The sequence below is a fragment of the Planktosalinus lacus genome (assembly GCF_014640155.1).
GTDB lineage: Bacteria > Bacteroidota > Bacteroidia > Flavobacteriales > Flavobacteriaceae > Planktosalinus > Planktosalinus lacus.
Genome location: NZ_BMGK01000003.1, coordinates 173014 through 288356, shown reverse-complemented (window position 1 = coordinate 288356; position 115343 = coordinate 173014). Strand labels below are relative to the sequence as shown.

The following is a 115343-nucleotide window of genomic DNA, read 5'->3' as shown; positions in this document are numbered from 1 at the left end:
AACAGATTTACCAATTGGTCTTGCTGATACCGGAGTAGAATTGCTTTTGGAAGTACAGGATGAAGAAGATGGGGATCTTTCTGACTTTATTGAAGTATATGCCAGCTTTCGCCACATTACGGGTGGAGGTGCAAATGACAGAGATGAAGTACTTTTAAAAACCGTTCCTAACAGTGAGTGGACTTATGGAGAGCGTTTACCAAGAGCCTTAGTGACTGCAACCTTACCTGAATTGCAGGCTGCTTTAAGTTTAGGTGATGATGACTTCACCGGTGGTGACCGTTTTATAATTAGAGTCGAACTCGTTTTTAAAGACGGAAGAAGGTTTAGTGATTATAATTCTTCTGCAACTGTCCTAGGAAACTTGTTTTTTGCATCACCATTTGTTTACAATGCAAATGTAACTTGTGTTGTACCTGAGGAAAGTTTCCTTGGAAGTTATACTGTTACAGCTGCAGGTCCAGGAGTAAATGGCTTACAGGTTTGGGAAGTTGGTACTGTAGTTACGTTAGTAGCTGAAGGAGGACCAACCAGACGATCATTTGATATTCAACACATTCCCTCCGCTGGAGTAGGACAAGATCCCACTACTTTTGCTTTTGATCTAGTTTGTGGTAATGTGAATATTGCTGCAAATCAGTCTACAGGTCTTCAATGTACTTCAGGTCTTTTCTACGGACCGGCACCTAGTGGAAACACTGGTAGTTATAATGCAGGTGATGATTCTAGTATAACTTTTATATTTACAGATAATGCTGAAGGTGATTGTGATGAAGCACCTCAAAATGTGACAGCCACACTTACTAAAAACTAGTCATTTTTTATTTATATCATAAAAACACCCGCCTTTAGCGGGTGTTTTTTTTTATACCTTTGTCAGATGCAAAAAGACACACAAATAATTGGGATTAGAGCTATTATTGAAGCAATAAAAGCAGGAACAACCATAGACAAAGTATTTATTCAAAAAAATACACAAGGAGAGTTAATGAGCAGTTTATTGAAGTTGTTAAAACAGCATTCGATTAATTTCTCGTATGTGCCTGTTGAAAAACTCAACAAACTATCGCAAGGTAACCACCAGGGTGCTGTTGCAACGATCTCCCCCATTTCATTTGTTGCATTGGAACAACTTGTTGAAGAAGTGCTTTGGAAAAAAGAAAACCCCTTGTTTTTAATTCTTGACCAATTATCAGATACCGGGAATTTTGGCGCCATTATCAGAACAGCTTCTTGCACAGGAGTCGATGGCATTATCATTCAAAAACACGGTGCGGCACCCGTTAATGCAACAACAGTTAAAACCTCTGCAGGAGCAGTATTTAAAATTCCCATTTGTAAAGTTGACCATATAAAAGATGCGGTCTTTTATTTTCAGTCAAGCGGAATCCAAATTATAGCAGCTACAGAAAAAGCAAAGCAAACGATTTATGAACACGATTTAAAACCCGGTGTGGCACTCATAATGGGTTCTGAAGAAAAAGGGATTAACCCCTCTGTTTTAAAACTGGTAGATACTGCAGTAAAGTTACCTATCCTTGGAGAAATTGAATCTCTCAATGTTTCAGTTGCTTGTGGAGCAATGCTCTATGAAATTGTAAGACAGCGCCTTTAATTAAACAAATAACCCTATTTCAATTATTCACCTTTCTTTTTAAACGTATAACGGATAGTTACTTTAGGCTTCAATGGTTCTGCATCGTTTGACTCCTTATGAACTTCGGGAATTTCATCCTCTTTTTGTAGTTCAACAAAATTTCCGTTTTCATCAAAATGTTTCATAAACGCATCTTCTTCTTCTGAATAGTCATCTTGTTCCCATTTATAGATTTTTGGTTTTTCTATGTTCGTCTTAAAGAAAAAAGAAAATAAAAACCCAACAAAAAGACCGGAAAGATGGCCCTCCCATGAAATTCCTTTTTCTATGGGGAATACATACCATAACAAACCACCATAGAGAAAAACAATGATTAACGACAACGCAATCAATCTGTAATAGGAAGAAAACACGCCTTTAAAAAACAAAAAGGAAACCAGCATATAGACAATTCCACTAGCCCCAATATGATAAGAAGGTCGACCAATAAGCCAGGTGAAAAAACCTGTCAAAAGCAGTCCAAACAACAACACTTTCCAACTTTCCTTTCTGTAAAAATAAAACAGAGCAGTAGTAAGCACTAATAGAGGTATACTGTTATTAAAAAGATGTTTTACACTGCCATGAATAAACGGGCTGAACAGAATTCCCTTTAACCCCTCAACTGAACGCGGGTACACCCCCCACGAATTAAAAATAACGTTAAAACGAATTTCAAACCAGTAAACCAACCATAGGATCATAACAAATGCAATTGGAAATGCAATCGTTCCGGTTGTGAAAATAAAAGGATTGTCTGATTTTTTCATTCAATTAACTACTTAAGGGGACATTACTGTTATTTTTAAAACTACTGTAAACCCAAAAACTCTGCCGTAATAAAGATACTGAAAATGTGACATACTGTGATTTTGATATTAGTAACCCATTAGATTTTTATTAATTAAATTAACTTTAAACTTTGAATCTTTTTTGGAACACTTAAAAACAATAACTTTACAGCATGAGCACACCACTTGCAGAACGTATTCGGCCAAAAAATCTCGATGACTACATCAGTCAGCGACACCTTGTTGGAAAGACCGGCGTTTTAACATCTCAAATCAAGCAAGGCATAGTGCCTTCTATGATTTTATGGGGTCCTCCGGGAACTGGAAAAACTACTTTGGCAAACATCATAGCATTGGAGAGTGGTCGCCCGTTTCATACATTGAGTGCAATTAGCAGTGGCGTCAAGGATGTTCGGGAGGTAATCGAAAAAGCAAAAAAAGGTGACGGTCTTTTCACTACAAAAAACCCCATCCTTTTTATTGACGAAATTCACCGTTTTAGTAAATCACAACAGGATTCATTACTTGGAGCTGTGGAAAAAGGCTGGGTGACACTTATTGGTGCCACGACAGAAAACCCAAGTTTTGAAGTGATCGCAGCACTTCTTTCACGCTGTCAGGTGTATGTTTTAAAACCATTTGAAAAAAGAGATTTAGAAGACTTACTGCATCGCGCTTTAGAAAAAGACGAGCTGTTGAAAAGCAAAAAAATTAAACTCAAAGAAACCGAAGCCCTCATAAGACTTTCTGGTGGAGATGCCCGTAAACTACTCAATATTTTTGAACTGGTCATCGAATCTGAATCTGCTGAAACAGTAACCATTACTAACGATATGGTGATGCAGAAAGCGCAGCAAAAAACGGTGCGCTATGACAAAACAGGTGAACAACATTACGACATTATTTCAGCATTTATAAAATCCATTCGCGGAAGTGACCCCAATGCAGCAGTTTACTGGCTGGCAAGAATGATTGAAGGAGGTGAAGATGTCAAATTTATTGCACGCAGATTGCTTATCTTAGCTTCTGAAGACATCGGCAATGCCAATCCCACGGCTTTAGTCATAGCCAATAACACTTTTCAGGCAGTGACAACCATTGGTTTCCCTGAGTCGCGCATCATTTTGAGTCAATGTGCCATTTACCTGGCTAATTCGCCTAAAAGTAATGCAAGCTACATTGCCATAAATAAAGCACTGGAAACAGTTCAAAAAACAGGAGATCTGGAAGTGCCACTTTCGATAAGAAATGCGCCCACCAAATTAAAGAAAGAATTGGGTTATGGTAACAATTATCAATATGCTCATAACTATGAAGGTAATTTCGTGCCACACGAATTTCTTCCTGAAGAAGTTTCAGGAAAAACATTTTATGAACCGGGAAACAATGCCAAAGAGAATGCATATAGAAATTATTTGAAGACACTTTGGAAGGACAAGTATAATTATTAACTAAAAATCTGCGTTAATCTGCTAAATCTGCGGGAACATTAAAGCAATTCCAAAGAGTCACTCAGAGAAGACACAGAGATTCGCTAAGTAAAATAAAAACATGAAAGGAAAGCTAATAAAAAACAAAGCCACTCCCAGAGGAAAATACCCGCACGTGAAACGCGTAGGTGATTTTATATTTGTTTCCGGAACGAGTTCACGAAAAGCCGACAATACATTTGCCGGTGTGGAACAAGTGGACGAAATGGGAAGTATGAAACTCGACATCGAAGCACAAACCCGTGCTGTAATTGAGAACATCAGAGACTTTCTCGCTGAAGAAGGCGCCGGACTGGAAGACATTGTTGATGTAACCTCTTTTTTAGTAAATATGAATGATTTTGCGGGTTACAATAAAGCCTATGCAGAATATTTTGATTACGATGGACCCACAAGAACAACAGTGGCTGTGCACCAACTCCCCCACCCACATTTACTGGTGGAAATTAAAGTGATGGCATACAAACCAGTTTCATAGTTTCGGGTTTTAAAATTTAAAGTGCAAGGCAATGAATGAAATAAAAAACTATATCGACGGTAAAATGCAAGCTCCTATTTCCAATGAATGGCTTGACAATTTTGATCCATCTTGCGGTGAGGTTTATGGAAAAATACCGAATTCAGGAAAAGAGGATGTAGAAGCTGCTTTTCAGGCAGCCGAAAAAGCATTTCCAGATTGGTCAAACACCACATTGGAAACACGCAGTCGTATCCTTTCTAAAATCGCAGACCTGATTGAAGAACAACTAGATATCTTGGCAGCAGCCGAATCAAAAGACAATGGAAAACCAATTTCATTAGCCACAAAAGTAGATATCCCCAGAGCTTCAGCCAACTTTCGATTTTTTGCACACGCCATTACCCAATTTGCGGGTGAATCACATGAAAGCGTAGGCTTTAATGCGATAAACTTTACTTTAAGAAAACCGCTGGGAGTTGTAGGTTGTATTTCTCCCTGGAATCTGCCCCTCTACCTCTTCACCTGGAAAATTGCTCCGGCGCTTGCTGCCGGAAACTGTGTAGTTGCCAAACCCAGTGAAGTGACGCCCATGACTGCCTATTTATTAAGCAAAATCTGCATAGAAGCCGGACTTCCTCCAGGTGTGCTCAATATTGTTCACGGTCTGGGTCACACCACCGGACAAGCCATTGTGGAACATCCAAAAATCAAGGCCATTTCCTTTACAGGTGGAACTGCAACAGGCGAGCACATCGCACGAACAGCTGCCCCGATGTTTAAAAAACTTTCACTCGAATTGGGTGGTAAAAACCCAAACCTCATCTTTGCTGATTGCGACTATGAAAAAATGCTTGACACCACGCTTCGCTCCTCTTTTGCCAATCAGGGACAAATATGTTTGTGCGGTTCACGCATTTTTGTGGAAGAAAGCATCTATGAAAAATTCAAAATCGATTTTGTGGCACGTGTAAAAGCACTGAAAGTAGGTCATCCTTCCGAAAAAGATACCAATCTGGGTGCTTTAGTTTCAAAACAGCATTTGGAAAAGGTGCTTGCATATATCGAAGATGCACCCAGTCAGGATGCAAAAATTCTTTGTGGAGGAAAACGAGTTACCATTCCAGGTTATGAAAACGGTTACTATCTGGAACCTACCATTATTGAAGTAAAAACCAACCGATGCAAACTCAACCAGGAAGAAATTTTTGGTCCGGTTGTGACTATTATGCCTTTTAAAAATGAAGAAGAAGCTTTGGAAATGGCCAACGATGTGCGTTATGGTCTTTCAGCAACTGTTTGGACAACCGATTTAAACCGAACCATGCGTCTTAGTAATCAATTACAAGCCGGTATTATTTGGGTGAATACTTGGTTAATGCGTGATTTACGCACCCCATTTGGAGGTGTAAAAGACAGTGGTGTAGGTCGCGAAGGTGGCTTTGAAGCATTACGGTTTTTTACAGAGCCTAAGAATGTGTGTATTCAGTATACTTAAAATTTAAAATTCATTAAATTTGAAGTGAATTCTTCAAATTATATAATAAGATTCCCATCCAGGCGGGAAAACAATATGGAAAAGAAACTAAGAATAAACGGCCACTCTCACCTGCTTCCCTATCCGGAAGAAATCCCCCAATTCATGAAAGATAAGGGCATCTTTTGGGTAGATAAAGACCGCAAGTTTATGCTTCAAAAAAACTGGAGTCGCCCGGTGACAGATTCAAGTTTTTTCCTCAACGAAAAGTTGGAGTGGATGGAACGAAACAAAATTGACCACGCTGTCGTACTGAACCTTTCCCAATTGTATGGCAACGGATTGCGGGTGGAAGAAATGAAACAGGCGCTGCGTTTTCAAAACGATTTTAACGCTCGTATTCAACACGAAAACCCTTCAAAATTCACTACAGGCTTTGTAGTGCATCCCGGGCTTTTAAAAGGTGCTATGTGGGAAGTGGAACGCTGTGTAGAAGAATTGGGAATGCAATTATTGTGTTTACCTACACACTATATGGATACCATTGGCACTTGGAGATGTATTTTTGATGAAGAGAATGAAGAACTTTTCGAACTGGTAAGTAAATACAATCTCGCCGTTGAAATTCATCCCTATGATGGTGAAAAATTTATTCTTTTGGAAAACACTTCCTGGCGTTTTCATCTCATCTGGATGCTGGCGCAGTGTGCAGATGCTTACCACTTTTTAACTCTGAATGGTTATCAGGATAGATTTCCCGGAATGCGCACTTGTTTTGCCCACGGCGGACAATTAGCACAAATCAACCTGGGACGACGCATACAAGGTTTTGACGGTCGCCCTGACCTCTTTGAAGGAAAACATCATCCACGAAAAGCTGTTGCCCATAAAAATATCTTTTTTGATACACTCGTTCATGATACCGGCTCACTTGGGTTGTTGGTTAAAAACCAAACTTCAAAGCAAGTTATTATGGGTCTTGATGACCCTTACCCTCTTGGAGAGATGGAAAGTGAAAAACAATCCTCTTATCCAGGTAAAATACTAGATTTAGCAAAAGAACAAAACATTTTGACCGAAAGTGAATGTGATGCGATTTGGAGTGATAATGTGATTCAATGGCTGTGCGGCGATGATGAGCAAGCAAAACAAAAATTGATTAAAAGAATTACCGGATAATGGAATTTATTTCTGAAGAACTTGAGGACTATGTGGAACACCACACTCAGGAAGAACCTGAATTACTTAAACAACTCAATCGGGAAACCTGGACAAAAGTGATGCAACCACGCATGCTTAGCGGACACTATCAAGGTAGGGTGTTGAGCATGATTTCCAAAATGGTGAATCCCAAAACAATATTAGAAATAGGCACATATACAGGATATTCTGCATTGTGTATGATAGAGGGCATCCAACAAGATGGAGTTTTACATACTATTGACCACAACGAAGAGCTTTTTTCGCTGCAGCGAAAATATTTTGACCTTTCTGGTTATGGAAAACAAATTGTGCAACATGTGGGAAAAGCACTAGAAATTATTCCTACTATTGATCAAACATTTGACTTAGTATTTATAGACGCTGATAAAGAAAATTACAGCAATTATTTTGAACTGATTTTACCTAAAATGAAACGGGGAGGAATCATACTTTCTGACAATGTTTTGTGGAGTGGAAAAGTGTTGAGAAAAATAAAAAAGGATGATATTGATACTGCTGCTTTAGTGGCTTACAATAAATTAATCAATAAGCACCCAAAAGTTGAAAGCGTTCTCTTACCCATAAGGGATGGCCTTACTATAAGTAGAGTTAAATAGTTCTAACCATTCTTATTGATTTTCGTTTTGCTAAATTTATAAAATAGTATTGCTACTATGAACCCCATAAAGGAACCAAAAATCAAATCACTTGGAAAGTGAACTCCAACAAAAATCCTGCTTAAAGTAAACAGCAACGGAAATACAAAAATCAACCAAACAAAATGATTGTATTTTCTTAAAATTAATACAGCAAAAGTGGCAATCAAAAAAGAACTTGAAGCGTGACCAGAATAAAAACTATAACTCACTGGTTGATGAAGTACTCTAATTAAATCGGCAAGTTCAGGAATATTATTGGGGCGCAAACGCGCAATTGCATATTTTGTTGAGATCATTAAAAGCAAGCTCACACCCAATGCAAGTAAAAAATAAGCTAAAACAATTCGGGCTTCTGTTGATTTATAAAATTTGAAAATTAAATAAATTATTAAGACAAATAGTGGTGTCCAAAATAAAGTGTTTGTAACCAACAGCCAAAAATTATCCCAAGATTCCAGCCCTGAATTATTAAGATATACAAAGAGGCTTCTATCCCACTCTTTCAGGGTTTTAAACATTAAAACTGACGTTTAATGGGTCCGGTGATTTCGTCAACATCTTCTTTAACTTTATCGATTTCGTTTTTAACATCTTTACTAATATCAACATCAATACCTTGGTCCTTGGCTCCCTTACTAATTTCACTTTTTAGGTCGTTGGTTGCATTTTTGATTTGACGTATTCCTTTTCCTAGTCCACGGGCAATTTCTGGCACTTTGTCAGAGCCAAACACCATCAGGACTATAAAAAGTATAAATCCTATTTCGGCTCCACTGATAAATAAAAAATGTACATTGAAAATCATAGTGCAAATATAGAAAGTTTCTGCTCCCTGTAAACAATTTATTTAGATTGAGATAAATAGATTTTTTGTTGTTTTTCTAAAAAATCCATTAACTTTAATTCGTTGTGTTCCCTTAATAACTCAGTTGTAAAACCATTTTCATTTACAAAATAAAGAAAGTTGTCAATGTCTGTTTTTTTAATTTTTAAGGTTTCTGTAAAATAACGTTCAGAAAATCGTTGCTTGATAGCGATTGTTGAACCATCCTTTAATTTCATCTCTTCCAGTGTTGTCATCCTGCCTTTTCTTTCAGCTTTGGCATCTGATTTAAAAAGCAAATCAGCCAACAATGCAAAAGGATACAAAATATTAAGCCCTGCAGGTTGTACTTCTTGTAAAGCTGAGTTTTCAACAGCACTGCTTTGATCAGCACTAAACTCATAATCAAACTCCATACTTTCCCAAGAGAGGTTTAGATCAAGAGCCAAATCAGTTGTTTTGATACGGCTCACGTCCACATGGATGTTTCCGGTAAGGTCATGAGGCCTTACAATCACTTCGTCAAGCTGCATTACAGCGGGATTCACATAAATTTTCATTTGTTGGGTTTCCAAAACCCCTTCATCAACAATAACGGTGAATTTTTGAAATTGTAGTGCAGAAAAAAGAACCCTGTCATTCAATCCTACTTTTATTTGAAATACACCTTCGGCATCAGATATTGTTCCTTTTTGTGAAGATGTATTATATATTGAAATGCCTTCCAAGTCTTCTCCGGGAGGTGCAGTTATTTTTCCCTGTACCAAAACCCTGTCAATCTCTTGTGAAAAAGTTACAAATGGAATTACAAATAGAAAAACTAATAATAATTTTTGCATATATAAATTTACATTTAAAAATTCAACCACGAATTTAAACAAGTGTTAAAACTGAGTCAATCAAAATAATGTAGCTTTAATGTATTAATTTTGTGGTAAATGACTTTCCATTAAAACACATTTTAAAGGTGTTTTAAGCCGAAAGCAATTAAATAATAAATTTAAATAATGAAAAACTGCATAATCGCCAGCACATCAACCATCTATGGAGGCAAATATTTAGACTATTTATTACCTCATCTTTCTGATTTATACAGTCATACAAATGAGGTTTTATTTATTCCCTATGCACAACCTGGTGGAATGAGTTGTGATGCATATACACAAAAAGCGCTGGAGGCTTTCAAACATATTGGAAAGAACGTTGTTGGATTGCACACCTTTTCCAACCCTGTCGAGGCTTTAAATAAAGCTGAAGGTATCTTTACAGGAGGAGGAAACACCTTTAGACTTGTAAATGAACTTTATAAAATGGACGTGATGCAAACGCTTCGTGAAAACATTCTCAACGGCACACCTTACCTGGGAACCAGTGCAGGAAGCAATATTTGCGGGTTGACAATGCAAACTACAAACGACATGCCTATAGTGTATCCCCCAAGCTTTAAAACACTTGGTATTTTGCCTTTTAATTTAAATCCACATTACCTTGACCCTACACCAAATTCAACTCATATGGGAGAAACCCGTGAAACTCGGATTAAAGAATTTCACAGCCTTAATAATTTACCGGTTATTGGTCTTAGAGAAGCGAGCTGGCTTGAACTAAAAGGAAAAGTAATTTCACTAAAGGGACAATTAACAGCTAGAGTGTTTTTACAAAATAAAGATCCTTTTGAAGTTAATCCAACTACCGATTTACAAACAATCATTTAATGAATTATTCAAAAATCATACACCAAATTGAACATGAACTTCAAGATTTTCCAAACAATGGTAAAGTAGCTTCATACATTCCCGAATTATCAAAAGTAGATCCGGAAATGTTTGGTCTACACCTATATTGCATCGATGGCAATCACCATTCATTTGGAGATTCTACTGAACGATTTTCAATTCAAAGTATTTCAAAAGTTTTTAGTTTAACATTGGCTATGCAACTCTTGGGTGATGATTTATGGAAGCGAATGGACGTTGAACCATCAGGTAATGCATACAATTCACTTTTTCAGCTGGAAAGGGAAAACGGGATTCCAAGAAACCCTTTTATCAACTCGGGTGCTTTGGTGATTTCAGATATATTGGTTTCAGAATATGATAACCCAAAGGACGAAATCTTAAAGTTTGTAAGGAAAATTTCCGGAAAACACACAATTAATTTTAATGAAAAAGTAGCTCAAAGTGAAAAACAACACGGCCATAGAAATGCAGCATTGGCAAACCTGATGAAATCGTTTGGAAATATAAAAAATGATATCAATGCAATTCTGGATGTTTATTTTTATCAATGTTCTTTGGCTATGAGTTGTGAAGAGCTTGCAAGTGCCTTTATGCTTTTTGCCAATGAAGGAAAAATTTTAGAAACAAATGAACAAGTTATTCTCCCCATAAAAGTGCAAAGAATCAATGCCCTTATGCAAACCTGTGGTTTTTATGATGAAGCAGGTGAATTTGCGTTCAGGGTTGGGCTGCCGGGAAAAAGTGGTGTAGGTGGAGGAATTGTAACTGTACATCCCGAAAAATACAGTGCAGCGGTATGGAGTCCTAAACTCAATCAAAAAGGTAATTCTCTTTTGGGAATGGAAACCTTGGAACGCTTAACAACCAAAACAGGTCTTTCAATTTTTTAATTAACTTTAAGAAACAATTCATTATGGATAGCAACATAAAACACAAGGAGAATAATACAAACGGGCTTTTTTTTATCGAAAAAGAACAAAAAATTGTAGCTGAAATGCAATATAGTTTTACAGACAAAAATGAGATTACTGTAAATCACACAGAAGTAAAACCCGAACTCAAAGGAAAAGGTGTTGGCACAAAACTTTTGGATGCACTTGCAGACTATGCCAGAGAAAACAATCTCAAAGTGGTTCCGTTATGTCCTTTTGTGGAAGTTCAGTTTAGCAGATATCAAAAATACAATGATATCAAAAAATAGTGAAAATCATTTTAGAAACAAAAAGGACTTATTTGAGGGAATTCTTACTTGAGGATGCCAAAGATTTCTATGAAATGAATTACGACCCTGAAGTTATAAAATATACAGGAGACCCGCCATTTTCAAGCATAGATGAAGCAGTAGATTTTATTAAAAACTATAACACTTATTCCATTTATGGTTATGGAAGATGGGCCGTTTGCGATAAAATAACGAATGAGTTCTTAGGGTTTTGTGGATTAAAATTCCACCCCAAAGAAAATCTTGTTGAAGTAGGATACCGATTGAAAAGAAAATTTTGGGGCAAAGGTTTTGCAACTGAGACCACCAAAGATGTAATCCAATTTGGTTTTAAAAACTTTAACTTTAATGCCGTCTATGGATTTGTGGATCCTTTAAATAAAGCATCTTGCAACGTGCTTTTAAAGTGTGGGATGAACTATTTATTTAAAGCGAATCACGATGGTGATCTTGTACTTTTTTATAGAGTTTTACACCCTGATATAAAAATTAAAAAAATTAGCGCAGAAAAAACAATTCCAATTAGACAGGCTGTTTTAAGGCAAGGAAAACCAATTTCAAGTTGTGTTTTTAAAGGGGACGAATTAAAGTCGACCGTTCACTTTGGATTGTTTTCAAAAGGTAAATTGGTTGCTGTAGCAACTTTCAATGACAATCTACATTTAGGATTCAAGGGCTCTCAAATACAATTAAGGGGGATGGCAGTTCTGGACCAATACAAAACAAAAGGTTATGGCAGGTTGCTTCTTGAAATCGGAGAACAATTAGCAACTCAAAAGAAAGTAACCATTTTATGGTTCAATGCACGCATTGCAGCAATACCCTTTTATGAAAAGTTTGGCTACAAAATTATTGGAGATTCTTTTGAAATTCCTGATGTTGGCACTCACTTTGTTATGTATAAAGAAATGAATCAAGAAACCCCAAATTAATGATCAAAAAATACCTCATAGTTTTAATTGCGATCAGCATATCTCTTTTCGCCTGTAAAGATGGTATAAAGGTTGAAACTATGCCTGAAAAAACATTTGAAGAAATCAAGCTAAAGATACCAAAAGAAAATAAAATAAAACAGCATTCAATGGATTCAACATCATTTGCTGTGATTAAAGATTCGATTATTTTATCCTTCTACCAGAAAAATAACCTTAAAACTTTTTGGGTTTCTGATGTTGTTCGAGGCAACTTATTACAAACACTTTACAATTTAGAAGACGAAGGCTTATTTAAATCTCATTTTCCCCTAGATTCTATAGATAAACAAGAGCAAAACATCACAAACTTATCTGATAACGATTTGGTAAACTATGACATTTTACTAACAGAAACACTGTTAAAGTACCTTATCAAAGTAAGTAGGGGTTCGATTCAACCAAATAAATTTTATAATGATTATACTTTGAATGAAAACTCATTTGATTATTTAACTGTTTTAAAGAAATTACAAAATGAAGATTTTGAAGCAGCAATTGCATCGATAAAACCACAACATTTAGTTTATAAGCAACTAAAAGAAGCTTTGAAGCTGATAGATGAATTCAAGATCAACTCATTTCCCCGAATTGATATTGAAGACAAAATACGATTGGGGGATAGTTTAGAAGAAGTTGCTGTTATAAAAGAACGCTTGATATTTTGGAAAGACCTGTCCCCAAAAGACAGCCTTACTTTACTATTTGATGAGGAAACTGAACTTGCTGTACAAAAATTTCAAATGCGACATGGCCTTGCTCCAGATGGAGTTGTGGGCGCAGGAACCCTTTCTGCTTTAAATATTACTCCAGCTGAAAGAAAACAGCAAATCATTGCCAATATGGAACGATGGAGATGGTACCCAAGAAGTTTTGGAGATGAATACATTATTTTAAATATCCCGGATTATTCAATGCAGGTTGTGCGCAATAATGATACAACACGATCCCATAAGGTCATCGTGGGGAAAGCTTCTAGAAAAACCCCGGTTCTTAACTCAAAACTCACACATTTGGTCTTTAATCCAACCTGGACCATCCCTCCAACCATTAAAAAGAATGATATCATTCCGGCGACAGCCAAAAACCGTTCTTATTTAACAGATAAAAATATTACTGTGTATGACCGAAGTGGAGCTGTTATAAAACCTGAAGATTGGAATCAACGTGATGCTGTGTCTTATCGATATGTTCAAAGCCCCGGAAACTATAATTCCCTTGGACTTGTAAAGTTTATGTTTCCAAATAAATATGCTGTCTATTTACACGACACAAACTCCAGAAGCTTTTTTGAGCGTGCAACCCGGTCTTTGAGCTCAGGCTGTGTGAGAGTTCAAAATCCATTTGAATTATCAGCCTATTTGTTGGATGACGAGGAAAAATGGAGTTTAGAAAAGATTTTAAATTTAGTAAAAACAAACAAAACCACAGAAGCGAGAATGAATAGAGATGTTCAGGTACACTTATTATATTGGTCCGCCTGGAGTGAAAATGGCAATCTTAAATTCAGAGACGACTTATATGAAAAAGATTTTAAACTATATGAAGCCTTATCAAATCAATTGTGATTTTGATGAATAATCATTAGACGGATAATAGACAAACAAACAGGATTTTTCCTTAATCATGTTTATAATCGTCTTACTTTCCTCCTTCGGTAATGAAGGACACCCTAAACTTCTACCCAATCTGCCATATGTTTTGATAAAATCTTCGGTGGCATAATCGGCTCCATGAATTACAATAGCTCGTTCTCTTGCTTTGTCATTGATTCCGGTTTCCAAACCATCCAATCGCAAAGAGTATCCATGTTTTCCGTAATAAGTCTCTGCTGTGGCATAAAACCCTAAACTACTTTGATAGGATTCAGGAATATTAGAAAATGACTTAGCATATTCATTGCCTGTATTTCTTCCATGCGCCACATAAGTTTGATACAATACTTCATTCAACTCCAAATCAATCACCCAAAGGCGTTTTTCATTGGCTGAAAGACTAAAATCTACAACTGTTAATAAGTTCTTTTGTATTTTTCCGGTTTCTTGAAGTTTATAATAACCGTTCAACGCCTGCGTAAAACTTTGCAATGAAGGTAAATTATACTCATTGGTGGTTAAGTTTTCATAGACCAATTCAGCTTTTGTGAGTGAGTTAGTCGATAATTCAGTTAGGTGAATCTTTGCAGTGTTGGAATTTGTTGTAAGTGAAAACAAGCTTAACAACAAAATGGGGAGAATTCTGTAAGTCATTCGTATTCTTTAGGTTAATTTTAATTTTGGGCATTCCAAAAATAAAATTTATTCTGGAAAATCAAAATTATTTATACTTAAAATTTTAAAAGTTAGAATCTTTCATGTATTTAAACGGATAAATCAGCGTTTTCTTATATGATTCACAAGATTAAAATTTTGCAATCAAAAATACTTGCTACCTTTGCAAAATATATTTAAAATATGAACAAAAAAGTGCTTTTAATGATTTTGGATGGGTGGGGAGTTACTCAAAACCCCGAAGTTTCTGCTATCGCAAAAGCAAACACTCCTTTCATTGACTCATTATACTCAAAATATCCAAATGCACAGTTACTGACAGATGGTCTAAATGTAGGACTTCCGGAAGGTCAGATGGGCAATAGCGAAGTGGGCCACATCAATCTGGGAGCCGGTAGGATCATTTACCAGGAATTGGCAAAAATTAATTTGGCTGCAGAAAACAACACATTGAGTGAAGAAAAAAGCATCAAAAATGCGTTTGAGTACGCAAAAAATAATAATAAAAATATTCATTTAATTGGATTGGTATCTAATGGTGGGGTCCACTCTCACATCAATCACCTGAAAGGCCTTCTTACCGCAGCAAATAAGGAAGGTGTAAAAAATGTTTTTGTACACGCCTTTACAGATGGCCGAGATGTTGATCCACAATCAGGGAAAGCATTTATCCCTGAATTGCAAAATCATATAAAAATCACCGGTGGAAAGTTAGCATCAATCATCGGAAGATATTATGCAATGGACCGCGATAAACGCTGGGAAAGAACTAAAAAAGCCTTTGATTTATTGGTTAACGGAAAGGGAATAGCTTCTAAAAATGCCCTGGAAAGCATTCAGCAAAGCTATGACAATGGAGTTACAGATGAATTTATTGAACCCATTGTTCTTACCGAAAACGGTAAGCCCACAGCCACAATTCAACCCAATGATGTGGTTATTTTCTTTAACTTTAGAACAGACAGAGGAAGACAACTTACAGAGGTACTTACCCAAAAGGATTTTCACGAATACAATATGGCTAAAATGCCCCTTCACTTTGTGACAATGACCAATTTTGATGATACTTTTCAAGACATAAAAGTTGTTTATAAAAAGGAAAACATCAATAACACTTTGGGTGAAATCATATCAAAAGCAGGTAAAAAACAAATTCGTATTGCCGAAACAGAAAAATATCCACACGTTACCTTTTTCTTTTCAGGAGGTAGAGAAAAACCATTTAATGGTGAAAAAAGAATTTTGTGCCCCTCACCAAAAGTAGCAACTTATGATTTGCAACCCGAAATGAGTGCTTATGAAATAAGAGACAAAATACTTCCTGAAATTGATTCACAATCAGCAGACTTTATCTGTCTTAATTTTGCAAATCCTGATATGGTTGGTCACACAGGTGTTTTTGAGGCTGCCGTTAAGGCCTGTGAAACCGTTGATAGCTGTACTAAAAGTATTGTAGAAATCGCTGTTGAAAACAACTACACAACCATTATTATTGCAGATCACGGTAACAGTGAAACAATGATAAACCCCGATGGCTCACCTAATACAGCACACACCACAAACCCGGTTCCAATCATAATTGTGGATAATGAAATTAAAAAAGTGCAGAATGGAGTTTTAGCTAACATTGCACCCACAGTTTTAAAACTTATGGGGATCCAAAAACCTTTTGAAATGAATGAAAAATCACTAATTTAAATTAAATACAAATGATAAAGTATCTCTTTTTTTTTACACTAAGCCTGGCATTAATTTCTTGCGGAAACAATAAAAAAGCAGAAAATCAAAACCAGGAAGAAGAGCAAGTTGAAAGTGAATTAAACTCTACAGAAGAGGCCCCTGTTCTCTTGGGAAAACAGGAATTTGAAGTAATCAAAAAAGCACCTTATGATATTTGGTTTAATGAAAACTATAAGTACGAACCAAATCAACAAATTCTAAATTCTTTAAAGATTGCACTAGAGGGTAAATCAATGGTAGTTTTTATGGGAACCTGGTGTGAAGACAGTCAACTTCAAGTCCCGGTGCTTTTAAACATCCTTGACAAGATTGATTATGACACTTCAACCATTCCACTTTATACCCTTTCAGAAAACAAAGACACACCCAGCGGCATCGAAAAAGAATATGAAATTGAATATGTACCAACGATAATTGTGTATGAAAAGGGCGAAGAAATGGGAAGAATTGTTGAATACCCTATAAACAGCATAGAAATAGACCTGCTGCAAATTGCAAAAGGAGAAGAATATAAACACGCTTATTTTGTAGAAGAATAACAATATCCTGTTGTTTTTATAAAATTAATTAAGCTATGAATTTTAAATCACTCACAATCGCAGTCGATTTTGATGGTACTCTGGTAGAAAATCAGTATCCCAAAATGGGAAAACCTGTGCTTTTTGCTTTTGAAACCCTCAAACAATTGCAGGATGAAGGGCATCGTCTCATATTGTGGACATACCGGCACGGTTCAGAGCTTGATGAAGCGGTAGCGTTTTGTAAACAAAAGGGCATTACATTTTATGCTGTCAATAAAAGCTTTCCGGAAGAAGAGTTTGATGAAACACAGAGTAGAAAAATTTTAGCTGATATTTATATTGATGACAGAAATATTGGCGGACTGAAAGAGTGGGGCGAAATCTATCAACTTTTAGTAAAACAAAAAGGAGGACTCAAGAAAAAATCAAGTAAGAAGGGATTCCTTTCCTTTTTAAAAAAATAATACCTTTTAGTATGATCATACCAAAAACAAAAGAAGAAATTGAATTGATGCGTGAAAGTGCATTAGTGGTTTCCAGAACATTGGGAATGATAGCCGCTGAGATTAAGCCAGGGGTTAAATTGAATAAACTGGACGAACTTGCAGAAGCATATATCAGAGAAGAGGAAAATGCTGTGCCTGGGTTTAAAGGACTTTATGACTGTCCTTCAACCCTTTTGATAAGTGCTAATGATCAGGTTGTTCATGGGCTGCCTACAGATTTTGAAATACAAGAAGGTGATATCCTTTCTATTGATTGTGGCGCCATCAAAAATGGCTATTATGGCGATCATGCTTATACCTTTCAAGTGGGTGAAATAAAACCCGAATTCGCCAAATTACTGGAGGTCACCAAAGAATCACTTTACAGAGGAATTAGAGAGTTTAAAGCAGGCAATCGCGTGGGCGACATTGGTTATGCTATCCAAAATTATTGTGAAAGTTTTGGATATGGTGTGGTAAGAGAGCTTGTGGGTCACGGTTTAGGAAAAAAACTTCACGAAGATCCTGAAATTCCCAACTACGGAAAACGCGGAAGAGGTAAAAAATTTATAGAAGGCATGACCATTGCCATTGAACCTATGATCAATTTGGGAACCCACCGTGTAAAGCAACTAAAAGACGGCTGGACAATTGTAACTGATGACGGCAGACCCAGCGCCCATTTTGAACACAATGTAGCATTGGTTGACGGCAAACCCGAATTGCTTTCAACGTTTGGTTATATCTACAAAGTGCTGGGTATTGAAAGTGATGAAGAAAATGAGTTTAGACAAACTGCATTGGTGCTTTAAAACAAAAGCACTCAAACAAACAAAATCGTGAAATCACTTTTTAAGTTTTTCCTTAATAAAATACCCAGACAATCACTCATTCGATTGAGTTATATCTTTCGGCCCATATTAGCTCTCTGGTATCGGGGAACTCAATTTGAAGACCCCATTGACGGGAAAAGGTATCGCAGTTTCCTGCCTTACGGTTATGAAAACCCACGGGAAAATGTCTTGGCTCCGGGAACCCTTTCGCTGGAGCGACACCGTTTACTGTGGTTGTATCTAAAAAATGAAACTACATTTTTTACAAAGAATTTAAAAGTACTTCATTTTGCCCCTGAACAGGCGTTTTATAAACGATTCAGAGAATTAAAAAACCTCGATTACACGACTACAGACCTCAATTCCCCATTGGCGGATGTAAAGGCTGACATTTGCAACCTGCCTTTTAACGACGATAGCTTTGATTTTATACTTTGCAATCATGTGCTGGAACACATTCCCGACGACACAAAAGCAATGCATGAACTGTATCGTATTTTAAAACTAGGTGGGACAGGTATTTTCCAGATTCCGCAAGACCTGTCCAGAGAAACTACTTTTGAAGACAACAGCATTACAGACCCCAAAGAAAGAACAAAGATTTTTGGTCAATATGACCACGTAAGAGTTTACGGTAGGGATTATTTTGACAAGTTAAGGTCAGTTGGATTCCACGTAGATGAGGTTGATTACACCAAGCAATTTTCAATCGAAGAAATGGAACGCTTTCGGCTTTCTGAAAGTGAGATTATTCCCGTGTGTCGGAAGATTTAAACATTTCTTTAACTATCCAAAGAAAAGAAGGATTGATTTTTTTTAGTTATTTTTAAAAACTAATAACTCAACAAATTCAACTATGAGATCATCCTATCTATTCTTACTTGCTTTTCTTTTGATTTTTACAGGAAGTAAAGCACAAATCGACTTAAACTACCAAACCCCACATCCCGATATTTTATCATTGGCTGATGTTTCGCTTCCGCCATTTATGAGCATTAACAGTGACGGTTCAAAAGCCATTCTCATATACAGAAATCAGTACATTTCAATTGATGAATTATCTGAAAAAGAAATGCGTTTGGGAGGATTGCGCATCAATCCAAAAACCAACAGTTCAAGCAGGGCGAGAAACTACAACAACATCAGTGTTTTTGACTTAAAGACAAAAAAAGAAATCCCAATCTCTGGGATGCCTGAAAATGCAAAAATCACAAATATCAACTGGTCAAATGAAGAAGATAAAATAGCTTTTATCAATGCTACTGAAAATGGAGTTTCTCTTTGGGTAATTGATTATGATAAAAAGCAAGCTAACCGTCTTACTGACGCAAACCTGAATGCCAATATGGGCAATCCGGCAACCTGGTTAAAAGATGATTCAGGTTTTATCGTTAAAGTACTTCCTGAAGACAGAAAACCCCTCATTGATACTGAAAACACAGTGCCCACCGGACCTGTGATTTCAGAAAACGCAGAAGGTCAAAAAGCACAAAACCGCACTTATCAGGATTTATTAAAAAATACCAGCGACGAAGCCAATTTTGAAACATTGGTGCGTTCTGAACTTTGGAAAGTTGCTCTTAATGGCAATAAAACAAAATGGAAAGAGGCTTCTTTATACCGTTACATCTCTCCTTCACCGGATGGGACTTACTTTTTAATAACTGAAATAAAACGCCCTTTTTCCTATATAGTTCCTTATTCAAGGTTTCCCACATCTTATGATGTGTATAATGCAGATGGAAGCTTAGTGAAAAATATTGTGGATGTTCCACTTATTGAAGAACTTCCAAAGGGTTTTATGGCTGTTCAAACAGGTCCACGTCGTATATCTTGGCGTGATGATCAACCGGCTACTTTGGTTTGGGCAGAAGCTCTGGACGGCGGCGATCCTGAAGTTGAAGTAGAATACAGAGACCTCATTATGCAGTTACCGGCTCCATTTACTGCCAGACCCAGACAATTGGCTCAAACAAAATTGCGCTACTCTGGTATTGAATGGGGAACAAAAAATACTGCAGTTTTAAGTAGTTATTGGTGGAATACCAGAACATCACGAACAGAGTTTTTTAACCCAACAGACCCAGCTGAAGAACCCACACTTTTTATAGAAAGAAATTATCAGGATAGATACAGCGATCCAGGAAGTTTTGTTACCAAACGCAATGAATTTGGTCGCAATGTATTGGAAATTGATAATAACAACGTTTATCTAATTGGAGATGGCTTTTCGCCGGAAGGTAAACTTCCATTTGTGGATAAATACAATCTCAAATCCAATAAAACAGAAAGGCTGTATCAAGCCAAGCCCGGTGATATGCTTGAAAGTATCAGTCGAATGATTGATGTAAAAAAAGGCACAGTGTTAACCAGGCTCGAAAGCAGTAATCAATTTCCAAATTACTACATCAGAAATATAAAAACCGGAACATTAGAACAACTTTCCGATTTTAAAAACCCCTTTGAGGCGATACAGGATATCCATAAAGAAGTTATTACCTACAAAAGAGAAGATGGTCTGGACCTTTCAGCAACGCTTTATCTACCGGTTGATTATGATGAAAACAAAAAGTATCCGATGATTATGTGGGCCTACCCCAGGGAATTTGTTGATGCTTCAAGTGCTTCTCAAGTAACTTCCAGCAGCAACCAATTTACTTACCTGAGTTACGGAACTCCTTTGTATTGGGTAAATCGAGGCTATGTTGTTTTGGATGATGCAGCTTTTCCAATCATTGGAGAAGACGGCGAACAACCCAATGATACATTTATAGAACAACTGGTTGCCAATGCTAAAGCTGCTATCGATGCAGTGGATGAGTTAGGGTATATTGACAGAGATCGGGTAGCTGTTGGCGGACATAGTTATGGAGCCTTTATGACGGCAAACTTGCTCTCGCATTCCAACTTATTTGCCGCCGGAATTGCCCGAAGTGGAGCTTACAACAGAACGTTAACGCCTTTTGGCTTTCAGGCAGAAGAAAGAAACTATTGGGAAGCCCCCAAAGTTTATTACACTATGTCTCCCTTTATGAACTCTGAAAAAATGAAAACACCTTTACTCCTTATTCACGGAGAAGCTGATAACAATTCAGGTACTTACCCAATGCAAAGCGAGCGCTATTTTAATGCCTTAAAAGGATTGGGAGCTCCGGTAAGGCTTGTGATGTTGCCCAATGAAAGTCACGGATATGCTGCAAGAGAAAGCATTATGCACTTGTTATGGGAACAAGATGTATGGCTTGAAAAATATGTGAAAAATAAAGAAAATTAAATTTTTAATATAGTTTATAAAAAATCCTCTTTGCAGAAATCACAAAGAGGTTTTTTTTATTCCACAATGAGTTTTTGAAAGCCCTCAGTGAACCATTCCTGCATCACATTATTTTCATCAACATAAATGATGTAGGCCTCTACATTTTCATTTGAAGAAAGAAAAGATTTGCTTTCTTCCAGTTCCATGGCCATAAATGCAGTAGCATAGGCATCAGCTTCTGCGCAGGTTTCAGCAAGAACAGAAACACTCAGCACATTGCTGATTTTTGGCCATCCTGTTTTGGGATTGATTGTGTGAACATAATGGGCCCCGGTATCAGGGTCAATACGCGTTTTTCTATAATTCCCCGAGGTTGCCATAGCAACATCTTTTAGTTTAATTTTTTTAATAAGCGTGCGTTCTTCTGTTTGGGTGGGATCATCGATTCCCACAATCCAATCCTTTCCGGAATTTGTGTTGATTCCTTTCGCTAAAAGCTCTCCACCTAATTCTATTAAATAATTTTGAATGTCATTTGAGTCTAATAGCTCTCCCAATAAATCAATCGTATACCCTTTGGCTATGGCATTAAAATCAATAAAAGTGCGTGAATCTTGTTTTTTTATACTTTTACTTTTGGTCAACAAAACCTTTTCCATACCCACAAATTGTTTGATACTATCCACCTCAATACTGTCAATCCCTTTTAATTTTCCTTTGGGCCCAAAACCATATGCATTCACTAAAGGCCCCACAGTGGGGTCAAAAACACCATTGGTTTCCATCCATATTTTTTTCGATAGCAAGAAAACAGTTTCAAAATGAGCATCAACAATTACTGTTGAGTCTCCCGAATTTATTTTTGAAATAACTGATGAAGGCAAGTAGGTTGACATGGATTGATTGACAAGGTCAAAAACTTTTTTTAAATCGTCGTGATAGTCCTGGTTTCCTTCATATTGGATGCTGTAAGTGGTACCAAGAGCTTCACCGGAATTTTGAACTAAAGAAGATTTTGTCTCAAAGTTTTTACAAGAAAAGCTTAGAAATAACAAGCAAATAAAGACTAGGTTTTTCATTCAATTAAATATTTTGGGTGTTTGATAATTGTCAATTTCAAGATGGATGAAAGCGAATACTATTTATAGTTTGATTTCCTGAAACCCTTTATAAATGACGGTATAATCTTCGTCTTTAAGAATGGGGTGTTGGTAATTTTCACCGTGCCCTAATCCAACACCGGCATAATAGGTTTTGGCTTCAAATTTATCGGCGTGTTCTTTCATTTTTTTCATAAAAGCCTGGTCATACTCCTGAACGGGGTCCGGATAAGTAATGGCTCTAACAATAACAAAATGAAGTGTTTTTTCTTTAAGTGCCACAAACTGTGGGTTCTTTTTTAAATCAGAATTGACCCCCATAAATTCAAAACCTTGTTCTTCAAGGTCTTTACCCACGATATTCATCGCCAGGTTGTGGAGTTCTTGTTCTGTGAGAGGAAGTGACATATACTATTGATTTATAATGCAAAATTACCTTTTTTTAAAGTAAAGCCGAATAGATAGGTATGTAATGTTTGGTTAAAAATGTAATCAATTAGAACTAATATTCCTTAATTCTAAAAGTAATTTTGGAGTGAAAATTCCATATTTATTAAAATGAAGTAGAATTGTTTCAAAATCATCTTCCTTCGTGAAAGAAATATTTAGGTTTTCAGTTGTATTTATAAGTGTTGATGTCCACATTTTAGCTCTTTCAATATTTTGAAAACTTGAACTCTCATCCTTATAAATTTTGATAAGTGCTAACATTGCTAGAGGATTCCCTGCTTCTGCAGATTTTTCATACCAGCTAATAGATTTTTTTGGATTCAGGTTAACTTTTATGCCGTTCTCATAAAAATATCCAAGATTATACATTGCTGTAATGTGTTTTTTAAAAGCAGCTTTTTCAAACCAAAAATAAGCTTTTTTATAGTTTGTAATGTTTTCATCATTTTTAGAATAGCCATAATAGTAAAGATTACCAAGTTCTACCATAGCATTTGTATCACCTCCTTTTATGAGTAATTCTAATTGTAAAACTTTATTTTTATATTCTTTTTCAGGCGATTGTGATTGAACAACAAATAAATTACTGAAAAGCAAAACGAAAATAAAAATAAAATGCTTAAACATAGTTGTTACTATTTGAGGTAGTAAGATAAAGTTTTAATTTAGGATATAAAAAAACCGACACTTTAAAAGTATCGGTTTTTTTAGTTTTATAGTTTTAAAGTTTATCCCCCAAAGTCATCAAAGCGAATGTGCTCATCTGGGATACCGTAGTCTTCACCCATCTTTTGAACCGCCTGGTTCATTAATGGAGGTCCACAGAAATACAATTCGATTTCTTCCGGTTCTTCGTGTTTACTTAAGTAGTTATCGATTACCACCTGGTGGATAAATCCAACAAAACCGTCGCCTTCACCATCGATGCCGTCTTTTACTTTCCAGTTGTCTTCTTCTAATGGCTCAGAAAGTGCCATAAAGAATCTAAAGTTTGGGAAGTCTTTTTCTAAGTTTTTAAAGTGATCGATGTAAAATAATTCTCTTTTTGAACGTCCCCCATACCAATAAGTAACTTTTCTTCCTGTTCTTAATGTACGGAATAAATGATAAAGGTGTGAGCGCATTGGGGCCATACCGGCACCACCCCCTACATACAGCATTTCGGCTTCACTTTCGTTGATGAAAAACTCACCGTAAGGACCTGAAATCACCACCTTATCACCCGGCTTTTGCGCAAAGATGTAAGAAGATGCTATACCGGGGTTTACATTCATCCAGGTGTTTTTAGCTCTGTCCCAGGGTGGAGTGGCAATACGCACATTCAGCATAATTTCGCGTCCTTCAGCAGGGTAAGAAGCCATTGAGTAAGCACGTTCTACTGTTTCAGAGTTTTTCATTACCAAAGGCCATAGCTGAAACTTATCCCATTCCTCCTGAAACTTATCAGGTGTATCGTGTTCTTCTGGGTGAGCTGTAATATCAATATCCTTGTATTTAATCTCACAGGGTGGTATTTCGATTTGAATATAACCACCTGCCTTGTACCCCATATCCTCGGGGATTTCAACAACAAATTCCTTGATAAAAGAAGCTACATTATAGTTTCTTAAAACAGTACCTTCCCATTTTTTAATTCCAAATACTTCTTCCGGAATGGTAATGTTCATATCCTGTTTAACTTTAACCTGACAGGCTAAACGAGCACCTTCCTGAATTTCTTTTCTTGAAAAGTGTGGTGTTTCTGTTGGAAGCGCTTCACCCCCACCTTCAAGGACATGGCATTCACATTGAATACAAGTTCCACCTCCACCACAAGCAGAAGGCAAAAATATTTTTTCTGAACTAAGGGTTGTTAAAAGCGTGCTTCCTGAGTCAACCTCTAGAACCTTTTCATTATTAATGGTAATTTTTACAGGGCCCGAAGGAGACAACTTTTCTTTAACAAAAATTAAAATCCCCACTAATAGTAGTATTAATACTAAAAATGCTATTACGGTTGCTAAAACGACACCTAATGTACTTGCTGCTAATATCATATCGTTATTTTGTTACTTCTTGATTGGTTTCCTGATTTTGTTCGGTAGAATCTAAGGTAGCTGACTCTTGACCGCTAACTACCGCAGATAATGTTGAATTTTCATTAAGGTTGGATACCTGTGCTGTTTCGGTTGTTTCTTCTTCACTATCTCCTCCTGTTAACATACCACCAAAACTCATAAAACCAATTGCCATTAATCCGGTAATAATAAATGTTATTCCTAAGCCTCTTAAGGGTGGCGGCACATTTGAATATCTAATTTTTTCACGTATAGCAGCAATAGTTAAGATTGCTAAGAAAAATCCAATTCCTGAACTTACCCCATAATTTAAAGCCAAATCTATACTGGCAATTTGTCTTGATTGCATGAATAATGAACCTCCTAAAATTGCACAGTTTACAGCGATTAGCGGTAAAAAGATTCCCAAAGAGTTGTAAAGTGCGGGTAAAAACTTTTCAACTACTATTTCCACCAGTTGTACCATTGTTGCAATGGTTGCAATAAACATAATAAATGACAAGAAGCTTAAATCATAAGAAGCATATTCTGGCCCTAACCAGGAAAGTGCGCCTTCTTGTAAAATATATTGATCGAGTAGCCAGTTGATTGGCACTGTGATACCGAGGACAAAGATAACTGCTAATCCAAGACCTACCGCAGTAGTTACTTTTTTGGAAACCGCTAGGTAAGAACACATTCCAAGGAACGTGGCAAATACCATATTATCTATAAAGATTGATTTAAAAAATAATTCAATGTGCTCCATGTTGTTTTGTATTTAGTTGTAAACTAACAAACTTTAATATTAATTTTCTTCTACCAGTTCTGGATTTCTTGAACGTTGTACCCAGATAATAATCCCTATGGTTATTAGGGCCATTGGTGACAACAGCATAAATCCATTGTTTTCATAACCTATTGAATACAATCCTGTTTTGGCAATCGGGTCTCCTAAAACCTGAATTCCTAAAAGCGTTCCTGAACCTAAAAGTTCTCTGAAAAATCCAACAATGATAAGTATCACACCATATCCTAAGGCATTTCCAATGCCGTCTAGGAAAGATCGAAAAACACCATTACCAAGTGCAAAGGCTTCAAATCGTCCCATAATGATACAGTTTGTAATAATCAGACCAATGAAGACTGATAATTGCTTACTCAATTCATAAGAAAAAGCTTTTAAAACCTGATCTACAATTATAACAAGTGTTGCAACAACAACCAGCTGTACTATAATTCTAATTTTAGAAGGGATTATATTTCTCATAAGAGAAATCACAATGTTTCCTACACCCATAACAAATATTACAGATAAAGCCATTACAATAGAGGCTTTTAACTGTGCCGTGATGGCAAGTGCTGAACAAATACCCAATACCTGAATCGTAATAGGGTTGTTATCTGTTAGAGGGTCTAATATTAAAGCTCTGTCTTTTTTTGATAATAATCCCATTTCTTATTGATTTAAAGATTTTAAATGAGGTAAATATTCTCTTAAGTATGTGCGCAACATAGCTGTAACACCGTTCCCGGTGATGGTTGAGCCAGCTATGGCATCAACTTGATTGTCTGTTTTTCTATTGTTTAGCGGGTCGTTGTTGCCTTTTGCAACTTCAACCCCTTCAAAATCTCCATCTTCGTCAAATATGTGTTCACCTTTAAAATCGTCCATAAAGAAGCGCTCTTTTATATTCGCTCCCAAACCGGGAGTTTCAGCTTTATGGTCAAAATAAACACCTTCAATGACAAATTCAGAATCCAACGCTACAAAACCCCAAATAGCATCCCAAAGTCCTTTTCCGGTAACCGGGATAATGTATAACGTCTCGCCATCTTTTTCGCCAATAAAAATAGGGAGTCGTTTTTGATAATTAGGGTTTTTAGCAGCAGACTCTTCTTTAGCAAGTTCAATCAAATAAGCTTCGTCATCTTCAATGAGTTGATCGCCCTGAGCATAGTATTGATTGGTGATGTATGTGTCAAAGACCTCTCCAACTCTGTCTGTTGAAATAAAGCTTACGTCATTATCACCTTCATTATTATGAACTCCCATTGCATAGAGTATGTTTTGTTGCTTTTCAAATCGTTGGTTTTCAACAATTCTTGGCTTTAGAGACGATGCTATAAATGCCAGAAGTGAACCCACGACAACTACCATCACAATGGCAAATCCAATAGTGTATAAATTGTTATCAGTTTTCTTAGCCATGATTATGCAGTTTTAACTTTTAAACGGTTTTTTCTTCTTTTCACATTTCCTCTAATCACATAGTGGTCAATAGTTGGTGCAAAAACATTCATTAGCAATATAGCAAGGAAAACTCCTTCAGGATAAGCAGGGTTAAAGACTCTGATCATTACAGAGATAAATCCTATAAAGAATCCGTATATCCATTTTCCTTTATTGGTTTGGGATCCGGTTACTGGATCGGTAGCCATATAAACAATACCAAAAGCCAAACCTCCAATAATAAGATGCTCCCAAAAGGTTACATTCATTAATCCATAGAAATTGCTCGATTCAGTAATGATCCCTGCATCAACAACCCAGTTAAATATAAGTCCCATTACCAATGCGCCTACTACAGAACTCAACATAATTCTCCAGCTTGCTACTTTGGTATATAGTAAAAACAAACCTCCCAGAAGAATTAACAGCGTTGAGGTTTCACCAACCGAACCCGGTATAAATCCATAGAACATTTCCATTATGGAATAATCCGGTGTGTTGTTTTGAGCTAGGGTACCAAGAATAGTTTCACCTGAGATCGCACTTACATCTGAAGCGCCTGCGGCAATTTGCGCATCGCGTTCAACGGCTCCGTGCACCCAAACTTTGTCTCCACTCATCCAGGTTGGATAAGCAAAAAACAAAAATGCACGTATTGTTAAAGCGGGGTTCAGAATATTCATTCCGGTTCCGCCAAAAATTTCTTTTCCAATCACAACACCAAATATGACAGCAATTGTAAGCATCCAAAGTGGGGTATCAATTGGAACAATAAGTGGAACAAGCATACCGGTAACAAGATAACCTTCTTCAACTTCGTGACCTTTTATTACAGCAAACAGGAATTCAACTCCAAGACCCACACCATAAGATACAATAACTAATGGCAGAACAGTCCAGGCTCCCAAGACAAAGTTTTCCCAATTGATAAAATGCTCAAACAGGGAAAAGTCTTGTGGAAAACCATTGATGGCAGAATAGTGTTGATAACCCGCATTAAAGATTCCAAAAATCAAGCAAGGAATTAAAGCGATAATTACGGTGTTCATCGTTCGCTTTAAATCATCTGCCGCTCTTACATGACTCCCGGAATGTGTGGTTTCATTAGGCAAGTATAAAAACGTGTGAAGCGCATTGAAAGCAGGCGCCATCTTGGTGCCTTTGTACTTCATTTTTAAATCGTGTAATTTATTTTTTAAACTCATAGTTTATCCTATTTCTTTGTACATTAGGTCCAATCCTTTTCTGATAATTTCCTGATGGGGTTGTTTTGAAACACAAACAAATTCTGTTAATGCAAAATCTTCAGGTGCTACTTCAAACATCCCCAACTCTTCCATAGCATCAAGATCTTCAACCATACAAGCTTTCATTATTTGCATCGGGTAAATATCAAGTGGAAATACTTGCTCATACATACCTGTTTGAACAAATGCTCTGTGTTCGCCATTTGTATTGGTATCTAAAACATATTTTTTATTGGGCGTAAGCCAGGAGAACGTTAATGCTCTGGTGAGTGAAATTTTATTAAACACGGGTTTGTTCCACCCAAAAAACTCATAATCATCCCCTTCAGGAATTACTGAAATTGTATTATCATAATAACCCAAATGACCATCGGCAGGAACTTTTTTTCCTGTTAAAACACCTCCGCTGATGATTCTGACATTTTCTTCATTCAATCCTGAATCATATACCATAGTTGAAACTTCTGCTCCAATTTTGGTTCTGTAATACTTAGGGCTTTTCAATGAAGACCCTGAAAGTGCAACAATGCGCTCTGCATTAAATTTTCCTGTAAGAAGTAATTCCCCAATAACTACTAAATCTTGTGGATTTAAAGTCCAGACGGTCTCACCTTTATTTACAGGATCAATTTTATTAATCAAAGTTCCAACATTACCGGATGGGTGAGGTCCGGATACTTTATGTATTGTAATCCCATCCAAATTTGCAAAAGGAGAAGATCCATTAGAACCTGTTCCCACATGAATTTTACCCTCGGTAAGTTTTGAAAGTGCATTAATTGCAGTTTGCAATTCTTTTTCTTTTCCGCTTAAAGCAAAATCATAATCTGCCACCAAAGGAGCACTTGCGTGTGCAGAAATGAAAATCGCTTTAGGAGACTTGTCAGGATTTGCAATAACGTCATATGGACGTTGTTTTACAAAAACCCAACAACCAGACTCTAATAGCCTTGCTTTTATAGCTTCAGGATCTGCTTTTGCAACATCCATTTGACCTAAATCACGGTACTCATCTTGAGAATCTGCAGTTATAACTATATGAGTTATAACTCTTTTTGCTCCTCTTTTAATTTCGGTGAGTGTCCCACTAACAGGTGCTACAAACTTAATTGACTCATTTTCCCTGTGATAAAACAAAACATCACCTGCCTTGAACTTGGCACCTTCTTTGAGCACCATTTTTGGAGTAATCAAATGAAAATCGGATGGTTTTATTACAAAAGTGCGGGATCTTGGGGCGTTTGTCAATGCTTTTTCAGGCTCACCAACCAGACGAATGTCAAGGCCCTTTTTGATTCTAATGTCTTTTGACATAGGATGTAAGTATTAAAGTTTACTTTTAAAAAAATTCAACCGGTTAACAAACCAGCTTAAAAGACCGCAAATTTACGAATTTTGGCACGTATTTCTAAGTGATAAAATGAGTATATTTATTATTTATAATAATTCTAAATAACTGATTTGATATTTTTTCTTATCCTTCTAAAACTATATTTTTTATCTATATTTACACATCATTGATTTTCAAACTTAGTATCACAAAATGAAAAATTTCTTTATTTCCTTTTTGCTAGTATCACCATTTTTTATAAATGGTCAAGTTTCTGAAACTGCTGCACCCAATTTCATAAAAACAATAACATTTCAAGGAAACACACCACAAGCCCAGTTGCCCATTCTAAAACTTGGTGAACGTTTTCAATTATCGTTTGATGACATCAATGGAGATGAGAGAGACTACTATTATAAAATTGAACACTTCAACTTTGACTGGACACCATCAAATTTAGCCAAAGGAGAATATATAGACGGCTTTGACGATATGCGCATTGATTTTTACGAAAATTCTTTCAATACGTTACAAATGTATTCCCATTATGTACTCAATATCCCCAACAGAGATACCAGGGGCTTGACTAAAAGTGGAAATTATTTGATCAGTATTTTTGACGACAGAAATAATCTTGTTTTTTCCAGGAAGTTTATGATATATTAAGACCTCGCCAACGTGGGTGTTGAAATAAAACGTGCCAGGGATTTGAATTATATACATACAAAACAGGTTGTTCATTTTTCAATCAATTCATCCAACACAACTTTTATAAATCCAAATCAAAACGTCAAAACACTGGTACTTCAAAACAGTAATTTAAAAACAGCTATTACCGACTTAAAACCACAATATACTTTAGGAAATGAACTGATTTACAGGTATGATCTTGAAGCGTCATTTTGGGGTGGGAATGAATATTACAATTTTGACAACAGCGATGTGAGGGGCGCCACTGTGAACATCAGAAGAATAGAAATGGCAGAAACCTTTATCAACTATCTTTATACAAACATTTCACGAAAAGACAGACCCTATACATTCAACCCTGATATCAATGGAAATTTTTTAGTGAGAAACATACGTGGGCAAAAATCCAGTATTGATGCAGAATATGTTTGGGTGCATTTTGCACTTCAATACTATGAAGATTTAAACGAGGGAGAAGAAATTCACATCTATGGAAACTTCAACAATTATAACACCAATGAATTAACTCGTTTAAATTATGACCAGGCAACGGATACTTACCGATTAAAATACTTATTTAAACAAGGGTTTTATAATTACAAATATGTAATCAAAGAAAGTGACGGCACCATACAAGAAGGTGTTATAAGTGGCAATTTTGATGAAACCGAAAACGATTACACTGTAGTGGTTTACTATCGCGACCTTGGGGGTCGTTTTGACCGAATTGTGGGTGTGGGAAGCAATAACTCTGAAAACATTACCAATAACTAACTGAAATTTATATGCTGGATAAGTTATCTGTTTGGTTCGCCAGTTCTTTACCCTCAAATGAAACAGGCAGAAAATCTCTAAAATACAGAGGAGAAAAATGCTTGAATTGTGACCATCCTTTAGATAAAAGCGATAAATATTGCCCAAATTGCTCACAACTCAACTCAACAAAAAAACTACACTTTAACGATTTATTTAATGAGTTTTTTGGAAGTATTTTTGCCTATGACAGCAGAATAATCAGAACTCTTAAGGTATTGTTATTTAAACCAGGCATCATTTCAAAAGAATATGTCGAGGGAAAGAGGATGCGGTATGCCAATCCTTTTCGGTTTTACCTCAGTGTGAGTATAATCTTTTTTCTACTCAGTGGTTTGTTAAATAAAATTTCTGAACTAACACAAGACACTAATAACAAACCAACTGCTATAACAAGTTCAAATATTAAAACCAACAACGATAAAGATGCAACTTTAGAACTAAAAAGCGCGTTAAAAGAACTGAGCAACCCAGCTATTGATTCATTAAAAATTGAAGAAAAATTAAATGAGCCTAAAACTGAAAGTAAACTAAGATACTTTAGTGAGCAGGAGTTAGCTACAATGAGTTTCAGAAAAAGCTATACCAGCAGAATTGAAGTTTACAGTGATTTTTATACCGAAAACAAAGACCTAAAGCCATCAGACGCCTTAGCAGAGTTAAATCACCAAAACTCTGCAAAAAACAGATGGTTGTACAAAAAGGTGATGGATTTTGATTTCTTTATCAACAATACAGATTTTGCTTACAATTATTTTATCTCAAAGCTTCCAATTGTGATCTTTTTATTTATGCCCATTTTTGCTTTGTTCATAAAGCTTTTATATATCCGACGAAAACAGTATACTTATATGGAACATTTGGTTTTTGCTTTTCATGTTCAAAGTTTGTTTTTTGTTTTATTAATTATCACATTATTTTTTGACTATTTTTTAAACACATCTCTTTTTACCTCACTTGCTCTTTTTGCTTTTTTAATTTATCTCTATAAAGCAATGCGGAATTTTTACCTGCAAAGTAGATTTAAAACATTCGTTAAATTTGTGATTCTAAACACTTTATTTAGTATCTTAGCTACCTTTGCAGCGATGGGCTATGCGTTGCTTTCGTTTTCAATGTATTAAAACAATGGTACAACAGGTTACAAAAGGTATAAAAATTTCAGTGGAAACTAAATTTGAAGGTACATTTTATAAAGACAATAAAATGCATTATGCCTTTAGATATAAAATTGCCATTGAAAACCAAAGTAAAGACTCTGTCCAGCTAAATTCCCGTTACTGGAAAATAAAAGATGCATTGAACAAAGTAGAGATAGTTACAGGCGAAGGGGTTGTTGGCAAAAAGCCAGTTTTAAAACCAGGAGACACACATACCTACACTTCAGGATGTTTACTGTTATCACCTTTTGGTGGCATGAAGGGTCATTACAGAATGATCAATTTGACTTCTACCAGAAGTTTTAGAGTGAAAGTTCCTTCTTTCAGACTTAGTGCCACACATGCTTTGAACTAAAGTGCTACATATTCTGAACTTTCCGTTTGAAGGTCTTCATAAAACATCTTAAGATTATTCCCTTTTTTTACAATTTGGGTGATACTTACTGTCTTGATAAACCCTCTGTCCATTATCAAATTTTCTTCATTTTTTCCGTTTCCGGCATTCTTATGAAAACTTAATAAACTAGCTGTATCTGTATTCGAAATGTTTAAAAACTCATCAAACCAAAGCTCTCTTTTTTGTTTCATTTTAGGAGAATATAATGGTGAAGAGCTCCAAATATGAGGTTTCAAGGAATGCTTTTTAAAGTGCAGTTGCTTTTCATCCCAAACCAGATTGAATAATTGTAATCCTGCACCCCAATCAACCAGAATAATTGTGAAAGGCTCTATACCTTCAAAATTATATTCCCGAATATCTTCCATTAAATTTTCAGAAAGTAATAATTCTTTGACCACTAGGCCCCTACTTTTTCGGTAGGGTGGATTGCGTTTATGAGGCTTAAAGGCCCCATTAAGTAAGTTTATCATTCGATTATTGCTTCCCATACAAATCCAGGTTCCCCCGGCAATTATATCTTTTGGATATACAAGCATTACACCTTTTTCCTTGTAAACTTTAGGAGCCAAAGTAGCCCTGCCCGGAAGTTCATCTCGACTGGAAGTAAGAATAAAGTCATTGTTTCCTTTTGCAATAAATGTTACTGTACACATTTTATTTGAGTAGTAATTTTGAACTACAACTTACGAAATTTCAACAAAGAAGTAAAGCAGTTTTTAAAATAGACTCTTTAAATATTTGTAACTTCGCAAACAATTAAAAAACAGAAAAAATATCAAGATATGGGAAAAGGATTTTTTAGAGTACCGGTAGCCAAAAATGAGCCAGTAAAAAGCTATGCACCCGGCACTGCCGAAAGGGAAGAAGTGTTAAAAACCTACAAAAATATGTACAACAGCACCGTGGAAGTGCCGCTATACATAAATGGTAAAGAAATTAAAACCGGAAACACAGCTACTATGGCTCCTCCTCATGACCATAAACACATTCTTGGAACCTATCATAAAGCAGATAAAAAAAACGTTCAGGAAGCAATCGAAACAGCTCTTGAAGCAAGAAAAAAATGGTCTAAGATGCCTTGGCAAGAGCGCGCCGGAATTTTCTTAAGAGCCGCAGAATTATTTGCCGGTCCTTACCGTGCAAAAATTAATGCAGCAACCATGCTTGGGCAGTCTAAAAATATATATCAGGCGGAAATTGATGCTGCTTGTGAACTGATTGATTTCCTAAGATTCAACGTTCAGTACATGACTGAAATTTATGCTGAACAACCCGAGTCAACTTCAGATGCCTGGAACAGACTTGAATACAGACCATTGGAAGGATTTATCTATGCAATCACTCCTTTTAATTTTACCGCTATCGCCGGAAACCTACCTTCCAGTGCAGCCTTGATGGGAAATGTTGCTATTTGGAAACCCAGTGACAGCCAGGTGTATTCTGCTAAAGTAATCATGGATGTATTTAAAGAAGCAGGTGTACCTGATGGTGTTATCAACGTTGTGATGGGCGACCCTGTCATGATTACTGATACAATTTTGAGTCATTCTGATTTTTCAGGACTTCACTTTACAGGTTCTACAGATGTATTTAAACTTCTTTGGAAAAAAATTGGTGAAAACATCAATACCTATAAAACATATCCACGCATCGTTGGTGAAACAGGTGGAAAAGATTTTATTGTTGCACACAAATCATCCAATCCTATTCAGGTTGCTACTGCAATTTCAAGAGGAGCATTTGAATTTCAAGGACAAAAATGTTCTGCAGCTTCACGTTGTTATATTCCAAAAAGCTTATGGCCTGCTGTAAAAGAGCACGTAATAAAAGATCTTAAATCTTTTAAAATGGGATCCCCTGAAGACATGAGTAATTTTATTACTGCAGTGATTCATGAAGGGTCTTTTGATAAACTTGCTAGTTACATTGATCAGGCAAAAAATGATTCGAACGCCGAAATTGTAGTAGGTGGAAATTATGATAAATCAAAAGGATATTTCATTGAGCCCACTGTTATACTCACAAAAGATCCAAAATACACGACTATGTGTACTGAATTATTTGGACCAGTAGTTACTATTTATGTTTATGAGGATGACCAATGGGAAGAAACACTTTACCTGGTTGATGAAACTTCTGAATATGCATTAACAGGCGCCGTTTTCAGTGAAGATCGGTATGCTCTTGATAAAGCTGTTGACATTTTAGAAAATGCAGCCGGAAACTTCTATATTAACGACAAACCAACGGGTGCAGTGGTTGGGCAACAGCCCTTTGGAGGAGCGAGAGCTTCAGGAACCAACGACAAAGCAGGTTCTAAACTCAACCTGTTGAGATGGGTATCTCCAAGGATGGTTAAAGAAACTTTTGTGTCACCTGTAGATTACAGATATCCATTTTTAGGAAATAACTAAATGGTTTTTAATAATATAAATACAAAAAATCGCCTTGTAGAACAAGGTGATTTTTTTATTCAATAAGATTTAAAAATTTATTCAAAATCTACATTTAGTCCGGCTTTTACGTGTTGTGCATTTAATGCATTATTATTTTCATCTACCACATAAACTGCCACACCAAATCGGGAAGGGTCATATGTATTTCCATTTGAAGTGTCTCCATATGTAGAAAGATCAACAGCATCAAAATTAATTGAAAGTTCTTCAAAAGCATTGGTTGATTGCAACTGATCTCCAAAAATATTAGTCAAAGAGGTCTCTAAAACATCATTATGAACAAAATCCTCAATAGGATTTCCCATTTGATAGTAAGGACTTCCCGGGGTATTTACATAATAATTGGTTTGAGGAAATACTAAACCATCCTGATAGATATACACCACCAACTTATGAGTTGAAGGAATTGAATTTTCAGAAATTAATTTTGTTTGAACAGTAAGCATATTTCCAGTAAGCTCTGTATTAATAGCGATGCTAATATCTGTTTCTGTCCCAGCATTAGCAAGCGCATACTCAATTGATGAGGGAGCATCCTCAGGGTTTGGTGCTGTATCTGTCCTGTTTATTTTTGCTGTTGGAAATCCGGCAACTCCAAAAGTATTTCTCAATTGCACTTCTTGCGGGAACGTCATTTCGTCATTATTATGAATCGCTACAACTACAACATCATCAGATTGTTCCTTCAATAAATGCACAGCATTTGTCACTCTTACACACCAGCCACACCAAGCTCCTGTATAATCTTCATAAACAACTTTACGTTTTGGAACAAAAACTTCTAATGTTTCAGGTTCGGTTTGACTTACTCCGTTATCATAAGTTGCATAAACCTCATAGACACCTTCTTGGTTTGAACTAAATGTGTTTCCGCTTATTGAGGTTCCATTAACAAAGAAAGTTGCTTCAGAAGTAGCATCATCACCATTTGGGTTTAATAATTGAAATGTTACCGTCTGTGTTCTTAATGCTTTTGACCTATCAATCACAAGGTATTTTTCTGTGACTACATTATAAGTAAGTGCATTACTTGAAAAACCAGAATAGGTAGCTTCAAAAGTATATTCACCACCTTCAGTAAAAGAGTGAGAAGTTCCTTCTATAGGTTCTCCGTTAACTGTAATGACACTATTTGCCGTATAGTCTACATCATCATTTCCAATAACCGTAAATTCCAGGGTTTGATCGATTCCTATATTGGTGGTTTCGATATTCGCTTTTAAGGTGATGGAGCTTAAATCAACCTGTGCCCGATTATCGAGATAATCTGCACTACAGGAATAAATAACAATACTTAATACAAGAAACGGAACAAATAAATATCTAATTTTCATCTAAACTATTGGGAATTTTTATTTTACTGCAAACTTTAATGTTGTAGAGTTTTCACCATTGTTAAATTTGATAAAGTATACTCCGGTTGTTAAACTGGAAACATTAATTTCATTCATACCCGTTGTCACTTTATTTGATAACAAGCTTTGACCATTTAAATTAAAAATTGTATAATCAAAATCACTATTTAAAGATTCAACATTTAAAGTTTGATTCGCTAGGGTATTATGAATTTTAACTCCAAGGTTGTTTTCATCCAATTCGTTAGTGCTTAGTGTTGGGTCAAATCGATATGTAAAAGTGATTGACTCGCCTATTTCATCTCCATTTTCATCAACTTGGAAAAACTTCCATACATAGTCAATAGGATAGTTTGTGCCATCACCTTCATTTTCATTGTAAAATTTATCAAATTGAGGGTTTGTGCCACCTGCAGGAATTGTTTCTGGAACACCTGAAACAGGATAAGTTTGACCTTCTTCAACATCAAATATACAAAGCGTACCAAAACAAAACTGATAGCTTGAACCATCTGAATTAGTAATACTCTCGTTTTTAATTTTCACCAGAATATCCTCTGCTGAATCATTATTAATCCAAAAATAGAGTGTTGCTTCAGATTCTACCGTAGAGGTATACGTCCTGATATCTCCGTCAAGAATTGGTTCTCCATCATAATCTTCTACTGTAAATTGAGAATATGCTGCTGTCGTTAATAAAATAGTAGTTAATAATAGTGTAATCTTTTTCATCATTGAGAATTTTTTAAAAAAAGGGAGGTTTGCGAGAAACCCCCCAAGAAGTTTATTTAATAATTAATTTTTGAGTTTGTTGGTTAATTCCATCATTGATTTTCACAAGGTACATTCCGGCTTGTAAAGTTGATAAATCAATATTTTCGCCGTTATTAACCTCTTCAATACTGTTAACAAGTTTTCCGGTGATATCAAAAACAGATATACTAACCGGTGAATTTGTTTGAACATTCACTATTCCGTAGGAAGGATTAGGGTATAAAACAACTTGATTAATGTCATTGTCATTTATGCTGAGAGGATTTCCAGTTGTTGAAAAATTTGTTGATTCACCTGAACCATAATTTCCGGAGGTAGAGTAAATAACTAAACCATCAGAATCAACTAGTGAAACCGGACCGCCACCATCACCAAAGGTATCAATTAAATTAAATGTATAACAATCGTCCGTTACTGTTATGGTAGGCACATTGATTGTTTGATTGTTACCATAAGGTCCTCCTTGAGCGATTGTTGTTCCATCAGCATTTTTTATATTCCAACGCACTTCAGTTCCCCAACCGTCAGTTTGGATAGTTAAATCAAGCTCATAACCACTTTCAATAGCTTGATCAAAATTAGCAGAATATTCGTTGTTTGAATTGTCATCATCCTCTGATAAAGTGATTACCAATTCATTATTAGCCAGAATATCATAAGAAATTTCAGGGAGTTCAATTTCATCAATTAAAAGAGATGTAAGGTTTCCAGACCAAGTGTAAACTTCAGGAGTTCCTCCATTCACTGAATATTCGATATCAAGAGATGTTAATGGGTCTAAACCTAAATTTTGAACTTTGAGTGTTGGAGCTAAAACACCTGAACATTGATCATCAATTTCAACAACTGATTGTATTGCCGCATCGTTATTATTTGCCAAGCCGGTGTAAGTAGCATAAGCACCATTTCCACTGATTACTTCTTGTTGGGTTTCAGTCATAAAAACCACAACTTCCATTTCAGCTTCAAAAAAGTCTACAGGAACTCCGTTATAATCATTAGGAATCGTGTAGGTAAAGGTTTCGTCAACAAAACTACCTTCTGTGGTTGTGTTAACATCAACACCCCATTGTCCGGTAACCATATGAACTAAGCGATGCATATGCACATATTCATTACCCATTCCCCCACCTGTTTGAGGACCTAATGTGTTATTTTGCAACAATGCAACATTAAGTTTATTAGTTCCAACCGGGCTGTCATCTGTATAGTAAGCCTCTACGTGAACTGTTAATTCTCTTGTGTTTACATCAATACTAGCTTCAACGCCCATATTGACATAAGAAGGCTGATCTAAAATTTGATTTGAAGCGGCCGTCCAAAAATTTCTACTCATTGCAGTTCCATTAGCACCATTTTGGGACCAGCCAGGAAAAACGTGTCTATTAACAGTTCCAGCTGGATATCCTAGAACCCCTGCTTGGTTATTGATAGCAGTACCAAATGGCGTTCTAAAATCAGGCTGGCCTGCACCTGGAGTTGCATAGCCACCAACGTGAATATTTACCAAAAACACTTCATCAGGATTATTGTTTTTAATTGCCTGAGCAATGGCATGGCCATCAGGACAATAAACACAATTAATACCTGTAAATTCTTCTAAAATAACTTTTTTGTTTTCCGGGTCAGTACTAACAATCGTTTGACTGAATAAGGGAAAGGCAATCATAAGTAACGCGGTACCTGTAAGTAATTTTTTGAACATAATTGCTAATTTTAAAATTAAGGAATCTCCAAATATAGTTTTTTTTTAATATAATAATAAATTAAAATTAACTACTTAACTTTTGAATTATATTTTTTTCTTTGTAAAGAAAATATTCATTTCACTAAATAATTAAAATATATATTATTATTATTGCTTTTCAAATTAAACTAACAAAGTAAATATCATGAAAGCACTTTTAACATTTTTTATTTCAATATTGTTTTTACAATCTTTTTCACAGACAGAGTTGCCTGATATGACATTGAAAAATATTGACGGAACAGATGTAAATATTCAAAATATTTCTCAAGATGACCAAGTTGTAATAATCTCTTTATGGGCAACCTGGTGTGTGCCTTGTAAAAATGAACTAGATGCTATCAGTGTAGTTTATGACGATTGGAAATCTGAAACCAATGTGGTTTTGTATGCAATATCCGTTGATGATGCAAGAACTGTTAGAAGAGTGAGGCCTATGATTAATGGAAAAAGCTGGGATTATGAGTTTTTACTAGACACTAACAATGATTTAAAAAGAGCATTGGGCGCCGCCACAGTTCCCTTAACGCTTGTTGTAAAAAACAATAAAATTCTTTACAGACACTCTGGTTATACTCCGGGCGCAGAAGATGAACTGTATGAAAAAGTAGTTGAATTTTCAAAATAAATAATCAAAGATTTAAAATTAATTTTTAAAATGAAAAAAAAGCTACTCTCCCTACTTTTAATTGCAATTTCGACATCAGTATTTTCACAAGATTATGGTAATTTTTCCGGCGGATTTGAGTCAAACTCTCAATGGCTTCAAGACGATGAGGGATTGAATATTTTAGCTCCAGATGAACAATTCAGGGCTAATAATTATTTTATGTTAAATTATAATCTTGGAAAGTTTACAGCAGGCATTCAGTATGAATCATATCTTCCAACTGCTTTATTAGGGTATGCACCCAATATTGACGGTAATGGTATAAGTACTTACTTTTTAAATTTTAAACATGAATCTCTTGATATTACAGGTGGGTATTTTTATGAGCAGTTTGGAAGTGGTTTGATTTTAAGGTTTTGGGAAGACAGACAACTGGGTATTAACAACGCCCTAAAAGGTGTAAAAGTTAAATTTTCTCCCACTGACTTTATTTTCCTGACAGCAGTATATGGTGAGCAACGAGATGGATTTGATACCTCAGAAGGAGTCATTCAAGGTGCTGATGCAATTATAGATCTAGGCCAGGTATTCAACACAGATGATTTATTTATTGATGTTGGAGGAAGTTATGTGGCGCGTTATCAAGATAATTTGGGAAGCAATACACTACCTTCAACCGTAAATGCCTATTCAGGTAGAATTGACTTTCTCTATAAAAACTTTTCTGCAGCTTTTGAAGCTGTACACAAAGAGCCCGATGCTTTGGTAAACGAAGGTGTAATTACAAATAATGAAGAACTCTACAAAGGTTCAGCACTATTGTTAAACCTTGGGTATTCTCAACGTGGACTTGGAATCAATGCAGCACTAAGACGCATAGAAAACTTCAGTTTTTATGCAGATCGATATGCAGAAGGGAATCAATATAATCAGCAACTTATTAATTACATCCCTTCACTTACAAAACAACACGACTATATGTTGTCAAACATATATGTTTACAATCCACAAGCGAGATTAGTTTTACAAGACTTTCAAAAGCAAGCTGGTGAAATGGGCACCCAGATAGACGTATTTTACACCTTTGAAAAGGAAACATTTTTTGGAGGAAAATATGGCACCAAACTCGATTTTAATTTCTCATACTGGTCAGGACTGGATGCCGTTTATGATGTTGAAAACAATGGCTACAAATCTGAATTTCTCGGTGATGGTGACCGCTATTTTAGAGAAGTAACTTTAGAAATAAGAAAAAGGCTTTCTGAAAAATTAAGTGGTATTTACACTTACTCAAATGTTATTATCGACAAGGGCATCACAGATGGAAGCCCCCTTGGTTTTGAAGATATTACTGCTAATATTGGTGTAATTGAGCATACTTACCGTTTAGGCTCAGGAAAATCCTTCCGTCTGGAATTGCAGCACTTATGGACAGAACAAGATAGAAAAAACTGGGCTGCTGCTCTATTTGAATACAATTTTTCGCCAAGACTTGGTCTATACATTGCAGATTCCTGGAATTATGGTGGTGAAGATGAAATTCATTACTACAACTTTGGAGGAAGTTATACAAAAGGAAGAACCCGATTTGCAGTTAACTATGGTCGTCAACGGGGTGGTTTAATATGTGTTGGTGGGGTATGCCGTTTCGTTCCTGAAAACACAGGGTTCTCTATGAACATTGCAGTAACCTTCTAAACAAATTAAAATTTAAGAATTGAATAAAAAAGGCTGCAATAGATTATTGCAGCCTTTTTTATAATTATTGCAAGCCGGCAATACTTTCTTTTAAGGTGTTGATTTTTGCGAGCGCATCAGCTTCTTTTTTTCTTTCAGAAGCAATGACTGTTTCCGGAGCATTATTTACAAAGCGCTCATTTGAAAGCTTCTTTTGTACAGATTTTAAAAAACCTTCAGTATACTCCAATTCTTCAGTCAGCTTTTTAATTTCCTCCTCAATATTTATTGTTCCTGCCACAGGGATAAAATATTCATTTGATTTCACTCTAAAACTCAAAGCACCATTTACTTTTTCCTCAACATAATCTAAAGAATCAATATTACCAAGTTTAGTAATGATTGAATCAAATTTATTGGTAACATTTTCCTGATTTAATACTGAAAGTGAAATTGTTTCTTTAAAGGAAATGTTCTTCTCTTTTCTTATAGTTCTAATTCCCGAAATCACCTCAGCAGCATGTTCAAAATCTGAAATCAACTTATTGTCAAAGGGCTCCATCTTCGGCCAATTATTAACTATCAGCGCTTCTTCTTTTGTTCTTTCAGTTATGTTTTGCCAAATTTCTTCAGTTAAAAAGGGCATAAACGGATGAAGGATTCGCAAATTATTTTCAAGCATTTCAATCACTCCATCAAATGTTTTTTGATCAATGGGTTGTCCAAAAGGCGGTTTTATCATTTCCAATAACCAGGAACAGAAGTCATCCCAAACTAATTTGTATGTCGACATCAAGGCATCGCTTATTCTGTATTTGCTGTAATGGTCTTCAATTTCTACCAGCGTGCTTTGCAACTTGGCGTTGTACCATTCCAGAGCTTTTTGGGCATATTCTGGTTGGGGAATGTCAGCCACTTCCCAGCCTTCAACCAACCTAAAAGCGTTCCAGATTTTATTTGCAAATCCTTTCCCTTGATTACATAAACCTTCATCAAATAATAAATCATTACCTGCTGATGCACTCAGCAACAAACCAACTCTCACACCATCTGCACCATATTGATCAATTAAATCTAACGCATCAGGCGAATTGCCCAAAGATTTAGACATTTTTCTTCGTTGCTTGTCTCTAACTAAACCCGTTAAATACACATTTTCAAAGGGACGTTTTCCGGTGTATTCATAACCTGCTATGATCATTCTCGCTACCCAGAAAAACAAAATATCTGGTCCGGTAACCAAATCGTTTGTGGGATAATAATATTTAAATTCTTCATTTTCAGGCTCAAGAATTCCATTAAACACACTCATAGGCCATAACCAAGATGAAAACCAGGTGTCTAATGCATCGGGATCTTGACTCAAATCGTTTTTGGAAAGGTTTGGGTTTCCAGATTTTTTTTGTGCAAGCACGAGTGCTTCTTCTTTTGTTTCACAAACCACAAAATCATCTTTCCCTTCGCCGTAATAAAATGCCGGAATCTGTTGTCCCCACCAAAGTTGTCTTGAAATATTCCAGTCGCGAATATTTTCCATCCAATGACGATAGGTATTATCAAACTTTTTAGGATATAATTTAACTTCATCGGTTTCAAGAACAGCTTTTATGGCGGGTTTGACCAAGTCTTCCATTTTTAAAAACCACTGGTCACTCAAACGTGGTTCAATCACTGCTTTTGTGCGTTCGCTGGTGCCAACTTTATTTATGTGATCTTCTACTTTTTGTAAAAATCCGTTAGCATCAAGTTCATTGACTATTAACTTTCTAACTTCAAAACGATCTTTGCCTTCATAATGCAATCCAAATGAATTTAAAGTCCCGTTAGGGTTAAATATGTCAATAATTTCAAGCTTGTGTTTATCACCCAGCATCTTGTCATTTTCGTCGTGAGCAGGTGTTACTTTTAAACATCCCGTTCCAAATTCTACATCTACATATTCATCCTCGATGATAGGAATGACTCTGTTTGCAATTGGAACAACTGCTTTTTTTCCTCTGAGGTGAGTAAATCGTTCATCATTGGGATTGATGCAAATTGCTGTATCACCAAAAATGGTTTCAGGACGGGTTGTAGCAATGGTTAGTGTATCATTGCTACCATCTATTTTATAATTTATGTAATAAAGCTTTCCTTGTTGCTCTTCAAAAACCACTTCTTCATCTGACAGGGTGGTCTGCGCTTCGGGATCCCAGTTAACCATTCGGTAACCTCGGTAAATCAGTCCTTTATTATACAAATCAACAAATGACTTAATAACTGAAGCAGACATATTGTCATCGAGGGTGAACTTGGTTCTTTCCCAGTCGCAAGAACAGCCTAATTTTTTAAGTTGTTCTAGAATAATTCCCCCGTGTTTATCAGTCCATTCCCAGGCGTGCTTTAAAAATTCATCACGAGTTAAATCACTTTTGTTAATTCCTTCTTCTTTTAATTTAGCCACCACTTTTGCTTCGGTTGCAATTGAGGCGTGGTCTGTGCCCGGAACCCAACAGGCATTAAAACCTTTAAGTCTGGCTCTTCTTATTAGCACATCTTGAATAGTGTTATTAAGCATATGCCCCATATGCAACACACCTGTAACATTGGGCGGAGGAATTACTATGGTATAGGGAGTTTTTTCATTGGGTTCAGAATGAAAATAGTTGTGTTTCATCCAGTAGTTATACCACTTGCCTTCAACCGAATTGGCATCATAATTAGAAGAAATACTCATTTTTGGTGTGATTTTTGAACTAGTATGCAAAAGTAGGTATAACTTAAAGATTATAAAAGTGAATAATTTAATTTGCTTGAAGATTAAAAAGTGTATACATTAGCAATTCTTAAAAACTTAGAAATTATGAAAAAACTTGTTTTAATACTTGCTGTAGGCTTAATCAGTTTCGCTACACAAGCACAAGCAAAGATTACATTTGATGAAGACACCATCGATTATGGTGAAATTGAAAAAGGTTCAGATGGTGTAAGAACATTTAAATTCACCAATACGGGTGACCAACCTTTGGTAATTGAAGACGTTAAATCAACCTGTGGATGTACAATTCCAAAAAAACCAAGCGATCCTATTGCTCCTGGAGCGTCTGATGTTATTGAAGTAAAATATGACACCAAACGTGTTGGACCAATAAGAAGGTCAATAAGTGTTTATTCAAACGCTGATGAACCCATTGTAACTTTAAAAATTAAAGGTACAGTCAAAGGTTAAAATAAAATATATTTTTAAAATAAAAACCCTCTGAAATAGAGGGTTTTTTTTGCTTAAATATCTTTCAGTTCAAATTTAAAATTTTGAGCTATGCCATTTCTCAAAATCTTCATTTTAATCGTTCTTCCTTCATGGGAATAAAACAATTGATTGATTTCATTTAATTCATACTGATAAGCAGGTTTATTGTTGATTTCTAAAATTTCATCTCCAATTCTAATTCCGGCCAAATCTGCAGGTGAATTTTTTCTTACTTCCACTACTTCAAAAAGTTGTTTAAGCTTTAATTCAACTGCATCACTAAGGTTTAGATTAAATACTGAATGTGATTCATTCTGATTCAATCGATAACTGTCTGAGTCAATACTTTTTTGTTCTTTTACAAGTGTAAAACCACCTTGTTGCAAAGTTAACCCACTCATATTATAATGAAATGGATCTTTAAAAAATGAATTCTTTTTAAGCTTTATAAATTTGTTTGTGTAATCTATGGTCCAGTTAAAACGCTTTAAAACTTCGCCCCCAATGCTTCCATTTCGTGTGCCAAGATCAATGATTGTATCGTTGATGTCTACATCCGGATAGGCAGTATTTACATTTGAAAATTGAAATTCATCAATAGTAAATGATGCAACTTTTGAACGTTTACCATATATATTTCCATTAATTCCAAGCCCTAAATAATCTTCAAAAGCATCTGATGGAAGAAGTATTTTTTCATCGCTATGTTCAAATAACCATAATGCATCTCCTGAACCAGAGTCTATAAGCAAATTTAAATCAACTGATTCAATTCCATTAAAATAACTGGCTGAAATATAGGGCTTGTTTTTTTTTAAGTAAATCTCCTTAATGATACATCTACGACAGTTTTTTTTCTTGTATGAGTCAGGTTTAAAAAAACGAAGGCGCTCTCGTTGATTGTTTACATCCACTACAAAATCTTTCAAAAAGTCATATCCAATAATTCCATGAACAGGATAGCCCAATCGCGATGAAAAATTTAAAGCACCATCAAACACCACAAAAATAGTTTGATCACTACTTTTAGCTTTACCAATTTCAACAGTATTGCCTTCAGATTTTAATGCATCTACAGGCTCCCCTTTACCTAATCCACGCAATTTAATCATAGAATAGTTATACAACTGTATCGAATCAGTATCTTCAAAACTGAAAATCACCGTTGATGAAGCACCCGAATCCAATAAAAAAGTCAAGGAAACACCATTTACTTTAACAGGAATTAAAACAAGGTTGTTAATCAATTTAAAGTTTACCTTGTCCTTAGTTCTGTTACCTGAAAACTCAAAACTTTTTTGTGACCAGGCACTCTCAGAAGAAAACAACAAGGAAACTAATATAAGGAAAAATGTTATGTTTCTTTTCAATAGAATTTTTTGTTTAATGAACCACAAAAATTATGCTAATCTCCATTTGATCTTCATGGAAATCTAAATAAAATTTTGCAACTTTGCATCCTAAAAATACACAAAATGCCACACATTTCTAATAAAGGAAAATTAATGCCTGAATCACCCATAAGAAAATTAGTTCCTTATGCTGATTTGGCTCAAGAAAAAGGAAAAAAAATATACTATCTCAACATAGGCCAACCCGATATAAAAACTCCCGAAGTTGCTCTAAATGCCATTAAAAACAATAACATTTCAGTTTTATCATACAGCCATTCCGCAGGATTTGAAACTTACAGAAAAAAACTGGCAACTTACTATCAAAATATTTCACCAAGCATTACTCATAACGATATTATTGTGACAACAGGCGGTTCAGAAGCGCTTCTTTTTGCAATGGGAACCATCGCTGATGCCGGTGACGAAATTATCATTCCCGAGCCGTTTTATGCTAACTACAATGGATTTGCAATTGCCTCAGGTGTGCAAGTTGTGCCGGTAATTTCTACCATCGAAAATAATTTTGGCTTGCCTCCTGTTTCAGAATTTGAAAAATTAATTACCCCAAAAACCAAAGCTATCCTCATTTGTAATCCCGGAAACCCGACTGGATACTTATATAGTAAAGAAGAAATTGACCAATTGGCAGCGATTGTAAAAAGACACAATTTATTCCTCATTGCCGATGAAGTCTACAGGGAGTTTGCCTATGATGGTTTGGTACATCATTCCATTCTTTCAGTTGAAGGAATTGAGGAAAACGCAATTGTGATTGATTCTGTTTCCAAACGATACAGTATGTGTGGAGCACGCATTGGATGCCTTGTTTCCAAAAACAAGGAAGTAATGTCCACCGCAATGAAGTTTGCGCAGGCCAGACTGAGTCCACCCACATTTGCTCAAATTGCCAGCGAAGCTGCTTTAGAAACACCACAATCCTATTTTGACGATGTGATTTCAGAATACAAAGATCGTAGGGATTTACTGGTTTCCGAACTTAGAAAAATACCTAATGTCAAAGTTGCCAATCCCGGTGGTGCCTTTTACTGCATTGCCGAATTACCTGTTGCCGATGCCGATGTTTTTGCGCAATGGTTGCTTGAAGAGTTTCAATTTGAAAATGAAACCGTGATGATAGCACCGGCCGGAGGATTTTACTCCACTCCCGGAGCCGGTAAAAACCAGGTCCGCATTGCGTATGTCCTTAAAAAGGAAGACCTGAAAAAAGCAGTACATATTCTAAAAACAGCTCTGGAGCAATACAATAGTTAATGTTGATTCAAGAACATATCAACCTGAAACCCTACAACACTTTTGGGGTGACTGCTTACGCAAAATACTTTGCAGAGGTCAATACGGTTGATGAGCTTCTACAAGTTTTGAACGATACTCGTTTCCAAAAAAAAATTATATTGGGTGGCGGAAGCAATATGCTTCTTACCAAAGACATTGATGCCTTGGTGATTCATATCAATCTGAAGGGCATAGAAGTGGTTGAAGAAACTGAAAATTCAGTTTTTATTAAAGCTAAGGCTGGTGAAAACTGGCACGAATTTGTAATGTATTGCCTGAAAAACAATATTGGCGGAATTGAGAATTTATCGCTTATCCCCGGTAATGTAGGCACAGCGCCAATTCAAAATATTGGGGCATATGGCGTGGAATTAAAAGACGTTTTTCACAGTTGTGAAGCTCTGAACTTGCATACCGGAAAAATTAAAAACTTTGACCTGAAGGACTGTAATTTTGAATATCGCTCTTCTGTTTTCAAAACCACAGAAAAAGGTAATTACATAATCACAAATGTAACCTTGCGACTCACCAAAAAAGACCATGACATAAACACAGGTTATGGAGCAATTAAAGAAGAACTTTCTAAAATGCAGGTGACACATCCCACCATAAAAGATATTTCAAATGCTGTTATTGCCATCAGGCAGTCAAAACTACCCGACCCTAAAGAATTAGGAAATAGTGGAAGTTTTTTTAAAAACCCGGTTGTAGACAAAACAACTTTTACCCGATTTATCAAAAAACAACCCGGGGCTCCATTTTATAAGCTAAATGAAAACGCCTATAAAATCCCAGCAGGTTGGTTGATTGAACAAGCCGGTTTTAAAGGAAAACGCTTTGGTGATGCAGGCGTTCACAAACAGCAGGCATTGGTATTGGTCAATTACGGCAATGCTACCGGAGGAGAAATTTTAAACCTTTCTAAAAACATACAGGAAAAAGTTCAGGATTTGTTTGGCATTATCCTTGAAGCTGAAGTGAATGTGCTTTGATTTTGAGAAAATTTTAAATACAACCACAACCCAATTCCACTGCTATTTTCTTATCTTTGCATCAAAATGATTTACAATGAAATTATTCCTCATTACACTTATACTTTTAGGGTTGGCTGTTGCCGGAATTGCCATTAAAATCTGGGCTAAAAAAGACGGTAAATTTGCCGGAACCTGTGCCAGCCAAAGTCCGTTTTTAAATAAAGATGGTGAAGCTTGTGGTTTTTGTGGTAAAACTCCAGATCAGTTTGACAACTGTTCTGAAGAAGTTCATACCAAATAATCACAACTAACCCGGTATGTTTTCAACTCTGCTCATTGCATTTGCCATAGTAGTTGCTATAAACTGCCTGTTTTATATTTTATTTGCAAATTTTGCTTTTGCAAAACCTCAAACCCCATCAAGTCAAGCCGGATTTCCTGTTTCAGTTGTCATTTGTTCTAAAAATGAAGCCGAAAACCTCAAAAAACATATTCCGTTGTGGCTTGAACAACAATATCCAAACTTCGAACTCATCCTCATCAATGATGCGTCAATAGATAAGACGCTTGAAGTGATAGAAGAATTTGCAGCAACAGACGAGCGCATCAAAATTGTTGATGTCAAAAACAATGAGGCTTTTTGGGCCAATAAAAAATATGCACTTACCCTGGGCATCAAAAAAGCTAAAAACAACTACTTGCTCTTTACCGACGCCGATTGCAAACCTGCATCAAACTCTTGGATTCAACATATGGCAAACCATTTTTCATCCGAAAAACAACTTGTTTTGGGATATGGCGCTTATGCTAAAAAATCTGGCTTGTTGAATAAACTCATTCGTTTTGAAACTGTGTTGACGGCATTGCATTATTTCAGCTTTGCAAAAGCGGGTATGGCTTATATGGGTGTGGGTCGCAATCTGGCATATACTGCCAAACTATTTTATGATACCAACGGCTTTATGAGCCATATGTACATTCGCTCTGGAGATGATGATTTATTTGTGAACGAAGCAGCTAACAGCACTAATGTAGCACTATGTGCTACCCCGGAAAGCTTTACAGTTTCTGAACCAAAAAAAACCTGGAAAAGCTATATCACACAGAAAAAAAGACACATTACCACAGCATCCAATTATAAGCCTTTACATAAAATATTATTGAGTATCATCTATTTGGTTAACTGTTTATTTTGGATTGGCACAGTAGTTTCTTTTGTTTTCCTTCAATGGGAATGGGTGGCTACATTGGTGTTTTTTAGGCTTTTGATTCAATATATTATTTTTGGCAAAACCTTTAAAATATTTCGCGAAAGCGGTTTGGTTTTGCTACTTCCACTTTTAGAAATACTGCTTATTTCCTTCCAAATAGCTATCTTTATATCAAATATTTTTTCAAAACCTAAACATTGGAAGTAAGCAAGAAAAAACTCCTTGAGCAAATTCAACAGGCCAAACACGGCAAGCAAACTGCTTTTAATTTTCTTTTGGACAGGTATTGGAATGAAGTTTATGGTTTCCAGCTTGCACGCATTAATAATGAATTTGAAGCTGAAGAAATTACGATTGAAACATTTGCCAAAGCATTTGATAAAATACACACTTTCAAGGAAGAATACACATTTAGCACCTGGTTAATTGCCATTTCAAAAAACCTGCATATTGATAAAATCAGAAAAACAAAATCGGGCATTCAAATTCAAAATTCTGAAGCCATTCAAGAACAAGTTCAAAAAATCGCTGATGATTCACCAAGCCCTGAAGACAACCTGATTACACAACAAAATCTGGCCGAATTACTGCGATTTATAAAAATGCTTAAACCCCATTATCAAGACGTGATCAACCTGAGGTATTTTCAGGAAATGAGTTACAAGGAAATTTCAGAAATGCTGGATGAACCCATCAATAATGTGAAAGTAAAACTCCTGCGTTCAAAAAAACTGCTTGCCGAAATCATTTCAAAAAACAGACAGTAAATTGTATTTACAATACAAGTAATTCCATTAAATTTCGTTATTGTTTTGTACATTTGCCTCCGATTAAATTTCTATGGAAACTCAACTAATTTCTCCCCCCGTAAGAACACCAAAACCCAAGTGGTTGCGCGTAAAGCTTCCCACCGGAAAAAAATATACTGAACTACGTGGACTTGTAGACAAATACGATTTACATACCATTTGCACTTCAGGAAGTTGTCCCAATATGGGTGAATGTTGGAGTGAAGGAACTGCAACATTTATGATTTTAGGCAACATTTGCACACGTTCTTGTGGCTTTTGTGGTGTGAAAACAGGTCGCCCCGAAATGATAGATTGGGAAGAGCCCGAAAAAGTAGCCCGATCAATTAAATTAATGAATATCAAACATGCAGTACTTACTTCAGTTGACCGTGATGATTTAAAAGATATGGGGTCCATTATCTGGGCAGAAACCGTAAAGGCAGTTCGAAGAATGAACACAGAAACTACTCTTGAAACCCTTATCCCCGATTTTCAGGGAGTTGAAAGACATATTGACCGCATTATACAAGTAAATCCCGAGGTAGTTTCACACAACATGGAAACAGTAAAACGACTCACACGTGAAGTGCGTATTCAAGCAAAATATGAACGCAGTTTGGGAGTTTTGAAATACTTGAAAGAAAATGGCATTAAACGCACAAAAAGTGGTCTCATGCTGGGATTGGGTGAAGTTGAAAAAGAAGTCATCCAGACATTAAAGGATTTAAGAAGTGTTAATGTGGATATTGTTACCATTGGACAATATTTACAGCCTTCAAAAAAACACCTCCCGATAAAAGAATTTATTTTGCCTGAACAGTTTCAAAAATATGAGAAAATTGGTTTGGAGCTTGGCTTCCGTCACGTAGAAAGCGGAGCATTGGTACGTTCATCATACAAGGCTCACAAACACATTCATTAAACTAAGAAAAATGTCAGGAAAAATCAAGATTGCAATCAACGGTTTTGGAAGGATTGGCCGAAATTTATTCCGGTTATTACTTGAGCAAAACCAAATTGAAGTGGTTGCTATCAATGATTTGGCTGACGCACGTACGTTGAGTCATTTACTTAAATATGACAGCATACATGGGGTATTAAAAAGAGAAATATCCTGGACTGATGATGGTATATTAGTTGACGGAACCCTATACCCGTTATATCAATATTCCTCACCTGAAAAAGCCCATTGGAAAGATGTTGACATTGTGATTGAAGCCACTGGAAAATTCAAACAAAGAGAACAATTGCTTCAACACATAAAAGCCGGAGCCAAAAGAGTGATTTTGTCTGTACCTCCAACCGATGATGATATTAAAACAATTGTATTGGGTGTTAATGAACATATTCTAAACGCTGATGACTTGATAATTTCAAATGCTTCCTGCACTACCAACAATGCTGCACCTATGATCAAAATTATTGATGAGCTTTATGGTGTGGAACAAGCATACATCACTACTGTGCACTCTTACACATCAGATCAAAGTTTACACGATCAACCACATAAAGATTTGAGAAGAGCTCGTGCTGCAACTCAATCAATTGTACCAACCACAACTGGTGCGGCAAAGGCTTTGACAAAAGTATTCCCACATTTGTCTGATGTAATTGGCGGATGTGGGATTAGAGTGCCTGTCCCAAACGGTTCTCTCACAGATTTAACATTGAATGTAAAAAAAGAAACAACTATTGAAGAAATAAACAAAGCATTTAAACTAGCCTCAGACACCACTTTAAAAGGTATTTTGGAATATACTAACGACCCTATTGTGTCTATAGATATTGTTAACAATACACATTCTTGTATCTTTGATGCACAAATGACGTCAGTAATTGGTAAATTTGTAAAAATAATAGGCTGGTATGACAATGAAATTGGTTATTCTTCGAGATTAATTGATTTAGTAAATTACATTTCAAAGAAATAACTATATTTAAACCTATATTTAATATTGATGAGGAGCTCCTTACTTTTATTTTTAACCTCACTTTTTTTAATCCTGTCGGTTTCTGCATCTTCTCAAGAAGAAAAAGTGGAAATTATTGACACACTTGCACATATCCAAAATCTTCAACAAACAGCCTATGAATCTATTTTGATTCAAGATCTTGATAGTGTTGTTCCAAAATTGCTGGAGGCAAAAGATTTGGCAAACAAAATTAACGATAGAAACCATAAGGCTTTAGTAAGTACAACACTTGCTTATTTTTATTATTCTATTTACAGTTACAATCTTGCCAGCACTGAGTGTGCAAAAGCAATTAGTTATGTCAAAGACGATGAAAACTCAAAAACACTTGCAATAGCATATAGTCTTTACGGTTTGATTTCTTTAAAAACAAACAACAAAGAAAATGCTGAACGTTATCTCGACAGGGCTGACAGAATTTTCCAAACGCTAAATGAAGATGTAGAACTTGCAAAAGTCAAATATAAAAAAGGGCTTTTTGCTTTGGAAAATGAAAATATTCAGGTAGCCTTGAATTATTTTTCTGCGGCGCTACAGGTTTTTGAAAATTCTAACATTCCATATTATGAAGCTATTGCAAATCAACATGTTGCTATGTGCCTCATACAACTTCCCACTGAAGATGAGGAGGCGAAAAATGAAAATATTGAAAAAGCGAAAGCATCTATAGATAAAGCTTTTGAAATAAGCAGAAACAATAACTTTCTGAAAACAGAAACTGAATGCTATAAAACCTATAGTGATATTGCGTTTCTACAAAATAGAGTTGAAGATGCCTACACTTCGTTAAGAAACTTTATTGAAAAGCGAGATGAATTAGAAGAAATTCACGCTGCAGTGCTAAGCAAAAATTTAAATTTTGAGTCCAATAGTGATGAATTAAACGCCATTATTGCAACTCAAAGAAGTGACCTTGATCAGCAGCAAAAATCCATTACGATGAATAGGTTTACAACAGGCTTAAGTGTTGCATTAATAATCATACTTTCCCTTTTAACGCTTTCACTTTATAAAAACAACAATTTAAGAGCAAAAGCAAACAACCTGCTTCAAGATAAAAATGATGAACTATTGATAGCTAAAGAACGTGCTGAAAAAGCCTCTTTAGCCAAAGCTCAGTTCTTATCAACTATCACACACGAGTTGCGAACACCAATGTATGCAGTTACCGGACTAACACACCTTCTACTTGAAGAAAATCCAAGAGAAGATCAAAAAGAGCATTTAAACTCACTGAAATTTTCCGGTGAATATTTATTGTCACTTATAAATAATATTTTAGACCTTAATAAACTGGAAGCAAACAAGGTAGAACTTGAGAAAAAATCATTCAGCCTTAAGAAACGTGTTGAAGATGTTCTCATTGCGCTTAAAAAATCTGCACTTGATAAAAGTAACAAGCTTGCCTTAGAATATGACGACGGGATTCCACCAAAGCTCATTGGTGACCCTGTTGTACTATCACAAATTCTAATAAATCTGGTTGGTAACTCTGTAAAATTTACCGAAAATGGAAAAGTTACCCTTCGCGTAAAAAAGCTAAGTCAAACAGACCGTAGCGTTTTACTTCATTTTGAAGTTCAGGATACCGGTGTAGGAATATCATTGAAAAAACAAAAAGCCATATTTGAAAGTTTTACCCAAGGTTCTATTCAAATTAACAGAAAGTTTGGAGGTACTGGCCTGGGGCTCTCAATTGTGAAGAACCTTTTGACTTTAATGGATAGTAAAGTTCATCTTGAAAGCGAAATTGGAAAAGGATCAACATTTTGGTTTGACATCAAATTAAATATTTCTGATGAGAAAGTTGAAGACAAAGGCGATACATCAACTCAAAGTTTAGACTATGCTTTACTTGAAAATTTGAGTATTCTTGTGGTTGAAGACAATAAAATCAACCAAATGATTACCAAGAAAATTTTGGAAAAAAACAAAGTGAAGTGTGCTGTTGCAGACAATGGTGAAGATGCTGTAAAAATGGCAAAAGAAAATAACTTTGATTTAATTTTAATGGACATTCACATGCCCGGTATCAGTGGTATTGAAGCAACTCAGCAAATCAGGGAGTTTAAACAGGACATTCCAATAATTGCGCTTACCGCTGTAACAATTGATGAAAACCTGGATGATTTCTACAAAGCAGGCTTTAATGAAATCATTCCAAAGCCTTTCAAAACAGATGAATTTTTTGAGAAAATTTATCGCACCATGCAATCTCAACAAGTCTAAAAATCAACGTTCTCTTCTTCAGGAATTCCCGCAGCAGCATTTTGAATGCGCTCTATAAACCCTTCCTCTTTGTTTAAGAACGAAACTGAAATAGGAAGATAATACAATTCAGCTACCTTAATATTATTTTTTAACCTCATAAAATCTTTTTCGGTAGTCAAAATACATTTTTCCTGATCGAGTTGCACCAATTCCTGACCGGTAAAATTATGGTGGTCACTATAGTTATAATGCTTAAACGACAGATTTAAACTTTTTAAATAATTGACTAAAGGGCTTGGATTAGCGATTCCGGTGACTAAAACAAACTCTTTTTCTTCCAGATATTCCAAATGTTTTACCTTTTCAACACCTTGAATTAAACTTGCATATGAAATTGACGAAAAATAAGCATGCTGGTGGGGTTTTAATTTTAAGTCAAATTGTATCTGCTGTTGTTTTGAATAAGATAAGTTCTCAGGACATTTTGTAACAACAACACAGTTTGCACGGGCAGCACCCGATTTTGACTCCCGTAAATTACCCGCAGGCAATATCAGATCGTTGAAATACAAATCTGAATAAGAAGTGAGTAAAATGGAAAAAAGCGGTTGAACTTTTCGATGTTGAAAGGCATCGTCGAGCAAAATTACTTCTACAACATCTTTTAACTTTTCGATACCTCGCCTTCTGTTAGCATCAACTGCTACAACAATGTCAGGAAATTTCAACTTAAACTGAAGTGGCTCATCCCCCACTTCTTCAACTTTATTATTTAAATCAACCAACTGAAAACCTTTTGATTTTCGTTTATACCCCCTGCTTAAAACTGCAACTTTATAATCATCCTTTAAAAGATGAATCAAATATTCAATCATTGGGGATTTTCCTGTTCCACCCATATTTAAATTGCCTACACAAATTAACGGGATATCAAATTTGGTGCTTTTAAGATAGTTATTGTTAAAAAGCCAATTTCGAATAGAAGTAACCCCATCATAAGCAATTGAAAAAGGAAATAATATTTTCCGTAGTTTATTCATCACAACGAAAATATACTTTTTTATCTTTACCATAAAATACTAATTATGATAATTCAACAAGTTATAAACTTCTTTGAGGAGTTGGCACCCACATATTACGCAGAAGAGTATGATAATGTAGGGCTTTTGGTGGGAGACAAAAACACAGAAATAACTTCAATTTTAGTTACACACGACACTCTTGAAGAAGTGGTTGACGAAGCAATTGAAAAAAATTGCAATTTGATAGTAAGCTTTCACCCAATTATATTCAGTGGTTTGAAAAAAATCACCGGAAAAACTTACGTTGAAAAAACAATTATAAAAGCCATTCAAAACAACATTGCAATTTTTGCAATCCACACAGCACTTGACAATAACTGGAACGGGGTCAATGCAATCATCTGTAATAAATTGGGCCTCATCAACAAAAGTATTTTAATTCCCAAAAAAGCAACCATCAAAAAATTGGTGACTTTCGTTCCAAAAGATGATGCTAATAAGCTACGAGAATCCTTGTTTAGCGCAGGAGCGGGAACAATTGGAAATTATGACCACTGCAGCTTCAATCTTGAAGGAACAGGAACCTTTCGTGCCGGAAAAAATACCAACCCAACATTGGGCAAAATAGGTAAAACACATCAGGAAACTGAAACCCAAATTGGAATAACATATCCTGCACATTTAGAGGGAAATATAATACAAGCGTTGAAATCAAACCATCCTTATGAAGAAGTCGCTTATGAAATAATGACTTTAGAAAATCACAATCAAAAAATTGGTTCAGGAATGATTGCAGAACTTCCAAAACCAATGCCTGAATTAGATTTCTTAAAATTAGTAAAAGACAAAATGAATACTGGATGTATTAAGCACAGTAAGTTTTTAAATAAAAGTATTACTAAAATTGCTGTTTTAGGAGGTTCAGGAAGTTTCGCGATCGATGCTGCAAAACATTCAGGAGCAGATATTTATCTAACGGCAGACTTGAAATATCACGACTTTTATAAAGCTGAAAATGAGTTTATCATAGCCGATATTGGTCATTATGAAAGTGAACAGTTCACAAAAAACGAATTAGTTGAGTTCCTTAGCAAAAAAATCACTAATTTTGCACCTGCCTTTGAAAAAGGAAACATAAAAATATCAGAAGTAAACACCAATCCTATCAAGTATTTATAAATATGGCAAAGAAAACTGAAGCAACAGTAGAAGATAAATTAAGAGCTTTATATGACTTGCAATTAATCGATTCAAAAATTGATGAGATTAAAAATTTGCGTGGAGAACTTCCCCTGGAAGTAAGAGACCTTGAAGATGAAATTGCCGGCCTTTCAACAAGAATTGATAAGCTTAAAGCCGATCTTCAATCTACAGAAGATGCTATCAAGGAAAAGAAAAATCAAATTGAGGAATCTAAAGGCCTCATTAAAAAATACACCTCTCAACAGGATAATGTTCGCAATAACAGAGAGTACAATTCTTTAAGTAAAGAAATTGAGTTTCAAGAACTGGAAATTCAATTGGCCGAAAAACACATTAAAGAATTGAAAGCTCAAATGGAGCACAAAAAGGAAATAATTGACCAATCACAAGAGCGTTTAGAAGACAGGGAAAGTCATTTAACTCACAAAAAATCTGAATTGGACGATATTCTTGGCGAAACAGAAAAGGAAGAAAAAACACTTCTTAAAGAAGCCGAAAATTACAAATCACAACTTGAAGAACGCTTAGTAAAAGCTTACGAGCGTATTCGCACAAACACTAAAAACGGTCAGGCAGTTGTAACCATTGAAAGAGGTGCTTCTGGAGGATCATTCTTCTCTATACCACCACAAGTTCAGGTTGAAATTGCTTCCCGCAAAAGAATCATGACCGATGAGCACAGTGGTAGAATTCTTGTTGACACAGAGCTTGCAGAAGAAGAGCGTCAAAAAATGGATAAATTTTTCGCTAAATTATAAGTAAGCATACAAAATAAATTTTAACAAAGCCTTCCCATTTCCCGGAAGGCTTTTTTTGTACTTTTAAATAAAAACATGAAAGTACAATTTCTAATTCTTACCCTCCTATTTTCCAGTTTTACTATTTCTTGCCAAAATACCACTGAGAAAAATAAAGACCTTGAACGTGAAAAACAAAATAACGTTTCAGCAATAGAAGTCCCGGAAGAAAACGGGTTAAAGAAAGCCTATTTCGCCAGTGGTTGTTTCTGGTGTGTTGAAGCCATTTATGAGAGTGTGAATGGTGTTGAAGAAGTTACTTCAGGCTACTCGGGTGGGCATACTGAAAACCCTACCTATGAATCAACCAACACAGGTGCAACCGGTCATGCCGAAGCCGTCGAAGTCCTTTACGACCCAAACAAAGTGAGTTTTTCATCCCTGGTGGATGTTTATTTCGGTTCACAAAATGTCACACAAGTTAATGGTCAGGGTCCAGATAGAGGCTCACAATACCGTTCCATAATTTTTTATCAAAACCAAGAACAGAAAAAGAGTATTGAAGAAAAAATTGAAACCTTGAATAAGAATCTGGGTAATAAAAAGGTTGCAGCAGAAGTATACCCTTTTGAAAAGTTTTGGAAAGCCGAGGCTTATCATCAGGATTATGAAAAAAACAATCCAAACAATCCTTACATTCAAAACGTTTCTATTCCGAGATTGAATGCATTCAAAAAGCAGTTTCCCGAGCTTTTAAAGCAAAACAACTAAAGTTTTAACAATCGTTAAAAATTCTAAATATCTTACAATTATTTCAATAATATTTTTAACTTTTTTAATCAAATGTAGTTAACTTTCAGTTAAATAGTTAATTATTGTTCAATATATGAGTATATTTAGAGAACTAATTAATAAATAATAATATTATGAAAGATTTAATTTGGCTCATTGTTGTCATCCTCATTATAGGATGGGTAGTTGGATATTTTGGTTTTGGGGAATCTGTTGGAAGTTTAATTCACATCCTTTTAGTGTTGGCTGTTATTGGTATTTTATACCGTTTGGCTACAGGAAGAAATCCTTAAAAAATATTTTAATAACTATCAAAACAAAAATTATGAAACGTAAAATTTTCAGTTTACTATTTGTTGCATTATTTGCATTTGCATATACCGGGTGCCGTGAAAAAACTCCTGAAGAAAAAGTTGAAGACGGGATTGAAGAAGTGGGCGATGGCGTTGAAGATGCCCTTGATGATAATTAATTTTAACAACATTAAATTAAAAACCCTTTAGACTCACTCTAAAGGGTTTTTTTATGACTTTTTTATTCAGGACAAACAATAAGGAATTCAACTTTTGTATCTTTACACAAACTATATTTTAATGCAAAAATCCATTTTATTTATATTGATTGGTTTAGTTTTAATTTCTTGTAAAGAAAAAAACACTGTAAACACCACAGAAGATTTAGAAAGCCAACCTCTACAAGTTAACGAAATGATTGCAATTGCACACGGAATTGAACATTGGCAAAACGTTGAAGAGCTAAAATTTACTTTCAATGTCAATCGGGGAGAAAACCACTTTGAACGTTCCTGGGTTTGGAAACCCAAAACAAAAGACATCACAAAAATTCAAGGCAACGATACATTAAGATACAATCAAAATAAAATGGACAGTATTGCTTTAAAAGCAGACAGCAGTTTCATCAATGATAAATACTGGCTACTGGCTCCATTTAACCTTGTTTGGGATGAAGGAACATCATTTACTTTAAAAGACAGTGTTACTGCTCCCATAAGTAAAAAGACTATGCAAAAACTTACTGTTGTTTATGACAATCAGGGTGGATATACACCAGGCGACGCCTATGACTTTTACTTTGAAAATGATTTCATAATTAAAGAGTGGATCTACAGAAGGGGGAACGAACCCACTCCCGGAATCACCACCACCTGGGAAAACTATCAAGACCATCAGGGAATGAAAATCGCAACTAGTCACCAAACAAGTGATGGCGCATTTAAACTCTATTTTACCAACATTGAAGTTAAAACCACCGATGACTAATTTTAAACCCACTTTAGCTTACGCCAAAGAACAAGACAAACATGACCCTATAAACCGCTTTCGCGAAAAGTTTCACATTCCAAAGGACAAAAAAGGAAATGATATCGTCTATCTCTGTGGAAACTCACTAGGCTTGCAACCCAAAAACACCCAAAAATACATTCAGGAAGAACTTGACGATTGGGCTAAACTGGGAGTGGAAGGACACACCGAAGCACAGCACCCTTGGATGCCTTATCACGAGTTGCTTACAAACACAATGGCAAAAATTGTGGGAGCCAAACCCAGTGAAGTGGTGATGATGAACACCCTTACCACAAACCTCCACCTTTTGATGGTCTCCTTTTATCAGCCCACAAAAACCAAATACAAAATCGTCATAGAAAGTGATGCTTTCCCCTCAGACAAATATGCGGTGGAGTCACAACTCGATTTTCACGGTTTTGATAAAAAAGAAGGGGTTATTTTATGGAAACCCAGAAAAGGTGAAGATCTCTGTCGTATAGAAGACCTTGAAAACATTCTGGCAGATCAAAGTGACGAAATTGCCCTCATCCTTATCGGAACCACTAACTATTACACAGGGCAGTCCTTCCCTATAAAAGAAATAACCGAACTGGGACACAAACACAAGTGCGTTGTGGGGTTTGACTTAGCACATGGCGCCGGAAACATCCAGCCCGACCTGCACAAAAACGGTCCCGACTTTGCCGTTTGGTGCAGCTACAAATACCTCAACAGCGGCCCGGGAAGTTTGGGAGGGCTTTTTGTGCACGAGCGTCACGCAAAGAATCCAAAACTAAAACGTTTTACCGGCTGGTGGGGACACAATAAAAAAACGCGTTTCAATATGCGTCAGGAGTTTGATGTGCTTCCCGGTGCAGAAGGTTGGCAGTTGAGCAATCCGCCTATTTTGTCTATGGCAGCTATTCGCGCTTCTCTGGATATTTTTGAGGAAGCCGGTTTTGATAATATCCTGGCAAAACAAAAGAAACTCACAGGTTACCTTGAGTTTTTATTACACGATTTAAAAAATGACCGCATCAGCATCATCACCCCTTCAAACCCTGAAGAGAGAGGCTGCCAATTATCTCTGGCAGTTCAAGATGCAGACAGAAGCCTCCACGATAAACTCACCAAAGCCGGGGTCATCAGTGACTGGCGGGAACCCGATGTGATTCGGGTGGCACCTGCCCCGCTTTACAATTCGTTTGAAGATGTGTTTTTGATGGTGGAGCGATTGAAAAAGTGCTTGGAATAATATTAATTAAAAGAGATTTCGCTTTTGAAGAAAATGGATATGAAAGAAGAAACCATACTCATCATCGGAGCCGGCCTTTGTGGCTCTCTACTCGCCTTACGGATGGCTCAACGCGGCTATAATGTTCAACTCATTGAAAAACGCCCTGATTTAAGGACTGTTGACCTGGGAGCCGGACGCTCCATTAACCTCGCCTTTTCAGACCGTGGAATTAAAGGAATGAAACTCGTGGGCCTTGAAGAACAAGTAAAAGAACTCTGCATCCCAATGTATGGACGGATGATTCACGATATGGAAGGCAACACTTTTTTAAGCCGCTATAGCGGAAGGGAGCACGAATACATCAACTCTGTCTCAAGAACCGGCTTAAATGCACTACTGCTGGATGAAGCCGAAAAAATGGAAAACATAACTTTAATTTTTAATCACAGCTGCATTGAAGTTGACCTGGAAGGAGGAATTGCAACCTTTTATGATGAGGAAAATGACCGCGAAATCTTACTTAAAGGTGCTGTCGTGATTGGAACAGACGGTGCCGGCTCTGTCTTGCGCAAAAGTATGTTTTTACACAAGAAGTTTTTATTCAGCTTTTCTCAAAACTTCCTCACACACGGTTATAAAGAACTCACCTTCCCTCCTGCTAAAGATGGCGGTTATTTAACTGAAAAAGGTGCCCTTCATATCTGGCCCAGAGGTGAAAATATGGTCATAGCCCTGCCCAATCTCGACGGAAGTTTTACAGTAACCTTATTTTTATCCTATAGTGAAGGAGAGTACAACTTTGATAACCTCAACACCCCTGAACGGGTTATTGAATATTTTGAAAAATACTATCCTGACGCTCTAGAACTCATGCCAGAACTCGCCACAGAATACTTTGAAAATCCGGTGGGGGCGCTCGGTACTGTAAAATGCAGCCCCTGGAGCAGTTATGGAAAAACCCTGCTGATGGGTGATGCTGCCCATGCCATCGTTCCCTTCTATGGTCAAGGAATGAATGCTTCCTTTGAAGATGTGGTGGTATTTGATGAAATATTAGACAAACACGAAGGTGACTGGAACAAAGTATTTGCAGCATATGAAAAAGAACGCAAAAAAGATACTGATGCTATCGCAGATCTTGCTTTGGATAATTTCCACGAAATGAAATCACATACTGCCAGTGCCTTATTCCAGGAAAAGCGAAAACTGGAAACAGCCTTTGAAAAAGAGTTCCCCATGGAATATTCTTCAAAATATTCACTGGTTACATTCAATGAACACATTCCTTATGCAGAAGCGATGAAAAGAGGTCGGGCCCAAGACAAGGCAATATTAAATCTACTGGCAGATGGAAAAATAAAGACTAACCAATCTTTAAGAGACCAACTCGAACTCGTAAAGCGTGAAACCGAAGAGGTTTTACACGATGACGCCGTTGCAAAAAACTTAATGTAGTTAACTCACCTACCCTCTCAGGATTCAAAACCCTGAGAGGGTTAAACAATATACCTATGAACAAACAAGAAATTGCATACATATTAGACCAAGCAGCATCAACAGCTAAACCGGTGGAGCAAATGGCTGCCAAAAACAAACTATCACTGGATGATGCTTATCAAATCCAACGTGAATCCATAGCCCTGAGGGTGCAACGAGGTGAAGTCATCACCGGTTTCAAGCTGGGCTTTACCAGCAAAGCTAAAATGGAACAAATGGGTGTGCACGATCTTATTTGGGGTATTTTAACCAATGAAATGGAATTGCAACAAAATGAAACCATCAATTTAAACCGATGGATTCATCCCAGAGTAGAACCTGAAATCGCTTTTCGCGTAAGCAAAGACATCAACCGTCAACTTACTCTTGAGGAACTTCCTCAATTTCTTAATGCAATGGCTCCGGCTCTTGAGGTAATCGACTCCAGATATAAGAACTTTAAGTTTTCGCTAGAAGATGTTGTAGCAGACAATTGCTCCTCAACCGGTTATGTAATCGGAAACTGGCTACCGCTTTCCACAGATATTTCAAACCTGAAAATGGATTTAGTTATCAATGATGAAATTGTAGATAGTGCTTCGTCTGCTGCCATTTTAGAAAACCCTTTACAATCTGTAGTTGAATTGAGCAGACTCGCTTCAGAAGCAGGATTAATCATTAAAAAGGGGCAAATTATCTTGGCAGGTGCAGCCACTGCAGCACACTTTTTAAAAGAAAACCAAGTGGCAACCGGGCAGGTTGAAAAACTAGGAAGTGTTCGTTTTAAAACGGTCTAAACTATTCCGTTTTTATTTTTAAATACCTATTTTGTGTGGGCTTACCCTTTTCATCAACGCCGTCGATGATTAAATTGTTTTCAGCGTCAAAACTGGCTAGGTGACTTTTGCCATCTTTAACAAAAAGATATGTGCCTTCACGTGAAGTTTCAGTTAGACTTCCATATTCAGAAAAACCGCCACTTTTTGATTCTTTTTTGTATAGTATAAAACCTTCTTTGTTTGGCTCTAGTAAATAAGTTGTGCCTTTAAATACATAGGCAGGCAATTTTTTAGAAGCCATTTGTTCGTCAGACTGAGATTTTTTCACCTCCGGTCTCATTTGGATAGGCGCCGATGGCGCGTCTTCTTTTGAAAGACGCTCTCGGTAACTTTCTAAATCACCTTGATTAACGGCTAAAACCTCCAGGCTTTTAAATGCATTTCTGATAGCCTCTTGATATGCTTTTTCATAGGCCTTTTCTTTACTCGAACCTTCTGCTGATGTGAAAACAACGTTTTGATTACAATCCTTGAGCACTACAGTTACTGTGGTTGATAAAAATGAAGAATTCTCTATCACTTCAGCATATAAGCCTTCACAACGAGGAAGGTTATTCATTTCAACATCATAGATTGCATTAAAACCAGCGTTACTGAAAAGATGTCTCGTCAATGTATTTAAACGAAACTGATCTTTACCTTTTTGAAATTCAAATTGCTGAGGTACAACAACAAAAGCAAATTCGCTCAAGGATTTTTGAGAATAAGCAGTACTTGAAAATGCAATAATGAATGCAACTAAGAAGAATGTATTTTTCATTTGTCAACTATTTTTAAAGGTACTTTAAATTAAACCCTAATTGCAAAGATACATGATTTGCCTTTGCAAGATTTCCATAGCGTAACAAATTATCAACCCCAATATAAACATTGAGTTTTCCGAAATCACCCACGGCCATTAAACCAACATTATCAACAGAAAATGAATCTGCTGTATAGGTGATTTTTCCTGCAAGAAAATTTGTAAAGCGCCTGTAATAAAAAAGAGTTGCTGCATATTGGGGCTTTTTGGGTCTAAAAATCGAATAAAACTGAAGCCCCACTGCTTGATTTCCAAAATCACCTTGCCCCATATCAAGACAATCACATTCTTTGTTGCCAAAAGCTCTCCCAAAATGATACATGAGTCCGGCGTTAACTTTCATTGGGCGTATCACAGTGTACTTATTATAAAGAGTATCTACCGGAACGCTTTCAGTAATCTCGTCTTCCAGGTTTTGATAATAGGGAAGTGCTGCTTCCCCGTCTTCAAGTGAAGGAAATATCAAATTCAAACCGGTTAAATTATAACTTCCGTGAGCGCGGTAATTCTCCACTTCATTTGTATGGAATATGGCACCAACATCTAGTAAACTGGCACTCACTACCCAATTTTGAGAAACTTCATAAGTACCGCCAATATCAAACCCAACTCCCAGATTACCCCCAAATAGCGCCCTACTCATAATGTGACCTCCCATGCCGGGAGCACCGTTTTCATCGTCTATAAATGGAGCAATCCCTGATGTTTTTAATTGTACATCGGCATCTTGCAATAAGTGGTCATAGATGTTTTGAGACCCGTCTCCTACTCTTGTTACAAATGTTCCTTTGTTATTGGTGCTTGTAAAGTTAAATATACTACTGTAGATTTTAATCCGGGCGCCCAATGTGAGTTTGTCAGACACCTTTTTGTTAGCGCCAAAATGATAAACCGTCAATAAATCGCCAGAGGTATTTAAATCGCCTAAGTCAAATTCATAATCGATGTAGTTCCCGTTTCCTTCCCAGCCCAGGATTGCCAGGTCTCTTGGGAAATAGGTTATCATGTCAAACTCCTGATAGATACCGCCAGAAAAGTAATATTCCTTACTGTTTCTCCAGCCAATATTGATTAGTTCCAATTGTTGGGTTACCGTAAAAAAATCGGTGTTTTTTTGATTGAATATGGCATCAGTAATGCGGTTGTTGATGTCTGTGGTATTTGGGCTCTGAAAAATATCATAGACAGTCACTCCTGAAGCCCCACCATTGAAGTGAATTTGAGACAAAAACGGAATTCCATAGTGCTTGTCATACTGAACAATACCCCCCGGGTTTAACATCAACGATTGTGGAATGTCAGACACTCCATATAAAAGTTGTTTGTTTTGGCTAAGGCCCGTAAAGCCAATGCATAAAAATACTACTAATGAGAATAACTTCATTATATAATCTGCTCTTTTACTATTCAATTAAAAATCGGTTGGGTTGATTGTTTAGCTTGAACTGCTTTTCAAAACTCTCTTACAATTCAGAGTATTCAAGAAAATAGGTGGTCTTTGACTGCAAATTGAGTTCACCTTCCAGTGTTTCATCTGTGGTATTAATAACCAGGGTCGCCACCACTTTATCATTTAAAGTGAGTAAGTCTAGGTCTTCGCCTGAAATCAATTGAGAAAATTCTGTGATAACCGGAGTGCCGTCTTCACTTATTTCAATGGGAAAGTTGATTTCATAAAAGGGCTCGTTCTCTTCTGATAGAAACGTAAAGTTTGCATCCAGCCCCACGGGGAATGTATTGGAAACCCTAAAGAAAAATTCAGCCGAAACGATGTTGTCGACTGCAAAGTCGTCATCCAAAAACCTGATTTCGGTAGTGTCTATAACGGTCAGGCTTCCGGTGGGGACTGTGGGCGCTTCAAAATCATCAATCTGAAGTGTAAAATAGATAAAATTTGCCTCCACCTCATGGGTGAGGACAATAGCATCTGCCTGGTTAAAGTCTGTTTCTTTAACGCAGGAAAACAAGCAAATACTGAGTGCTATTATTACTATGAACTGTTTAGGCATCGCTTTGGGGTATTAAGTAAGTATTAAACGTAAAACAACGGTATGTATTGTTATGTACGTAAACAGTTTAAAAGCAGTTTACCCTAAGTTAAAAGAGCTTTTTTATTTCTAAAAGTTGTTGTACAGTGGGGTGTTCTTCATTGGTTGAGCCAAGCGGATTAAAATACAAAGTGTGCATGCCCACTGCTTTTGCACCCAAAATATCAGCTTCAAAATTATCCCCAATCATCACACTATTCTGTGGGGTAGCATTTGCAAATTGCAATGCATGTTGAAAAATCTTTGGGTTGGGTTTTTTAACACCCACCCGTTCAGAGTTTGTGACCGTTTTAAAGTAGCTGTCAATGTTTGAATTTTTGAGTTTTTTAAATTGCACCTCCTCAAATCCATTGGTGATGATATGCAAATTGAAATTAGGTTTTAAAAAGTCCAACAGCTCTATGGTTCCTTCAAAAAGATAATTGTTGTTGGGCAGAAAATCAATATATGAAACCGCCATCGCATCAATCATTTCTAATGGAAACTCCAGCTTTAGCTGGTTGAAGGTATCTGTGAGTCGGCCTCTTCTGAGTTCTTGTTTGGTAACTTCCTCGTCGCGATAACGTTTCCAGTACTCAAAATTAATGGGTTCATAAATCTTTAGAAAACCGGGAAGGTCCATTTCAATTTTATGGTGTTCAAACACATTTTTAAAAGCCAGTGCAGAATTTTTTTCAAAATCCCAAAGGGTGTGGTCAAGATCAAAAAAGAGATCAGTAATATTTTTATCTTTAAACATAGACTATAGCATATTTTCGTCTGCAAAGCTGAAGTAAGCTTTTTCAGTAATAATGAGGTGGTCGAGCACTTTAATATCAAGGCTTTCGGCGCCTGTTTTCAACTTTCGCGTAAGCATTTTGTCGGGTTCGCTTGCGCGTAAGGCACCCGAAGGATGGTTATGAGCCAGTATCAAGCCCGTAGCGCCCACTTCAAGCGCCGTTTTAAGCACCAACCGCACATCTACCAAAGTGCCGGTAATGCCGCCTTTGCTGAGCTGCTCTTTACGGATAATTTTATTGGAATTGTTGAGAAAGATAATCCAAAATTCTTCGTGAGGCAGTTCGCCTATCACAGGTTGCATCAACTCAAATACTGAAAGGCTGGAAGTAATCTTGCTTTGCTGCACGGCTTCTTCAGCACGACGCCGGCGTCCCAGCTCCATCGCGGCTACAATGCTAATGGCCTTAGCTTCGCCAATACCTTTAAACTCCATCAACTTTTTGATGGTAAACTTTCCCAACTGATTCAGGTTGTTATCAGCTTTGGCCAAAATATGTTTGCTTAAATCTACCGCACTTTCATCGTTGTTTCCTGAACCAATCAATATAGCGATGAGTTCAGCATCACTCAGGGCTGCCCGTCCCTTTTGAAGTAATTTCTCACGCGGACGGTCGTCTTCAGACCAGTTTTTGATGGAAAAGGATGTCGTCTTTTTTTGGCTCATAATAAATAGTTGTATAAAGATAAACATGTATCTTTAATTCCCGAAATAAAATAACACTATGCAATCACTTTTTACGAAGTCGGCTTACGACGAAATCTTAACAAGATTAGACAACCTCAGCCCGGAATCGCAGGCTCAATGGGGGAAAATGACTGTTGCTCAAATGCTGGCACATTGCAGTGAACCACTCAAAGTACCGTTGGAAAAACTCAAGATGGCAAAGCCCAACCCAATTATGAAACTGTTGTTTTCATTCTTTAAAAAGTCATTGTATGACGACAAACCGTGGAAACAGGGTTTGCCCACATCAAAAGAATTCAAGATTGTTGATCAACGTGACTTTCAAGAAGAAAAAGAACAATTAAAGTCTCTTATCGATGAATTTTATGCCGAAAGGGATAAAACCGATTGGCCGCCCCACCCCTTTTGCGGTCATTTTACCACCGAGCAATGGGGACAAATGCAATACAAACACCTGGATCATCACTTCAGGCAGTTTGGGGCTTGATTAAAAATCCTCCCCCCAGCCCCCCTCCCAAGGAGGGGGAATATTAAAAACTTTTATTAAAATGTATCCACCAAAACACCATCAGGAAAACGACATTAAAAAAATGATCGCGGTCATTGAGACCTATCCTTTGGGGATGTTAGTGTCTGTGCTTGACGGAAAACCCTTGGTGACACACATTCCCATTATCTACAACCACAAGATTCAAAAACTGGTTGCACATATTGATAAATACAACCCGCAGATGCAGACCTTACAGGACGGGGCTGAAGTGACCGTGATTTTCAGGGGACCTGATGCCTATATCTCGCCCAGTGTCTACACCACTACCCAACTCCCCACATGGAACTATATCTTTGTACACCTCACGGGAACCATCACTTTAATCAACGACCCCGAAGCTGCCAAAAGAACCATGATTGCCATGACCGAATTCCTGGAAGGTGCAGCACAAAAATTTGTACTGGAACCAGACAACAAACGTATGGACGGTGCCGTAAACTACATTCAGGCTTTTGAGATTGACATCACAAGCTGGGAAGGCAAATTCAAACTTTCACAAGACAAAATACAACAAGACCAACGCAATGCTAAAGAAGCCCTCAAAAAAAATGCCCAAAAGAACCGGGATGGGTTTATTGAAGACATCTATAAATAAAGCCCGGTGTTGACCGGGCTTATTAAATCTTATAAAAGAAATGACTAGTTTTTATCAATCACGGCATCCAGAGAGCGGGTGGTTCTATTGAATCGTTCCCTGCTTTTAATGAGCGCATCTTCCAATTGATTGAGTCTCATTTCTGCACGTCTTATTCTTTTTGCACGTGCTTCAATTTCTTCTTTATCAGCGTTGGGTTGATCGCCCTCTTCTTTGAGCGATTGTTTTAAACTACTTAATCTTTCTCTGTGATGGGTCAATAAGGCTTCGGTTTCCTTTAATCGCAACCTTGTATTCTCGGCCTTATTGCGGGCCATTTCTGCACGGTGTTGACCAAACTCTTTGCCTGTCATATCTCCTTTGTCTTTTCCGTAAGCATTGCCCCGATTCTCTTTAGAGGTTTTATCTTTGTTTTTATCTCGCTGTTTTTGGGCTTTCTCCTTAGCTTGATCAGCTTTCTTATCAGCTTTGCCAATTTGCTTTTCTTTGACTTCTTCCTTCTTTTCCTGATTATTTGATTGGGCCAAACCTTGATTCAGTCCAAGCATCAGAAAAGAAGCTACGATACTTACTATTACTATTTTTTTCATGGCTTTGTGTTTAATTAATTTCCTCTACGGTTTCTTCTACTTCATCAGAGATTTGATCTATCCTTTGGTTGATTTTATCCATTTCCATCTCCAGAGAATCTATCTTTTGAACGGTTCTCTCAAGCTCTAATGCTTCTTTCTCATTTTCTGAATCTCTACAAGATGAAGTGACCATACACATCAGAAGCAGAGACATGATTACTAATTTTTTCATAATATTGATTTAACGTTTGTATAAATGTAAGCTAATATTTTACAATACAGCAAACTTTATAGGCTCCTTAACACACTATCTACAATTTATTAACAAATAGCCTGTTTTTTTAGAAATTTTGTTTTACCGGTAAGCAAGTCACTATTAATTTTCTTCCACAAAGCCAAGGTACTCGCTATTGGCACAATCACCTGAAGTTTCGTCCTCAAAAGTAGCCCACAGGTGCACCTCCTCTGTCGGAAAATAATCAGGGAAGGTTAACAACACTTGCCCGTCACCACGGGTGACACAGTCTTCAAAGAAATAGGCTTCCTCTGCTGTGGGGTTGTAGGCAATCACGCTCAGCAGGTCTGTTGCTGCGGCCAGTGCCTGGTAGCTGTTGTCTTGCCAGGCCACCGCGAGTATATGCCCCTCCAGTGTGACCCCGGCCGCATGCAAACCCCCACAGGCGCCCGGTGCTCATCAGGGCGTTCGGGTAGTGTATGGTATAAACCCCATTATCTTCTGTAGTTAAGTGCAGCTGGTGGTAACTGCGTATGGCGTCACGGGCGGTCTTTTTATCAAACAAATCTTTGAAGCGGGGCTGCATAAATGGGTAAAAAAGTTTAATGAACGCATTCACTATTGCAAACTTACCCCGGTTATTTTGTTCTTTTGGGGTGGGTTTAACCTGAGACCTTTGAGGCCTGCTGCGCACCACGTCGCCATCAACCAACACCACATTGCCAATCAAGCCTGAAAGGCTTTTTGTTTTTCCTATGTTTTTAAATCGTGCCATAACAGTGTGTTTTTAGGTTAAACATTCTCTCAAACCTAAGCAACAAACCCTTGTTTTGCAAACAATTAGTATGCTTTTTCGACCAACAACACCCTTCTTTGTCCCACCTTTACCCATAGATAGCCCGTTGATAGCCTATAGTTTACCCGTAAACACTAGTGTTTAACGAGTAATTAACGCGCTATCTATGGGTTATCAATGTATTATCTTAGAACCAAACACTTGTTTCAACAGTGCAATGAGGGCATATTTTAGAATAAAAGTGGTTGATGGAGACGTTGCAACGAGAACGAACAATAAATCTAGAAAACTCAAAAAGTGTTTTGATCCCGCAAGGTTGAGTGATAAAAAGGTATATTTGTGTTTATATAACTAGTTGTGTGTAATGCAAAAAATGATAAAGAAAATCAATATTAAAATAATATTATTCGAAACAATTGCGTTGATTTTTATCATTAACGGACTTCAAAGATTATACGTAGCATCTCAAGGTGCTAAATATGACGCAATAATAAGCAGAAATTGGGAAAAGCTTGAATCCCTCACTTCTTTAACTGCTGGGCAGGTCTTAGCTAATAGAGCAGATTGGACTTTTGGATTTTTAATAACAGGAGTTTTAGTTATTGGTTTTATAAATTGAAAAAACAAAATCAGTATAATTAATTCAATTTTGCTTTTTTTATTGATAATAGGAATTGCACCAACTGGCTTTTATATGAAAGGAATTGTAAATAATTATTTAAATTATTTTTCCGGACTTTTTGGTGATACGGCTGGAATATCATTTTTTATAGGCGGAACAATTTTAACTTTAATAGGAATTGCAATTTTGTGGAAAACAATAAACAGACATAAAAAGCACTATACACAACACCGACGATAGGCTTTAGCTTGGAAACGCTCACTCGGAAAATTACCTAACGGCCAGTTCGCTGTGCTCGTGTCTATCAGATTTTCCACAGGTTTGGGTTTTTTTTGCTACATTAGTTGCTCAATCCACGCCACAGCTCATACGAGCCTGAAACGCTGACAGTAATTTATTAAACCGCAGCACATAAAATCATGAAAAAAACATTCTTAATATTATTTTTAATCAATATTTATCTTTGCTTTGGGCAAGATTATTTTGAAGGGAAAAATCTGTACTGCGGTTCAAGCAATCCAGAGGCATTGAAAGCTTTTAACGCTGGAATAGAATTGTTACATCTCAATTCTTCATTGGATAAAAAAAACCTCAATAAAACTGCAGATGTATTTTTTAAAGCTTTCAAGATTGACAGCACATTTTGCGACGCTGCATTTTTTACTGGCTATACAATGAGATTAATGAACGATAAAGACGCATTGGTTTTCTATTATATGGCTGATAGTTTAGCCCAAAATAAAGCTTCTATTTTTAAATCCAATCTAGCTGCAGAAGCTATGAGATTCGGAAATGTAGAAGGTCTTAAATTAGCAAGAAAAAAATATGAAGAACTTATGGAGTATTTTCCAGAAAGCCCTGAAGGATATTATGGTATTGCCTTAACTTCACCAATGATTGGCGACTTAAAAAATGGGTTGAATTGTATTAATACAGCAATCAGCAAGTATTTAAAAATGAATCATAAGGTTAATGATGATGTTTATTTTTTAAAAGGTGTTTTATTGACATTAAACGAGAAATACGAGGAGGGAATAAAATACCTTGAGAAAGCAAAGTCAACCTTTAAAAATGACGAAAATTTTAAAATCCATTATTCTCTGTGTTTATTAAAGACTTCACAAATGAATAATGATTTAAAAATGAAGAAAAAAGCTAAAAAAATATACAATAAAATAAAAAATAAAAACGAAATCCCAGAATTTATCAGACATCAACTAATATTTTAAACTGCTGGTAAAAAAGACGTCCCTAACTTAACAAAAAAGCTAACAATAAAAAATCGAAGAAAAACTACTGGCAACTAAGCATTCATATGGTCGGCACGACCCAGTATGAACGCCGTGTTGACTGAACCGGTGGGTTGGTTGGTGACTTATGGGTTTTGTTTGCTAACTTAGTTATATATTAACTTCCGGTTTTTTGGCAAGGGATGTTAGACCAACTCCTTTACCTCATCAAAGTCTAATCCGCCATAGTTGCCGCTGCTCATTAAGAGGAGGTTTGTGTTCTTAAACTCCTGGGTGTATAAATAGGTTTTAAAGTCGGCCGGGTCTGTAAAGATGACCAGGTCTTTTCGTTCAAAGGCTTCTTCTATCTGCGTGTCCTTGATGGCTTCCAGTTGTTTTATTTTTATGGCGTGCATGGAGTAAAATACCACCGCCACATCTGCTGCATCGAGGGCTCCTTTGTATTCTTTTAAAAACTCAGGGTTGAGGCTACTGTAGGTATGCAGCTCCAGGCAGGCAATGAGTTTTCGGTTGGGGTATTGTTCTTTTAAGGCTTTGGTGGTAGCTTCCACTTTTGAGGGGGAATGGGCAAAGTCTTTATAGGCTACAAAGTTGTCCCTTTCTGCAATCTTTTCCAGGCGCTTTGAGGCGCCCTTAAACGTGGTAATGGCTTCATAGAAATCATCTTCGTCTACGCCCAGGTGTTGGCATATCCATTTGGCACCGGCGAGGTTGTTGAGGTTGTGTTTGCCAAATATTTCAATGGGCATAGGGCCTTCGGGGGTGTCGAGATAAGTGGTTCCGTTATCAATGGTATACTCAGGTGTGTGGTAGCCTATTTTACGAATGGTATTTTCAGAAGCTTCCACTACCTTAACTACTTCAGGGTCTTCTGCATTGAAATTGATGCTGCCACCCTTTACAATAGAATCTACAAAGATTTTAAACTGCTCGACATAGTTTTCATAGGTGGGAAACACGTTGATGTGGTCCCAGGCAATACCGCTCAATAAGGCAATGTTGGGCTTATAGAGGTGAAACTTGGGTCGCCGGTCTATGGGCGAGGATAAGTATTCATCTCCTTCCAATATGATAAAATCATTTTCATGAGTGAGGTGCACCATGGTGTCAAAACCTTCCAGCTGAGCGCCCACCATATAATCTGCCGGGATGTTGTGATAATCTAGCACGTGTAATATCATGGCCGTGATGGTGGTTTTACCGTGACTGCCGCCAATGACCACACGGGTTTTGTTTTTGGAGTGTTCATATAAATACTCCGGATATGAATAGATTTTAAGTCCGAGTTCTTGTGCTTTTAGTAATTCGGGGTTATCGGCTTTGGCGTGCATACCCAGGATGACAGCATCCAGTTGTGATGTGATTTTTTCGGGAAACCAGCCAAAGGTTTCCGGTAAGAGTCCGGCTTTTTGCAAACGTGATTTGGAGGGTTCAAAGATTTCGTCATCGCTTCCAGAAATAGTATCTCCTTTATGGTGTAACGCCAGTGCCAGGTTGTGCATGGCACTTCCGCCAATGGCTATGAAATGAATGTGCATAGTGAGTGTTTTATGGAGTAAAGATAAGCAAAGACCAATAAAAAAACCTTTCAAAGCAGTAAACTCTGAAAGGTCTTTTATTAAAAATTGTGAGCTGTCTATTTTACAATTGTCATCTCATCGACAAGGTGTTTTGCACCTGCATATTTGTCAATAATGAACAAGATGTAACGCACGTCTACATTGATGGCACGTTGCAATTGGTCGTCAAAGATCACATCACCTGCCATGGCTTCGATGTTTCCATCAAACGCAAGACCAATGAGCTCTCCTTTTCCATTCAACACAGGCGATCCTGAGTTACCACCGGTGATGTCGTGGTCTGTAAGGAAGTTTACCGGCATATGCCCTGCTTGATCTGCATAAGGACCAAAGTCTTTTGCATTGTATAAGTCAATGAGTTTTTTGGGCATATCAAACTCGTCATCGCCGGGTTGGTATTTTGCCACGGTGCCTTTGAGTGTGGTATAATAGTTTACTTTGGCATCGTTGGGCTTTTTACCCTTGGGAAGTGCTCTTACTTTACCATAAGAAAGTCGTAAAGTACTATTAGCATCTGGGTAATGTTTCTTATCAGGATTCATTTCACGCATACCCTGAATCATTAAGCGATAAGCTTTTTGGTAATCAGCTTCAAGTTCTTTTTCTTCTTCAGATTGATATCTGTAATCTTTTAAAAGGTCTTTTGAAATCTTATAAATAGGGTCATTTACAAATACTGTACTGTCTGGACTTTTAAGAAATTCTTCAAGGCTTTCTTTGGTAGAAAAAATACTTTCATCAATTAAATTACTTAAACTTTCTTTGATTGAATTGTTCCCTCTTTTATAGTCTCCTTTTAAGCTGTCCAGATATGGAATTGGATTTGGAACATTTAAAGCATAAAGGTTTACCGTTTCAATGAAAACATCTTTTTCTAAATCGGCATTATAGGTTTCATAATACTCATCTATTACAGTTTGAAATTTAACCAATAGCTTGCCTGATGAGACTTCATCTAATGAAAAGTATTCAGCAAATGCGTTTTCAACCCTAATAGGCATTATAGCCAATTGACTTGACCTTAATACTCCAACAATATAGTTGATTTCACTACTTCTTTTATTGGTCTTTTCATAGTACTCATTAATAACATCCATTACACTTGAATACTTGACCATGTCTTCAGTATCCAACGCTGTGATAGAAGAAGCAGATGAGCTTTTTTTAGAGCTTTCATCGCCAGTTGTTCTGAGGTCTGTATTTTTTTGATAACTTGATCTTACCTCTTTAATAAATTTTGATTCTTGTTCTCTTTTAACACTTGCTGTTTTATGCTTTTTTAAAGCATCTATCATTCCCTGTCGGTTTTTCCAATAGTTTGCAATACCTGCATAACGCGAAGCATAGTCCAATTTTACTTGCTGATTTTTATCCATATGGACTTTCATGGCATCCATCGCTACTTTTGAGGCTTCCACAAAGGCAGGATAAGCATAATTTACATTCTGATCAATTCCTGCAGCAGGCATCCATCGATTTGTGCGCCCGGGATATCCTAAAATCATGGCAAAATCATCTTCTTTAATACCTTTCAAACTTACCGGTAAATGATAATCAACCTGTACAGGCACGTTTTTTTCAGAATATCGAGCAGGCTTCCCTTCTTCATCTCCATAGACTCTAAAAAGAGCAAAGTCTCCCGTGTGTCTTGGCCACTCCCAGTTGTCTGTATCTCCACCAAATTTTCCAATGCTGCTTGGTGGTGCACCCACAAAACGTACATCATCATAATCTTCATAGACAAAATAGTAATACTCGTTTCCGCTATAAAATGACTTTACTGAAACGGTATATTTTCCACCTTCGTTGTTTTCCTGTTGGATTTTTGCGATTTCCTGATTGACAACTTTTTCACGCTCTTCTTCGGTCATTTCATCGTTCACTAAATTGAGAATGCGTGATGTTACATCATCCATTCTTACAAAAAATCGAACGGACAGGTCCTTGGGCTTCAGCTCCTCTTGATAGGATTTTGCCCAAAACCCATTGGTTAAGTAGTCATTTTCTTCTGTTGAAAGTTCAGCTATCTTGCCATAGCCACAGTGGTGGTTAGTTAAAATCAATCCGCTACTGGATATAATTTCAGCAGTACATCCTCCTCCAAACTGAACGATGGCATCTTTTAAACTGTTGTTGTTAACGCTATAGATTTCTTCAGGGGTGAGTTGAAGTCCCATTTTTTGCATATCAACATAATTGAGTCGCTCAATATGCATCAGGAACCACATACCTTCATTTGCTTTAACAGGCACTATAAAGAGCCCAAGCAATACTAAAATCAATAATTTTTTCATGGAATTTTTAAAATTTAAATTAGATATTCTATCTGTTTTTATATAAAGGTTGCTAATATACAAGATTTGAAAATAATCTCAATAATTGGTGAATAGGTTTATCGACTACATTTTTTGAATGCGTTTGTGTTCTTCCATGGCTTCTTCAAAGTCACTTTTTATCGAAAGTGCTTTTTGAGACCAATTCAATGCGTTTTTTTTGTCACCTAAATGTCTGTAAATCTGAGCAATTCTGTAATAGGCCCATTCGAGTGGTACACCGTCTCTTACACTATGACCCTGAATAAAGGTCTTTAAATAATTTAGACCTTTTTGAAGTTCAATATTGTACATCGCTGATATCTTCCCAATTTGATAATTGATACTGTTTCTCTTATGTTTTTGGGCTGAAGCCTCTCTAATTTCCATAGCTTTATCAGGTTCACCGGTTTTGTTTTCATAGAGATCAGCCAGTTTTTCATAAGTGAGCGGTGACTGCCCTATTTGCATTGCCTTTTTGTAATGTTTTTCGGCATCCCGGGGTCTATTGAAATGTTCTGCGATATACCCCAGTGTCAAATAGCCGTCCACCTCAGAGAGTTTCATCAATTCATCGGCATAAGTCAAGGCGGTACTTTCGCTTCCGCCTAAAAGGGATGGCAATGCTATGTAGAGATCAATCAGTGCCCATCTGGCTTCAATGTGAAGGGGGTCTAATTGAGCGGCTTTTATCAAGTGTGATTTTATTTCATTTATATAAAGCGCTGCTCTAAATCTACTCACACTTTGTGCCTTTCTTCCTAAAACGCCGCCATATTTAAAATTGTAGTTTGCATTGTTTGGGTGAGCATCCAATAGTGTTTTATAATAGGACAAGGAAGTATCCCAATCAGAGTTTACCGCAGCGATGTCTCCTAAATATTCTTTTGTTTTTAAATGATTTGGATTGGATTTTAAAAATGCTTCAAAATGAGGTTTTGCTTTCTGATAATCCCCAGCATAATAAAACTCTTCGCCCAAAGTAAAGGATTCATTTTGAGCAGACAGACAAAGAGTCGCTGCAAATGTTAGAAATAGTAAAACCGTATATCGTGTCATCAAGCTATTTTTATAATAATTTATATTCAGAAACTTTCCATTTCTATTTTGGTGGGAAGGGTTTGAAAAGCTTTACCAATGTTTTTGTGTAGTAAATATCTTTTTGTTGCGGAGTTGCTTTCGCTTTGTAACTTCCATTTGCTATTGCTTGCCAAACGAGCAAATCAGTCTTTTCTTCTATTATATCAATCGTCAGTGTTTGATTGACCTCATCACCTCCAATTGGAATCCCACCTGAAACGCCTACCGAGGTGTTTCTTCCAGTGTTTCCAACTCCAATACCAATTGTGTTACGGGATCTGGTAGTAAATTCATCACTGTAAAAATTGACAAGTAACTGAGGGGTTTGAGATTTTACAAATCCTTTATTTTGCAGAATGCTATCGGTAATTTTATAGATTCTATTGTCATCCAATTCACTTAAACCAGAAGAGATTGAGGGGTAAAAATTGTATGTTGTAAAGGTTGTAAAGTCTTTTTCGGTATCAAAATCATAAGCAATGGTAGCGCCACAAGAGCTAAGAAACACTAAAAATACAAAATAACAAAAAGCTTTCATTCCAGTTAAAACTTGGTGCTAAATATACAAAAGCTTTTATGCGAAAGGTTCTAAAGAAGTATTAAAGTTATTTTTATTTTAATGCTCCACCTGAAGCATTTTCCAAAGTTTATCTTTAAGCTCGGCTAACCCTTGTTGTGCCACAGAGGAAATAAATAAATAGGGGATTCCCTTAAACTGTTTATCGAGTTCTTTTTTCATTTCTGCCTTTAACTCTTCATCCAGCATATCGCTTTTTGTGATGGCAACTAAACGTTCTTTGTCAAGCAGTTCGGGATTATACTTTTTGAGTTCGTTCAACAGGATATCATACTGCTCTTTGATATCTTTTGAGTCTGCCGGAATTAAAAAAAGTAAGGTGGAGTTGCGCTCAATGTGTCTTAAAAACCGATGTCCAAGACCTCTACCTTCAGCTGCACCTTCGATAATCCCGGGTATATCAGCGATCACAAAAGTTTGAAAGTTACGATATTTTACGATTCCGAGATTGGGTTTTAAGGTGGTGAACTCATAATCAGCAATTTTAGGCTTTGCGGCTGTCACAACTGAAAGTAGCGTAGATTTTCCGGCATTTGGAAACCCTACCAGACCTACATCAGCAAGTATTTTGAGTTCAAGAGTAATGTCTTTTTCCTGAGCTGGTATACCGGGCTGTGCATAGCGTGGTGTTTGATTTGTACTGCTCTTAAAGTGCCAGTTGCCACGACCACCCATTCCTCCTTCCAAAAGGATTTTTTCTTCATCATTTTCAGTAATTTCAAAAATGACTTCCTGGGTTTCAGTATCTCTCACGACAGTTCCCAGTGGCACATCAATGTAGACATCTTCACCTTCTGCTCCTGTACTTCTACCGCTGGAGCCGTGCTCTCCATGACCGGCTTTAATATGTCTTTGATACTTTAAATGTAAAAGTGTCCAAAGATTGTCTTTTCCTCTTACAATTACATGACCTCCTCGACCACCGTCTCCACCATCTGGACCACCTTTTTCAACGTATTTTTCACGGTGTAAATGTGCTGAACCCTGACCACCTTTTCCTGATGAAACGTGCATCTTTACATAATCTACAAAATTGCCTTCTGTCATCTTTTTAATTTCAGGTTCAAGGTTTCAGTTAAAATCTAATTTATAATTTATCAATTACTTTACTCAGCCGATCAGTAATTTCACTGATGCTTCCAACGCCATCAACACCGAAGTATTTATTTTGTTTTTGGTAGTAATTCTTCAGGATTGCAGTTTCTTGATAATACACTTTAATTCTATTTCTTATAATTGATTCATCTGAATCGTCTGCGCGTCCACTTGTTTTACCGCGTTCCAAAAGGCGCTTTACCAATACTTCGTCATCAACTTCAAGAGCTACCATTCCATCAACCTGAGTGTTTTTTTGTCTTAAAAGTTTGTCAAGTGCTTCTGCTTGAGCTTCTGTTCTAGGAAAACCGTCAAATATGAACCCATTTGCACCTTCATGTTTTTCAAACTCAGCTTTCAGCATTTTGATGGTCACCTCATCGGGTACTAGCTGGCCTTTGTCCATATATGATTTTGCTAACATCCCTAAATCGGTTTCATTTTTTATGTTGTAACGAAAAACATCTCCGGTAGAAATGTGAACCAAATTGTAAGACTCTTTCAAAACCTCTGCCTGTGTTCCTTTTCCTGCTCCCGGAGGGCCAAATAAAATAATGTTTGTCATGTGTTGTGTTTTTAATTGATATATTTCGGGGAGATTTCTGCCCAGACCATCATAGTCTAGACCAAAACCAACTATAAATCGATTCGGAATTTCAATTCCAATATAATCTATTATTAAATTTTTCTTATACGCTTCCGGTTTAAAAAAGAGCGTAGCGGTTTTTAATGTTTTAGGTTTTTCCTTTAAAACAATTTCATGGAGTAATTCTAAAGTCGTTCCGGTATCAACAATGTCTTCTACCAGGATAACAACTCTGTCTTTTAGACCTTCATTGACTCCAATAAGCTTAGTCACCTTTCCTGTTGTTTCTGTTCCTTTATAGGATGCCATTTTTACAAAACTCACTTCACAGTTGCCTTTATAAGATTTCATCAAATCACTCATCACCATAAAAGCGCCATTAAGAACACCAATAAATATAGGTGTTTCCCCTTTTGTGTCTTCTGAAATTTGAGAAGCAAGTTTAACAATTGCAGTTTCAATCTGCTTTTTGGAAATAAAGGGGACAAAAGATTTGTCGTGAAGTTGAATCAAAATCGTGATTTGAAAAATGAAAGTGCAAATTTACGAAATATAAGGTATTTATACTTTGTATTTTACACTTAATATTTTGTGAAGATTTCGTAAAAAATATAGAAAATAGGTATGCCTTTCAGAATGACTCCTGAATTAAAAAATAAAATCAGATTAAATGAAAGTGTAGAAGTAAATTATATTGCGATACGCACTTCTTTTTTCATTAATAATCTTTTTACTCTAAGCAAAAACTCATTGGGGTTAAATGGTTTTGCAACAAAGTCATCTGCTCCAAGTTTAAAGGCTCTGGTAACCGTGCCTTCTTCTTCTCCCAATGCAGATAAAACAATAACGGGAATGTGTGAGAAATGATCTTTACAATAGCTCGTTACTTCAAGTCCTGATTTTAGTGGCAACATCACATCTGTTATTACCAAATCAGGTTGAATTACATTCATGCGCTCAATGGCATCCAGACCATTTTTGGCACTTGAAACAGCATAGCCTTCTTTCTTAAGAATGAAGTTTAGAATTCTTAATGTGAGTAGATCATCCTCTACCACAAGGATTTTTTCAGCATTACTCATAGGTTATATAAATTTGGGTACATAATCGAAAGTGTTTCGGGCAAAAACACTTTCCATATTGCTAAAGTAAAAAAATATTTCAGGATTACAACTTTTTCTTACAATTATTTCACTTTAAGTACATTTTTTAACGATAAAGTGCATAATCGTAATGCAGTAAACATTAATTTTATTAATGGATTTAAAGTCTGTAATGAAGCATTATAAAGGATTCAAACTCATTTTGCCAATTTTCATCTATGTATTCCTGGCGGTTGTAAACTGCCTGAACTCCGGCAATGAAATGCTTTCCAAATTGTCTGTAATACCCCAATCCGGCTCTGTAAGAGTTGAGTTCCACTCGCTGATCTAAATCTGCCAGTATCACTCTTTCATCGGGTGAAGTGCCATAACCTAAAATAAAATTAACATAATCAAATCGGGTGTTATAATAATAGCGGGATGTTAAAGTGAAGGCGGAATACACATTCGTATTTTGTTCCTGGAAAAAAGATCTTAGATGCATCCAGTATGAACCAAAGTATTTACCAACTCCAAGTATTCCGGCCGGTATGCTGTTTTGAGCAACATAGGTATAGCGCGCTCCCAAATCGAGTTCCCAACCCTTGGGTAATGTTTGAAAATAGGAAGCTCCCAATCGCCATTTTGGAAACACCAAATCTTCAGAATAGCCTATCGATACATTTGCATAACTGTTTTCACCGGTAAAAAAGTAAGATTCTCCCTCAAACTGAACTCCATCAATTAACTGTGAACCATTGGAGCGCCTGTTTGCATAATTGATTCTTCCTAAAACTGAGCCCCATTTTCTCTCACCTATATATTGAATAGTTCCAAGGTGCCAGGGGCCTACCCCGTCCCGGTTAAAACTTGTAAGACTGTATTGAAGTCCGATGCGGTTGCTGTTAAAGCGTGAATCAAGCCAAAAGATGCGTTGTTTTATTTCAGAGTTTTCAGGATATAAAGTTGAAAGTTCCTTTAAATATGTACGCTCACTTTCAACAGCTTCTTTTGATTGATATAGTTGTAGTTTTTTAAAACGAAAGTTCTTATTCTCAGGATGAATAGTGATCGCGTTATTTATAACACGTTCTGCATTTTCATAATTTTTTGTTTCCAATTCCAAATTTATTAAATACAAAAATGCTTCTTCATAAGCAGTATTTTTTTCTAAAACTCTGTTGAGATAAAATCGGGCACTATCTCGTTGATTTGTTAATTGGTGGACTCTGCCAATTAAAACCTGAAAATCCAAATACTCGGGACTAATTTTTTTCCCTAAATGAGCTTGTTTTAAAGCTCCGGAATATTCTTTTTGCTTTAAAGATTCATATGCCTGCAAGAGCAAACTATCGGTATTAATTTGTTGAGCAAGGGAAATTTGAAAGCTAAAAAAAAGCGCGCAGGCTAAGATTGCACATAGGTTATTGGATAATCGAATATATTTTGAAATTTTCATGTTGGATTAATTATTTTTTTACGTCTGCAAAGCCTTTCCTTACCATCACGCCCCAAGTTGCTTCTTTTTTTGTAAAATACTGCCAGTATCCTTTTATTGCAGCTACTACAACCACCGGATGATATAAAAAGGGTTCAATCAACGCCATACCTATAAGCTTTAAAACCTCTCTTATATTTGCATAACTTTTGTATAACAATTCATCCAGTAAAATAGATATGATTGTAATATTAATGTAAAAAAAGTAAACAAAAAGCATGGACCACATTAAAAACTCATAATTGATAAATCCTGCATAAAAAAAAGATAAAATCAAGCTTGTGGCAATCAACAATAAACCAAATAGTTCAATAATGGGTGCTAAAAATTCAAAAAAGAAAAAATAAGGCAAAGCAAACCAGGACGTTCTTCCATATTTTAGTTTAAAAAACATGTTTTTATGAATTGCCAGGGTTTGTATCAAACCCCTTGCCCAACGAATGCGTTGTCGCATTAAAATTTTTAAATTAGGAGGCACTTCTGTCCAGCATAAAGATTCAGGAATGTAGGTGATTTTAAATTTTTCCTTTTTATCATACATTACTTTTCGCATCCTTATGATGAGTTCCATGTCTTCGCCCAAAGACGTATGCTTATAGCCGCCGGCTTCAATGGCCACTTCTTTATCAAACATACCTAAACCTCCTGAAACTAATATCAAGCTATTTAATTGACTCCAGGCCATTCTACCAAACAAAAAAGCACGCACATATTCTAACTCCTGAAACATGGGATACCACTTTTTTGGAAAATGCACCTTCACCAGAAAGCCTTCGTTGACTTCACAGGAATTAGAACTTCTAATCGCCGCACCTGATGCTATAACTTTTATTTTGCTTTCAATAAAAGGTTTAACAAGCTTTACAATAGTATTGGGTTTTAAAATACAATCTACATCTGTGCATAAAAACAAAGGGTATTGTGAAGAGTTGATACCTGCATTTGAAGCATCGGCCTTGGATTTTCGGTTTTCTTTATCAACCACTAAAAGTTTAGAGTACACCGGGTTTTTTGATTTATAATGCCCCTTTACTGGAGCGGTCTCAATATGCTCCTGGTAAAAAAAAGGTACTTTGACCAAATCAAATTCTTTAATCAGCTTTTCTAAAGTGTCATCTGAACTGCCGTCATTGACAATAATTACTTCAAATTTTGGATAAGAAAGTGACAATAAAGATTTTGCATTGTAAACTATTGTTGCACCTTCATTAAAAGCTGGTGCAACTATAGAAACACCTAGCGCTTCATTGGATTTTAATAAAACCTCCTCATTGATATAATGCTTCATCAATACATACTTGCGAATAGCATAATATGAAAGAAAGGCAAAAATTAAATAGGAAACTACATAAAAGGATGCATACCCGGCTATAAACCACTCATAAATATTAAGAAATTCTACTATGTATGTATATAATTCTTTCATAAATAAGCAGAATTTATATGTAATTTCATTCTATCAATTTCCATATCAACTAAAAAGCGGCTTTCATAATAGCTAATATCAATAGACTTCAAACACCTTAACAGCTCCATTTTAATATCTTTATCAAGGTGTTTTCTTATCAAAATTTTAGTGATAAACGAAATACTGGATTCACTTCCAATAACTGCTAAGGATTTTAAAATTTCAATTTTTAACAACTTGTCTTCCTTATCAAAACGATTTTGTAGCGCTTCTTCTGCATCAATTAAAAATAATTCTCTTATAGAAAGAATAACTTCTTCTCTAATTCTATGGCGTTCATGATTCAAAAGGGAAATAATTTTTTCAGATGCCCCTGTATAATTGTAAAATACCATCACTTTTAAACCTAAAATAACTATTGATTCGTTTTTAGCATCAAGCCAGCTATCTATGTTTTTTGGAATGGGCTCTTTTTTCATATAAAAGACATCAATCACTTTATACTCATTTACGCTTGATAAAGAATATGGATAATCTACTAAAAAATCAAAAGGCTCAGTTGTGAGATACAGGTGTGCTATAAAAGCATTAGACCTTAAAACTTCATTTTTAGAAGTAATGTAAGGTTTGATATATTTTTGACCATGCACAAAATTCAATGCCTGAAAATGATAAATACCCTTACATTTGGTATACCAAAAAGGTCTTTTGATAAGTTTCAAACTATTTTTATGAAGCCCAAGTACCATGTAAATCTCCCTCACTTGAAAAATTAGATCTCCTTTCAAATTAAGACTTAAATCAATGATGGATGACAATACTAATTTTTGAAACCATTTTTTATGGTAAGGAAAGCGAGATTTAAAGTTTTTGACTTCAGTTTGTAAACGTTCCCCTTTATATCCTGAGAATGTTAATTCGGTAAGCGCATCTGAAATTTTAGGAAGATATTGTCTTTTTTTATAGGTGAGATATCCAAACCTTAGCCTGTAATATACCAAAGCAATTGCTAGAAGAACCAACAAAATCATCAATATGGGAACCATATAATTTTGAAGGAAGTTTTCAAGAAAATCTTTAGTCATCGAAAAAGATATATAGTCTTTTTATTATTTTATAAACTTAATTTAAGTTCTTCAAAACTCAAAGTATATTTCTTTTTTTTTAATCTACCATTATTCTTGGAATTTCTGCGGGAAGTCTTGTAAGCATTTCATAATTAACCTGATTGCTAAATTCGCTGAAAGAACTTACACCAATTTCCAAATCTCCTTGCTTACCAATCAAAACGACCTCATCACCTTTTTCAATGGTGTCCAGATGTGTTACATCAACGGTCATCATATTCATATTTACTACACCGATAACCGGAACACGTTGCCCATTGATCAACACCCTGCCTTGATTACTCAAAGACCTGCTAAAACCGTGACTGTACCCCACAGGAATAGTAGCAATTTTCATGGGCTGACCGGCCATAAAGGAAGTGCCATAGCCAACAAAATCACCGGTTTTGACATTCTTTACATCCATAACCTTGCTTTTCCAGCTTAAAAGCCTTTGCAGGGGGTCTTCTTTAGTTTTTGCTTTTTCAAGAAAGTGAATCAAGACTTCTTTGGTTGGAAAAAAGCCGTATTGAACAATCCCCAGTCGCACCATATCTCCCTGGGTTTGCGGATACCGCAAGGTAGCTGCGGAGCAAGCTGTGTGTATAAGTTGTGGCTCAAGGCCAAAATCTTTAAAATACCGTTTTGCCCTTCTGAAGTTTTGTTGCTGTTGTTTTATGCGGTAATAATTAGCAATTTCTTCTGCTCCGGCAAAATGAGTACATAAACCTTTGAATATCAAAACATCATTGTGGGCCTTTAAAGTTTCTGCGACTTCCTGCCACTCGTCTACATCAAAGCCTGTACGGTGCATTCCGGTTTCTACCTCAATGTGAATTTTTGCTTTTTTTCTTGTTTTTTTGGCAAATGAAACTGCTTGTTTCAGTCGCTTTAAATCAAAAATATAGCAGGAAATATCCTGCTCTATCGCCCATTCCAGTTGCTCATCTTCAACAGAACCCATAATCATAATATCACTACGTTGTTTACTAGCCTTTTGAACATTGTAAGCTTCGTCTGCGCTAAAAACCGAAAAGTGATCAACACCATTTTCCTCAGCCAGAGGCGCAAATAGTTCAATAGAATGGCCATAAGCATTTCCCTTCACCACCGATGAAATTTTCACACCCTCACCCAAAAAGCTTCTTAAAAAATTAATATTGTGCTTGTAAGCCGCTTTACTGATTTCAATGTGGCTGGTGTGGAGGTCTAAGGGCATGCTAAGTAGTTTTTGCAAAGTTCGTAAAACATCTTTGAACCTGTTGGTATCAATTCATCAGGAAAATCATATTCCGGGTTGTGCAAAGCGGGGCAGTCTTCACCGGCACCAATTCCGAAAAAAGCACCTTTGTATTGCTGAGTAAACAATCCAAAATCTTCTCCCCATTTGAAGGGTGATTTTCTTTCAGTTACTTTAAATTTAAGGTTTTTAGCAGCTGTAGTAATGTTTTCAACTGCTTCAGCATTGTTATCATTGGCTTTAAAATCTTCTGTGTATTTATATTTTAATTTGAGCCGGTATTTTTTGGCCAAAGCAACCAGATAAACTTCCATTTTTTCCTGTAGCTTTTTCATTTCTGTTTCTGTCCAGGTGCGGATAGTGAAACCAACGGTAGCCTCTCCGGGTGATGTTCCGTAGGCTTTACTTCCTAACTCAATATGAATGGGTGTTACTACTGCAAAATCGTCGCGTTCCGGCAGGTTGTTTGACCATAATGATGCCTGTAAAACCAATTCAGAAACCGCCATCGCGGGGTTGATGCCGTTTTCAGGTTCGGCAGCGTGCGTTGTTTTTCCGTGGAAATCAATCACAATACTCGTTACTGAAGCGGTAAAGGAGTCTTCTTTCACAACAACCTCGTGCAAGGGATATCCCGGAAGATTGTGCAATCCAAAAACCCAATCGGGCTTTAAGGAAATAAAATTTTCATCTCTTAAGACTGCTGCCGCACCGGCTCCAATTTCTTCCGCCGGTTGAAAAAGTACTAACGCTTTTCCTTCCTTTGGAGGATTTTTAGAAAGCAGTTTTGCAAGACCCAATAGCATGGTTGTGTGCCCGTCGTGACCACATTTATGGGAAACCCCTTTTGTTTTGGAGCGGTAATCAAAATCATTGATTTCCTCAATGGGAAGCGCATCCATATCCCCTCTAAACAAAACATTTGGGCCTTTTATTCCACTGTCAAAAACTGCTACAACACCATAACCACCTATTGATGAAATGATATGAGAAGGCTTGCATTTTTCCAAAAAAGCAAGTACTCTTTTGGACGTTTCTTTTTCTTCACCCGAGAGTTCGGGGTGTGCGTGCAATTCTTTTCGAAATTTGGTAAGATTTTTTATTTCGCGGGCCTCAAACATAATTCATTTTTAAAAAGCTATAATACCAAAAATGGCTGAAAGATGCTAAGAAATTATGATATTTATAGGAAAGCTTTTTGTTAAAAGACTCTTTGATGAAGCTGTTGTTTTTTTACTTTTGCCAAAAATCTTTTTATGTCATTAAAAGCAGTCTTATTTGACATGGATGGAGTGATAGTAGATACAGAACCACTGCACCACAAAGCCTATTTTCAAATGTTTTATGACAGAAACCTGGAGGTAACAGACGCGATGTACCACAGCTTTACCGGTCAATCCACTCTAAAAGTCTGCAGGCAATTGTGTGAGCATTTTCAGTTGGCTGTTAATCCTCAGGAACTGGTCTTGCACAAGCGGTCTAAATTTCAGGATTTATTTATTAATGACCCTGACCTGGCGCTTATTTCAGGTGTACAAGAACGCATTGTGGAGTATTATGAAAATGGACTCATTTTGGTTTTAGCTTCTTCTGCTTCCATGGGAACCATCAATGCTGTTTTTGACCGTTTTAATTTGAATCCCTACTTTAAAGAAAAACTAAGTGGTGCCGATTTAAAAGCCTCAAAACCACATCCTGAAATTTTTATAAAAGCCGCTCAGGCTGCCGAAAAAGAAAAGCACCATTGTGTCGTCATCGAAGATTCCACAAATGGCATTCTCGCCGCTAAAGCTGCAAACATCGCTTGTGTTGGTTATGACAGCATCCACTCAAAAAATCAGGATTATGCGCTTGCAGACAAAGTAATCAATCATTTTGAAGAAATTGCATTACCTGAATTGAAACAGTGGTTCATTGAGAAAAGCAAGCCAGTTTAATTTACTTTGATTTGTTTAATTCCAGTTTATTTTCTTCAAAATAACAACTCAGGATGGAAAGCATTTTCTCTTTACCGGAAGCAATTTTTTCAACTTTCTGCCAGACTTCTTCAGAAATATAAGTCCGAAGCGGCTGATTTAACTCCGTAATCAATGGAAAGACAGCTTTCACTTTTTCATCCCATTCTTTGTGATAGCGCACCAAATCATCGGGGTAAACAATTTTTCGTTCGGTGCCTTCGTCTTCGGCTTCAAAAGGTTCTGTTATGTTGAGGTAGCCATAATCATCGGTCAATTGCTCTCCCGGGTGGATATCGCGAATCGCCACTTCAAAATCATAGGCCGTGCTGATGCAGTTGGCATTAAAACTGTGATTGACATAACGGCCAAAATCCCAGCAAAACACAAAGTTTCCGCGGTTGTTTCTATAGGTATAAAAGTCAAGGATTTTTTGGTATTTGGGATCCATTTTGGAAACTTCCTGAGGCGTAAATTCCCTGTCTAAAGCATCTAATGCCCAGGTAATTGTGCCTTTTGGAATAAATTCTGTAGCCACTACACCGTAGCCAATTTGTTTGCTTATAAAACGCAATTCCGTTTTTGGAAAAATCATAAATATTATTGGTTAGATTCTATCAAAGGAATGAAATTTTTTGATTCAAAATACAGCGTAAAAAAAATAATTTATTTTCTCTTAAATGAAAGGAAAATTTACATTTGAATACACTTTAAATTATAACGCAAACCAGTTTAAAATTCCTTTTACTTATCTTTGCGCAAACCGAAATTTCCTATGAATTATTTCTCATCCAATTTCACTTTAGGCATCCTTGGCGGTGGTCAATTGGGCAAAATGTTGCTCTATGAAACCCGAAAATATGACATCGCCACCAAAGTGCTTGACCCCAGTGCTGAAGCACCTTGTAAAATTGCCTGCAACACATTTGTTCAGGGAGATTTGATGGATTATGAAACCGTTTATAACTTCGGAAAAGATGTGGATGTCCTCACTTTTGAAATTGAAGGCGTGAATGTTGAAGCTCTGGAAAAACTTGAAAACGAAGCCGTAAAAGTATATCCATCGTCGAAAACCCTGAGATATATTCAGAGTAAAGCTGTTCAAAAACAATTTTATAAAGACCATCAAATTCCCACGGCGGCTTTTATCCTTTTTAAGGACAAATACAGCCTTCAGGAAGCCCTTGTGCGCAAGGAACTGCACTATCCTTTTGTCTGGAAAAGTGCTACCGGTGGTTATGACGGAAAAGGTGTGAACATCATCCGTGATGCTGAAGATTTGATTCCGCTTGCTGAAGGCGAGTGCATCGCTGAAAAACTGATTCCCTTTAAAAACGAACTAGCGGTGATTGTTGCCCGTTCTGTTTCCGGTGAAATCAAAACCTATCCTGTAGTGGAAATGGAATTTCATCACACCGCCAATCAGGTGGAATATGTGCTTTGTCCCGCACGAATTGATAACGCTGTCACGGAAAAAGCCCGGGAAGTGGCCATGAAAGTCTCCAAAGCATTTGAACATGTTGGTTTGTTGGCTGTCGAACTTTTCCAAACCGAAGACGACGATATCATCGTTAACGAAGTGGCTCCAAGACCCCACAACAGTGGACATTATAGTATTGAAGCCAGTTATACCAATCAGTTTGAGCAACATTTACGGGCAATCTTAGATTTACCTTTAGGCAACACCGACAGCAAAGTGGCCGGAATTATGGTCAACTTAGTAGGCGCTGAAGGACACACCGGGCAAGTGGTTTATAAAAACATCGAAAAAATCATGGCCATGCCGGGCGTTACACCGCACATTTACGGCAAAAAAGAAACCCGCCCTTATAGAAAAATGGGGCACGTCACCATAGTGAATGAAGATATCACCGAAGCCAGAAAGATTGCTGAGGAGGTGAAGGATTCTATTCAAGTGGTCAGTAGCAGTTAGCAGAACAAATCACAACTAAATTTAAAATTAATAGGTAACTTTGAATATTGAACTTTAAACCTTGAACCCGAAATGAGTAAAGTAGCCATCGTCATGGGAAGCGACAGCGACCTGCCTGTAATGCAGGAAGCCGTTGATATTTTAAAAGGATTTGACATTGAAGTGGAAGTGGACATCGTCTCTGCCCACCGCACTCCTGAAAAACTGGTAGATTTCAGCACCAACGCCCACAAGCGTGGTATTTCAGTCATTATTGCGGGAGCCGGCGGTGCTGCACATCTTCCGGGTATGGTGGCTGCTATGAGTCCGTTACCGGTGATTGGTGTTCCCGTAAAATCCAGTAACTCCATTGACGGCTGGGATTCCATACTTTCTATTTTACAAATGCCGGGTGGTGTTCCCGTGGCAACAGTTGCACTCAATGGTGCAAAAAACGCAGGTATTCTTGCCGCACAAATTATCGGAAGTGCTGATAAATGTGTCCTCGATAAAATCGTAGCCTACAAAGAAGGATTGAAACTGTCAGTTTTGGAGAAAGCTAAGAAGCTGAAAAAATAACCTGTAACATTTCCTTTCCTTTTTCGTCATCTTTGCTGTAAATCAACCATTATCAATGATGAAATTCTTCAAATCACTTTCAGCAGCATCCCTTTTCCTCTTAATAGCTCAGCTTTCAACAGCCCAGACTTTAACCGGAATCGTACTTGACAAAATAACCAAAGAACCCTTGGTCTTTGCCACTGTCCAAATCAGTGATAAATATGGTGTCATTACCAATGATGAAGGTGTTTTTAATATCCAAACGCATCGTTTTTCGGAAACAGATTCTATTAAATTTTCGAGCATGGGTTATGACTCGAAAAGTTTTGTGTTGAAAAATTTTGATTTAAGCACCATTTATTTGGAAGAAAAAATTGACGAACTCAAAAGTATATACTTAGTCAATAGAAATACCGACCCTCTGATGATTATGCAACGTGTGGTTGAAAACAAGTCCAAAAATTACGGCAACGACCTGATGCATTTCAACACCTTTAGCCGAACCGGTATCAGCAACACACCAAAAGATTTTGAGCTCAAACTCAAAAAAGCCGACTTTACAGACAAAGATGCCGTGAAAGCATTCAACCGGGAAATTCAGAATTTTTCAAAGCAGATTCGCGACAAAACCACCTCAATTTATTTTGATAACTATTCTGAAGTCAGTATCAACGGTGATAAACTTAAAGTGAATGAACAAAAAACCACCCAACTCATCAACCGTGAAGAAAACACTTCGCTGGAAAACCTTCAGGAAAAGGTGATCAAACTTTTGGGTGATAAAATAAAAACTGAAAGTACATTTAAAGTAAAAAGCGGTATCCTGCCCATTGATGATGAATTCAAATTTGAAAAAGCCGAAAACCTGTTCTCCGAAAAAGACACAACTGATTCCAACGTTAAAAACAATATTAAGAGTTTGCTTTCCTCAGCCGACCTGAGCAAAAGCAACGAATACCAATTTCTATCTGAAATTGAAAACTACAATTACACCCTTACCGATGTCACCGGTTATCAGGATGAAATGGTATATGTATTGAATTTTAAGCCCAGAAAACGGAAAGCCAATTATCAAGGTACGCTCTATGTTTCGGCAGATACGTATGCGGTTTTAAAAATGAATTATGAACTGGCCGAAAAAAAGGTGGCTGAAAAGGCAAATTATAAGTTTTTACTGGGAATTAAGTATGTTCAGGATTTTAATTCCGGGATTATTATTTATCAGAAAACCGGGGATAAATACTTTCCAAAATACATTCAAAACCATACCAACAATTACATTTATTTTGGGCGGTCGTTTAGTTTTAAAGAAAATGCCCCACGCAGAGACCGAATGGACATCAAGCTTGATTTTACCATTGAAACCAATGTGGGTTCGCGACAGGAACTGCTGATTGTCGATAGTCGCCGCATTACCGACGAAGATTACAACGCGGCTCCCAAAAGTCAAAAAGCAATTGTTGAAGTTATTCAAAAATATGAACCGGTGCTTTGGGAGAGCTACAACATTATTGCACCGAATGAAGCGATTAAGGGGTTTGAGTTTTAATATACTAACAAATCTATCAATGTTTTATCCCTAGGCTTTGGGACTGAGAAGGTTTTGAATTTTTTATCATTCTACATTTTTTAAACAGCTATTTGTAAAATGTCCCTAAATAATAAAAAAGCATTTCTTTCCATGTCATTAATTATTTTTTGATATCTTTGTGATATCATAATAGTATCACTTTTAAATCTAAATCGTCATGACTCAAGAAAAAATTATTATTCCTGCTAACGGGTATCTAATGTTGTTTGTTAATTTGGCTTTGCTCATTGTAAGTATTGCCGGTATTTTTATTACTAAGTCTCCTTGGTTTGTTTTTCTTATTGTATTGTCTATTTTCATGTTAGCAGGGTTTGTGATGGTGCAGCCCAACGGATCTCGTGTATTGCTCCTGTTTGGTAAATATATAGGTACAGTTAAAAAGAATGGGTTTTATTGGGTAAATCCATTTTATACTAAAAAGAAAATTTCGCTTCGTGCCAGTAATTTTGACAGTGAACGTTTAAAAGTCAACGATAAATTAGGCAATCCGGTGATGATTAGTACTATTTTGGTTTGGCGTGTGGAGAATACCTATAAGGCTGCCTTTGATGTGGACAATTATGTTGATTTTGTAAGGGTTCAAACCGATGCTGCGGTTAGGAAATTAGCCAGTATGTATCCCTATGACAATTTTGCTGACGAAGGTTTAGATGAAGATATTACATTACGTTCCAGCGTTAATGAGGTAAGCGAGGCTCTTGAAAAAGAACTGGAAGAACGTTTGTCGATTGCCGGTATTGAAGTTTTGGAAGCGCGTATTGGTTATTTGGCCTATGCTCAGGAAATTGCCAATGCCATGCTGAAACGTCAGCAAGCCACTGCCATAGTTGCTGCTCGTCACAAAATTGTGCAAGGTGCCGTGGGAATGGTCGAAATGGCGTTGGATGAACTCAGCAAAAAAGGAATCATAACCTTAGACGAAGAAAGAAAAGCAGCTATGGTGAGCAATTTGATGGTAATACTGTGTAGTGACAAAGACGCAACTCCTGTGGTCAATGCAGGAACTCTAAACCATTGATAGCAAAATCAAAAAAATTGTCAATTTAATCAGCAATCAAAGAATCGTAAAACAAACACCTTGTGACGGTTGGAAATCGGCCTCTTTTGCAACCGTCTTTTCGGAAAGCATTTTTTAGAGGTACAAAAATCGATAACTATGTCAAAAAAGAAACCCTTTGCACTTCGTGTAAATGAAGATATGATGAATGCAATTGAAAAATGGGCAGCAGATGAGTTTCGTAGTACGAATGGGCAAATTGAATGGATGCTTATGCAATGTCTTAAAAAACACAAGCGAGATCCAAAAGAGAAAAAATCTTAAACCCTCTAAGGATTCAAAAATTATGGAATATCAACCCTCCCAGAGTTCAAAAACCTGAGGGGGTTAAATTTGTCATATCATTAATGCATTTCGAAAAGAGGTTTTGTAAATTTGTTCTTCAAAAAATTGAACCATGCAAAACCCGTTACTACAATCCTTCGATACCGCCCCATTTTCCAAAATAAAAAATGCCCATTTCAAACCTGCTTTTGAACAAGCCATCGCAACTGCCAAAGCCGAAATTGATGCCATCACATCAAATGCACAAGCTCCTACTTTTGAGAACACCATCGAAGCTCTGGAGTTTACCGGGCAGCAACTGGATCGCATTTCGAGTGTTTTTTTCAATTTAAATTCGGCGGAGACCAATGATGAAATCCAGGCAATTGCTCAGGAGGTTTCGCCTTTGCTTTCTGAATTCTCTAATGATATTACTTTAAACGAAGCTCTGTTCAAAAGGGTCAAAACGGTTTATGAAAACAAAAATCAACTTGACCTTACTCCCGAGCAACAAACCCTTTTAGAAAAAAAATACAAAAGCTTTGCCCGTAACGGTGCCAACCTGCCCGAAGACAAAAAGCAGCAATTGCGGGACATAGACAAGCAACTCGCCAAATTGAAACTCACATTTGGTGAAAACGTGTTGGCCGAAACCAATAAATACACCCTCCACATCACTGATGAAAAAGACCTGAGCGGACTGCCAGACCACGCCATTGAAGCAGCGGAACAAACCGCTGAAGAAATGGGCAAAAATGGATGGATCTTCACATTGCAATATCCCAGCTATATCCCGTTTATGACCTATGCCGACAATCGGGAATTGCGCAAAAAACTGTCCCTTGCTTTTGGTGCCAAAAGCTTTCAGAATGACGAACTAGACAACCAAAAAAATGTATTGGAAATTGTCAAATTACGTCATCAAAGAGCGGAATTGTTGGGTTATGACACCCACGCCCATTTTGTCCTCGAAGAACGCATGGCTCAAAGTCCTCAAAAAGTGGAAAGCTTTCTTGAAGAGTTGCTAGAAAAAGCAAAACCCGCTGCTAAAAGGGAGTTTGATGAACTTTCCGCTTTCGCGAGAAAGATAGATGAAATAGAAACCCTTCAAAAATGGGACAGTGCATATTACACTGAAAAATTAAAACAAGAACGCTTTGACCTCGATGAAGAAAAGTTAAAACCCTATTTCAAGCTTGAAAATGTCATTGATGGTGCATTTACAATCGCCGAACGCTTGTTTCAATTAAAGTTTACCGAAGTTTTTGATGTTGACAAATATCACGAAGATGTGAAAACCTATCGCGTAAGCGATACCAAAGGACTCGATGTCGCCCTGTTTTATGCAGATTTCCATCCACGGCCGGGAAAACGCAACGGGGCCTGGATGACTTCTTACAAACCTCAGTATGTAAAAGAAGGAAAAAATGAGCGTCCGCATATTTCTATCGTTTGCAATTTCACAAAGCCTTCCAAAACCAAACCGTCTCTACTGATATTTAACGAAGTGACCACTTTGTTCCACGAGTTTGGCCACGCACTGCACGGGATGCTGGCCAATACAAGGTATCCAAGTCTTTCGGGAACTGGAGTTTACTGGGATTTTGTGGAGCTTCCCAGTCAGGTGATGGAAAACTGGTGTTATGAAAAAGAAGCTTTGGAGCTTTTTGCCAAACACTATGAAACCGGCGAAACCATCCCGATGGAACTCATTGAAAAAATAAAAGCATCGGCCACCTTTATGGAGGGGATGCAAACGTTGCGACAGTTGAGTTTTGGTCTTCTCGATATGGCCTGGCACGGTGGCGGGTCGCCACACACAAATAAATCTGTAAAGGAAATAGAACAAGCAGTCTTTGAAGGCACCAACTTTTATCCAGATGTCCCTGAAAATTGTATGAGCACCTCGTTCTCTCATATTTTTCAGGGAGGATATTCTTCCGGGTACTATTCATACAAATGGGCTGAAGTGCTGGATGCTGATGCTTTTGCCTACTTTCTGGAAAAAGGGATTTTCAATATAGAGGTGGCAGCAAAATTTAAGGAACACGTCCTCTCCAAAGGCGGTACTGAGCACCCGATGGTGTTGTATAAACGCTTCCGCGGAAAAGAGCCTAATCCTGAGGCACTTTTAGTAAGAGCCGGTTTGGTTTCAAAAGATTAATACTTGTGTTCCTTGATGCAATTATAGATGCGTTAAGGTTAAAATTTCTACATTTACATAAAAAAAGCTGTGGAGTCATCCAAACATAAGATAGATACCGCTCAATGGGTAGATCGCTATGCAGATTACCTGTTCAATTATGCTATTACACGTGTGAATGATACTTATATCGCTGAAGAACTGGTGCAGGAAACCTTTGTTGCCGGCTTAAAGTCGATGAAAAACTTTAAGGGTGAAGCCACGGAGCGCACCTGGCTGACTTCCATTTTAAAGCGAAAAATCATTGATCAGTACCGAAAAAACAATTCCAAAAAAGGGCAGGCAGAAGTGAGAATGGACTACAGTAATGCTGCAGATCAAGAAGGTGACTGGCTGGAAGAGCAAGTAGAAGATAACACAACAATGAATGCGGAATCCCATCTTGAAAACAAGGAGCTTGGTCTTGCCATTGAAATTTGCCTGGAAAAACTCCCTTTAAAACAAGCAGAAATTTTCAAGCAGAAGACCATTTTAGAACAGGAAACTGAAACGATTTGTAAGGAACACGATATTACTGCGTCAAACCTTTGGGTGATCATACACCGCGCCAGGGTCCAATTAATGCAATGTTTACAAGACGACTGGTTTAAAAATTAAACAATGAAGAACAAGTTATTCATTAGCTGTCAAGAAGCTGCACACCGCATTGACAAAGCACAATATGGTGAAGCCACTTTTTGGGAAAAACTCACTTTTAAAATCCACAATTTATATTGCAGGCTTTGTCACTTTTATGCTGTTAAAAACAAAAGGCTCACCGGTCTTCTTAAATCTGATGAACTGCATTGCCTCACCAAAGATCAAAAAACAAAAATGAAAGAAAAACTGGCAGATACTACATCAAATTCTTAAAATACCAACTCCAAAATCAACCAGGCAATGGGAATGGCTTCCACCCAGAAAGCTGTAAAGTAAAAAGACCGCTTTTCACTGCTGTACCACAATGTGAGGCTTGTTGCAAAAAGGATAACGAAAACAACCCAAAGGGAATTATTGAATAATGTATGGAAGTAAATTTCAGCCAAAGCCAAACTCCCCAAGAGGACGCTTCCAAAAAGTTTGGTTTTAAAAACCCCCAATTGTTGCGGTATTGTTACCAATGAAATAGCATCCACACGCATATCCCTTATTTCAAAAGGCAGAATTAATACAATCACCCAAAAAAACCGCAACAAACACAAAAGCAAGATAGTACTCTCTATATCGGTTTCTCCGTAAAAAGCTGGCATTAATACTGTGGTTAAAACCAAAACAAGGGCGATTAAAACCAGTTTCATTCCGGGGATGGAGCGGAAATTTTTCCATTTTCGCTTTAGCGGAACGGCATACAGCAATGTCAAAAGCCCTGAAATTACTGCGATAAACTGGATAGAAACCGGCAGGTGCCAAAAGAAAAAAACCATGGCAAAAAAAGCAAACAAGGAGAATAGCTGGATGGTTTTTAAGCTGTTTGTTAAACGGCGGTGGTACCATTTGGCAATACCCGCATATTTTACAAAATTGTATCCGGTAATAGCTGCTGTAAAGACGAAGCCCATCAAATAAAAGTCTGGCCTTATGTTTAAGTAAGTTCCGGAAAGTAATGTTAACGATACTATGGCCAGTGCAACATGAATACTGCTCTGAATATAGAAGTTGAAAAGAATTCTGTAAACATTCATAAAACAAAAATAGGCATCTTGTTCATAACCCATTCTTTCAGTTGAAAAATTAATGGAATTCTATGCTTTTCGTCATAAAAATTTCAACTTTAAAATCGTATTTTTGCGTCCTTAAAATCATATCTTTATGAATACAGATTCTTTCGCATTAAGACACATAGGTCCCAGAGAACACGATGTGGCTGATATGCTTCAAACCATAGGTGTTGATTCTATAGACCAACTCATCTATGAAACCGTCCCCGACGATATTATCCTTAAAAAAGAAATGAATTTGCCACGCGCCCTCTCAGAGCAGGAATACCTTGCTCACATTGGTGATCTGTCAAATAAAAATAAAATATTTAAAACCTATATTGGTTTAGGGTATCACAATACAAACATGCCACCGGTAATTCAACGAAATATCCTTGAAAACCCGGGTTGGTATACAGCTTACACACCTTATCAGGCAGAGATTGCACAGGGACGTCTCGAAGCCCTTTTGAACTTTCAAACTATGGTTTCTGATTTGACCAAAATGGAACTGGCAAACGCTTCCCTTCTTGATGAATCGACCGCGGCGGCAGAAGCGATGGCGTTGTTATTTGCCGTGCGTGACCGTCAACAACAAAGAGACGGCGTTGTTAAGTTTTTTGTTTCGGAAGAAGTATTACCTCAAACGATCTCTTTATTAAAAACCAGGGCCATTCCCATTGGAATAGAATTGGTTGTTGGGTGTCATAAGGATTTTGACTTTTCGACAGATTTTTTTGGCTGTTTGCTTCAGTATCCCGGAAAAAGCGGGATGGTCTATGACTATGCAGACTTTATCGAAAAGGCAAAATCAGCTTTCATTAAAATTGCCGTTGCTACAGATATTTTAAGTCTCGTAAAATTAAAAGCTCCCGGCGAAATGGGCGTAGATGTTGTTGTGGGAACCACTCAGCGTTTTGGGATCCCCATGGGCTATGGCGGACCTCACGCAGCTTTTTTTGCTACTAAAGAAGCTTACAAACGTGACATTCCCGGAAGGATTATCGGGGTGACCAAAGATACAGACGGCAACCGTGCCCTGCGTATGGCTTTGCAAACCCGTGAGCAGCACATCAAGCGTGACCGGGCTACTTCAAATATCTGTACTGCTCAGGTTTTATTAGCGGTGATGGCCGGCATGTATGCCGTTTATCACGGCCCCAGAGGATTGAAATATATAGCCGATAAAGTGCACAATACAGCTTTCACTACTGCTAAAGTTCTTGAAAAGCTGGGAATAAAACAAACCAATGCGACTTATTTTGACACGATTCAGTTAAAGGCTGACGCCGAAAAAGTAAGAACCATTGCAGAACAAAACGAAGTCAATTATTACTATCCGGATGCTGACACGGTTGTAATTTCGGTAAACGAAACGACCACGATAGACGATATCAATCAAATCATTGCTATTTTCGCGAAAGCGACCTCGCAAGACGTCTTTGAAGTAGATTCTTTAACTGAAGGCAAAGCCATACCTGAAAGCGTTATCAGAAAAACCGATTTCCTTACACACGAAATATTCAACACCTATCAATCTGAAACAGATATGATGCGCTATATCAAAAAACTGGAGCGTAAAGATTTGTCATTAAACCACTCGATGATTGCTTTGGGAAGTTGTACCATGAAATTGAATGCGGCTGCAGAAATGCTTCCGTTAAGTGACCCACAATGGGGCAATATGCATCCTTTTGTCCCGACAAATCAGGCTGAAGGCTATCAAACTGTCTTAAAAAACCTCGAAGATTACTTGACGGAGATTACCGGTTTTGCTGCAACTTCGCTTCAACCCAACTCAGGTGCTCAAGGTGAATTTGCCGGCTTGATGGTCATCAGGGCTTATCACGAATCCCATGGTGATTACCACAGGAACGTTTGTATCATTCCCTCCTCTGCACATGGCACCAATCCGGCATCCGCTGTAATGGCGGGTATGAAAGTGGTTGTTACAAAATCAACTGAAGAAGGTAACATTGACGTAGATGATTTACGAGAAAAAGCAGAGACATACAAAGACAATCTTTCATGCCTGATGGTAACATATCCCTCTACGCACGGGGTATATGAGGCGGCTATTAAAGAAATAACTGAAATTATTCACGACAACGGTGGACAGGTATATATGGATGGTGCCAATATGAATGCCCAGGTGGGATTGACCAATCCAGGAGCAATTGGCGCAGACGTGTGTCACCTTAATTTACATAAAACCTTTGCCATCCCACATGGCGGTGGCGGACCGGGTGTTGGGCCTATTTGTGTGGCCCCGCAACTCGCCCCTTTCCTTCCCGGAAACCCCATCATCAAAACGGGAGGGGAAAAAGCGATTACAGCAATATCTTCGGCCCCTTATGGTTCATCACTGGTATGTTTGATTTCCTATGCTTACATCAGGATGCTGGGTGTGAGGGGGCTTAAAAAAGCCACTGAATATGCTATTTTAAATGCCAATTATATGAAAGAGCGTTTGAAAGGGCATTATGAAACCTTATATACCGGCGAATGCGGCAGGGCAGCTCATGAAATGATTTTGGATTGTCGTCCGTTTAAACAAAATGGAATAGAAGTGGTAGACATTGCCAAGCGCTTGATGGATTATGGTTTTCATGCACCCACGGTTTCCTTTCCGGTTGCCGGAACCTTGATGGTTGAACCCACGGAAAGTGAAAGTAAAGCGGAGCTCGACCGCTTTTGTGATGCGATGATTTCCATTAGAAAAGAAATCAATGAAGTCACATCTGACAATTTGAACAATGTTTTGAAAAATGCTCCCCATACATTGCAAATGTTAACTACGGATACTTGGGATTTTCCTTATACAAGGGAGCAAGCAGCATTTCCATTAGATTTTATTTCTGATAATAAATTCTGGCCTAGTTGCAGACGTGTTGATGAGGCCTATGGAGACAGGAATCTGATCTGTACCTGTGCACCCATTGAAGATTATATGGATGCTTAAATAGAGATAAAATAGTATTTTGAAAAGTGCTTTTTGAAAATTAACAAAAAGCACTTTATTTTTTTAAAAATCTGAATTTTAAATACTTATATATTAAATTAGGCTTAATTTTTATTAAATATTATTAAATCTTAAGGCATTTTGTTGATTAATTAGTAACTTAGAACCAAAATTAAAATCCCTATGGACGCAACCGTGAAAATAACGGGAATAGGAAGTTATATTCCTGATACAATTGCAACCAATGAGTCTTTTATTTCCAACCGCTTTTTAAATGAAGATGGTTCTGAAATCAAAGACCCCAATCCTGTAATTATTGAAAAATTTAAAGCGATTACAGGAATCAATGCAAGAAGATACATTGAAAAAAATCTCGTCACTTCAGACATTGCTTTTTTTGCTGCAGAAAAAGCAATTGCTCATTCAGGAATTAATCCTGAAACCATAAATTATATAATTGTAGCACACAATTATGGAGACGTTAAACATTTGAGCAATCAAAGTGACACTGTGCCCAGTTTGGCTTCAAGGGTAAAGCATTTACTACAGATAGAAAATCCTCGATGTGTTGGATATGATGTGCTTTTTGGTTGCCCGGGTTGGCTGGAAGGAGTAATTCAAGCCAATGCATTTATTAAAGCCGGAATAGCTGAAACATGTTTAATCATTGGTGCTGAGGCATTATCAAGAGTGATCGATCAGCATGATAGAGATTCTATGATTTACAGTGATGGAGCCGGTGCTGTCATTTTACAAAAGAAAAAAGAATCTGGTGGTATAATTTCCCATGAAACAGTCACACATACCAGGGATGAAGCGCACTTCATCTATTTTGACCGAAGCAACCAAAAGCAAGAAAGTGACAAAATAAGATACATAAAAATGTATGGAAGAAAAGTCTATAATTTTGCCTTGACCAATGTTCCTTTAGCAATGAAAAGCTGTTTAGATAAAAGCGGTGTTTCTATATCTGACATCAAAAAAATATTTATCCATCAAGCCAATGAAAAGATGGATGAAGCTATATGCCAGAGGTTTTACAAACTTTATGACATGGAAATGCCTAAAGATATCATGCCTATGAGCATTGGCGAATTGGGCAACAGCAGCGTGGCTACCATACCAACCCTATTGGATTTGGTTTCCCGAAAAAAAATGAGCAATCACGAGGTAAAAACAGGAGATCATGTCATTTTCGCAAGTGTTGGAGCAGGCATGAACATCAATGCAGTAGTGTACCAATTCTAATATTCCTTCTTTTACAAATCCTTTAAATGAGTTTTCAAACACTATTCTACAGAATAATTTATCAAAGCCACATAAATTACTGTATTAGGAACATAAATGTAGCATTTAAAAGACTCCTCCCCGATAGTATAAAAATACCACCATCTGGTACAATGAAATGTAAGACAGATTCCGGCATTATAAAAATTTCGACTAACCCTACTAGCTATCTAACACAAGTACTTTTTTGGAAAGGATATAAAGGTTTTGAATACTCAGAAATTTTTGAAAAACTATCCAAAAAAATCTCCAGTTTTATTGATATCGGGGCGAACATTGGTTTTTATTCTCTTCTTGCTACAAAATCTAATATCAATATTAAAGTTTATGCTATCGAGCCAGCAAATGGTGCTTTTGCCTATTTAATGAAAAATATCTTCCTCAATAATTTTGAAAATGCAATCAATGCTCATAAATTAGCTATTTCATCAAAAAAAGGTGAAATTGAATTTTTTGAAGTCCAAAGCAATAAATACCCTTATTTAAAACACACATTATCTGGGGAAAATAATATAGGAACCAAAACAACGTCAAGGAATTTCATCTCCTATAAAACAGATAGTGTAACCTTAAGCTACTTTATAAAGCAACAAAATATAACTACCATTGACTTAATAAAAATTGACACTGAAGGAACAGAAGAAGATATTCTCAGCTCCGGCTTTGAACAAATTAAAAAATTTACACCTATAGTTATCTGTGAAACACTTTTCAACACAACAGAATACAAATTAGAAAATTTTTTCAAGAAATTAGATTATAGTTTTTACAATCATAAAGTGTCAAAAAACATAAACGGTTTGGTAAAGGTGAATACCATCCAAAGAACAAAAGACGATGGTATAAGAAACTGCTTTTTTGTACCCAAAAACAAAGAGCATTATATTTCAGAATTTGTCATCGATAAAATTTGAGATGTTACTTTCACCCTTTTGAACCCTGGTAATTTGATTGGCTTTTGGAAAAAACGGGTTGGGAAATAAAACAAACCACCACCTTCACAGACCCTGTTAAGAAAATAGGTGTTCGCCCGTTATTCAGGCTCTTTACACCGAGATTTTATTTGGTTTATGCCTTTAAGAGATTATTAACTTTCTGTCCTTCAGTCCTTACTGTTTCAATTTTAAATAATTTATTATATCTTTAAATCTCAAACGCTTTACTTAAACCTAGCTGTAATTGCTGAGATGAAAGGAATTTTAAATATAAAAAGACTAACAAAAGATATCAACTTTAAAACCTCTAATGAGGTGTACAGGGTATTTTGGTTTTCTGAAGGTTTGGATAAAGTGAAAATTGATGGTGAAGATATTTCCGGCTATCCAAACCTAATCATATTTACAATCCCAGAGAAAAATATTGAACTCCATTGTCAACATAATATGTGTGGCTGGGTATTGGAATTTAGCAAAGACTATTTCGATTTACTGGGTTTTGAACCCTTGATTATTAAAGACGCTATGATCTATTATGCAATGGGTCAAATACCAAAAATTGTTTTAAGTCCAAAAATTGGTTTGCGGGTTCAGGCTATGTTTGAAATGATTGATGAAATGTCAGGCTCAAATATTCCAAATAAAGAAAACGGGATGTTTTCTCTCCTAAGAACAATTTTGATTTATTGTGACAGCAAGTGCAATATCAATCCCAATAAAGATCAAAACTCACACGAACTCAATACAGTTTTGACATATAAAAACCTGGTTTCAAAACATTACCACAAATGGCATAAGGTAAGTGACTATGCAGATGCAATGCATATTTCATCAAAATATCTCAATCAACATGTCAAAAATGTAATGGGTGTCACAGCAAAACATCTCATTAAAGAACAATTATTGATGCATGCCCGTCGCGATTTAAAATTTACTGACAGAAGCATCAAAGAAATAGCACTTTACTTAGGGTTCAATGAACCCTTTCACTTTAGTAACTTTTTTAAAAAAAGCACGGGAATAGCTCCTAGCGATTTCCGCATAGTATAAATAAAAGCCCCTCATTTTCCATTTTTTATATGGGATACTGCCTTTTTTGTATGGAAAAACAGTGTTTATACCTTCATCTTTGTATAACCATAATAACCCATTACAATGAAAAAAACATTAAAAATTGCAGGGTATCTTCTTTGCACTATAGGGGTTCTTCTCCTCATTGCGGTACTCTTTGTCCGTTTTGCTCTTCCCAATGTAAGCGATGCGCCTTATATTGAAGTCGAGGCTTCTGTTGAAAATATAGAGCGCGGCAAATATCTGGCATATCATGTGATGATGTGTGCCGACTGCCATTCTGAACGTGATTTCTCAAAGTTTTCAGGTCCGCCCACACCCGGAACCGAATTTGTGGGTGGAGATATTTTCGACCAATCCATGGGTTTCCCCGGAAAGTTTGTTTCATCAAATATAACTCCCCATGGTATTGGTGACTGGACAGATGGTGAACTCTTCAGGCTGATTACTACAGGAGTAAAACGCGATGGTGAGCCTATTTTTCCCGTGATGCCCTATCACAATTTTGGTAAACTTGACCCTGAAGATATAAAGGCTGTGATTGCATTTTTACGAACATTGGAACCCGTGGAGAGTAATCACCCAAAATCGGAAGCAGACTTTCCTTTTAATTTCATTTTAAGAACCCTTCCCAAAGAAGCAGAACTTTCAACCAAACCTCCAAAAACAGATCGTGTTGCCTATGGCAAATATATGTTTACCGCAGCGGCCTGTGCCGAGTGTCATACCCAATTTGAAAAAGGAAAATTTACAGGTCCTTTAGGTGGTGGTGGACGAAAATTTCAGTTTCCCGATGGCAGTGTTCTTAGAACACCTAACCTCACGCCTCATGAAACGGGCATCAAAAACCTCAGCCGTACAGATTTCATCCATTTATTTAAAAAATATGAAGATTCCACCTATGTGATTCCCGATGTAAAACCCGGTGAATTCCAGACTTTAATGCCTTGGGCAATGTATGCAGATATGAAGACCGAAGATATCAGTGCTATTTATGACTATTTAAAAACACTGGAGCCTTATGAAAATGTTGTGGAGCGATTTACACCGGCAACAAACTAAAAGAACCAATACTGAACGAAAACAAACAATTATGAAAAATTTGAAATTATTAAGTTTATTAACAATCTTATTTATTTTTAATTCCTGTTCAAATGATGATGACAGCGCGCCTCAACTTTCTGAAGAAGAGCATATAGCACAAATGATACAGGAAGTAAAAAGCACTACTTCATCGTTTAACAACATCAACACTGCGATGAATGCCGGTTGGGATACAGATCTGTCAGGCTGTGTGGAACACCCTACTGCCGGTGGTATGGGGCATCACTACGCCCGTTTAGAATATATGGATGGAAGGGTCAATCATCTTGAACCACAAGTTTTGCTGTATGCAATGAATGAAAATGAAGAAATGGAGTTTCTGGGAGTTGAGTATATCGTTCCCTTTGAAATTTTACCTGCCGATGAAGAGCCTCCGGTTTTATTTTATCAAGAATTTCATGCTAACCAGGAGTTGGGTATTTGGGCACTGCACGTTTGGACTGAAAAAGAAAACGCCAACGGCATCTTTGAAGACTTTAACCCCACTGTAAGTTGTGATAACTGGATCAACTACCTCATCAACCAGGTACGGACAGAAACTGCAGCCTACGTTGATTTTAACACTGCTACAAACGCCGGATGGGATACAGATTTGTCAGGCTGTGTGGAGCATCCCTCTGAAGGCGGAATGGGTCATCACTTTGCCCGATTGGAATATATGGATGGTCGCGTGAATCATCTGGAACCCCAAGTGCTTCTTTTTAATCCTGATGAGAATGACGAAATGGAATTTTTAGGGGTAGAATACATTGTGCCTTATGCAATTCATCCCGCCGATGCTGAACCGCCCCTGTTGTTCAATCAGCAATTTCATCAAAACGAACAACTTGAAATCTGGGCGTTGCATGTTTGGACCGAAACAGAAAACCCCAGTGGTATTTTTTATGACTGGAATCCCAATGTGAGTTGCAATTAAAATTATACGTAATTTTGGAAGGAACTTTTGAACCTTTCTGAATTGAAATTTTATATTGTCATTCCGGCACATAACGAAGCCGAGTACATTCAGGAGACTTTGATGTCTTTAGCCAACCAGACACTGCTTCCGAAGAAAATTGTAGTTGTGGATGACCATTCCACAGACGCTACTTCGGAAGTAATATCTCGTTGTACTAAGAAGTTTCCTTTTATACAATTAGTGAATATCACTTCTCAAGATAAACACCTTCCAGGAAGCAAAGTCATCCATGCTTTTTACAAAGGGTTTGAAACCTTAGACGATGATTATGACATTATCTGTAAGTTTGATGCCGACCTGATTTTTCCTGAAAATTATTTAGCAAAAATAGCTGAAATTTTTACAAACAATCCCAAGTGCGGTATGGCGGGAGGGTTTTGTACTATTAATAAAAACGGTAGTTGGGAGATAGAAAACCTCACCAACAAAGACCATGTTCGCGGGGCACTAAAAGCTTATCGAAAAGCGTGTTTTAAAGACATTGGCGGGTTAAAGCCTGCCATGGGATGGGACACGGCCGATGAGCTTTTGGCTCAATTTCACGGTTGGGAAGTGATTACGGAAGCTTCACTTTTGGTAAAACACTTAAAGCCCACCGGAAAAACCTATGATAAAACCGCCCGCTACAAACAAGGTGAAGCGTTTTATCGAATGCGTTATGGATTTTGGTTAACGACAATTGCTTCTCTCAAGCTGGCTTTAAAAAAGGGAAAACCATTTTTAACACTTGATTATCTTAATGGTTATTTTAAAGCGAAAAAAAACACTTCTCAATTTCTTGTTTCAAAAGATGAAGGCTCATTCATACGTAAATTGCGTTGGGAAAAAATCAAGCATAAGTTTATTTAATAGGTTTGATAAAATTATAAACTTACTCAAACAACTCCGTCAACACCCTGCCAGTAGAACCATTGGGTCTTGCGATACCCAAAAGTGCCGAAAGTGTGGGTGTAATATCAGTGATTTCAGATTTTTGATAGGTGTGTCCTTTTTTGATGCCGTTTCCAAAAAAAATAAGTGGCACGTGGGTGTCATAGGTAAAACCGCTGCCGTGTGTGGTCCCTCCATTTTCATACCATGTGGATATCACGGCCGGGTCCAAAACAAAAACCAGATCACCGCTGCGTTTTTGGTTAAAACCATTTTGGACTAAATAACCTGTATCACGGTTATAAGTATTTCCCTCGAGATTTTTTCTTGTAAATACTTTATCTATTTGAGGATAAGTCAGGATAAAATCTGCCAGTGTTTGTTGAACGTCTTCCGATTTTAAGTTTTTTGTTTTCAAGGCTTCTTTATTTAAAAAAACCTGATTGCTTTGAATTTTTTCAATGAGATCAACAGAAAAAGTATAGACAGAGAACTCTTTGAGTTGGGTTTCAAGATCAGACCGATTAAAAAACCCAGCCGGGATGTTTTGTGACTGTAAATAATTGGGATTGTGAACAGCCCCGTGATCTGCCGTCAAAAAGATCAGGTAATTATTTTTTCCGACTTCCATATCTAAAAATTTAAGTAACCGCTCTATTTCAAGATCCAATCTCAGGTAATTGTCCTGAACCTCCACTGCATTGGGACCAAATGTATGCCCAATATAATCAGGACTGGAATAACTGATGGCAAGAAAGTCTGTGATGTTGTTTTTTCCTAATTGTTCACCATCGATAGCTGCCATTGCAAAATCAGTGGTAATGTTATTGCCAAAAGGGGTTTCTTTTATGATATCAAAATTTCCGTTATCAAGGGCTAAAGATTTAAGATCATAGGGGAAAACCGAATTCTCCACCCCTTTGAATTTGTCTTCATAAGGAGATAAGTCGGGTCCGCTTTCAGTATAAGTTTCTAAGGGATATAAGGTGTTCCAGGTATCATTCAAATAGCTTTCCGCTATGCTTGATGTATTGAAATGCTGCACCCAAGCCGGGAGGCTTTTCATATAAAATGAGCTTGAAATCCAGTTTCCTTCTTTTTTGCCGTGAAACCAGTAAGCAGTACCACTGTGGCCTGCGGGCAATATGGCACCACGGTCTTTTATTGAGATTCCGATAACTCTTGATTTTTGTTGTGTATGAAGTCGCAATTGATCTGTGATGGAAGTGGTTTTCATCCGGTGGGGTGACATTTTTCCGGCGTTATGAGTTGTGCCTACAGGATTGACATCATCGTCCTGAGCACAGTAAACACTTTGTTTGATTTCTTTGTCATACCAATCGTTTGCAATTATCCCATGAATTGCGGGATATGTTCCGGTATATACTGAAGCGTGACCGGGTCCGGTATAAGTGGGAATGTAATTGAAGTGATTGTTTTTAAATTCAAACCCTTCATTCAACAAGCGTTTAAAACCCCCTTCTCCATAGCGGTCATAAAATCGTGTAAGGTAATCATAGCGCATTTGGTCAACTACGATTCCTACTACAAGTTTTGGATTTGATAAGGACTCATTGTCTGAAGATATAGCTGAATTGTTTTGTGAAAAACAAAAGTTAGAAAATACAAGGGTGCATAAAAAAGCGAAAAAAAGATTGTTCATTATTAAAATTTTCTCCCACAAAAGTACAAAGCAGGTTTGAACTAAAGTTTACTTAATAGTTAAATCCTGACCGATAATTTTTGTTACTTTAGCAATAATAAATTGAGTAACTAGTTTTTGATAAAAAATGTTTTTAATTCCGGGGTAGATTGTATATTTCCTGTTATTATAGGATGAATTTATGAAGTATTTAAGAGATATTGGGTCTTATTTTATAATGTTGAAACAGGTATTTATCAGACCTACCAAGACATCTGTATTAAAAAACCTGATTTTTAAAGAGATTAATGACTTAATAGTCAATTCATTGGGCATTGTTGTGTTTATCTCATTTTTTGTGGGGAGTGTAATTGCTATTCAAACTGCGCTTAACATGGACAACCCTTTGGTTCCAAAAAGTTTGATTGGTTTTGCAACAAGACAATCTGTGTTGCTAGAGTTTGCCCCCACTTTTATCTCAATCATAATGGCCGGAAAGGTGGGTTCATTTATTACTTCAAGCATTGGTTCTATGCGTGTTACTGAACAAATAGATGCATTGGAAGTTATGGGAATCAACTCTTTGAATTATCTCGTTTTCCCAAAAATAATTGCTTTATTGTTTTATCCTTTTATCATCATTATTTCTATGACTATGGGAATATTTGGCGGTTGGATTGCAGCTGTTCAAGGGGGGTATAGCAGTGCTTCAGATTTTGCATTAGGTCTTCAGGAAGACTTTGTGCCTTTTCACATTGTCTATGCTTTTATAAAAACTTTTGTATTCGCAATAATCTTGGCGACAGTACCTTCCTGGCAAGGTTATTATATGACCGGTGGTGCTCTGGAAGTTGGAAAAGCAAGTACCAATTCGTTTGTCTGGACAAGTGTCTTGATCATTCTTGCTAATTTTATAATCACTCAAATGCTTTTAGGTTAATGATTAAAGTTATAGACATACACAAAAGTTTTGGAGACGAAGAGGTTTTAAAAGGTATTTCAACCACTTTTGAAAAAGGAAAAACCAATATTATTATTGGTCAAAGTGGGAGTGGTAAAACAGTTTTTATGAAGTGTTTGCTTGGCCTATTTGAGCCGGATTCCGGAGAGATTATTTATGAAGGCACTGCGATTCAGGATATGGACAAAGACGAGAAAAGTGAATTGAGAAAGCAAATGGGCATGCTTTTTCAGGGTGGAGCCTTGTTTGATTCTATGAATATTGAAGAAAACGTTATGTTTCCTCTTTTGATGTTCAGCAAAAAAAGTAAGCCTGAAATGCTTGACAGGGTCAATGAGGTTTTAAAAAGGGTAAACTTAGTGAACGTCAACAAAAAATTACCTGCTGAAATTTCAGGTGGGATGCAAAAGCGTGTAGCGATAGCAAGGGCAATTGTAAACAACCCAAAATATTTATTTTGTGACGAACCCAATTCGGGGCTTGACCCGAGAACAGCTACTGTGATTGACAACCTAATTCAGGAAATAACCCAAGAGTATGATATCACTACTGTGGTGAACACACACGATATGAATTCAGTGATGGAAATTGGGGAAACAATAATTTTTCTAAAAGATGGTAAATTGATGTGGAGCGGAGATAAAACCAAAATATTTAAAACTGACAATGAAGCTGTTACTGACTTTGTATATTCATCAGATTTGTTTAAAAAAATTAGAGACGCCCAGCAAAATGAATCAAAATAGTTTAATCGTTTTGTTCCCTGATTTCAATATTTGATTTATTCAACTTGAATTCCAACCAATTTTTTATTTTTTCATTGTTGGTATTTTTAAGTTGTCTTGAAACATTTCTATTCCAAGAAACCGTAAATACCGGAATCGTATCAATTTCCTGAAAATTGGAAACCAAGGTATTTGAAAATGATATTGAACTTAAATCTTCGTAGTTAATTTTAATTTCCTTAATCAATTCTTCAAAGGGAATATCGCCTGTTGTAAGGTTATTTATTTGGTTTTCCAAAGTTTTGATTTTTGTTTCCCGGGCCTCCAGAGTTTCAAGGTTTTTAGAAAACATCTCAGAAAGTGTCACATAGTTTGTTGAAGAAAACTCGGTATCATCTTTTGTTTGTCTAATTTCAAGGCTTACATCTTTAAAATCCTTATCGTTTAAAAGTTTTGTTTGCCAGGTATTGATAACTGGCTCAGGTACAGCTTCACCTCCCAAATAAACCGTGATTGTTTTATTGTCATAATTACTATCATAACGAAATAAGTATGAATCTTCATAAACTATGTTTTCCGTAATAAAATTATCTACATTGCTTGAGAAAATCTCTTGCTGCAAAAGTTTCCAAAACAGTAAGGTGCTTGGAATCATTACAATCACAGCAATTGCTGTGGCAATTTGTGCTATTCTTTTACGGCGCTTTGAATTGGCGTATTTTACCAATGGAAACCCTAACAGTTTAGATACAACAAAAGCAGACAAGGCAATAAAAATCGAATTGATGGTAAAGAGGTAAAATGCCCCCCCAAAATATTCAAAATTTCCTACTGCAAGTCCATATCCTGCAGTACATAATGGTGGCATCAAGGCAGTGGCAATTGCCACACCAAAGATGACACTGGCAATGGTTCCTTTTTTGGTTTTTGCAACAATCAATGCCAAACCACCAAAAATAGCGATCAATACGTCCAGTATCGTGGGATAGGTTCTGGCTTCCAGTTCCGGTGTTAATTTTGTTAGGGGTGAAAGCAAAAAGTATAAATAGGCTGTTAGAATACTCAAGCCAATCATTACTCCAAGGTTTACAAGGGAGCGTTTTAAAGTATCAACATCGTTAATCGCCACAGAAAGTCCAACCCCCACAATTGGTCCCATTAGAGGAGAAATTAACATCGCACCAATTACAACAGCAGTGCTACTTACATTCAATCCAATGGATGCCACAAAAACAGAAAAAATCAAAATCCAGGCATTGTGCCCTTTGAATGAAATTTCTTTCTTTATGGTTTCTACAGTTTCCTCTTTATCAGTATCATGGCGTATATCCAGCAATTCTGAAAGAAATATTTGAATGCCTTCAAAGGTACCTTTGGCGTTATTCTTTAATTTTTCTGTAGAATTGGTTTCGCTTGTATCCATAGTTTCATCCAATTAATTGAACTTTTTCAAGGCAATTTCGCGCATTTGCTTAATTTCTTGTTCTTTTTCTTTCGGTACAATAATAAGTGTTTTTCCATTATCTACGATAATATAATCCATTAAATTACTTAGCACGACTTGTTTGTCTTTTTCAGTGTGGATAATATTATTTTTTGATTCTAAGAATAGTGCATTTGCACCTACTGTCACGTTGTTTTGTTCATCTTTGGGGAGTTTATCATAAAGGGAGCCCCATGTTCCAAGATCGTTCCAATCAAATGTCGCCGGGAGCATATACACATTTTCTGCTTTCTCCAATATGGCATAATCTATAGATATGTTTTCTGCTGAAGGATACTTTTCTTTGATAAATGTTTCCTCTTCTGAAGTATTGTAGTTACTGATGCCAGACTGAAACAATTGGTGCATTTGTGGTGCAAATTTTTCAAAAGAACTGACAATGCTTTTTACGCTCCAAACAAAAATTCCGGCATTCCACATAAAGTTGCCGGCGGCTAAAAATGTTTTTGCAGTACTATAATCCGGTTTTTCAGTAAACCGAAGTACTTTTTTTATTTCCTCAGGTGTCTTTTCAAATTCAATATACCCATAACCAGTATTCGGGAATGTGGGTTGTATGCCCAAGGTCATTAACACGTTATTTTTGCTACAGTTTTCAAAAGCGGTGGAAATGTTTTCATTAAAAGCGTTCTCATCTTCAATCCAGTGGTCGCTGGGAGCTACCATCATGACGGCATTGGGGTTTTGCTTTTGGATTTTTAAAGCAGAAAGTAAAATACACGGCGCTGTATTGCGCATTGCCGGCTCCAGGATCAATTGGTCTTCTTTGACTTCCGGGAGTTGCTTTAACACTAGGTTTTTGTAGCGCTCGTTGGTGAGAATGAGTATATTTTGATTGGGTACAATGGCACTCAGCCTTTTAAAAGTTTTTTGAATGAGTGTGTCACCACTGCCCAACAAATCGTGAAATTGTTTCGGAAATTCCTCAGTACTCACGGGCCAGAACCTTGAACCGATTCCACCTGCCATTAGTACTGCATAATAGTTTTTGTTTTTCAAATCCCAATAGATTAGTTAATATCTTTTTTAGCCTTTTTCAGTAAGCAATTCCACCTCTGCATTTGGATTGAACAAATACATTCTCCCTGATTCCAGTTCAATACCTTCAAAGCGTTTGACCCGTTTGGCGCCTTTTTTAAAAACCCTTCCGTTATACATTTTAAACAACGAACCTTCAGGAATTTCAAAGATATAATTTTTATCGTTGGCAGGGTCGTAATATTTGAGTGCCAAAGCGAGCTTGGCATCAGTATCGCTGCTTGCCTTTGGGTTTTTGAAGTGTTTAGCCACAAGAGGCAAAAGTTTTTGAGGAAAAATTGCCGGATGTATAAACGGCAACATTAATCTTTGGAAAGTATGCTTCCACTCCTGACCGTGAGGTTTGATATTTCTTCCGTACGTCTCAAATGCTTCAAGGTGGGCAATTTCGTGGATTAAGGTTATAAAAAACCTGTATTTATTTGAAGTGGCGTTTACTGTAATTTTATGTTGCCCATTTGTAAGTCTTCTGTAATCTCCATGTCTGGTAACCCTTTGGTTGACAATCTGTAGATACACATTGTTTTTTTTAATCAGTTCAAAAGTTGGTTGAACTGCTTGTGCGGGTATATAGTTGGAAAGGATTTCGGTCATTTATGGTGTACTACTTGAAACTTGCAATATTTTTCCGTTATAAAACTGATGTCCGGTGAGCACAAAAGTTTTGATATACTCTGCCATTTGAGGGGCTGTGAGTGGTGCTTTATAACCGGGGAACGCTTCTTCAAGCATTTCAGTTTGGACGGCTCCCAATGCCAAGGCATTGAACGAAGGTCCTGTTTCTTTATACTCTTCAGCCAATAATTCAGTGAGTGTTATCACTGCACCCTTAGCAGAACTGTAGGCAGCCAATCCGGGGAATTTCATACTTCCCTGTATCCCACCCATACTGCTGATGTTCACAACGTGACCGTCTTTTTGCATAAAGGGAAGAATTGCTTGAGTAATGGCAGCTAAGCCAAAAACATTCACTTGATAGACATCTAAAAAGTCATTTGATGAAAGGCTTTCAAATGGTTTATTCACTATGAGGCCGGAATTATTAATCAACGCATCTACATGAGTCCAGTTGTTTTTCACAAAAGTAACTGCATCTTTAATTTGTTCTTGCTTTGAAAGGTCGCAAGAAAGTGACATAACATTTTCTAAATGTAAGTTTTTGCATGGGACTTCATTTCGCGAAAGCGAAAGAACATTATGCCCTTCTTCTGCGAATTGTTGAACCATTTCAAAACCAATTCCTCGACTGGTACCTGTTATGATTATATTTCTTTTAGCAGCAGTTTTGGCCATCTCGCTATTTAGTTTATCCATTAAGTTTTAATTACGCTTAAAAATAAAAAAATCCCGTTAATAACTTAATTATATACGGGATTTTAATGTTAAAATACATTTTGTTACACAAACATGGTCACCGGATTTTCTATAAATTGTTTTAATGTTTGTAAATAGGCCGAGCCTGTAGCGCCGTCAACTGTTCTATGATCACAGGCGAGTGTTACGGTCATTACATTTCCAACAGCAATTTGACCATTTTTTACAACAGGCTTTTGAACAATGGCTCCTACTGACAGAATAGCTGAGTTTGGTTGGTTAATAATGGATGTAAACTCTCTAATCCCAAACATACCTAAATTTGAAACGGTGAACGTGCTTCCTTCCATTTCTTCGGGTTTTAGTTTTTTATCCCGGGCTTTTACCGCAAGTTCCTTAACATTGATACCTATTTGAGAAAAGCTCATCTGGTCTGCAAATTTTAGAACGGGTACCACCAAGCCTTCATCAACTGCTACAGCAACTCCTATATGGATATGCTTGGCTATCATTGTGGTGTCTCCTTTCCATTGTGAGTTTACTCTTGGGTGCTTCCTCAAAGCCATGGCGCTGGCTTTTACTATCATATCATTGAATGATATTTTTCCTTCGTTCATCTCGTTTATTGCCGCTCTCGAAGCGATGGCGTTGTCCATGTCGAGATCAATGGTAAGGTAATAATGTGGTGCAGTAAATTTTGATTCACCCAAACGCTTGGCTATGGTTTTGCGCATTTGGGAGTTCTTCACTTCTTCAAACTGCTCCTCACCCACAGGTGTATATGATTGTGAACCGGCTCCAGGCTGGTAGTTTTCAATATCTTTTTTTACAATGCGCCCATTTTCTCCACTTCCGTTTACTTGGGAAAGGTTGATGCCTTTTTCCTCAGCCATTTTTTTGGCCAAAGGAGATGCAAATATTCTTCCTCCTGAACTTGAAGTTTGTGTTGAAACTTGTTTTGATTCTGAGGATTTTGATTCGGATTGTTCAGGGGCTTTTGCTTCTGTTTTTTCTTCTGAGGGTTTTGTGGTAGTTTGCTTTTTACCTTCTGAAATTTTCAGATTTTCCATTAATTCTGAAACATCAGTACCTTTTGGCCCCAAAATAGCTAAAATAGAATCAACCGGAGCAGATTCTCCTTCGCCAATTCCAATTTTCAGTAATGTGCCGGTGTAAAAAGACTCAAACTCCATAGTGGCTTTATCGGTTTCGATTTCGGCTAGAATATCACCTTCTGAAACCTCATCCCCTTCTTTTTTGAGCCAGGTTGCGACAGTTCCTTCGGTCATGGTATCGCTTAAGCGTGGCATAGTGATGACTTCAACATCTTCAGGAATATCTGTATTTGAACTTGATTCGTTTTCTTTTGAATCATCATCTGATTCTTCATCAGTTTCAGATTTTTCTTCTTTAGCATCTGAATCTTTTTTATCAGATTTTTCTTTACCGGAATCTTTCTCCTCTTTTTTATCTGAATCTTTTTCTTTTCCTTTAATTAAGTCAGAAATATCTTCATCCTTTTCGCCAATGATGGCCAAAAGGGTATCAACAGGAGCTGTTTCTCCTTCATCCAGGCCAATGTGGAGCAATGTTCCTTCATAGAAGGATTCAAATTCCATGGTGGCTTTGTCGGTTTCAATTTCGGCGAGGATATCGCCTTCTGAAACTTTATCTCCTACTTTTTTTAACCATTTTGCAACCACACCTTCTTCCATGGTGTCGCTGAGTCGTGGCATGTTGATTAATTCTGCCATAATTTATTCAGGTTTATGTGCTAAAAACGGATAATCCTCTTGTTCATATACCGTATCATACATGATGTTATTTTCAGGAAATGGTGATTCTTCTGCAAATTTTTCACATTCTGCCACCCGTTCTTTTACTCTTTTATCGATGGCTTTAATTTCTTCATTGGTCGCATACTTTTTCTTTTGA

114 protein-coding genes and 1 pseudogene (2 of these 115 only partly in view) are annotated in these 115343 nt (G+C 36.9%); 64 read left to right on the top strand and 51 right to left on the bottom strand.

Annotated features, from left to right (window positions below):
- Together IEV69_RS05080 and rlmB are read left to right on the top strand one after the other, a co-directional pair.
- Positions 1-814: the 3' portion of a hypothetical protein gene (locus IEV69_RS05080; RefSeq protein WP_188440119.1), read on the top strand. The gene continues 137 nt to the left of window position 1, outside the view; only the last 814 of its 951 coding nucleotides appear in the window; its start codon lies off the left edge, out of view; its stop codon occupies positions 812-814.
- A 66-nt stretch (positions 815-880) separates the two neighbouring features.
- Positions 881-1615 carry a 23S rRNA (guanosine(2251)-2'-O)-methyltransferase RlmB gene (gene rlmB, locus IEV69_RS05075; protein WP_188440117.1) on the top strand — a complete coding sequence of 245 codons (735 nt, stop codon included), beginning with the start codon at positions 881-883 and terminating at the stop codon, positions 1613-1615.
- Between the two features lie 23 nt (positions 1616-1638).
- Here rlmB and IEV69_RS05070 read toward each other — a convergent pair whose 3' ends face one another.
- Complete coding sequence (locus IEV69_RS05070; RefSeq protein ID WP_188440115.1) at positions 1639-2406, bottom strand: rhomboid family intramembrane serine protease; 768 nt, start codon at positions 2404-2406, stop codon at positions 1639-1641.
- Between the two features lie 194 nt (positions 2407-2600).
- Between IEV69_RS05070 and IEV69_RS05065 the strand changes: the two genes are divergently transcribed.
- From IEV69_RS05065 to IEV69_RS05045, 5 genes are all read left to right on the top strand, one after another.
- Positions 2601-3878: a replication-associated recombination protein A gene (locus IEV69_RS05065; RefSeq protein ID WP_188440113.1), complete on the top strand. Its 1278-nt coding sequence runs from the start codon at positions 2601-2603 to the stop codon at positions 3876-3878.
- Positions 3879-3978: 100 nt separating this feature from the next.
- Positions 3979-4395 carry a RidA family protein gene (locus tag IEV69_RS05060; RefSeq protein ID WP_188440110.1) on the top strand — a complete coding sequence of 139 codons (417 nt, stop codon included), beginning with the start codon at positions 3979-3981 and terminating at the stop codon, positions 4393-4395.
- A 31-nt stretch (positions 4396-4426) separates the two neighbouring features.
- Complete coding sequence (locus IEV69_RS05055; protein WP_188440108.1) at positions 4427-5872, top strand: aldehyde dehydrogenase; 1446 nt, start codon at positions 4427-4429, stop codon at positions 5870-5872.
- A 75-nt stretch (positions 5873-5947) separates the two neighbouring features.
- Complete coding sequence (locus IEV69_RS05050) at positions 5948-7030, top strand: amidohydrolase family protein (RefSeq protein WP_188440106.1); 1083 nt, start codon at positions 5948-5950, stop codon at positions 7028-7030.
- Complete coding sequence (locus tag IEV69_RS05045) at positions 7030-7671, top strand: O-methyltransferase (RefSeq protein ID WP_188440104.1); 642 nt, start codon at positions 7030-7032, stop codon at positions 7669-7671. Before IEV69_RS05050 ends, IEV69_RS05045 begins: the two co-directional genes overlap by 1 nt.
- A gap of 2 nt (positions 7672-7673) precedes the next feature.
- Here IEV69_RS05045 and IEV69_RS05040 read toward each other — a convergent pair whose 3' ends face one another.
- Genes IEV69_RS05040 through IEV69_RS05030 form a run of 3 tightly spaced genes read right to left on the bottom strand, consistent with a single transcriptional unit; the run spans position 7674 to position 9375 of the window.
- Positions 7674-8231, bottom strand: coding sequence for a phosphatase PAP2 family protein (locus tag IEV69_RS05040; protein ID WP_188440102.1), 558 nt, complete (start codon positions 8229-8231; stop codon positions 7674-7676).
- The gene (locus tag IEV69_RS05035; RefSeq protein ID WP_188440100.1) at positions 8231-8518 is read right to left on the bottom strand and encodes a Sec-independent protein translocase subunit TatA/TatB; all 288 of its coding nucleotides are present in this window, start codon (positions 8516-8518) and stop codon (positions 8231-8233) included. Before IEV69_RS05035 ends, IEV69_RS05040 begins: the two co-directional genes overlap by 1 nt.
- Positions 8519-8556: 38 nt before the next feature.
- A complete protein-coding gene (locus tag IEV69_RS05030) occupies positions 8557-9375 on the bottom strand; it encodes a BamP family beta-assembly machinery protein (protein WP_188440098.1) in 819 nt (272 codons plus the stop codon).
- A gap of 168 nt (positions 9376-9543) precedes the next feature.
- On the opposite strand from IEV69_RS05030, the gene pepE reads away from it, so the two are divergent.
- From pepE to IEV69_RS05000, 5 genes are read left to right on the top strand one after another with little or no spacing between them, the layout of a single operon-like run.
- A complete protein-coding gene (gene pepE, locus IEV69_RS05025) occupies positions 9544-10251 on the top strand; it encodes a dipeptidase PepE (RefSeq protein WP_188440096.1) in 708 nt (235 codons plus the stop codon).
- Positions 10251-11165: a glutaminase gene (locus tag IEV69_RS05020; RefSeq protein ID WP_188440095.1), complete on the top strand. Its 915-nt coding sequence runs from the start codon at positions 10251-10253 to the stop codon at positions 11163-11165. Before pepE ends, IEV69_RS05020 begins: the two co-directional genes overlap by 1 nt.
- A complete protein-coding gene (locus IEV69_RS05015; RefSeq protein WP_262891963.1) occupies positions 11165-11476 on the top strand; it encodes a GNAT family N-acetyltransferase in 312 nt (103 codons plus the stop codon). Before IEV69_RS05020 ends, IEV69_RS05015 begins: the two co-directional genes overlap by 1 nt.
- 32 nt (positions 11477-11508) lie before the next feature.
- Entirely contained in the window at positions 11509-12429 is a 921-nt protein-coding gene (locus IEV69_RS13865; RefSeq protein WP_229741336.1) for a GNAT family N-acetyltransferase, read from the top strand.
- Positions 12429-14036: a L,D-transpeptidase family protein gene (locus IEV69_RS05000; protein WP_188440092.1), complete on the top strand. Its 1608-nt coding sequence runs from the start codon at positions 12429-12431 to the stop codon at positions 14034-14036. Before IEV69_RS13865 ends, IEV69_RS05000 begins: the two co-directional genes overlap by 1 nt.
- Here IEV69_RS05000 and IEV69_RS04995 read toward each other — a convergent pair.
- Positions 14022-14717 (bottom strand): murein L,D-transpeptidase catalytic domain family protein, encoded by a 696-nt coding sequence (locus IEV69_RS04995; RefSeq protein ID WP_188440090.1) that lies wholly within the window; start codon positions 14715-14717, stop codon positions 14022-14024. The two genes, IEV69_RS05000 and IEV69_RS04995, sit on opposite strands and share 15 nt — an antisense overlap.
- A gap of 204 nt (positions 14718-14921) precedes the next feature.
- Between IEV69_RS04995 and gpmI the strand changes: the two genes are divergently transcribed.
- The 6 genes from gpmI (at position 14922) to IEV69_RS04965 (ending at position 21591) form a co-directional block, all read left to right on the top strand.
- Complete coding sequence (gpmI, locus tag IEV69_RS04990; RefSeq protein WP_188440088.1) at positions 14922-16436, top strand: 2,3-bisphosphoglycerate-independent phosphoglycerate mutase; 1515 nt, start codon at positions 14922-14924, stop codon at positions 16434-16436.
- A gap of 11 nt (positions 16437-16447) precedes the next feature.
- Entirely contained in the window at positions 16448-17017 is a 570-nt protein-coding gene (locus IEV69_RS04985) for a thioredoxin family protein (protein ID WP_188440086.1), read from the top strand.
- Positions 17018-17052: 35 nt separating this feature from the next.
- Positions 17053-17463, top strand: coding sequence for a BT0820 family HAD-type phosphatase (locus IEV69_RS04980; protein ID WP_188440084.1), 411 nt, complete (start codon positions 17053-17055; stop codon positions 17461-17463).
- 11 nt (positions 17464-17474) lie between these two features.
- Positions 17475-18296, top strand: a complete 822-nt coding sequence (map, locus tag IEV69_RS04975; RefSeq protein WP_188440082.1) for a type I methionyl aminopeptidase — start codon at positions 17475-17477, stop codon at positions 18294-18296.
- Between the two features lie 27 nt (positions 18297-18323).
- Positions 18324-19091 (top strand): class I SAM-dependent methyltransferase, encoded by a 768-nt coding sequence (locus IEV69_RS04970; protein ID WP_188440080.1) that lies wholly within the window; start codon positions 18324-18326, stop codon positions 19089-19091.
- A gap of 82 nt (positions 19092-19173) precedes the next feature.
- A complete protein-coding gene (locus IEV69_RS04965) occupies positions 19174-21591 on the top strand; it encodes an alpha/beta hydrolase family protein (protein WP_188440078.1) in 2418 nt (805 codons plus the stop codon).
- A 56-nt stretch (positions 21592-21647) separates the two neighbouring features.
- Here IEV69_RS04965 and IEV69_RS04960 read toward each other — a convergent pair whose 3' ends face one another.
- The 9 genes from IEV69_RS04960 to IEV69_RS04920 form a co-directional block, all read right to left on the bottom strand.
- A complete protein-coding gene (locus IEV69_RS04960) occupies positions 21648-22652 on the bottom strand; it encodes an FAD:protein FMN transferase (protein WP_188440076.1) in 1005 nt (334 codons plus the stop codon).
- 63 nt (positions 22653-22715) lie between these two features.
- Entirely contained in the window at positions 22716-23081 is a 366-nt protein-coding gene (locus IEV69_RS04955) for a DUF8840 domain-containing protein (protein ID WP_188440074.1), read from the bottom strand.
- 84 nt (positions 23082-23165) lie between these two features.
- Positions 23166-23750 carry a tetratricopeptide repeat protein gene (locus tag IEV69_RS04950; RefSeq protein ID WP_188440072.1) on the bottom strand — a complete coding sequence of 195 codons (585 nt, stop codon included), beginning with the start codon at positions 23748-23750 and terminating at the stop codon, positions 23166-23168.
- A 101-nt stretch (positions 23751-23851) separates the two neighbouring features.
- Positions 23852-25159, bottom strand: a complete 1308-nt coding sequence (gene nqrF / locus IEV69_RS04945; RefSeq protein WP_188440070.1) for an NADH:ubiquinone reductase (Na(+)-transporting) subunit F — start codon at positions 25157-25159, stop codon at positions 23852-23854.
- A gap of 4 nt (positions 25160-25163) precedes the next feature.
- The gene (gene nqrE / locus IEV69_RS04940) at positions 25164-25928 is read right to left on the bottom strand and encodes an NADH:ubiquinone reductase (Na(+)-transporting) subunit E (RefSeq protein WP_188440068.1); all 765 of its coding nucleotides are present in this window, start codon (positions 25926-25928) and stop codon (positions 25164-25166) included.
- A gap of 39 nt (positions 25929-25967) precedes the next feature.
- A complete protein-coding gene (locus IEV69_RS04935) occupies positions 25968-26615 on the bottom strand; it encodes an NADH:ubiquinone reductase (Na(+)-transporting) subunit D (protein WP_188440066.1) in 648 nt (215 codons plus the stop codon).
- Positions 26616-26618: 3 nt separating this feature from the next.
- Positions 26619-27371 carry a Na(+)-translocating NADH-quinone reductase subunit C gene (locus tag IEV69_RS04930; RefSeq protein WP_188440064.1) on the bottom strand — a complete coding sequence of 251 codons (753 nt, stop codon included), beginning with the start codon at positions 27369-27371 and terminating at the stop codon, positions 26619-26621.
- Between the two features lie 2 nt (positions 27372-27373).
- Complete coding sequence (locus IEV69_RS04925; protein WP_188440063.1) at positions 27374-28597, bottom strand: NADH:ubiquinone reductase (Na(+)-transporting) subunit B; 1224 nt, start codon at positions 28595-28597, stop codon at positions 27374-27376.
- A gap of 3 nt (positions 28598-28600) precedes the next feature.
- Positions 28601-29953 (bottom strand): Na(+)-translocating NADH-quinone reductase subunit A, encoded by a 1353-nt coding sequence (locus IEV69_RS04920; RefSeq protein ID WP_188440061.1) that lies wholly within the window; start codon positions 29951-29953, stop codon positions 28601-28603.
- A gap of 229 nt (positions 29954-30182) precedes the next feature.
- Between IEV69_RS04920 and IEV69_RS14040 the strand changes: the two are divergent.
- From IEV69_RS14040 to apaG, 3 genes and pseudogenes are all read left to right on the top strand, one after another.
- Positions 30183-31433: pseudogene (locus IEV69_RS14040) on the top strand (type IX secretion system plug protein).
- 11 nt (positions 31434-31444) lie between these two features.
- A complete protein-coding gene (locus IEV69_RS04910; RefSeq protein WP_188440059.1) occupies positions 31445-32596 on the top strand; it encodes a DUF3667 domain-containing protein in 1152 nt (383 codons plus the stop codon).
- Positions 32597-32600: 4 nt separating this feature from the next.
- The gene (gene apaG, locus IEV69_RS04905) at positions 32601-32987 is read left to right on the top strand and encodes a Co2+/Mg2+ efflux facilitator ApaG/CorD (protein WP_188440057.1); all 387 of its coding nucleotides are present in this window, start codon (positions 32601-32603) and stop codon (positions 32985-32987) included.
- Here apaG and IEV69_RS04900 read toward each other — a convergent pair.
- Entirely contained in the window at positions 32984-33685 is a 702-nt protein-coding gene (locus IEV69_RS04900) for an NRDE family protein (RefSeq protein ID WP_188440055.1), read from the bottom strand. The two genes, apaG and IEV69_RS04900, sit on opposite strands and share 4 nt — an antisense overlap.
- A 129-nt stretch (positions 33686-33814) precedes the next feature.
- Between IEV69_RS04900 and pruA the strand changes: the two genes are divergently transcribed.
- A complete protein-coding gene (pruA, locus tag IEV69_RS04895; protein ID WP_188440053.1) occupies positions 33815-35446 on the top strand; it encodes an L-glutamate gamma-semialdehyde dehydrogenase in 1632 nt (543 codons plus the stop codon).
- A 77-nt stretch (positions 35447-35523) separates the two neighbouring features.
- On the opposite strand, the gene IEV69_RS04890 is transcribed toward pruA, so the two are convergent.
- The 3 genes from IEV69_RS04890 to IEV69_RS04880 are packed head-to-tail and all read right to left on the bottom strand — an operon-like array spanning position 35524 to position 39322.
- Positions 35524-36822: an Omp28-related outer membrane protein gene (locus IEV69_RS04890; protein WP_188440051.1), complete on the bottom strand. Its 1299-nt coding sequence runs from the start codon at positions 36820-36822 to the stop codon at positions 35524-35526.
- 18 nt (positions 36823-36840) lie between these two features.
- Positions 36841-37578 carry a T9SS type A sorting domain-containing protein gene (locus tag IEV69_RS04885; protein ID WP_188440049.1) on the bottom strand — a complete coding sequence of 246 codons (738 nt, stop codon included), beginning with the start codon at positions 37576-37578 and terminating at the stop codon, positions 36841-36843.
- Positions 37579-37627: 49 nt separating this feature from the next.
- Positions 37628-39322 carry a T9SS type A sorting domain-containing protein gene (locus IEV69_RS04880; RefSeq protein WP_188440047.1) on the bottom strand — a complete coding sequence of 565 codons (1695 nt, stop codon included), beginning with the start codon at positions 39320-39322 and terminating at the stop codon, positions 37628-37630.
- A 187-nt stretch (positions 39323-39509) separates the two neighbouring features.
- Between IEV69_RS04880 and IEV69_RS04875 the strand changes: the two genes are divergently transcribed.
- Complete coding sequence (locus IEV69_RS04875; protein ID WP_188440045.1) at positions 39510-39992, top strand: TlpA family protein disulfide reductase; 483 nt, start codon at positions 39510-39512, stop codon at positions 39990-39992.
- Positions 39993-40022: 30 nt separating this feature from the next.
- The gene (locus IEV69_RS04870) at positions 40023-41672 is read left to right on the top strand and encodes a DUF6029 family protein (RefSeq protein WP_188440043.1); all 1650 of its coding nucleotides are present in this window, start codon (positions 40023-40025) and stop codon (positions 41670-41672) included.
- A 64-nt stretch (positions 41673-41736) separates the two neighbouring features.
- On the opposite strand, the gene IEV69_RS04865 is transcribed toward IEV69_RS04870, so the two are convergent.
- Entirely contained in the window at positions 41737-44367 is a 2631-nt protein-coding gene (locus IEV69_RS04865) for a valine--tRNA ligase (protein WP_188440041.1), read from the bottom strand.
- A 126-nt stretch (positions 44368-44493) separates the two neighbouring features.
- On the opposite strand from IEV69_RS04865, the gene IEV69_RS04860 reads away from it, so the two are divergent.
- Positions 44494-44859 carry a DUF1573 domain-containing protein gene (locus tag IEV69_RS04860; RefSeq protein ID WP_188440036.1) on the top strand — a complete coding sequence of 122 codons (366 nt, stop codon included), beginning with the start codon at positions 44494-44496 and terminating at the stop codon, positions 44857-44859.
- A gap of 53 nt (positions 44860-44912) precedes the next feature.
- Here the strand turns inward: IEV69_RS04860 and IEV69_RS04855 are convergent, their stop codons facing one another.
- Entirely contained in the window at positions 44913-46250 is a 1338-nt protein-coding gene (locus tag IEV69_RS04855; RefSeq protein WP_188440034.1) for an aspartyl protease family protein, read from the bottom strand.
- Between the two features lie 105 nt (positions 46251-46355).
- Here IEV69_RS04855 and IEV69_RS04850 point away from each other — a divergent pair, with 105 nt between their 5' ends.
- From IEV69_RS04850 to IEV69_RS04815, 8 genes are all read left to right on the top strand, one after another.
- Positions 46356-47546 carry a pyridoxal phosphate-dependent aminotransferase gene (locus IEV69_RS04850; protein ID WP_188440032.1) on the top strand — a complete coding sequence of 397 codons (1191 nt, stop codon included), beginning with the start codon at positions 46356-46358 and terminating at the stop codon, positions 47544-47546.
- Positions 47546-48559 (top strand): UDP-N-acetylmuramate dehydrogenase, encoded by a 1014-nt coding sequence (murB, locus tag IEV69_RS04845; RefSeq protein ID WP_188440030.1) that lies wholly within the window; start codon positions 47546-47548, stop codon positions 48557-48559. The genes IEV69_RS04850 and murB overlap by 1 nt, the downstream gene beginning before the upstream one ends.
- A 76-nt stretch (positions 48560-48635) precedes the next feature.
- A complete protein-coding gene (locus tag IEV69_RS04840) occupies positions 48636-48842 on the top strand; it encodes a membrane or secreted protein (RefSeq protein WP_188440028.1) in 207 nt (68 codons plus the stop codon).
- A 16-nt stretch (positions 48843-48858) separates the two neighbouring features.
- Complete coding sequence (locus tag IEV69_RS04835; RefSeq protein ID WP_188440027.1) at positions 48859-49959, top strand: glycosyltransferase; 1101 nt, start codon at positions 48859-48861, stop codon at positions 49957-49959.
- The gene (locus IEV69_RS04830; RefSeq protein ID WP_188440025.1) at positions 49950-50519 is read left to right on the top strand and encodes an RNA polymerase sigma factor; all 570 of its coding nucleotides are present in this window, start codon (positions 49950-49952) and stop codon (positions 50517-50519) included. The genes IEV69_RS04835 and IEV69_RS04830 overlap by 10 nt, the downstream gene beginning before the upstream one ends.
- A gap of 73 nt (positions 50520-50592) precedes the next feature.
- Complete coding sequence (gene lipA, locus IEV69_RS04825; RefSeq protein WP_188440023.1) at positions 50593-51465, top strand: lipoyl synthase; 873 nt, start codon at positions 50593-50595, stop codon at positions 51463-51465.
- A gap of 10 nt (positions 51466-51475) precedes the next feature.
- The gene (gene gap, locus IEV69_RS04820; RefSeq protein ID WP_188440021.1) at positions 51476-52474 is read left to right on the top strand and encodes a type I glyceraldehyde-3-phosphate dehydrogenase; all 999 of its coding nucleotides are present in this window, start codon (positions 51476-51478) and stop codon (positions 52472-52474) included.
- Positions 52475-52501: 27 nt separating this feature from the next.
- Positions 52502-54745: a response regulator gene (locus IEV69_RS04815; protein ID WP_188440019.1), complete on the top strand. Its 2244-nt coding sequence runs from the start codon at positions 52502-52504 to the stop codon at positions 54743-54745.
- Here IEV69_RS04815 and lpxK read toward each other — a convergent pair.
- Positions 54742-55800: a tetraacyldisaccharide 4'-kinase gene (gene lpxK, locus IEV69_RS04810; protein WP_229741334.1), complete on the bottom strand. Its 1059-nt coding sequence runs from the start codon at positions 55798-55800 to the stop codon at positions 54742-54744. The two genes, IEV69_RS04815 and lpxK, sit on opposite strands and share 4 nt — an antisense overlap.
- Before the next feature lie 12 nt (positions 55801-55812).
- Between lpxK and IEV69_RS04805 the strand changes: the two genes are divergently transcribed.
- From IEV69_RS04805 to IEV69_RS04765, 9 genes are all read left to right on the top strand, one after another.
- Positions 55813-56928, top strand: coding sequence for a Nif3-like dinuclear metal center hexameric protein (locus tag IEV69_RS04805; protein WP_188440017.1), 1116 nt, complete (start codon positions 55813-55815; stop codon positions 56926-56928).
- 2 nt (positions 56929-56930) lie between these two features.
- On the top strand, positions 56931-57710 hold the full coding sequence (locus IEV69_RS04800; protein ID WP_188440010.1) for a zinc ribbon domain-containing protein: 780 nt from the start codon (positions 56931-56933) through the stop codon (positions 57708-57710).
- Between the two features lie 75 nt (positions 57711-57785).
- A complete protein-coding gene (msrA, locus tag IEV69_RS04795) occupies positions 57786-58460 on the top strand; it encodes a peptide-methionine (S)-S-oxide reductase MsrA (RefSeq protein WP_188440008.1) in 675 nt (224 codons plus the stop codon).
- Positions 58461-58615: 155 nt separating this feature from the next.
- A complete protein-coding gene (locus tag IEV69_RS04790; protein ID WP_188440007.1) occupies positions 58616-58774 on the top strand; it encodes a lmo0937 family membrane protein in 159 nt (52 codons plus the stop codon).
- A gap of 32 nt (positions 58775-58806) precedes the next feature.
- The gene (locus tag IEV69_RS04785; protein WP_188440004.1) at positions 58807-58953 is read left to right on the top strand and encodes a hypothetical protein; all 147 of its coding nucleotides are present in this window, start codon (positions 58807-58809) and stop codon (positions 58951-58953) included.
- A 121-nt stretch (positions 58954-59074) separates the two neighbouring features.
- A complete protein-coding gene (locus tag IEV69_RS04780; RefSeq protein WP_188440002.1) occupies positions 59075-59761 on the top strand; it encodes a hypothetical protein in 687 nt (228 codons plus the stop codon).
- On the top strand, positions 59754-61022 hold the full coding sequence (gene kynU, locus IEV69_RS04775; RefSeq protein ID WP_188440000.1) for a kynureninase: 1269 nt from the start codon (positions 59754-59756) through the stop codon (positions 61020-61022). Before IEV69_RS04780 ends, kynU begins: the two co-directional genes overlap by 8 nt.
- 33 nt (positions 61023-61055) lie before the next feature.
- The gene (locus tag IEV69_RS04770) at positions 61056-62459 is read left to right on the top strand and encodes an FAD-dependent oxidoreductase (protein ID WP_188440241.1); all 1404 of its coding nucleotides are present in this window, start codon (positions 61056-61058) and stop codon (positions 62457-62459) included.
- 56 nt (positions 62460-62515) lie between these two features.
- Entirely contained in the window at positions 62516-63277 is a 762-nt protein-coding gene (locus IEV69_RS04765; RefSeq protein ID WP_188439998.1) for a 2-keto-4-pentenoate hydratase, read from the top strand.
- 1 nt (position 63278) lies between these two features.
- On the opposite strand, the gene IEV69_RS04760 is transcribed toward IEV69_RS04765, so the two are convergent.
- The 5 genes from IEV69_RS04760 to radC all read right to left on the bottom strand — a co-directional run bounded on the left by IEV69_RS04760 (position 63279) and on the right by radC (position 67613).
- Positions 63279-64079, bottom strand: coding sequence for a hypothetical protein (locus IEV69_RS04760; protein ID WP_188439992.1), 801 nt, complete (start codon positions 64077-64079; stop codon positions 63279-63281).
- A gap of 13 nt (positions 64080-64092) precedes the next feature.
- Positions 64093-65505 (bottom strand): DUF5723 family protein, encoded by a 1413-nt coding sequence (locus tag IEV69_RS04755; protein ID WP_188439990.1) that lies wholly within the window; start codon positions 65503-65505, stop codon positions 64093-64095.
- A gap of 79 nt (positions 65506-65584) precedes the next feature.
- Complete coding sequence (locus IEV69_RS04750) at positions 65585-66130, bottom strand: hypothetical protein (RefSeq protein WP_188439988.1); 546 nt, start codon at positions 66128-66130, stop codon at positions 65585-65587.
- 88 nt (positions 66131-66218) lie between these two features.
- Positions 66219-66908: a YjjG family noncanonical pyrimidine nucleotidase gene (locus tag IEV69_RS04745; protein WP_188439986.1), complete on the bottom strand. Its 690-nt coding sequence runs from the start codon at positions 66906-66908 to the stop codon at positions 66219-66221.
- Positions 66909-66911: 3 nt separating this feature from the next.
- On the bottom strand, positions 66912-67613 hold the full coding sequence (gene radC / locus IEV69_RS04740) for a RadC family protein (RefSeq protein WP_188439984.1): 702 nt from the start codon (positions 67611-67613) through the stop codon (positions 66912-66914).
- A gap of 58 nt (positions 67614-67671) precedes the next feature.
- Here radC and IEV69_RS04735 point away from each other — a divergent pair, with 58 nt between their 5' ends.
- Entirely contained in the window at positions 67672-68121 is a 450-nt protein-coding gene (locus tag IEV69_RS04735; protein ID WP_188439982.1) for a DUF1569 domain-containing protein, read from the top strand.
- A gap of 61 nt (positions 68122-68182) precedes the next feature.
- Positions 68183-68779, top strand: a complete 597-nt coding sequence (locus IEV69_RS04730; RefSeq protein WP_188439980.1) for an FMN-binding negative transcriptional regulator — start codon at positions 68183-68185, stop codon at positions 68777-68779.
- A 44-nt stretch (positions 68780-68823) separates the two neighbouring features.
- Here IEV69_RS04730 and IEV69_RS04725 read toward each other — a convergent pair whose 3' ends face one another.
- The 4 genes from IEV69_RS04725 to IEV69_RS14000 all read right to left on the bottom strand — a co-directional run bounded on the left by IEV69_RS04725 (position 68824) and on the right by IEV69_RS14000 (position 70361).
- Positions 68824-69369: a hypothetical protein gene (locus IEV69_RS04725; protein WP_188439978.1), complete on the bottom strand. Its 546-nt coding sequence runs from the start codon at positions 69367-69369 to the stop codon at positions 68824-68826.
- Between the two features lie 10 nt (positions 69370-69379).
- Positions 69380-69565 (bottom strand): hypothetical protein, encoded by a 186-nt coding sequence (locus tag IEV69_RS04720; RefSeq protein WP_188439976.1) that lies wholly within the window; start codon positions 69563-69565, stop codon positions 69380-69382.
- A 162-nt stretch (positions 69566-69727) separates the two neighbouring features.
- Positions 69728-69979 carry a DUF6266 family protein gene (locus tag IEV69_RS13950; protein ID WP_262891962.1) on the bottom strand — a complete coding sequence of 84 codons (252 nt, stop codon included), beginning with the start codon at positions 69977-69979 and terminating at the stop codon, positions 69728-69730.
- Positions 69879-70361 carry a DUF6266 family protein gene (locus tag IEV69_RS14000; protein WP_373283652.1) on the bottom strand — a complete coding sequence of 161 codons (483 nt, stop codon included), beginning with the start codon at positions 70359-70361 and terminating at the stop codon, positions 69879-69881. The genes IEV69_RS13950 and IEV69_RS14000 overlap by 101 nt, the downstream gene beginning before the upstream one ends.
- Before the next feature lie 394 nt (positions 70362-70755).
- On the opposite strand from IEV69_RS14000, the gene IEV69_RS04710 reads away from it, so the two are divergent.
- Together IEV69_RS04710 and IEV69_RS04705 are read left to right on the top strand one after the other, a co-directional pair.
- A complete protein-coding gene (locus IEV69_RS04710) occupies positions 70756-71001 on the top strand; it encodes a hypothetical protein (RefSeq protein ID WP_188439973.1) in 246 nt (81 codons plus the stop codon).
- Positions 71002-71423: 422 nt separating this feature from the next.
- A complete protein-coding gene (locus IEV69_RS04705) occupies positions 71424-72233 on the top strand; it encodes a tetratricopeptide repeat protein (protein ID WP_188439971.1) in 810 nt (269 codons plus the stop codon).
- Positions 72234-72439: 206 nt separating this feature from the next.
- Here IEV69_RS04705 and IEV69_RS04700 read toward each other — a convergent pair whose 3' ends face one another.
- The 12 genes from IEV69_RS04700 to IEV69_RS04645 all read right to left on the bottom strand — a co-directional run bounded on the left by IEV69_RS04700 (position 72440) and on the right by IEV69_RS04645 (position 86939).
- Positions 72440-73792, bottom strand: coding sequence for a UDP-N-acetylmuramate--L-alanine ligase (locus tag IEV69_RS04700; RefSeq protein ID WP_188439969.1), 1353 nt, complete (start codon positions 73790-73792; stop codon positions 72440-72442).
- A 98-nt stretch (positions 73793-73890) separates the two neighbouring features.
- Positions 73891-76128: a S46 family peptidase gene (locus IEV69_RS04695; RefSeq protein WP_188439967.1), complete on the bottom strand. Its 2238-nt coding sequence runs from the start codon at positions 76126-76128 to the stop codon at positions 73891-73893.
- Positions 76129-76233: 105 nt separating this feature from the next.
- Positions 76234-77205 (bottom strand): tetratricopeptide repeat protein, encoded by a 972-nt coding sequence (locus IEV69_RS04690; protein ID WP_188439965.1) that lies wholly within the window; start codon positions 77203-77205, stop codon positions 76234-76236.
- Positions 77206-77248: 43 nt separating this feature from the next.
- Positions 77249-77764: a DUF4136 domain-containing protein gene (locus tag IEV69_RS04685; RefSeq protein ID WP_188439963.1), complete on the bottom strand. Its 516-nt coding sequence runs from the start codon at positions 77762-77764 to the stop codon at positions 77249-77251.
- A gap of 78 nt (positions 77765-77842) precedes the next feature.
- On the bottom strand, positions 77843-78850 hold the full coding sequence (gene obgE, locus IEV69_RS04680) for a GTPase ObgE (protein WP_188439961.1): 1008 nt from the start codon (positions 78848-78850) through the stop codon (positions 77843-77845).
- Between the two features lie 40 nt (positions 78851-78890).
- Positions 78891-79997 carry an adenylate kinase gene (locus IEV69_RS04675; RefSeq protein ID WP_188439959.1) on the bottom strand — a complete coding sequence of 369 codons (1107 nt, stop codon included), beginning with the start codon at positions 79995-79997 and terminating at the stop codon, positions 78891-78893.
- A 176-nt stretch (positions 79998-80173) separates the two neighbouring features.
- Positions 80174-80566: a response regulator transcription factor gene (locus IEV69_RS04670; protein WP_188439957.1), complete on the bottom strand. Its 393-nt coding sequence runs from the start codon at positions 80564-80566 to the stop codon at positions 80174-80176.
- Between the two features lie 181 nt (positions 80567-80747).
- On the bottom strand, positions 80748-82025 hold the full coding sequence (locus tag IEV69_RS04665) for a YaiO family outer membrane beta-barrel protein (protein ID WP_188439955.1): 1278 nt from the start codon (positions 82023-82025) through the stop codon (positions 80748-80750).
- Positions 82026-82035: 10 nt separating this feature from the next.
- Complete coding sequence (locus IEV69_RS04660; RefSeq protein WP_188439953.1) at positions 82036-83490, bottom strand: glycosyltransferase family 2 protein; 1455 nt, start codon at positions 83488-83490, stop codon at positions 82036-82038.
- Positions 83487-84557, bottom strand: a complete 1071-nt coding sequence (locus tag IEV69_RS04655; protein WP_229741332.1) for a HEAT repeat domain-containing protein — start codon at positions 84555-84557, stop codon at positions 83487-83489. The genes IEV69_RS04660 and IEV69_RS04655 overlap by 4 nt, the downstream gene beginning before the upstream one ends.
- A 79-nt stretch (positions 84558-84636) precedes the next feature.
- Positions 84637-85797 carry an alanine racemase gene (gene alr, locus IEV69_RS04650; protein ID WP_188439949.1) on the bottom strand — a complete coding sequence of 387 codons (1161 nt, stop codon included), beginning with the start codon at positions 85795-85797 and terminating at the stop codon, positions 84637-84639.
- Complete coding sequence (locus tag IEV69_RS04645; protein ID WP_188439947.1) at positions 85788-86939, bottom strand: amidohydrolase; 1152 nt, start codon at positions 86937-86939, stop codon at positions 85788-85790. Before IEV69_RS04645 ends, alr begins: the two co-directional genes overlap by 10 nt.
- 135 nt (positions 86940-87074) lie before the next feature.
- Here IEV69_RS04645 and IEV69_RS04640 point away from each other — a divergent pair, with 135 nt between their 5' ends.
- Positions 87075-87755 (top strand): HAD family hydrolase, encoded by a 681-nt coding sequence (locus IEV69_RS04640; RefSeq protein WP_188439945.1) that lies wholly within the window; start codon positions 87075-87077, stop codon positions 87753-87755.
- Position 87756: 1 nt separating this feature from the next.
- On the opposite strand, the gene IEV69_RS04635 is transcribed toward IEV69_RS04640, so the two are convergent.
- Positions 87757-88368 carry an SET domain-containing protein gene (locus tag IEV69_RS04635; protein WP_188439943.1) on the bottom strand — a complete coding sequence of 204 codons (612 nt, stop codon included), beginning with the start codon at positions 88366-88368 and terminating at the stop codon, positions 87757-87759.
- A gap of 180 nt (positions 88369-88548) precedes the next feature.
- Here IEV69_RS04635 and purK point away from each other — a divergent pair, with 180 nt between their 5' ends.
- The 8 genes from purK (at position 88549) to IEV69_RS04595 (ending at position 96213) form a co-directional block, all read left to right on the top strand.
- Entirely contained in the window at positions 88549-89706 is a 1158-nt protein-coding gene (gene purK / locus IEV69_RS04630; protein ID WP_188439941.1) for a 5-(carboxyamino)imidazole ribonucleotide synthase, read from the top strand.
- A gap of 72 nt (positions 89707-89778) precedes the next feature.
- A complete protein-coding gene (purE, locus tag IEV69_RS04625) occupies positions 89779-90264 on the top strand; it encodes a 5-(carboxyamino)imidazole ribonucleotide mutase (RefSeq protein WP_188439939.1) in 486 nt (161 codons plus the stop codon).
- 55 nt (positions 90265-90319) lie between these two features.
- On the top strand, positions 90320-91795 hold the full coding sequence (locus IEV69_RS04620) for a carboxypeptidase-like regulatory domain-containing protein (RefSeq protein WP_188439937.1): 1476 nt from the start codon (positions 90320-90322) through the stop codon (positions 91793-91795).
- 199 nt (positions 91796-91994) lie between these two features.
- Positions 91995-92855: an SPFH domain-containing protein gene (locus IEV69_RS04615; protein ID WP_188439935.1), complete on the top strand. Its 861-nt coding sequence runs from the start codon at positions 91995-91997 to the stop codon at positions 92853-92855.
- A gap of 138 nt (positions 92856-92993) precedes the next feature.
- Entirely contained in the window at positions 92994-93158 is a 165-nt protein-coding gene (locus IEV69_RS04610) for a type II toxin-antitoxin system antitoxin (RefSeq protein ID WP_188439933.1), read from the top strand.
- Positions 93159-93291: 133 nt separating this feature from the next.
- Complete coding sequence (locus tag IEV69_RS04605) at positions 93292-95322, top strand: M3 family metallopeptidase (RefSeq protein WP_188439931.1); 2031 nt, start codon at positions 93292-93294, stop codon at positions 95320-95322.
- 69 nt (positions 95323-95391) lie between these two features.
- Positions 95392-95958: a sigma-70 family RNA polymerase sigma factor gene (locus IEV69_RS04600; protein ID WP_188439929.1), complete on the top strand. Its 567-nt coding sequence runs from the start codon at positions 95392-95394 to the stop codon at positions 95956-95958.
- 3 nt (positions 95959-95961) lie between these two features.
- The gene (locus IEV69_RS04595; protein ID WP_188439927.1) at positions 95962-96213 is read left to right on the top strand and encodes a hypothetical protein; all 252 of its coding nucleotides are present in this window, start codon (positions 95962-95964) and stop codon (positions 96211-96213) included.
- Here IEV69_RS04595 and IEV69_RS04590 read toward each other — a convergent pair.
- On the bottom strand, positions 96210-97055 hold the full coding sequence (locus IEV69_RS04590; RefSeq protein ID WP_188439925.1) for a UbiA prenyltransferase family protein: 846 nt from the start codon (positions 97053-97055) through the stop codon (positions 96210-96212). The genes IEV69_RS04595 and IEV69_RS04590 overlap by 4 nt on opposite strands.
- A gap of 94 nt (positions 97056-97149) precedes the next feature.
- On the opposite strand from IEV69_RS04590, the gene gcvP reads away from it, so the two are divergent.
- The 7 genes from gcvP to IEV69_RS04555 all read left to right on the top strand — a co-directional run bounded on the left by gcvP (position 97150) and on the right by IEV69_RS04555 (position 106203).
- On the top strand, positions 97150-99999 hold the full coding sequence (gene gcvP, locus IEV69_RS04585; RefSeq protein WP_188439923.1) for an aminomethyl-transferring glycine dehydrogenase: 2850 nt from the start codon (positions 97150-97152) through the stop codon (positions 99997-99999).
- A gap of 183 nt (positions 100000-100182) precedes the next feature.
- Positions 100183-101247: a 3-oxoacyl-ACP synthase III family protein gene (locus IEV69_RS04580; protein WP_188439921.1), complete on the top strand. Its 1065-nt coding sequence runs from the start codon at positions 100183-100185 to the stop codon at positions 101245-101247.
- Between the two features lie 26 nt (positions 101248-101273).
- The gene (locus tag IEV69_RS04575) at positions 101274-102200 is read left to right on the top strand and encodes an FkbM family methyltransferase (RefSeq protein ID WP_188439919.1); all 927 of its coding nucleotides are present in this window, start codon (positions 101274-101276) and stop codon (positions 102198-102200) included.
- A gap of 273 nt (positions 102201-102473) precedes the next feature.
- The gene (locus IEV69_RS04570; protein WP_188439917.1) at positions 102474-103271 is read left to right on the top strand and encodes a helix-turn-helix domain-containing protein; all 798 of its coding nucleotides are present in this window, start codon (positions 102474-102476) and stop codon (positions 103269-103271) included.
- 105 nt (positions 103272-103376) lie between these two features.
- The gene (locus IEV69_RS04565) at positions 103377-104354 is read left to right on the top strand and encodes a c-type cytochrome (protein WP_188439915.1); all 978 of its coding nucleotides are present in this window, start codon (positions 103377-103379) and stop codon (positions 104352-104354) included.
- A gap of 31 nt (positions 104355-104385) precedes the next feature.
- Complete coding sequence (locus tag IEV69_RS04560; protein WP_188439913.1) at positions 104386-105312, top strand: hypothetical protein; 927 nt, start codon at positions 104386-104388, stop codon at positions 105310-105312.
- A 42-nt stretch (positions 105313-105354) separates the two neighbouring features.
- Positions 105355-106203, top strand: a complete 849-nt coding sequence (locus IEV69_RS04555; RefSeq protein WP_188439911.1) for a glycosyltransferase family 2 protein — start codon at positions 105355-105357, stop codon at positions 106201-106203.
- A gap of 22 nt (positions 106204-106225) precedes the next feature.
- On the opposite strand, the gene pafA is transcribed toward IEV69_RS04555, so the two are convergent.
- A complete protein-coding gene (pafA, locus tag IEV69_RS04550; RefSeq protein WP_188439909.1) occupies positions 106226-107887 on the bottom strand; it encodes an alkaline phosphatase PafA in 1662 nt (553 codons plus the stop codon).
- Between the two features lie 181 nt (positions 107888-108068).
- Between pafA and IEV69_RS04545 the strand changes: the two genes are divergently transcribed.
- Positions 108069-108806, top strand: coding sequence for an MlaE family ABC transporter permease (locus tag IEV69_RS04545; protein WP_188439907.1), 738 nt, complete (start codon positions 108069-108071; stop codon positions 108804-108806).
- Positions 108806-109573, top strand: coding sequence for an ABC transporter ATP-binding protein (locus IEV69_RS04540; protein ID WP_188439906.1), 768 nt, complete (start codon positions 108806-108808; stop codon positions 109571-109573). The genes IEV69_RS04545 and IEV69_RS04540 overlap by 1 nt, the downstream gene beginning before the upstream one ends.
- A 1-nt stretch (position 109574) precedes the next feature.
- Here the strand turns inward: IEV69_RS04540 and IEV69_RS04535 are convergent, their stop codons facing one another.
- The 6 genes from IEV69_RS04535 to pdhA all read right to left on the bottom strand — a co-directional run.
- A complete protein-coding gene (locus IEV69_RS04535; protein WP_188439904.1) occupies positions 109575-110975 on the bottom strand; it encodes a DUF389 domain-containing protein in 1401 nt (466 codons plus the stop codon).
- Between the two features lie 12 nt (positions 110976-110987).
- Complete coding sequence (locus tag IEV69_RS04530; RefSeq protein ID WP_188440239.1) at positions 110988-112025, bottom strand: mannose-1-phosphate guanylyltransferase; 1038 nt, start codon at positions 112023-112025, stop codon at positions 110988-110990.
- A 57-nt stretch (positions 112026-112082) separates the two neighbouring features.
- Positions 112083-112688 carry a SprT-like domain-containing protein gene (locus tag IEV69_RS04525; protein ID WP_188439897.1) on the bottom strand — a complete coding sequence of 202 codons (606 nt, stop codon included), beginning with the start codon at positions 112686-112688 and terminating at the stop codon, positions 112083-112085.
- On the bottom strand, positions 112689-113408 hold the full coding sequence (locus tag IEV69_RS04520; protein ID WP_229741330.1) for an SDR family NAD(P)-dependent oxidoreductase: 720 nt from the start codon (positions 113406-113408) through the stop codon (positions 112689-112691).
- 83 nt (positions 113409-113491) lie between these two features.
- Positions 113492-115162, bottom strand: a complete 1671-nt coding sequence (locus IEV69_RS04515) for a pyruvate dehydrogenase complex dihydrolipoamide acetyltransferase (protein WP_188439895.1) — start codon at positions 115160-115162, stop codon at positions 113492-113494.
- Between the two features lie 3 nt (positions 115163-115165).
- A protein-coding gene (gene pdhA, locus IEV69_RS04510; RefSeq protein WP_188439893.1) for a pyruvate dehydrogenase (acetyl-transferring) E1 component subunit alpha crosses the window boundary here: on the bottom strand, positions 115166-115343 show its final stretch. It continues 824 nt past the right edge of the window; 178 of the gene's 1002 nt are visible here — the last part of the coding sequence; its start codon lies beyond the right edge, outside the window — the gene reads right to left on this strand; it ends in the stop codon at positions 115166-115168.

Coding starts and splice junctions, on each gene's coding strand:
- IEV69_RS14000 (WP_373283652.1), bottom strand. CDS start 70,361: ATGGCACGATTTAAAAACATAGGAAAAACAAAAAGCCTTTCAGGCTTG.
- IEV69_RS04640 (WP_188439945.1), top strand. CDS start 87,075: ATGTCATTAAAAGCAGTCTTATTTGACATGGATGGAGTGATAGTAGAT.
- IEV69_RS04950 (WP_188440072.1), bottom strand. CDS start 23,750: ATGTTTAAGCATTTTATTTTTATTTTCGTTTTGCTTTTCAGTAATTTA.
- IEV69_RS05070 (WP_188440115.1), bottom strand. CDS start 2,406: ATGAAAAAATCAGACAATCCTTTTATTTTCACAACCGGAACGATTGCA.
- IEV69_RS04965 (WP_188440078.1), top strand. CDS start 19,174: ATGAGATCATCCTATCTATTCTTACTTGCTTTTCTTTTGATTTTTACA.
- IEV69_RS04565 (WP_188439915.1), top strand. CDS start 103,377: ATGAAAAAAACATTAAAAATTGCAGGGTATCTTCTTTGCACTATAGGG.
- IEV69_RS04790 (WP_188440007.1), top strand. CDS start 58,616: ATGAAAGATTTAATTTGGCTCATTGTTGTCATCCTCATTATAGGATGG.
- IEV69_RS04605 (WP_188439931.1), top strand. CDS start 93,292: ATGCAAAACCCGTTACTACAATCCTTCGATACCGCCCCATTTTCCAAA.
- radC (WP_188439984.1), bottom strand. CDS start 67,613: ATGAGCCAAAAAAAGACGACATCCTTTTCCATCAAAAACTGGTCTGAA.
- alr (WP_188439949.1), bottom strand. CDS start 85,797: ATGCCCTTAGACCTCCACACCAGCCACATTGAAATCAGTAAAGCGGCT.
- IEV69_RS04665 (WP_188439955.1), bottom strand. CDS start 82,025: ATGAAAATTTCAAAATATATTCGATTATCCAATAACCTATGTGCAATC.
- IEV69_RS04695 (WP_188439967.1), bottom strand. CDS start 76,128: ATGAAAAAATTATTGATTTTAGTATTGCTTGGGCTCTTTATAGTGCCT.
- IEV69_RS04660 (WP_188439953.1), bottom strand. CDS start 83,490: ATGAAAGAATTATATACATACATAGTAGAATTTCTTAATATTTATGAG.
- gcvP (WP_188439923.1), top strand. CDS start 97,150: ATGAATACAGATTCTTTCGCATTAAGACACATAGGTCCCAGAGAACAC.
- IEV69_RS04540 (WP_188439906.1), top strand. CDS start 108,806: ATGATTAAAGTTATAGACATACACAAAAGTTTTGGAGACGAAGAGGTT.
- IEV69_RS04535 (WP_188439904.1), bottom strand. CDS start 110,975: ATGGATACAAGCGAAACCAATTCTACAGAAAAATTAAAGAATAACGCC.
- IEV69_RS04690 (WP_188439965.1), bottom strand. CDS start 77,205: ATGACACGATATACGGTTTTACTATTTCTAACATTTGCAGCGACTCTT.
- IEV69_RS04710 (WP_188439973.1), top strand. CDS start 70,756: ATGATAAAGAAAATCAATATTAAAATAATATTATTCGAAACAATTGCG.
- IEV69_RS04805 (WP_188440017.1), top strand. CDS start 55,813: ATGATAATTCAACAAGTTATAAACTTCTTTGAGGAGTTGGCACCCACA.
- IEV69_RS04725 (WP_188439978.1), bottom strand. CDS start 69,369: ATGAAAAAAATAGTAATAGTAAGTATCGTAGCTTCTTTTCTGATGCTT.
- IEV69_RS04770 (WP_188440241.1), top strand. CDS start 61,056: ATGGATATGAAAGAAGAAACCATACTCATCATCGGAGCCGGCCTTTGT.
- IEV69_RS04635 (WP_188439943.1), bottom strand. CDS start 88,368: ATGATTTTTCCAAAAACGGAATTGCGTTTTATAAGCAAACAAATTGGC.
- IEV69_RS04670 (WP_188439957.1), bottom strand. CDS start 80,566: ATGAGTAATGCTGAAAAAATCCTTGTGGTAGAGGATGATCTACTCACA.
- IEV69_RS05055 (WP_188440108.1), top strand. CDS start 4,427: ATGAATGAAATAAAAAACTATATCGACGGTAAAATGCAAGCTCCTATT.
- IEV69_RS04735 (WP_188439982.1), top strand. CDS start 67,672: ATGCAATCACTTTTTACGAAGTCGGCTTACGACGAAATCTTAACAAGA.
- gap (WP_188440021.1), top strand. CDS start 51,476: ATGTCAGGAAAAATCAAGATTGCAATCAACGGTTTTGGAAGGATTGGC.
- IEV69_RS04980 (WP_188440084.1), top strand. CDS start 17,053: ATGAATTTTAAATCACTCACAATCGCAGTCGATTTTGATGGTACTCTG.
- IEV69_RS04900 (WP_188440055.1), bottom strand. CDS start 33,685: ATGTGTACAGTAACATTTATTGCAAAAGGAAACAATGACTTTATTCTT.
- lpxK (WP_229741334.1), bottom strand. CDS start 55,800: ATGGTAAAGATAAAAAAGTATATTTTCGTTGTGATGAATAAACTACGG.
- IEV69_RS04815 (WP_188440019.1), top strand. CDS start 52,502: ATGAGGAGCTCCTTACTTTTATTTTTAACCTCACTTTTTTTAATCCTG.
- nqrE (WP_188440068.1), bottom strand. CDS start 25,928: ATGGAGCACATTGAATTATTTTTTAAATCAATCTTTATAGATAATATG.
- IEV69_RS04765 (WP_188439998.1), top strand. CDS start 62,516: ATGAACAAACAAGAAATTGCATACATATTAGACCAAGCAGCATCAACA.
- IEV69_RS04700 (WP_188439969.1), bottom strand. CDS start 73,792: ATGCACATTCATTTCATAGCCATTGGCGGAAGTGCCATGCACAACCTG.
- IEV69_RS04570 (WP_188439917.1), top strand. CDS start 102,474: ATGAAAGGAATTTTAAATATAAAAAGACTAACAAAAGATATCAACTTT.
- IEV69_RS04590 (WP_188439925.1), bottom strand. CDS start 97,055: ATGGGTTATGAACAAGATGCCTATTTTTGTTTTATGAATGTTTACAGA.
- IEV69_RS04610 (WP_188439933.1), top strand. CDS start 92,994: ATGTCAAAAAAGAAACCCTTTGCACTTCGTGTAAATGAAGATATGATG.
- IEV69_RS04955 (WP_188440074.1), bottom strand. CDS start 23,081: ATGTCACTTCCTCTCACAGAACAAGAACTCCACAACCTGGCGATGAAT.
- IEV69_RS04645 (WP_188439947.1), bottom strand. CDS start 86,939: ATGTTTGAGGCCCGCGAAATAAAAAATCTTACCAAATTTCGAAAAGAA.
- purE (WP_188439939.1), top strand. CDS start 89,779: ATGAGTAAAGTAGCCATCGTCATGGGAAGCGACAGCGACCTGCCTGTA.
- map (WP_188440082.1), top strand. CDS start 17,475: ATGATCATACCAAAAACAAAAGAAGAAATTGAATTGATGCGTGAAAGT.
- purK (WP_188439941.1), top strand. CDS start 88,549: ATGAATTATTTCTCATCCAATTTCACTTTAGGCATCCTTGGCGGTGGT.
- IEV69_RS04755 (WP_188439990.1), bottom strand. CDS start 65,505: ATGAAGTTATTCTCATTAGTAGTATTTTTATGCATTGGCTTTACGGGC.
- apaG (WP_188440057.1), top strand. CDS start 32,601: ATGGTACAACAGGTTACAAAAGGTATAAAAATTTCAGTGGAAACTAAA.
- IEV69_RS04705 (WP_188439971.1), top strand. CDS start 71,424: ATGAAAAAAACATTCTTAATATTATTTTTAATCAATATTTATCTTTGC.
- IEV69_RS04525 (WP_188439897.1), bottom strand. CDS start 112,688: ATGACCGAAATCCTTTCCAACTATATACCCGCACAAGCAGTTCAACCA.
- IEV69_RS04995 (WP_188440090.1), bottom strand. CDS start 14,717: ATGACTTACAGAATTCTCCCCATTTTGTTGTTAAGCTTGTTTTCACTT.
- IEV69_RS05030 (WP_188440098.1), bottom strand. CDS start 9,375: ATGCAAAAATTATTATTAGTTTTTCTATTTGTAATTCCATTTGTAACT.
- IEV69_RS04730 (WP_188439980.1), top strand. CDS start 68,183: ATGTATCCACCAAAACACCATCAGGAAAACGACATTAAAAAAATGATC.
- murB (WP_188440030.1), top strand. CDS start 47,546: ATGTTGATTCAAGAACATATCAACCTGAAACCCTACAACACTTTTGGG.
- IEV69_RS04580 (WP_188439921.1), top strand. CDS start 100,183: ATGGACGCAACCGTGAAAATAACGGGAATAGGAAGTTATATTCCTGAT.
- IEV69_RS04850 (WP_188440032.1), top strand. CDS start 46,356: ATGCCACACATTTCTAATAAAGGAAAATTAATGCCTGAATCACCCATA.
- IEV69_RS04885 (WP_188440049.1), bottom strand. CDS start 37,578: ATGATGAAAAAGATTACACTATTATTAACTACTATTTTATTAACGACA.
- IEV69_RS04685 (WP_188439963.1), bottom strand. CDS start 77,764: ATGAAAGCTTTTTGTTATTTTGTATTTTTAGTGTTTCTTAGCTCTTGT.
- IEV69_RS04575 (WP_188439919.1), top strand. CDS start 101,274: ATGAGTTTTCAAACACTATTCTACAGAATAATTTATCAAAGCCACATA.
- IEV69_RS04920 (WP_188440061.1), bottom strand. CDS start 29,953: ATGTCAAAAGACATTAGAATCAAAAAGGGCCTTGACATTCGTCTGGTT.
- pruA (WP_188440053.1), top strand. CDS start 33,815: ATGGGAAAAGGATTTTTTAGAGTACCGGTAGCCAAAAATGAGCCAGTA.
- IEV69_RS04615 (WP_188439935.1), top strand. CDS start 91,995: ATGACTCAAGAAAAAATTATTATTCCTGCTAACGGGTATCTAATGTTG.
- IEV69_RS04720 (WP_188439976.1), bottom strand. CDS start 69,565: ATGTCTCTGCTTCTGATGTGTATGGTCACTTCATCTTGTAGAGATTCA.
- IEV69_RS05035 (WP_188440100.1), bottom strand. CDS start 8,518: ATGATTTTCAATGTACATTTTTTATTTATCAGTGGAGCCGAAATAGGA.
- IEV69_RS04515 (WP_188439895.1), bottom strand. CDS start 115,162: ATGGCAGAATTAATCAACATGCCACGACTCAGCGACACCATGGAAGAA.
- IEV69_RS04935 (WP_188440066.1), bottom strand. CDS start 26,615: ATGGGATTATTATCAAAAAAAGACAGAGCTTTAATATTAGACCCTCTA.
- IEV69_RS04560 (WP_188439913.1), top strand. CDS start 104,386: ATGAAAAATTTGAAATTATTAAGTTTATTAACAATCTTATTTATTTTT.
- kynU (WP_188440000.1), top strand. CDS start 59,754: ATGACTAATTTTAAACCCACTTTAGCTTACGCCAAAGAACAAGACAAA.
- IEV69_RS04620 (WP_188439937.1), top strand. CDS start 90,320: ATGATGAAATTCTTCAAATCACTTTCAGCAGCATCCCTTTTCCTCTTA.
- gpmI (WP_188440088.1), top strand. CDS start 14,922: ATGAACAAAAAAGTGCTTTTAATGATTTTGGATGGGTGGGGAGTTACT.
- IEV69_RS05060 (WP_188440110.1), top strand. CDS start 3,979: ATGAAAGGAAAGCTAATAAAAAACAAAGCCACTCCCAGAGGAAAATAC.
- IEV69_RS04875 (WP_188440045.1), top strand. CDS start 39,510: ATGAAAGCACTTTTAACATTTTTTATTTCAATATTGTTTTTACAATCT.
- IEV69_RS05020 (WP_188440095.1), top strand. CDS start 10,251: ATGAATTATTCAAAAATCATACACCAAATTGAACATGAACTTCAAGAT.
- IEV69_RS04890 (WP_188440051.1), bottom strand. CDS start 36,822: ATGAAAATTAGATATTTATTTGTTCCGTTTCTTGTATTAAGTATTGTT.
- IEV69_RS04925 (WP_188440063.1), bottom strand. CDS start 28,597: ATGAGTTTAAAAAATAAATTACACGATTTAAAAATGAAGTACAAAGGC.
- obgE (WP_188439961.1), bottom strand. CDS start 78,850: ATGACAGAAGGCAATTTTGTAGATTATGTAAAGATGCACGTTTCATCA.
- IEV69_RS04655 (WP_229741332.1), bottom strand. CDS start 84,557: ATGACTAAAGATTTTCTTGAAAACTTCCTTCAAAATTATATGGTTCCC.
- IEV69_RS05040 (WP_188440102.1), bottom strand. CDS start 8,231: ATGTTTAAAACCCTGAAAGAGTGGGATAGAAGCCTCTTTGTATATCTT.
- IEV69_RS04545 (WP_188439907.1), top strand. CDS start 108,069: ATGAAGTATTTAAGAGATATTGGGTCTTATTTTATAATGTTGAAACAG.
- IEV69_RS04870 (WP_188440043.1), top strand. CDS start 40,023: ATGAAAAAAAAGCTACTCTCCCTACTTTTAATTGCAATTTCGACATCA.
- pafA (WP_188439909.1), bottom strand. CDS start 107,887: ATGAACAATCTTTTTTTCGCTTTTTTATGCACCCTTGTATTTTCTAAC.
- IEV69_RS04910 (WP_188440059.1), top strand. CDS start 31,445: ATGCTGGATAAGTTATCTGTTTGGTTCGCCAGTTCTTTACCCTCAAAT.
- pepE (WP_188440096.1), top strand. CDS start 9,544: ATGAAAAACTGCATAATCGCCAGCACATCAACCATCTATGGAGGCAAA.
- IEV69_RS04860 (WP_188440036.1), top strand. CDS start 44,494: ATGAAAAAACTTGTTTTAATACTTGCTGTAGGCTTAATCAGTTTCGCT.
- IEV69_RS04745 (WP_188439986.1), bottom strand. CDS start 66,908: ATGTTTAAAGATAAAAATATTACTGATCTCTTTTTTGATCTTGACCAC.
- IEV69_RS04520 (WP_229741330.1), bottom strand. CDS start 113,408: ATGGATAAACTAAATAGCGAGATGGCCAAAACTGCTGCTAAAAGAAAT.
- msrA (WP_188440008.1), top strand. CDS start 57,786: ATGAAAGTACAATTTCTAATTCTTACCCTCCTATTTTCCAGTTTTACT.
- nqrF (WP_188440070.1), bottom strand. CDS start 25,159: ATGATATTAGCAGCAAGTACATTAGGTGTCGTTTTAGCAACCGTAATA.
- IEV69_RS04930 (WP_188440064.1), bottom strand. CDS start 27,371: ATGGCTAAGAAAACTGATAACAATTTATACACTATTGGATTTGCCATT.
- IEV69_RS05050 (WP_188440106.1), top strand. CDS start 5,948: ATGGAAAAGAAACTAAGAATAAACGGCCACTCTCACCTGCTTCCCTAT.
- IEV69_RS04760 (WP_188439992.1), bottom strand. CDS start 64,079: ATGAAAAATACATTCTTCTTAGTTGCATTCATTATTGCATTTTCAAGT.
- IEV69_RS04800 (WP_188440010.1), top strand. CDS start 56,931: ATGGCAAAGAAAACTGAAGCAACAGTAGAAGATAAATTAAGAGCTTTA.
- IEV69_RS04985 (WP_188440086.1), top strand. CDS start 16,448: ATGATAAAGTATCTCTTTTTTTTTACACTAAGCCTGGCATTAATTTCT.
- IEV69_RS04785 (WP_188440004.1), top strand. CDS start 58,807: ATGAAACGTAAAATTTTCAGTTTACTATTTGTTGCATTATTTGCATTT.
- rlmB (WP_188440117.1), top strand. CDS start 881: ATGCAAAAAGACACACAAATAATTGGGATTAGAGCTATTATTGAAGCA.
- IEV69_RS04865 (WP_188440041.1), bottom strand. CDS start 44,367: ATGAGTATTTCTTCTAATTATGATGCCAATTCGGTTGAAGGCAAGTGG.
- IEV69_RS05045 (WP_188440104.1), top strand. CDS start 7,030: ATGGAATTTATTTCTGAAGAACTTGAGGACTATGTGGAACACCACACT.
- IEV69_RS04595 (WP_188439927.1), top strand. CDS start 95,962: ATGAAGAACAAGTTATTCATTAGCTGTCAAGAAGCTGCACACCGCATT.
- IEV69_RS04530 (WP_188440239.1), bottom strand. CDS start 112,025: ATGGCAGGTGGAATCGGTTCAAGGTTCTGGCCCGTGAGTACTGAGGAA.
- IEV69_RS04780 (WP_188440002.1), top strand. CDS start 59,075: ATGCAAAAATCCATTTTATTTATATTGATTGGTTTAGTTTTAATTTCT.
- lipA (WP_188440023.1), top strand. CDS start 50,593: ATGGAAACTCAACTAATTTCTCCCCCCGTAAGAACACCAAAACCCAAG.
- IEV69_RS04750 (WP_188439988.1), bottom strand. CDS start 66,130: ATGCCTAAACAGTTCATAGTAATAATAGCACTCAGTATTTGCTTGTTT.
- IEV69_RS05065 (WP_188440113.1), top strand. CDS start 2,601: ATGAGCACACCACTTGCAGAACGTATTCGGCCAAAAAATCTCGATGAC.
- IEV69_RS04840 (WP_188440028.1), top strand. CDS start 48,636: ATGAAATTATTCCTCATTACACTTATACTTTTAGGGTTGGCTGTTGCC.
- IEV69_RS05000 (WP_188440092.1), top strand. CDS start 12,429: ATGATCAAAAAATACCTCATAGTTTTAATTGCGATCAGCATATCTCTT.
- IEV69_RS04835 (WP_188440027.1), top strand. CDS start 48,859: ATGTTTTCAACTCTGCTCATTGCATTTGCCATAGTAGTTGCTATAAAC.
- IEV69_RS04880 (WP_188440047.1), bottom strand. CDS start 39,322: ATGTTCAAAAAATTACTTACAGGTACCGCGTTACTTATGATTGCCTTT.
- IEV69_RS04960 (WP_188440076.1), bottom strand. CDS start 22,652: ATGAAAAACCTAGTCTTTATTTGCTTGTTATTTCTAAGCTTTTCTTGT.